The organism is Metabacillus litoralis (assembly GCF_003667825.1).
GTDB lineage: Bacteria > Bacillota > Bacilli > Bacillales > Bacillaceae > Metabacillus > Metabacillus litoralis_B.
Genome location: NZ_CP033043.1, coordinates 3,085,344 through 3,200,686, shown reverse-complemented (window position 1 = coordinate 3,200,686; position 115,343 = coordinate 3,085,344). Strand labels below are relative to the sequence as shown.

General features: G+C 35.6%; 129 protein-coding genes and 3 riboswitches (2 of these 132 cut by a window edge). Of the genes, 88 read left to right on the top strand and 41 right to left on the bottom strand.

Going from position 1 to position 115,343, the window contains the following annotated elements:
* The 4 genes from D9842_RS16005 to D9842_RS15995 all read left to right on the top strand — a co-directional run.
* A protein-coding gene (locus tag D9842_RS16005; RefSeq protein WP_121663354.1) for a S1C family serine protease crosses the window boundary here: on the top strand, positions 1 to 1,209 show its 3' portion. 24 nt of this gene lie to the left of the window's left edge; 1,209 of the gene's 1,233 nt are visible here — the last part of the coding sequence; its start codon lies off the left edge, out of view; its stop codon occupies positions 1,207 to 1,209.
* A 178-nt stretch (positions 1,210 to 1,387) separates the two neighbouring features.
* Positions 1,388 to 1,543: a hypothetical protein gene (locus tag D9842_RS25975; protein ID WP_162987452.1), complete on the top strand. Its 156-nt coding sequence runs from the start codon at positions 1,388 to 1,390 to the stop codon at positions 1,541 to 1,543.
* 211 nt (positions 1,544 to 1,754) lie between these two features.
* Complete coding sequence (locus tag D9842_RS16000) at positions 1,755 to 3,230, top strand: PAS domain S-box protein (RefSeq protein ID WP_121663353.1); 1,476 nt, start codon at positions 1,755 to 1,757, stop codon at positions 3,228 to 3,230.
* Positions 3,231 to 3,250: 20 nt separating this feature from the next.
* Complete coding sequence (locus D9842_RS15995) at positions 3,251 to 3,691, top strand: GNAT family N-acetyltransferase (RefSeq protein WP_121663352.1); 441 nt, start codon at positions 3,251 to 3,253, stop codon at positions 3,689 to 3,691.
* A 52-nt stretch (positions 3,692 to 3,743) separates the two neighbouring features.
* Here the strand turns inward: D9842_RS15995 and D9842_RS15990 are convergent, their stop codons facing one another.
* Complete coding sequence (locus D9842_RS15990) at positions 3,744 to 4,568, bottom strand: manganese catalase (RefSeq protein ID WP_121663351.1); 825 nt, start codon at positions 4,566 to 4,568, stop codon at positions 3,744 to 3,746.
* Between the two features lie 145 nt (positions 4,569 to 4,713).
* On the opposite strand from D9842_RS15990, the gene D9842_RS15985 reads away from it, so the two are divergent.
* The gene (locus D9842_RS15985; RefSeq protein WP_121663350.1) at positions 4,714 to 5,505 is read left to right on the top strand and encodes a DUF2935 domain-containing protein; all 792 of its coding nucleotides are present in this window, start codon (positions 4,714 to 4,716) and stop codon (positions 5,503 to 5,505) included.
* Positions 5,506 to 5,629: 124 nt separating this feature from the next.
* Here the strand turns inward: D9842_RS15985 and D9842_RS15980 are convergent, their stop codons facing one another.
* The 3 genes from D9842_RS15980 to D9842_RS15970 are packed head-to-tail and all read right to left on the bottom strand — an operon-like array spanning position 5,630 to position 6,882.
* A complete protein-coding gene (locus D9842_RS15980; RefSeq protein ID WP_121665090.1) occupies positions 5,630 to 5,947 on the bottom strand; it encodes a DMT family transporter in 318 nt (105 codons plus the stop codon).
* Between the two features lie 2 nt (positions 5,948 to 5,949).
* Complete coding sequence (locus tag D9842_RS15975; protein ID WP_121663349.1) at positions 5,950 to 6,297, bottom strand: DMT family transporter; 348 nt, start codon at positions 6,295 to 6,297, stop codon at positions 5,950 to 5,952.
* A gap of 15 nt (positions 6,298 to 6,312) precedes the next feature.
* Positions 6,313 to 6,882: a TetR/AcrR family transcriptional regulator gene (locus D9842_RS15970; RefSeq protein WP_121663348.1), complete on the bottom strand. Its 570-nt coding sequence runs from the start codon at positions 6,880 to 6,882 to the stop codon at positions 6,313 to 6,315.
* A gap of 157 nt (positions 6,883 to 7,039) precedes the next feature.
* Between D9842_RS15970 and D9842_RS15965 the strand changes: the two genes are divergently transcribed.
* The 4 genes from D9842_RS15965 to D9842_RS15945 all read left to right on the top strand — a co-directional run bounded on the left by D9842_RS15965 (position 7,040) and on the right by D9842_RS15945 (position 11,005).
* Positions 7,040 to 8,224, top strand: coding sequence for a D-alanyl-D-alanine carboxypeptidase family protein (locus tag D9842_RS15965; RefSeq protein ID WP_121663347.1), 1,185 nt, complete (start codon positions 7,040 to 7,042; stop codon positions 8,222 to 8,224).
* Positions 8,225 to 8,304: 80 nt separating this feature from the next.
* On the top strand, positions 8,305 to 8,481 hold the full coding sequence (locus D9842_RS15960; protein ID WP_121663346.1) for a twin-arginine translocase TatA/TatE family subunit: 177 nt from the start codon (positions 8,305 to 8,307) through the stop codon (positions 8,479 to 8,481).
* Between the two features lie 253 nt (positions 8,482 to 8,734).
* A riboswitch (cyclic di-AMP (ydaO/yuaA leader) is annotated at positions 8,735 to 8,889 on the top strand.
* Between the two features lie 137 nt (positions 8,890 to 9,026).
* A complete protein-coding gene (locus D9842_RS15950; RefSeq protein ID WP_121663344.1) occupies positions 9,027 to 9,683 on the top strand; it encodes a potassium channel family protein in 657 nt (218 codons plus the stop codon).
* 2 nt (positions 9,684 to 9,685) lie between these two features.
* On the top strand, positions 9,686 to 11,005 hold the full coding sequence (locus D9842_RS15945) for a TrkH family potassium uptake protein (RefSeq protein ID WP_121663343.1): 1,320 nt from the start codon (positions 9,686 to 9,688) through the stop codon (positions 11,003 to 11,005).
* A gap of 759 nt (positions 11,006 to 11,764) precedes the next feature.
* Here the strand turns inward: D9842_RS15945 and D9842_RS15940 are convergent.
* Both D9842_RS15940 and D9842_RS15935 read right to left on the bottom strand, forming a co-directional pair.
* Positions 11,765 to 12,490 (bottom strand): ZIP family metal transporter, encoded by a 726-nt coding sequence (locus tag D9842_RS15940; protein WP_121663342.1) that lies wholly within the window; start codon positions 12,488 to 12,490, stop codon positions 11,765 to 11,767.
* Between the two features lie 99 nt (positions 12,491 to 12,589).
* Positions 12,590 to 13,588: an ABC transporter substrate-binding protein gene (locus D9842_RS15935; protein WP_121663341.1), complete on the bottom strand. Its 999-nt coding sequence runs from the start codon at positions 13,586 to 13,588 to the stop codon at positions 12,590 to 12,592.
* Between the two features lie 157 nt (positions 13,589 to 13,745).
* On the opposite strand from D9842_RS15935, the gene D9842_RS15930 reads away from it, so the two are divergent.
* From D9842_RS15930 to D9842_RS15910, 5 genes are read left to right on the top strand one after another with little or no spacing between them, the layout of a single operon-like run.
* A complete protein-coding gene (locus D9842_RS15930; RefSeq protein WP_121663340.1) occupies positions 13,746 to 14,747 on the top strand; it encodes a FecCD family ABC transporter permease in 1,002 nt (333 codons plus the stop codon).
* Positions 14,744 to 15,799, top strand: a complete 1,056-nt coding sequence (locus D9842_RS15925) for a FecCD family ABC transporter permease (RefSeq protein ID WP_098796421.1) — start codon at positions 14,744 to 14,746, stop codon at positions 15,797 to 15,799. The genes D9842_RS15930 and D9842_RS15925 overlap by 4 nt, the downstream gene beginning before the upstream one ends.
* Positions 15,800 to 15,859: 60 nt before the next feature.
* Entirely contained in the window at positions 15,860 to 16,684 is an 825-nt protein-coding gene (locus D9842_RS15920) for an ABC transporter ATP-binding protein (protein WP_098796422.1), read from the top strand.
* Positions 16,677 to 17,432, top strand: a complete 756-nt coding sequence (locus D9842_RS15915; protein WP_098796423.1) for an IucA/IucC family C-terminal-domain containing protein — start codon at positions 16,677 to 16,679, stop codon at positions 17,430 to 17,432. Before D9842_RS15920 ends, D9842_RS15915 begins: the two co-directional genes overlap by 8 nt.
* Before the next feature lie 14 nt (positions 17,433 to 17,446).
* Entirely contained in the window at positions 17,447 to 17,701 is a 255-nt protein-coding gene (locus tag D9842_RS15910) for a YusU family protein (protein ID WP_098796424.1), read from the top strand.
* Between the two features lie 43 nt (positions 17,702 to 17,744).
* On the opposite strand, the gene D9842_RS15905 is transcribed toward D9842_RS15910, so the two are convergent.
* Entirely contained in the window at positions 17,745 to 18,074 is a 330-nt protein-coding gene (locus D9842_RS15905) for a spore coat protein (RefSeq protein WP_098796425.1), read from the bottom strand.
* A 14-nt stretch (positions 18,075 to 18,088) separates the two neighbouring features.
* Complete coding sequence (locus tag D9842_RS15900) at positions 18,089 to 18,361, bottom strand: hypothetical protein (RefSeq protein WP_098796426.1); 273 nt, start codon at positions 18,359 to 18,361, stop codon at positions 18,089 to 18,091.
* A gap of 269 nt (positions 18,362 to 18,630) precedes the next feature.
* On the opposite strand from D9842_RS15900, the gene D9842_RS15895 reads away from it, so the two are divergent.
* A complete protein-coding gene (locus D9842_RS15895; protein ID WP_121663339.1) occupies positions 18,631 to 19,548 on the top strand; it encodes a proline dehydrogenase family protein in 918 nt (305 codons plus the stop codon).
* Between the two features lie 67 nt (positions 19,549 to 19,615).
* Here the strand turns inward: D9842_RS15895 and D9842_RS15890 are convergent, their stop codons facing one another.
* Entirely contained in the window at positions 19,616 to 19,771 is a 156-nt protein-coding gene (locus tag D9842_RS15890; protein ID WP_121663338.1) for a YuzL family protein, read from the bottom strand.
* A 186-nt stretch (positions 19,772 to 19,957) separates the two neighbouring features.
* Here D9842_RS15890 and D9842_RS15885 point away from each other — a divergent pair, with 186 nt between their 5' ends.
* The 27 genes from D9842_RS15885 (at position 19,958) to D9842_RS15760 (ending at position 46,746) form a co-directional block, all read left to right on the top strand.
* Positions 19,958 to 22,342: a 3-hydroxyacyl-CoA dehydrogenase/enoyl-CoA hydratase family protein gene (locus D9842_RS15885; RefSeq protein WP_121663337.1), complete on the top strand. Its 2,385-nt coding sequence runs from the start codon at positions 19,958 to 19,960 to the stop codon at positions 22,340 to 22,342.
* Between the two features lie 26 nt (positions 22,343 to 22,368).
* A complete protein-coding gene (locus D9842_RS15880) occupies positions 22,369 to 23,544 on the top strand; it encodes an acetyl-CoA C-acetyltransferase (RefSeq protein WP_121663336.1) in 1,176 nt (391 codons plus the stop codon).
* A gap of 99 nt (positions 23,545 to 23,643) precedes the next feature.
* On the top strand, positions 23,644 to 25,428 hold the full coding sequence (locus tag D9842_RS15875) for an acyl-CoA dehydrogenase family protein (RefSeq protein WP_121663335.1): 1,785 nt from the start codon (positions 23,644 to 23,646) through the stop codon (positions 25,426 to 25,428).
* A gap of 222 nt (positions 25,429 to 25,650) precedes the next feature.
* Positions 25,651 to 26,010 carry an arsenate reductase family protein gene (locus tag D9842_RS15870; RefSeq protein ID WP_098796432.1) on the top strand — a complete coding sequence of 120 codons (360 nt, stop codon included), beginning with the start codon at positions 25,651 to 25,653 and terminating at the stop codon, positions 26,008 to 26,010.
* Between the two features lie 87 nt (positions 26,011 to 26,097).
* Entirely contained in the window at positions 26,098 to 26,481 is a 384-nt protein-coding gene (gcvH, locus tag D9842_RS15865) for a glycine cleavage system protein GcvH (protein ID WP_098796433.1), read from the top strand.
* A gap of 57 nt (positions 26,482 to 26,538) precedes the next feature.
* A complete protein-coding gene (locus D9842_RS15860) occupies positions 26,539 to 26,775 on the top strand; it encodes a YusG family protein (protein ID WP_098796434.1) in 237 nt (78 codons plus the stop codon).
* A 303-nt stretch (positions 26,776 to 27,078) separates the two neighbouring features.
* Positions 27,079 to 27,426 (top strand): toprim domain-containing protein, encoded by a 348-nt coding sequence (locus tag D9842_RS15855; RefSeq protein WP_098796435.1) that lies wholly within the window; start codon positions 27,079 to 27,081, stop codon positions 27,424 to 27,426.
* 21 nt (positions 27,427 to 27,447) lie between these two features.
* A complete protein-coding gene (locus D9842_RS15850; RefSeq protein WP_098796436.1) occupies positions 27,448 to 27,753 on the top strand; it encodes a thioredoxin family protein in 306 nt (101 codons plus the stop codon).
* Positions 27,754 to 27,889: 136 nt separating this feature from the next.
* Entirely contained in the window at positions 27,890 to 28,207 is a 318-nt protein-coding gene (locus D9842_RS15845) for an SCP2 sterol-binding domain-containing protein (protein WP_098796437.1), read from the top strand.
* A gap of 125 nt (positions 28,208 to 28,332) precedes the next feature.
* Positions 28,333 to 29,646, top strand: coding sequence for an O-acetylhomoserine aminocarboxypropyltransferase/cysteine synthase family protein (locus D9842_RS15840; protein ID WP_098796438.1), 1,314 nt, complete (start codon positions 28,333 to 28,335; stop codon positions 29,644 to 29,646).
* Between the two features lie 195 nt (positions 29,647 to 29,841).
* A riboswitch (SAM riboswitch) is annotated at positions 29,842 to 29,948 on the top strand.
* A 104-nt stretch (positions 29,949 to 30,052) separates the two neighbouring features.
* The gene (locus D9842_RS15835) at positions 30,053 to 31,078 is read left to right on the top strand and encodes a methionine ABC transporter ATP-binding protein (RefSeq protein WP_098796456.1); all 1,026 of its coding nucleotides are present in this window, start codon (positions 30,053 to 30,055) and stop codon (positions 31,076 to 31,078) included.
* On the top strand, positions 31,071 to 31,739 hold the full coding sequence (locus D9842_RS15830; protein ID WP_098796439.1) for a methionine ABC transporter permease: 669 nt from the start codon (positions 31,071 to 31,073) through the stop codon (positions 31,737 to 31,739). The genes D9842_RS15835 and D9842_RS15830 overlap by 8 nt, the downstream gene beginning before the upstream one ends.
* Positions 31,740 to 31,751: 12 nt before the next feature.
* Positions 31,752 to 32,603: a MetQ/NlpA family ABC transporter substrate-binding protein gene (locus D9842_RS15825; protein WP_121663334.1), complete on the top strand. Its 852-nt coding sequence runs from the start codon at positions 31,752 to 31,754 to the stop codon at positions 32,601 to 32,603.
* 140 nt (positions 32,604 to 32,743) lie between these two features.
* Positions 32,744 to 33,112, top strand: coding sequence for a carboxymuconolactone decarboxylase family protein (locus D9842_RS15820; RefSeq protein ID WP_098796441.1), 369 nt, complete (start codon positions 32,744 to 32,746; stop codon positions 33,110 to 33,112).
* Positions 33,113 to 33,341: 229 nt separating this feature from the next.
* On the top strand, positions 33,342 to 33,482 hold the full coding sequence (locus tag D9842_RS25970) for a YuzK family famiily protein (protein WP_162987249.1): 141 nt from the start codon (positions 33,342 to 33,344) through the stop codon (positions 33,480 to 33,482).
* Between the two features lie 385 nt (positions 33,483 to 33,867).
* Positions 33,868 to 34,653: a Fe-S cluster assembly ATPase SufC gene (sufC, locus tag D9842_RS15815; protein WP_098796442.1), complete on the top strand. Its 786-nt coding sequence runs from the start codon at positions 33,868 to 33,870 to the stop codon at positions 34,651 to 34,653.
* A gap of 20 nt (positions 34,654 to 34,673) precedes the next feature.
* On the top strand, positions 34,674 to 35,975 hold the full coding sequence (gene sufD, locus D9842_RS15810; protein ID WP_098796443.1) for a Fe-S cluster assembly protein SufD: 1,302 nt from the start codon (positions 34,674 to 34,676) through the stop codon (positions 35,973 to 35,975).
* Entirely contained in the window at positions 35,975 to 37,198 is a 1,224-nt protein-coding gene (locus tag D9842_RS15805; RefSeq protein WP_121663333.1) for a cysteine desulfurase, read from the top strand. The genes sufD and D9842_RS15805 overlap by 1 nt, the downstream gene beginning before the upstream one ends.
* Positions 37,191 to 37,628 (top strand): Fe-S cluster assembly sulfur transfer protein SufU, encoded by a 438-nt coding sequence (gene sufU / locus D9842_RS15800; RefSeq protein ID WP_121663332.1) that lies wholly within the window; start codon positions 37,191 to 37,193, stop codon positions 37,626 to 37,628. The genes D9842_RS15805 and sufU overlap by 8 nt, the downstream gene beginning before the upstream one ends.
* Before the next feature lie 42 nt (positions 37,629 to 37,670).
* The gene (gene sufB, locus D9842_RS15795) at positions 37,671 to 39,068 is read left to right on the top strand and encodes a Fe-S cluster assembly protein SufB (protein WP_098796446.1); all 1,398 of its coding nucleotides are present in this window, start codon (positions 37,671 to 37,673) and stop codon (positions 39,066 to 39,068) included.
* A gap of 180 nt (positions 39,069 to 39,248) precedes the next feature.
* Complete coding sequence (locus D9842_RS15790; RefSeq protein WP_121663331.1) at positions 39,249 to 40,121, top strand: DUF72 domain-containing protein; 873 nt, start codon at positions 39,249 to 39,251, stop codon at positions 40,119 to 40,121.
* 30 nt (positions 40,122 to 40,151) lie between these two features.
* Entirely contained in the window at positions 40,152 to 41,555 is a 1,404-nt protein-coding gene (locus tag D9842_RS15785) for a bifunctional metallophosphatase/5'-nucleotidase (protein ID WP_121663330.1), read from the top strand.
* 66 nt (positions 41,556 to 41,621) lie between these two features.
* Positions 41,622 to 41,924 carry a YunC family protein gene (locus tag D9842_RS15780; protein WP_098796449.1) on the top strand — a complete coding sequence of 101 codons (303 nt, stop codon included), beginning with the start codon at positions 41,622 to 41,624 and terminating at the stop codon, positions 41,922 to 41,924.
* Positions 41,925 to 42,038: 114 nt separating this feature from the next.
* Positions 42,039 to 42,773 carry a sporulation protein YunB gene (gene yunB / locus D9842_RS15775; RefSeq protein WP_121663329.1) on the top strand — a complete coding sequence of 245 codons (735 nt, stop codon included), beginning with the start codon at positions 42,039 to 42,041 and terminating at the stop codon, positions 42,771 to 42,773.
* A 71-nt stretch (positions 42,774 to 42,844) separates the two neighbouring features.
* Positions 42,845 to 43,023: riboswitch (Lysine riboswitch) on the top strand.
* A 149-nt stretch (positions 43,024 to 43,172) separates the two neighbouring features.
* A complete protein-coding gene (locus D9842_RS15770) occupies positions 43,173 to 44,723 on the top strand; it encodes a Na+/H+ antiporter NhaC family protein (protein ID WP_121663328.1) in 1,551 nt (516 codons plus the stop codon).
* Between the two features lie 407 nt (positions 44,724 to 45,130).
* A complete protein-coding gene (locus D9842_RS15765; protein WP_121663327.1) occupies positions 45,131 to 46,642 on the top strand; it encodes a sodium-dependent transporter in 1,512 nt (503 codons plus the stop codon).
* Complete coding sequence (locus D9842_RS15760; RefSeq protein WP_121663326.1) at positions 46,642 to 46,746, top strand: methionine/alanine import family NSS transporter small subunit; 105 nt, start codon at positions 46,642 to 46,644, stop codon at positions 46,744 to 46,746. Before D9842_RS15765 ends, D9842_RS15760 begins: the two co-directional genes overlap by 1 nt.
* A gap of 78 nt (positions 46,747 to 46,824) precedes the next feature.
* Here the strand turns inward: D9842_RS15760 and D9842_RS15755 are convergent, their stop codons facing one another.
* A complete protein-coding gene (locus D9842_RS15755; protein ID WP_121665089.1) occupies positions 46,825 to 47,799 on the bottom strand; it encodes a M23 family metallopeptidase in 975 nt (324 codons plus the stop codon).
* 305 nt (positions 47,800 to 48,104) lie between these two features.
* Here D9842_RS15755 and lipA point away from each other — a divergent pair, with 305 nt between their 5' ends.
* Complete coding sequence (lipA, locus tag D9842_RS15750) at positions 48,105 to 49,016, top strand: lipoyl synthase (protein ID WP_255301566.1); 912 nt, start codon at positions 48,105 to 48,107, stop codon at positions 49,014 to 49,016.
* Between the two features lie 44 nt (positions 49,017 to 49,060).
* Here lipA and D9842_RS15745 read toward each other — a convergent pair whose 3' ends face one another.
* Positions 49,061 to 49,747, bottom strand: a complete 687-nt coding sequence (locus tag D9842_RS15745; protein ID WP_121663325.1) for a YhcN/YlaJ family sporulation lipoprotein — start codon at positions 49,745 to 49,747, stop codon at positions 49,061 to 49,063.
* Between the two features lie 116 nt (positions 49,748 to 49,863).
* On the opposite strand from D9842_RS15745, the gene D9842_RS15740 reads away from it, so the two are divergent.
* A complete protein-coding gene (locus tag D9842_RS15740) occupies positions 49,864 to 50,139 on the top strand; it encodes a YutD family protein (protein WP_121663324.1) in 276 nt (91 codons plus the stop codon).
* Positions 50,140 to 50,178: 39 nt separating this feature from the next.
* Here the strand turns inward: D9842_RS15740 and D9842_RS15735 are convergent, their stop codons facing one another.
* Both D9842_RS15735 and D9842_RS15730 read right to left on the bottom strand, forming a co-directional pair.
* Positions 50,179 to 50,466 carry a cytosolic protein gene (locus D9842_RS15735; protein WP_121663323.1) on the bottom strand — a complete coding sequence of 96 codons (288 nt, stop codon included), beginning with the start codon at positions 50,464 to 50,466 and terminating at the stop codon, positions 50,179 to 50,181.
* Positions 50,467 to 50,522: 56 nt separating this feature from the next.
* The gene (locus tag D9842_RS15730) at positions 50,523 to 50,789 is read right to left on the bottom strand and encodes a DUF3055 domain-containing protein (RefSeq protein WP_098795478.1); all 267 of its coding nucleotides are present in this window, start codon (positions 50,787 to 50,789) and stop codon (positions 50,523 to 50,525) included.
* Positions 50,790 to 51,149: 360 nt separating this feature from the next.
* On the opposite strand from D9842_RS15730, the gene D9842_RS15725 reads away from it, so the two are divergent.
* From D9842_RS15725 to D9842_RS15715, 3 genes are all read left to right on the top strand, one after another.
* The gene (locus tag D9842_RS15725; protein WP_257535883.1) at positions 51,150 to 52,289 is read left to right on the top strand and encodes an EAL domain-containing protein; all 1,140 of its coding nucleotides are present in this window, start codon (positions 51,150 to 51,152) and stop codon (positions 52,287 to 52,289) included.
* Between the two features lie 12 nt (positions 52,290 to 52,301).
* Positions 52,302 to 52,745: a DUF86 domain-containing protein gene (locus tag D9842_RS15720; RefSeq protein ID WP_121663321.1), complete on the top strand. Its 444-nt coding sequence runs from the start codon at positions 52,302 to 52,304 to the stop codon at positions 52,743 to 52,745.
* Positions 52,746 to 52,818: 73 nt separating this feature from the next.
* Positions 52,819 to 53,592: a TIGR01457 family HAD-type hydrolase gene (locus D9842_RS15715; RefSeq protein ID WP_121663320.1), complete on the top strand. Its 774-nt coding sequence runs from the start codon at positions 52,819 to 52,821 to the stop codon at positions 53,590 to 53,592.
* A gap of 55 nt (positions 53,593 to 53,647) precedes the next feature.
* Here D9842_RS15715 and D9842_RS15710 read toward each other — a convergent pair whose 3' ends face one another.
* Positions 53,648 to 54,148 carry a phosphatidylglycerophosphatase A family protein gene (locus tag D9842_RS15710; RefSeq protein ID WP_121663319.1) on the bottom strand — a complete coding sequence of 167 codons (501 nt, stop codon included), beginning with the start codon at positions 54,146 to 54,148 and terminating at the stop codon, positions 53,648 to 53,650.
* A gap of 378 nt (positions 54,149 to 54,526) precedes the next feature.
* Here D9842_RS15710 and yutH point away from each other — a divergent pair, with 378 nt between their 5' ends.
* The 5 genes from yutH to thrB all read left to right on the top strand — a co-directional run bounded on the left by yutH (position 54,527) and on the right by thrB (position 60,571).
* Complete coding sequence (gene yutH, locus D9842_RS15705) at positions 54,527 to 55,531, top strand: spore coat putative kinase YutH (RefSeq protein ID WP_121663318.1); 1,005 nt, start codon at positions 54,527 to 54,529, stop codon at positions 55,529 to 55,531.
* 615 nt (positions 55,532 to 56,146) lie between these two features.
* Positions 56,147 to 57,115 (top strand): 2-hydroxyacid dehydrogenase, encoded by a 969-nt coding sequence (locus tag D9842_RS15695; RefSeq protein WP_121663316.1) that lies wholly within the window; start codon positions 56,147 to 56,149, stop codon positions 57,113 to 57,115.
* Between the two features lie 182 nt (positions 57,116 to 57,297).
* Positions 57,298 to 58,596 (top strand): homoserine dehydrogenase, encoded by a 1,299-nt coding sequence (locus D9842_RS15690; protein WP_121663315.1) that lies wholly within the window; start codon positions 57,298 to 57,300, stop codon positions 58,594 to 58,596.
* A complete protein-coding gene (gene thrC, locus D9842_RS15685) occupies positions 58,596 to 59,654 on the top strand; it encodes a threonine synthase (RefSeq protein ID WP_121665088.1) in 1,059 nt (352 codons plus the stop codon). The genes D9842_RS15690 and thrC overlap by 1 nt, the downstream gene beginning before the upstream one ends.
* Positions 59,651 to 60,571, top strand: coding sequence for a homoserine kinase (gene thrB, locus D9842_RS15680; RefSeq protein WP_121663314.1), 921 nt, complete (start codon positions 59,651 to 59,653; stop codon positions 60,569 to 60,571). The genes thrC and thrB overlap by 4 nt, the downstream gene beginning before the upstream one ends.
* Positions 60,572 to 60,658: 87 nt before the next feature.
* On the opposite strand, the gene D9842_RS15675 is transcribed toward thrB, so the two are convergent.
* The gene (locus tag D9842_RS15675) at positions 60,659 to 60,898 is read right to left on the bottom strand and encodes a NifU family protein (RefSeq protein WP_078431298.1); all 240 of its coding nucleotides are present in this window, start codon (positions 60,896 to 60,898) and stop codon (positions 60,659 to 60,661) included.
* Between the two features lie 292 nt (positions 60,899 to 61,190).
* On the opposite strand from D9842_RS15675, the gene D9842_RS15670 reads away from it, so the two are divergent.
* A complete protein-coding gene (locus tag D9842_RS15670) occupies positions 61,191 to 61,511 on the top strand; it encodes a YuzD family protein (RefSeq protein WP_121663313.1) in 321 nt (106 codons plus the stop codon).
* A gap of 39 nt (positions 61,512 to 61,550) precedes the next feature.
* On the opposite strand, the gene D9842_RS15665 is transcribed toward D9842_RS15670, so the two are convergent.
* Positions 61,551 to 62,618, bottom strand: a complete 1,068-nt coding sequence (locus D9842_RS15665; protein WP_121663312.1) for an NAD(P)/FAD-dependent oxidoreductase — start codon at positions 62,616 to 62,618, stop codon at positions 61,551 to 61,553.
* 431 nt (positions 62,619 to 63,049) lie between these two features.
* Here D9842_RS15665 and D9842_RS15660 point away from each other — a divergent pair, with 431 nt between their 5' ends.
* On the top strand, positions 63,050 to 63,286 hold the full coding sequence (locus D9842_RS15660; RefSeq protein WP_098795538.1) for a YuzB family protein: 237 nt from the start codon (positions 63,050 to 63,052) through the stop codon (positions 63,284 to 63,286).
* A gap of 100 nt (positions 63,287 to 63,386) precedes the next feature.
* Here D9842_RS15660 and D9842_RS15655 read toward each other — a convergent pair whose 3' ends face one another.
* On the bottom strand, positions 63,387 to 64,079 hold the full coding sequence (locus D9842_RS15655) for a DUF2225 domain-containing protein (protein WP_121663311.1): 693 nt from the start codon (positions 64,077 to 64,079) through the stop codon (positions 63,387 to 63,389).
* A 293-nt stretch (positions 64,080 to 64,372) separates the two neighbouring features.
* Between D9842_RS15655 and dapF the strand changes: the two genes are divergently transcribed.
* Positions 64,373 to 65,230 carry a diaminopimelate epimerase gene (gene dapF, locus D9842_RS15650; protein WP_121663310.1) on the top strand — a complete coding sequence of 286 codons (858 nt, stop codon included), beginning with the start codon at positions 64,373 to 64,375 and terminating at the stop codon, positions 65,228 to 65,230.
* Between the two features lie 87 nt (positions 65,231 to 65,317).
* A complete protein-coding gene (locus tag D9842_RS15645) occupies positions 65,318 to 65,680 on the top strand; it encodes a HesB/IscA family protein (protein ID WP_121663309.1) in 363 nt (120 codons plus the stop codon).
* A 56-nt stretch (positions 65,681 to 65,736) separates the two neighbouring features.
* On the opposite strand, the gene yumC is transcribed toward D9842_RS15645, so the two are convergent.
* Positions 65,737 to 66,729, bottom strand: a complete 993-nt coding sequence (yumC, locus tag D9842_RS15640; RefSeq protein ID WP_121663308.1) for a ferredoxin--NADP reductase 2 — start codon at positions 66,727 to 66,729, stop codon at positions 65,737 to 65,739.
* Positions 66,730 to 67,129: 400 nt separating this feature from the next.
* Between yumC and D9842_RS15635 the strand changes: the two genes are divergently transcribed.
* From D9842_RS15635 to D9842_RS15620, 5 genes are all read left to right on the top strand, one after another.
* Positions 67,130 to 68,344 (top strand): NAD(P)/FAD-dependent oxidoreductase, encoded by a 1,215-nt coding sequence (locus D9842_RS15635; protein WP_121663307.1) that lies wholly within the window; start codon positions 67,130 to 67,132, stop codon positions 68,342 to 68,344.
* A gap of 308 nt (positions 68,345 to 68,652) precedes the next feature.
* Positions 68,653 to 69,138, top strand: a complete 486-nt coding sequence (locus tag D9842_RS15630) for an NUDIX domain-containing protein (RefSeq protein ID WP_121663306.1) — start codon at positions 68,653 to 68,655, stop codon at positions 69,136 to 69,138.
* Between the two features lie 152 nt (positions 69,139 to 69,290).
* On the top strand, positions 69,291 to 69,413 hold the full coding sequence (locus tag D9842_RS25965; RefSeq protein WP_162987451.1) for a YuiA family protein: 123 nt from the start codon (positions 69,291 to 69,293) through the stop codon (positions 69,411 to 69,413).
* 76 nt (positions 69,414 to 69,489) lie between these two features.
* Positions 69,490 to 69,810, top strand: coding sequence for a YuiB family protein (locus D9842_RS15625; protein WP_121663305.1), 321 nt, complete (start codon positions 69,490 to 69,492; stop codon positions 69,808 to 69,810).
* A gap of 234 nt (positions 69,811 to 70,044) precedes the next feature.
* Entirely contained in the window at positions 70,045 to 70,776 is a 732-nt protein-coding gene (locus tag D9842_RS15620; RefSeq protein ID WP_121663304.1) for a 3D domain-containing protein, read from the top strand.
* A 25-nt stretch (positions 70,777 to 70,801) separates the two neighbouring features.
* On the opposite strand, the gene D9842_RS15615 is transcribed toward D9842_RS15620, so the two are convergent.
* Positions 70,802 to 71,590: a cobalamin-binding protein gene (locus D9842_RS15615; protein ID WP_121663303.1), complete on the bottom strand. Its 789-nt coding sequence runs from the start codon at positions 71,588 to 71,590 to the stop codon at positions 70,802 to 70,804.
* A gap of 11 nt (positions 71,591 to 71,601) precedes the next feature.
* Complete coding sequence (locus D9842_RS15610) at positions 71,602 to 72,081, bottom strand: divergent PAP2 family protein (RefSeq protein WP_098795547.1); 480 nt, start codon at positions 72,079 to 72,081, stop codon at positions 71,602 to 71,604.
* A 198-nt stretch (positions 72,082 to 72,279) separates the two neighbouring features.
* Between D9842_RS15610 and D9842_RS15605 the strand changes: the two genes are divergently transcribed.
* Both D9842_RS15605 and D9842_RS15600 read left to right on the top strand, forming a co-directional pair.
* Entirely contained in the window at positions 72,280 to 73,788 is a 1,509-nt protein-coding gene (locus tag D9842_RS15605; protein ID WP_121663302.1) for a leucyl aminopeptidase, read from the top strand.
* Positions 73,789 to 74,063: 275 nt separating this feature from the next.
* Positions 74,064 to 75,398 (top strand): Na+/H+ antiporter family protein, encoded by a 1,335-nt coding sequence (locus tag D9842_RS15600; RefSeq protein WP_121663301.1) that lies wholly within the window; start codon positions 74,064 to 74,066, stop codon positions 75,396 to 75,398.
* A 28-nt stretch (positions 75,399 to 75,426) separates the two neighbouring features.
* Here the strand turns inward: D9842_RS15600 and D9842_RS25960 are convergent, their stop codons facing one another.
* A complete protein-coding gene (locus tag D9842_RS25960; protein WP_162987450.1) occupies positions 75,427 to 75,591 on the bottom strand; it encodes a hypothetical protein in 165 nt (54 codons plus the stop codon).
* Positions 75,592 to 75,772: 181 nt separating this feature from the next.
* Between D9842_RS25960 and D9842_RS15595 the strand changes: the two genes are divergently transcribed.
* Positions 75,773 to 76,315, top strand: coding sequence for a DUF6241 domain-containing protein (locus tag D9842_RS15595; RefSeq protein ID WP_121663300.1), 543 nt, complete (start codon positions 75,773 to 75,775; stop codon positions 76,313 to 76,315).
* 47 nt (positions 76,316 to 76,362) lie between these two features.
* On the opposite strand, the gene D9842_RS15590 is transcribed toward D9842_RS15595, so the two are convergent.
* Entirely contained in the window at positions 76,363 to 76,950 is a 588-nt protein-coding gene (locus tag D9842_RS15590) for a biotin transporter BioY (protein WP_121663299.1), read from the bottom strand.
* A 115-nt stretch (positions 76,951 to 77,065) separates the two neighbouring features.
* On the opposite strand from D9842_RS15590, the gene D9842_RS15585 reads away from it, so the two are divergent.
* A complete protein-coding gene (locus tag D9842_RS15585) occupies positions 77,066 to 77,665 on the top strand; it encodes a sulfite oxidase-like oxidoreductase (RefSeq protein ID WP_121663298.1) in 600 nt (199 codons plus the stop codon).
* 349 nt (positions 77,666 to 78,014) lie between these two features.
* On the opposite strand, the gene D9842_RS15580 is transcribed toward D9842_RS15585, so the two are convergent.
* From D9842_RS15580 to D9842_RS15565, 4 genes are all read right to left on the bottom strand, one after another.
* The gene (locus D9842_RS15580; RefSeq protein ID WP_121663297.1) at positions 78,015 to 78,188 is read right to left on the bottom strand and encodes a YjfB family protein; all 174 of its coding nucleotides are present in this window, start codon (positions 78,186 to 78,188) and stop codon (positions 78,015 to 78,017) included.
* A gap of 114 nt (positions 78,189 to 78,302) precedes the next feature.
* On the bottom strand, positions 78,303 to 78,494 hold the full coding sequence (locus tag D9842_RS15575; RefSeq protein WP_121663296.1) for a PIN domain-containing protein: 192 nt from the start codon (positions 78,492 to 78,494) through the stop codon (positions 78,303 to 78,305).
* 110 nt (positions 78,495 to 78,604) lie between these two features.
* Entirely contained in the window at positions 78,605 to 79,738 is a 1,134-nt protein-coding gene (ald, locus tag D9842_RS15570; protein ID WP_121663295.1) for an alanine dehydrogenase, read from the bottom strand.
* A 125-nt stretch (positions 79,739 to 79,863) separates the two neighbouring features.
* Complete coding sequence (locus D9842_RS15565) at positions 79,864 to 81,096, bottom strand: sporulation transcriptional activator AdeR (protein ID WP_121663294.1); 1,233 nt, start codon at positions 81,094 to 81,096, stop codon at positions 79,864 to 79,866.
* A 180-nt stretch (positions 81,097 to 81,276) separates the two neighbouring features.
* Here D9842_RS15565 and D9842_RS15560 point away from each other — a divergent pair, with 180 nt between their 5' ends.
* The 10 genes from D9842_RS15560 (at position 81,277) to D9842_RS15515 (ending at position 89,001) form a co-directional block, all read left to right on the top strand.
* Positions 81,277 to 82,029 carry a (S)-benzoin forming benzil reductase gene (locus D9842_RS15560; protein ID WP_162987449.1) on the top strand — a complete coding sequence of 251 codons (753 nt, stop codon included), beginning with the start codon at positions 81,277 to 81,279 and terminating at the stop codon, positions 82,027 to 82,029.
* 109 nt (positions 82,030 to 82,138) lie between these two features.
* Complete coding sequence (locus D9842_RS15555; protein ID WP_121663292.1) at positions 82,139 to 83,116, top strand: sensor histidine kinase; 978 nt, start codon at positions 82,139 to 82,141, stop codon at positions 83,114 to 83,116.
* A gap of 212 nt (positions 83,117 to 83,328) precedes the next feature.
* Positions 83,329 to 83,859: an HD domain-containing protein gene (locus D9842_RS15550; protein ID WP_121663291.1), complete on the top strand. Its 531-nt coding sequence runs from the start codon at positions 83,329 to 83,331 to the stop codon at positions 83,857 to 83,859.
* Positions 83,860 to 83,926: 67 nt separating this feature from the next.
* Complete coding sequence (locus D9842_RS15545) at positions 83,927 to 84,166, top strand: YuzF family protein (protein WP_373995076.1); 240 nt, start codon at positions 83,927 to 83,929, stop codon at positions 84,164 to 84,166.
* A 192-nt stretch (positions 84,167 to 84,358) separates the two neighbouring features.
* A complete protein-coding gene (locus D9842_RS15540) occupies positions 84,359 to 84,784 on the top strand; it encodes a MerR family transcriptional regulator (protein WP_257535882.1) in 426 nt (141 codons plus the stop codon).
* 48 nt (positions 84,785 to 84,832) lie between these two features.
* Positions 84,833 to 85,516 carry a zinc metallopeptidase gene (locus D9842_RS15535; RefSeq protein ID WP_121663290.1) on the top strand — a complete coding sequence of 228 codons (684 nt, stop codon included), beginning with the start codon at positions 84,833 to 84,835 and terminating at the stop codon, positions 85,514 to 85,516.
* Between the two features lie 97 nt (positions 85,517 to 85,613).
* Entirely contained in the window at positions 85,614 to 86,963 is a 1,350-nt protein-coding gene (locus tag D9842_RS15530; protein ID WP_121663289.1) for a hemolysin family protein, read from the top strand.
* 238 nt (positions 86,964 to 87,201) lie between these two features.
* Entirely contained in the window at positions 87,202 to 88,311 is a 1,110-nt protein-coding gene (locus D9842_RS15525; protein WP_121663288.1) for an AI-2E family transporter, read from the top strand.
* Between the two features lie 80 nt (positions 88,312 to 88,391).
* Entirely contained in the window at positions 88,392 to 88,613 is a 222-nt protein-coding gene (locus tag D9842_RS15520; protein WP_121663287.1) for a spore germination protein, read from the top strand.
* 139 nt (positions 88,614 to 88,752) lie between these two features.
* Positions 88,753 to 89,001 carry a YueH family protein gene (locus D9842_RS15515; protein WP_121663286.1) on the top strand — a complete coding sequence of 83 codons (249 nt, stop codon included), beginning with the start codon at positions 88,753 to 88,755 and terminating at the stop codon, positions 88,999 to 89,001.
* A 13-nt stretch (positions 89,002 to 89,014) separates the two neighbouring features.
* On the opposite strand, the gene hpaB is transcribed toward D9842_RS15515, so the two are convergent.
* A complete protein-coding gene (gene hpaB / locus D9842_RS15510; RefSeq protein WP_121663285.1) occupies positions 89,015 to 90,460 on the bottom strand; it encodes a 4-hydroxyphenylacetate 3-monooxygenase, oxygenase component in 1,446 nt (481 codons plus the stop codon).
* Positions 90,461 to 90,948: 488 nt separating this feature from the next.
* Here hpaB and D9842_RS15505 point away from each other — a divergent pair, with 488 nt between their 5' ends.
* The 6 genes from D9842_RS15505 to D9842_RS15480 all read left to right on the top strand — a co-directional run bounded on the left by D9842_RS15505 (position 90,949) and on the right by D9842_RS15480 (position 97,364).
* Complete coding sequence (locus D9842_RS15505) at positions 90,949 to 92,169, top strand: EAL and HDOD domain-containing protein (RefSeq protein ID WP_121663284.1); 1,221 nt, start codon at positions 90,949 to 90,951, stop codon at positions 92,167 to 92,169.
* A 177-nt stretch (positions 92,170 to 92,346) separates the two neighbouring features.
* Positions 92,347 to 92,571 (top strand): hypothetical protein, encoded by a 225-nt coding sequence (locus D9842_RS15500; protein ID WP_121663283.1) that lies wholly within the window; start codon positions 92,347 to 92,349, stop codon positions 92,569 to 92,571.
* A gap of 392 nt (positions 92,572 to 92,963) precedes the next feature.
* Positions 92,964 to 93,104, top strand: coding sequence for a DegQ family regulator (locus tag D9842_RS15495; RefSeq protein ID WP_098795571.1), 141 nt, complete (start codon positions 92,964 to 92,966; stop codon positions 93,102 to 93,104).
* A 142-nt stretch (positions 93,105 to 93,246) separates the two neighbouring features.
* Entirely contained in the window at positions 93,247 to 94,149 is a 903-nt protein-coding gene (locus tag D9842_RS15490; protein ID WP_121663282.1) for a polyprenyl synthetase family protein, read from the top strand.
* A gap of 56 nt (positions 94,150 to 94,205) precedes the next feature.
* A complete protein-coding gene (locus D9842_RS15485; RefSeq protein ID WP_121663281.1) occupies positions 94,206 to 96,500 on the top strand; it encodes a histidine kinase in 2,295 nt (764 codons plus the stop codon).
* Positions 96,501 to 96,971: 471 nt separating this feature from the next.
* The gene (locus tag D9842_RS15480) at positions 96,972 to 97,364 is read left to right on the top strand and encodes a hotdog fold thioesterase (protein WP_180320394.1); all 393 of its coding nucleotides are present in this window, start codon (positions 96,972 to 96,974) and stop codon (positions 97,362 to 97,364) included.
* A 103-nt stretch (positions 97,365 to 97,467) separates the two neighbouring features.
* On the opposite strand, the gene mnhG is transcribed toward D9842_RS15480, so the two are convergent.
* From mnhG to D9842_RS15445, 7 genes are read right to left on the bottom strand one after another with little or no spacing between them, the layout of a single operon-like run.
* Positions 97,468 to 97,824, bottom strand: coding sequence for a monovalent cation/H(+) antiporter subunit G (mnhG, locus tag D9842_RS15475; protein ID WP_121663280.1), 357 nt, complete (start codon positions 97,822 to 97,824; stop codon positions 97,468 to 97,470).
* A complete protein-coding gene (locus D9842_RS15470; protein ID WP_121663279.1) occupies positions 97,808 to 98,092 on the bottom strand; it encodes a Na(+)/H(+) antiporter subunit F1 in 285 nt (94 codons plus the stop codon). The genes mnhG and D9842_RS15470 overlap by 17 nt, the downstream gene beginning before the upstream one ends.
* The gene (locus D9842_RS15465; protein WP_121663278.1) at positions 98,092 to 98,568 is read right to left on the bottom strand and encodes a Na+/H+ antiporter subunit E; all 477 of its coding nucleotides are present in this window, start codon (positions 98,566 to 98,568) and stop codon (positions 98,092 to 98,094) included. The genes D9842_RS15470 and D9842_RS15465 overlap by 1 nt, the downstream gene beginning before the upstream one ends.
* Before the next feature lie 5 nt (positions 98,569 to 98,573).
* Positions 98,574 to 100,052 (bottom strand): Na+/H+ antiporter subunit D, encoded by a 1,479-nt coding sequence (locus tag D9842_RS15460; protein WP_121663277.1) that lies wholly within the window; start codon positions 100,050 to 100,052, stop codon positions 98,574 to 98,576.
* A complete protein-coding gene (locus tag D9842_RS15455) occupies positions 100,045 to 100,386 on the bottom strand; it encodes a Na(+)/H(+) antiporter subunit C (RefSeq protein WP_098795579.1) in 342 nt (113 codons plus the stop codon). Before D9842_RS15455 ends, D9842_RS15460 begins: the two co-directional genes overlap by 8 nt.
* The gene (locus D9842_RS15450) at positions 100,386 to 100,808 is read right to left on the bottom strand and encodes a Na(+)/H(+) antiporter subunit B (protein ID WP_098795599.1); all 423 of its coding nucleotides are present in this window, start codon (positions 100,806 to 100,808) and stop codon (positions 100,386 to 100,388) included. Before D9842_RS15450 ends, D9842_RS15455 begins: the two co-directional genes overlap by 1 nt.
* 8 nt (positions 100,809 to 100,816) lie before the next feature.
* Positions 100,817 to 103,222 (bottom strand): Na+/H+ antiporter subunit A, encoded by a 2,406-nt coding sequence (locus D9842_RS15445; RefSeq protein ID WP_121663276.1) that lies wholly within the window; start codon positions 103,220 to 103,222, stop codon positions 100,817 to 100,819.
* Positions 103,223 to 103,420: 198 nt separating this feature from the next.
* Between D9842_RS15445 and D9842_RS15440 the strand changes: the two genes are divergently transcribed.
* Both D9842_RS15440 and D9842_RS15435 read left to right on the top strand, forming a co-directional pair.
* A complete protein-coding gene (locus tag D9842_RS15440; protein WP_121663275.1) occupies positions 103,421 to 103,648 on the top strand; it encodes a hypothetical protein in 228 nt (75 codons plus the stop codon).
* A 141-nt stretch (positions 103,649 to 103,789) separates the two neighbouring features.
* A complete protein-coding gene (locus tag D9842_RS15435; protein WP_121665084.1) occupies positions 103,790 to 104,347 on the top strand; it encodes a DUF5366 family protein in 558 nt (185 codons plus the stop codon).
* 262 nt (positions 104,348 to 104,609) lie between these two features.
* On the opposite strand, the gene D9842_RS15430 is transcribed toward D9842_RS15435, so the two are convergent.
* Both D9842_RS15430 and D9842_RS15425 read right to left on the bottom strand, forming a co-directional pair.
* Positions 104,610 to 105,017 carry a thiol-disulfide oxidoreductase DCC family protein gene (locus D9842_RS15430; RefSeq protein WP_121663274.1) on the bottom strand — a complete coding sequence of 136 codons (408 nt, stop codon included), beginning with the start codon at positions 105,015 to 105,017 and terminating at the stop codon, positions 104,610 to 104,612.
* A gap of 30 nt (positions 105,018 to 105,047) precedes the next feature.
* Complete coding sequence (locus D9842_RS15425) at positions 105,048 to 106,865, bottom strand: transglycosylase domain-containing protein (RefSeq protein WP_121663273.1); 1,818 nt, start codon at positions 106,863 to 106,865, stop codon at positions 105,048 to 105,050.
* A gap of 456 nt (positions 106,866 to 107,321) precedes the next feature.
* Between D9842_RS15425 and kapD the strand changes: the two genes are divergently transcribed.
* Positions 107,322 to 107,900 (top strand): 3'-5' exonuclease KapD, encoded by a 579-nt coding sequence (gene kapD / locus D9842_RS15420; protein ID WP_232273894.1) that lies wholly within the window; start codon positions 107,322 to 107,324, stop codon positions 107,898 to 107,900.
* Between the two features lie 84 nt (positions 107,901 to 107,984).
* On the opposite strand, the gene D9842_RS15415 is transcribed toward kapD, so the two are convergent.
* Positions 107,985 to 108,368 (bottom strand): kinase-associated lipoprotein KapB, encoded by a 384-nt coding sequence (locus tag D9842_RS15415; protein WP_121663271.1) that lies wholly within the window; start codon positions 108,366 to 108,368, stop codon positions 107,985 to 107,987.
* Positions 108,369 to 108,520: 152 nt separating this feature from the next.
* Here D9842_RS15415 and D9842_RS15410 point away from each other — a divergent pair, with 152 nt between their 5' ends.
* Positions 108,521 to 108,724: a hypothetical protein gene (locus tag D9842_RS15410; RefSeq protein ID WP_121663270.1), complete on the top strand. Its 204-nt coding sequence runs from the start codon at positions 108,521 to 108,523 to the stop codon at positions 108,722 to 108,724.
* Positions 108,725 to 108,810: 86 nt separating this feature from the next.
* The gene (locus D9842_RS15405) at positions 108,811 to 109,383 is read left to right on the top strand and encodes a superoxide dismutase family protein (RefSeq protein WP_121663269.1); all 573 of its coding nucleotides are present in this window, start codon (positions 108,811 to 108,813) and stop codon (positions 109,381 to 109,383) included.
* A 47-nt stretch (positions 109,384 to 109,430) separates the two neighbouring features.
* On the opposite strand, the gene D9842_RS15400 is transcribed toward D9842_RS15405, so the two are convergent.
* Entirely contained in the window at positions 109,431 to 110,753 is a 1,323-nt protein-coding gene (locus D9842_RS15400) for a sensor histidine kinase (RefSeq protein WP_121663268.1), read from the bottom strand.
* A 162-nt stretch (positions 110,754 to 110,915) separates the two neighbouring features.
* Complete coding sequence (locus D9842_RS15395; protein WP_121663267.1) at positions 110,916 to 112,091, bottom strand: MalY/PatB family protein; 1,176 nt, start codon at positions 112,089 to 112,091, stop codon at positions 110,916 to 110,918.
* 180 nt (positions 112,092 to 112,271) lie between these two features.
* On the opposite strand from D9842_RS15395, the gene D9842_RS15390 reads away from it, so the two are divergent.
* Positions 112,272 to 112,532 (top strand): DUF1871 family protein, encoded by a 261-nt coding sequence (locus D9842_RS15390; protein ID WP_121663266.1) that lies wholly within the window; start codon positions 112,272 to 112,274, stop codon positions 112,530 to 112,532.
* A 145-nt stretch (positions 112,533 to 112,677) separates the two neighbouring features.
* Here the strand turns inward: D9842_RS15390 and D9842_RS15385 are convergent, their stop codons facing one another.
* Positions 112,678 to 114,027 (bottom strand): IS1182 family transposase, encoded by a 1,350-nt coding sequence (locus D9842_RS15385; protein ID WP_121663265.1) that lies wholly within the window; start codon positions 114,025 to 114,027, stop codon positions 112,678 to 112,680.
* Positions 114,028 to 114,164: 137 nt separating this feature from the next.
* A complete protein-coding gene (locus D9842_RS15380; protein WP_121663264.1) occupies positions 114,165 to 115,001 on the bottom strand; it encodes an alpha/beta fold hydrolase in 837 nt (278 codons plus the stop codon).
* Positions 115,002 to 115,291: 290 nt separating this feature from the next.
* Here D9842_RS15380 and D9842_RS15375 point away from each other — a divergent pair, with 290 nt between their 5' ends.
* Positions 115,292 to 115,343, top strand: partial view of an Lrp/AsnC family transcriptional regulator gene (locus tag D9842_RS15375; protein WP_121663263.1) — the beginning only. 449 nt of this gene lie beyond the right edge of the window; 52 of the gene's 501 nt are visible here — the first part of the coding sequence; it begins with the start codon at positions 115,292 to 115,294; its stop codon lies off the right edge, out of view.

The window sequence follows — 115,343 nt, the reverse complement described above, 5'->3', positions numbered from 1 at the left end:
ATTACACGCGAACAGAAAAAAACAAGAAAAAGTATCAAGCCAGTTTTCTCTTCACTGCTAAGTGGTATTGTTGGTGGAGCTTTAGTGTTAGGTGTGACGACTTATACACAGGAGCAACAACAACCGGCAGTAGAACAAAATACTGCTGCAGTTGAAGCTGTTACTCAAAATAATAATTCTGCTCCTAATGTCTCAACACAAGAGTTATCTACAGGCTCAAGCTCTATTGCTGATATCGTTGATAGCCTAACGCCAGCAATTGTAGGGATTACAAATATGCAAACACAAACAAGCAGGGATTTCTTTAAGAGCTCATCAGAAAGTGTTGAAGCTGGAACAGGATCAGGATTCATCTTTAAAAAAGAAGGTGATGCAGGATATATTTTAACAAATAACCACGTTATTGAAGGAGCACAATCAATTGAAGTAACTCTTTATAATGGAGAGAAAGTTCCAGCAGAGCTAGTCGGAACGGATGCATTAACTGACATAGCTGTACTCAAAATTGATGCAGAGCATGTCGAGGTTGTGGCAGAGTTAGGCGATTCAACACAACTTCGTACAGGTGAAGATGTGATCGCAATTGGAAATCCATTAGGAGAAGAATTCTCAAGAACCGTAACACAGGGAATCATAAGCGGTATTGATCGGACAATTGATGTAACAACATCTGAAGGTAATTGGGCACTAGATGTTCTTCAAACAGATGCAGCAATAAATCCAGGTAACAGTGGAGGTCCATTAATAAACATGAGTGGACAGGTTATTGGAATTAACAGTTTGAAAATTAGTGATAGCGGTGTAGAAGGTCTAGGCTTCGCTATTCCGAGTAACGATGTTGTTCCTATTGCTGAAGAGCTATTGTCTAATGGCAAGATCCAACGTCCTTTCCTTGGAGTAGGATTAGTTGAGATGAGTGAGGTTCCACAATATTATCTACAACAAAACATGGGTCTGCCTGAAGAAGTGACAGAAGGTGTTATTGTTGGGAATGTTTCACCAGCATCACCGGCAGATGAAGCAGGTCTCAAGCAACAAGATGTGATTGTCTCAATGAACGATCAAGAGATCACAAGTTCAAGTGATTTAAGAAAGTTTCTTTATTCAGAAACGGAAATTGGTGAAGAAGTAAAAGTGACTCTTTACCGAGCTGGAGAAAAAATGACCGTCACTATTAAGCTCACAAACAAAGATGCTACAAATGCATAAAGAAATATAGTAATAGGAATTGCTGTTACTTTTTATATAGATGCTTTACCAGCTGACACTTTCGCAGTGATCTAACCCCCTCGGATCAATTGCGGAGTGTCGGCTTTTTATTTATATCTTTGCCTGAATAAACTCATTTCCAAAAGGGGAATGTTAATCATTGGAAGGAGTGATTAAGATGAAGAAGAGAAATGAACCAATCGATAATGAACAGATTGCCCCAGGCATGGATGATGATCCAGAGTTAAACCAAAATGCAACAGAGGAAGAAGTTAACCAAGGAGATTCTACAAAGGTTGTTACTTTATCTTATGATGAGGTAGATCCTTCATAAGCATCTCAAGTCAGGTTGAAGACCATCCAAATGTATTGGAACTTCAGCCTTTTTTTATTGATTTGTTTCCACCTTTTCTAAAAAATTGAACAGTTTGAAAAATTTATAGTGTAAAATTAAAATAGACAGTAGTAATGAATATTACATAATAAAATAAGCACCCGCATTTATCCATACATAAATTAGAAGATAGAGACGGAAGGGGAACATCATGAGCAGCACAATGAATAAAGGAAAGAGAGAGAAGCTGGAAGAGTTCATAAAGAAATGTAGCTTTTTTGATCAACAGTTTGCAAAATTAAAGCAGGAAGCTTACTATGCAATGGACTTAGAAGGAAATTATATTAGAGTGAATAACGTGTGTGAAGAACTAACGGGATACTCGAAAGAAGAGTTATATTGCTTAAGCTACAATGACCTTCTTGTAAAGAATAGTTTTGAATATGTTGACGAAGTTTTTCACAATACACTGAACGGTGATCTTCAGCATTATGAATGCACGATTTATACAAAGGATCAAACGCAGAAGGAATTAGAAGTAACAAATTCACCGATTATTGTTGATAACGAAGTAATTGGCGTTTATGGTATTGCAAAGGATATTACAAAATTTAATGATCAAAAATTAAAACTGCAGGAAAGTGAACGTCTACACCGAAGTCTCATTGAACATTCCCCTGATGGAGTTATTATTACCCAAGATGGTCGATTTGTTTATGCGAATAATGAAGCATCATTCTTATTAGGAGGAGAAAAGAAAGAAGATGTTATTAATAAGAATGTTCAGGACTTTATTCCAAATATAGATGAAAGCCATCTCATTAAATGTTTGAAAGAAGCAGAAGAAGATGGTGTTGCATCAGATCTTTATGAGGAGAAATTTCTACAATTAACAGGCAAAGAAATTGATGTTGAGATTAAAGCCATTCCAACTATCTTTCAAGGAAATAGAGCCGTTAATTTAATTATTAGAGACATAACTGAGAGGAAATTAGCACACGAAGTGATGATTAACTCTGAAAAGCTTTCTGTTGCAGGTCAATTAGCAGCAGGAATCGCGCATGAAATACGTAATCCAATAACTGCTATAAAAGGTTTTTTACAGTTAATGGAGAGTGGGAAGAGCTATAAGCAAGAGTTTTTCTCAGTAATTTCAGCTGAAATTAATCGAATTGAGATCATTCTAAGCGAATTATTAGCTTTAGCAAAACCACAACTTGATAAATACAGCAAAAAAGATATAAAAAGTATATTGCAGCATGTAGTTGCGTTAACAAAATCGCAGGCCATTCTCCATGATGTACATATTCAAACGTCTTTCTCAAAAGATTCATTAGAGGTTTTATGTGATGAAAACAAATTAAAACAAGTGTTTATTAATTTTATTAAAAATGCTATCGAGGCAATGAGTTATACCGATGGTGGAATGATCTTTGTTAAAAGTGAAAAAGTTGGAGATCAATCGGTCATTATTAAAATCATTGACCAGGGCCCAGGAATTCCAGAGGATATTCTTAAGAAAATAGGTGAGCCATTTTTTACGACAAAGGAAAATGGTACTGGATTGGGTGTAATGGTAAGCTATGAAATTGTGAAGCAGCATGATGGTGAAGTACAAATTAACAGTGATTCAAATGGGACTACCATTTCGATCACTCTCCCGCTATCTTCGTCATTAACTAGTTAGTAAAGGGAAGAGGAAAAGACATGGAAATTGTAACGAACAGACTAATGATCAAACCTTGTGAAGAGAAATTATTACCCGTGGAGATGGAGATAGGGCCACATATTCAGCACTATTTGGAAGAAGTAGAATTAGACTCTGATCTCAAAGGCTGGGGAGTATGGCTAGTTTTCCGAAAAGATGATGAACAATTGATCGGCGATATTGGATTTAAAGGAAAACCTGATAACGGTATTGTTGAAGTAGGATATGGAATATTGAGAGAAGAACAGGGACAAGGGTATGCAACTGAAGCGGTAGAAGCACTCCTTAATTGGGCCTTTAAGTCAGGAAAGGTTAAAAAGGTGCTTGCAGAATGCTTAAAGACAAACACTGCTTCTATTAAAGTTCTAGAAAAGGTATCTATGACAAAAGTGGAAGAAGACGATCTTATGATGTATTGGGAAAGACATATTTTTCATTAATTTATAACTAAAAAAAATGAGGCAATCGGTATGTACCGATTGCCTCATTTTTTTAACAAGCTCCTGGAGGAGTGTCATGATAAACAGGTGGTGCTGGACGTGGAATTGGTTTTGGTGCATGTGGCTGTGGGTGTTGAACGTATTCAAATACACCTTGACCATCCATACTAGGACCGCTTGCCCAACGTCCCTTAGCACTCTCTTCTCCTCTTGATAGATTCATAAATTTATAAGAAAATTGCTGTGCTTCAAGATTGATAGGGAATGTGCTAGGTACAGTTTTTCCTTCCTTAGCCTCTAACTCAGCAATCGCAGCCAACCATTGATTTTGGTGCATTCGATCTCGGGCTATTAAAAATGACAGCATATCCTTAACACCACGGTCATCTGTTGCTTCGTATAAACGTACAGCTTGAAGTCTACCTTGTGACTCAGCATTTAAGTTAGCTCTAAAATCAGCTAATAAGTTACCACTGGCAATAATATAGTCGGCTGTCCATCTGTTCCCAACACTATCGGCAGGCATTGCCGCAAGACCTGAAACAATCGCATGCTGTGGATTCATTCCCCCAAGAACAGCTTCAATAACTGGATCTTTTGCAGCTTCTTCTTGGTCTTTGAGTGGAGCATTATCAAGTAATCTTCCAATCATAACAGCAAGCATTTCTACATGTGCAAGTTCTTCAGTTCCAATATCTAAAATCATGTCTTTATATTTACCAGGACATCTTGTTCCCCAACCTTGAAATAAGTATTGCATCGCAACTGATATCTCTCCAAATTGACCACCTAAAATTTCCTGAAGCTTTTTTGCATAAACTGGATCTGGACGCTCGGGTTTCGCATTGTATTGTAGTTCCTTGATGTGATAAAACATGAAGAAACCCTCCTCATTATTTGGTATGAACATGGTTATGTATATTCTGCATCAAGGAGGATATACCTGATTTTTTTCATGTTTATTTACTAATACGAGCCCTTTAGTCATAAAGTTTAAGGAATAACAAAAGGGGAGGCTGAAGATGAAAACATATGAGCAAGCGGCAGCATTTGAACATCAGTTTTGGCTACAAGTTCTTGGAGATCATGCCCGGTTTATTCTAAATGCTTTGTCAGTAAATGAGCAGGAGGATATTAAGAAGGCAAAGCAATATCAAGATATATTTGACACATTATTAAATAAATCAAGAGAACAAACTAACTTTGTAGCCTTAACATTAGAAGCTGAAGAATATGCAAAAGAGCTTCGTGAGTTTAAGCTCTCCATCATTGAAAGGCATCTCGTTGGAAAAATTAACATACATCTTCCACCTTCATTTATTAATCATATGGTCAATGAGCTTGAGGAATATTTATTGGTTCTTTCTTATTTGAAAAAGAAGGAAAAGCCGCCAATTTTTCATGAGCTTCATCACCATTTATTGTGGTTGTCAGATGCCGCAGGTCATGCAGGAGCTATTTCAGACACATTAGACAGAGCTGAAAAGCAATTAAAGCAAAAGAGTGATGTTTTTACAAAAGACTTTGAGGACTTTTATTTAAAAGCAGTAGAATTATCAGGCTATTTACGAGCAAATGTTGACTCTTTTCCAGCACTATCCAAAATGAATAAAGAGGTAAAGCTGGAAATTGAATTATTTAGAGGATTTTTAGCGGAAATAGAAGAAATGGAATTAAATAATGAAATGCTCAGTACATTTTCACCATTAATGGCTGATCATATGATGAGGGAAGAATGCTATTACTTAATGAAGGTTGCAGAAGCTTCAAATACAGAAAAGCCAAATTGTGATCCAACGAAACCTAGAAGGTAAAGGTAAGGCAGTGCATCTGATGCACTGCCAATTTTATATAACTTTATGGATAATAGGATAAGGAAAACTAAGGCTTTCACCATTAGGACTTGGCGATAAGCCAAGTTTTTCCAATAGACTATGACTATGACGGTATAAATTTCAGACCAATTGTGGCTGAAATGATCATTGAGATAAATAATAATCTTTTCCAGCCAGCAGGCTCCCCTAAAAAGAAGATACCGAATAATGTACTGCCTACTGTTCCAATCCCTGTCCAAACAGCATAAGCTGTTCCCATTGAAATAGTTTGCATAGCTATGGTCAGAAACAAAAAGCTAGTTCCAAAGCCTAAAGCTAGAAAAAGAGCATTAAGTAAATTTTTATGATTATTAAATCGGGAAATCGCCGCAACACCAGCAACCTCACAAAGACCTGCCAAAATAAGGAAAAACCATTCCATCATTAAACCTCTCCTTTCGAAGAAGGAGTTTGGTGATCGTCCGTAACCATTTTAAGGCCAACAACCCCAGCAATTAAGATTGCGCAAAGTCCGACTTTAACCCAGTTTATTTCATGACTAAAAAACAGAAGTTCTATAATAACAGTTCCAGTAGCTCCTAATCCCGTGAAAACCGCATAAACGGTGCTAATCGGCAATCGCTTCGTTGCTTGAATCAATAGATAAAAACTAATAAGAATTGATATGACAGTCATGATCCATGCTAGGGTATTGTTTGCATGTTTTAACCCGGTTACCCAACTAACTTCAAAAATAACAGCAAAATAAACAAGAAACCAATTTTTACTCATATGTCTTATCCTCCTCTAGCTGGATATACCTTTCCAGTAAATATTCCAACAAGCATTTAATCGTCGCTGGAAACGTTCGAATCCACCATATAGAAGTTCGACTAACAAAGAATCAAATAGGCCGATATATGAAACAGCCACCTCTTTAATTGGAAAAACTAATTCGGGCTGATGGCTTTGTAAATGATTCAAAACGATCAATTCAACTTCATCATAATAGGTATAAAGGATTTCCATCACTTTCCCATGTAAATGGGAAGGAGGTAAAAAACCGTTTCTTAATAAAAATTTCATAGAAGCTTCTCTTTCATACCTCTGACAACTATTTATCAAAAAATGATAAAGTTTCGATCTTAATTCAAGTTTTTCATTTTCTAAAAAGTAGTTGCGAATATAGTTTTTCTCATCTTCAATAACCTCATCTAAGATGGTCAGAAATAATTCATCTTTGTTTGCGAAATGAGAATAAATGGATTGTTTTTTTATTCCAACGTCATTTGCAATTAATGATAGTGAGGTACCATCATAACCATGCTGAGCAAATTGTTGAATACCAGACTGTTTTATTTCAATTGCTGACATCATAATCAACCTTCCTTACGTTCGTCAGTTTTGAAGTATATACTGTCTTTTTAAAAGAGTCAATAATAAAGAATCGATTACTAAAACCTTACATTGCTCTCTTAATCTTTGTCTTGTTATGCTAATATGGAATAGAACTAAATTTGATAGGAGTAACAACATGATAAAAAACAAAATAAAACATGTTTTTTTCATTCTGTTAGTATGGACAATCTTTATACCAAATAGTATTCATGCCATAGAGATTCAAGATTTACCACTTTATAGCGAATCAGTCATTCTACTAGATGCCCAGTCAGGTCAAACACTATATGAAAAAAATAGTCAGGTACAAATGGCGCCTGCCAGCATTACGAAAATTGCAACAGCGATCTATGCAATTGAAAAAGGTCATTTAGAAGATATGGTAACAGTTAGTGAGAATGCTAGAAATGTGGATGGTACACGTGTATACCTAGAGGTTGGTGAACAGGTTCCTTTAATGAAATTAATTCAAGGTCTGGTTATTAATTCTGGAAATGATGCAGGTGTAGCAATAGCTGAACATTTAAGTGGATCGATTGATGAGTTTATTCCTGATTTTAATTCCTATTTAAAAGAGGAAATTGGCGTACAGCACACAACATTTAAAAATCCTCATGGACTTTATGATCCAGAACACATGACAACTGCTGAGGATATGGCAAAAATCACTCAATATGCCATGAAAAATGAAACATTTATGGGAATTTTTCAAACTAGTGAGTTAGCTTGGGACGGTCAAACTTGGGATACAACCATTGTTAATCATCATGAAATGGTTCGAGATAAAGAGTATGAAGGTATTTCTGGTGGTAAAAATGGGTTTGTGCAGGAATCAGGATTTACCCTGGTCACAACGGCATCCCGTGAAAAGATTAGTTTAATAGCTGTTACATTAAATGCTATGTCAGATAATCAGGCATATGAAGATACAAAAACATTGCTCGATTATGGGTTTCAGAATTTTGAAACTGAAAAGGTTATGAAAAATGAACAATTTACTGATCACTTAAATAACACATATATGCTTAATCAAGATGAGTACGTTACAAAGCGTTTAGGAGAAACTATTACGAAAGAAGTCATTTCGACCGGTGAACTTGAAATGAACGGAGACAACGGCAGATCTATTAAAAAGATTCCGCTTACAAAAATAAAAAGCGTAGAAACCAATAAAAAAATGGATAGTGAAGTTGTAGTACCAGAAGAAGTGAAAAAGAAAGAAAGTGGAAATAAGCATCTGCTCCTTCTTGTTCCCACTTCGTTATTTTTAGCTTTGTTTTTATCAGTATTTTTCTATGTGCAAGTGAGAAAAACATCTTAAATCTATTTTGCTTTCTCCCAAGCATTCCATTATAATTTAGTAGAAGTTTCTATCATTCTTTTAGAAAGAAGTGTTCGATAATGAACTTAGGCTTTGGAGAAATTTTTCTCATTATCTTTGTCGCACTATTATTATTTGGACCAAACAAATTACCTGCACTTGGTAAAGCTGCTGGTAAAACATTAAGAGAATTTAAAAATGCAACAAAGGGTCTAATCGATGATGACGACTCTTCGGTTAAAAACAATAAAGAATAAGCAAAAGGAGACAACCATTTTGGATTGTCTCTTTTTTATTTTGATAGGTGGATGTAGAAATGCGAAATAAAAAGCGCGACTAAGTAAAAATGATGTGTAAGCGGTTAAATGGGTTTTTTTATTCCAATTTCGTCTTTTTAAGCAAAAATTAATACTTTACGATCAAATACTTAGAGGAGTAAGATAACATTCATAATCGTTAAGTTTTTGCTTATGCTAGTTTTTATAGAAATAACATAAAAACCGAATAGAGTATTAATAATCGCTTAATCCTATAAGTAGGAGCGGGGGACCCATGAAAGATGTCAGACATGACTTGGGGTGAATCAAACGTTTTTCGCGTTTGTAGGGCTATTCTCTTTTGCCCGAATCCGACAGCTAACCTCGTCAGCGTTGAAGGGATGAACATGTGCCTAAATACAGACACAGGGGTTCAGTACCTTTGTGTCTTTTTTGTGCAAAAATATGGACAGCTACAAGCTTAACTGAACGATAAAGGTAGCTAAAATAGCTTTTATACTTTTATATTGAAAGAAGGAATTATGGTGAGAAAGCAGTTCGCTGTATTTGGTTTAGGACGTTTTGGTGGAAGCCTTGTGAAAGAGTTTCACGAGCTTGGGATTGAAGTGCTTGCAATTGATAAAAGTGAAGAAAAGGTTCAGCAATACGCAGCCTATGCAACGCATGCCGTAAAAGCTAACGCAATAGATGAAACAATTCTAAAGCAGTTAGGCGTACGAAATGTGGATCACGCATTTGTATCATTTGGTGATGATATTGAAGCAAGTATTCTGACTTCATTAATTTTAAAGGAATTAGGAATTCCGCAGGTGTGGGCAAAAGCGCAGAATGATTACCACCAAAAGGTATTAGATAAAATTGGCGTAAATCGTGTTATACATCCTGAAAGAGATATGGCCAAACGAATTGCCCATCATATTATTTCTGAAAAAATGATCGATTATATTGAATTATCAAGAGAGTACAGTATGGTTGAGGTCGTAGCTACAAAAAAATTGTGTAATAAAACACTTTTAGATTTAGATATCCGTTCAAAGTATGGATGTAATATTGTCGGCATTCAACGAGGGGAAGAAATTTTTGTCTCACCTGGTGCTGAGGAGAAAATTACGCTGGGAGATGTTTTGTTGATCATCGGTAAAAATAAAGATATTGTTGATTTCGAAGAGTATGGGATGTAAACATGAAAAAATTTATTAAACTAAATCCATCTCAGCTGTTAATAGTTGTGTTTGTGGTGTCAATAACGGTTGGAACAGTACTATTAAAATTACCATTTTCAACACATGACCATATTAAATGGATTGATGCTTTGTTTATTGCAACGTCGGCCATGACAGTGACGGGATTAGCAACGGTTGACCCAGGCACAACCTTTACAACATTTGGTCAATTGATTATTGCTCTTTTAATACAAGTTGGCGGACTTGGGATTATGTCGTTTGCTGTGCTGATCTTTATCATGCTGGGAAAGAAAATAGGGCTAAAAGAAAGATTGTTAATGCAGCATGCGTTGAATCAAACCTCAGTAGGTGGCATTATAAAGCTAGTTAAGTACTTATTCATTTTTTCTATTACTATTGAGATGATTGCCATGTTGTTTCTAGCAATACGATGGGTGCCGCAATATGGTTTATCAAAAGGACTTTTTTATAGCTTCTTTCACGCTATATCAGCTTTTAACAATGCCGGATTTGCTTTATGGTCTGATAATTTAATTCAGTATGTTGGAGATCCAATCATAAATATTGTTATTTCGTTCCTATTTATTATCGGGGGTATAGGTTTTACTGTTCTCGTTGATGTATGGAAGAAAAGATCGTACAGAAAATTATCGCTACATACGAAATTAATGCTAACAGGGACATTGGTCTTAAACATTGTTGCAATGTTTTTTATCTTTTGTGTAGAATACAGCAACCCTCAAACACTAGGTAATTTATCTCTAGGTAATAAGCTTTGGGCTTCGTATTTTCAGGCGGTTTCACCACGAACAGCTGGGTTTAACACGATAGATATGGGTGGTTTAGATGAAACAACAATCTTTTTTATTATTATTTTAATGTTTATCGGAGCAGGAAGTGGTTCCACAGGTGGTGGAATCAAACTAACAACTGCATTAGTTATTGGACTTGCAACGGTTACATTTCTTAGAGGAAAAAATGATATAGTTGTCTCCAAACGAACAATCCATTCATCGTTTATTTTAAAAGCACTAGCTATCACAATGATTAGTATTGTTTTTGTCATTTTAGGAATTCTTCTATTAAATATCACGGAGAAAGAAGCGTCGTTTCTGGATATTATGTTTGAGGTTGTCTCAGCTTTTGGAACAGTCGGTCTCTCAACTGGATTAACCGGCATGCTAACGTTTGCCGGTAAACAAATTATCATTTTTATTATGTTTTTAGGGAAAATTGGTCCGCTAACGTTAATGTTCTCGCTCGCGAGTCCTTCCAAAGAAAAAATCCGTTATCCACAGGAAGATATCTTAACGGGATGATTAAAACCACTAGTCACTTTTGATAACGGGTTCGGTTTCCGAATACAAAAACTAAATTAGCAAACTAATAAGCAGTCCTATTCGCTACTGAATAAGACTGCTTATTTTTATTGATATATATGGGGTTTAATTAAATGGAAGGGAACTAGGCCCAGAATTCCGAACCATTTTTAACATGGTGACATAAGTATTTGTCAGCATAAAATTCGTAAGCTCATTGCTATTCCAAATGGTGTGCTAAAAATGATTTTAACTACCAGGGGGGGATGATGGTCTGAGAGGCGGATAAATAAAGCAGATTATCCTTAATTGAGTAACCAATAGTTTATAAATAAGCGGAGTTTTTCCGGTTAGAATGAAGAATGGAAATCAGTTTGGAGATATAAGCGGAATTTCTCCGGTTAAGCAATGTAAAATGGTCCATTTTCGTCTTTTTCGATTAAATAGGAGGAATCTTTCCGTCTATTTGATCTATTTTTCATGTTATTTCCTCAATAAGGGGAATTTCTCCGCTTATTAGTAGCTTATTTCCATGCGATTCTTGAAGAGTTGGAAATTTGCTTAAACGGGTACTTATCTTGGTATAAAAAATGCTTGGAGCATTAATGTTTCCAAGCATTTTTCTTTGCTTTATTTACTTGAAAAATGCTTTTTAATCACAGTGCGAATGACTATACGAAAAGCAATGTTAATTTGTATTTTGTACTTCAAAACAGAACCCGTTACACTTTTGATTAGTGTTTTTTTCTTATTTTTTAGCTATAAATGAGATAGAAATAGAGAACTCAATAAACCTAGAGATGCAATTAAACCCACAATGGCTCCGCCTTCTTCAAAGGCCTCGGGCATCATAGTGGATGCAACCATCGCAAAAATCCCTCCTGCTGCAAAAGCTGATATAAATGAAATAATATTTGCTGATGTATTCTGTAGCAACCCGTAGCCTATTAATGCACTAACAGAAGATAGAAAAACAACAATTACCCACATTGTGAGAATTGTCTTATTGCTATAACCATCTTTTTTTAATCCAACTGTACTTGATAATCCTTCAGGAAAATTGCTAATAAAGACAGCGATAACCATTAGGTAACTAACTGTTCCTTGCTCAAGTAGGCTTACACCAATAATTACAGATTCAGGAATCGCATCAATAATCGTCCCAATGAAAATGGTGATCCCAGAATGATTTTCACTGCTCTTCTTTGAACGTTTTCGATCACTTCCTCCTCTTTTGGAAACAATAACCTCAGATAAAGTAAATACCAATGCACCGACTAGAAAACCAATAGATGTAGATTGTAAACCCCCTTCATTAACAGCTTCTGTTAACAATTCAAAAGCAGCAGCTCCAATTAACACACCAGTCCCAAATGACATAATCCATCCAGTAATTTTTTTAGGGAGATTTGTAAAGATACCTACTAATGCACCGAAAAAAATAGGTGAACCAGCAAACGCTCCCCAAAGTGCTGCTTGAAGCAAGTACCTCACCCTCTCTCACGTCATATCCTTTATTTTTCCCTAATCATTTTAGAAAAAACAAAAAAAGCGACTAACATTGTCAGTCGCTTTCACTCTTTATTATTCAGCAAGCTTTGCTTCAATATCATCTAATAGCAGGTTAGCTGCAAGAACCCCACCAGCTGTATTCCAGATAGCATCATCAACTTTGTAAGCTTTTTCTGCTTTTACAACTTCAAGGTTTTGCCAAAGTGGATCTTTTGTCCATTCTTCTTCTGTTTTTGTTGCTTCAGTATCACCAGGTGGTGCATATGTAAAGTAGAATAAAATGTCTCCATCCATTTTTGGAATAACTTCCTTACCTACTTCACGAGCAAATAGATCTTCCGGATTATCAGAGAATACTTCCTCTAGTACTGCAGGACGTGCAAACCCTAACTTCTCTAAGATCACTCCTGAGAAAGAGTCTTTATAGTAAATTCTAGTTTTACCTGCCATAAATCGAACAACAGATACTTCTTGGTTTACTTTATCACCAGCTGTTTCTTTTATTTCGGCAATACGAGCTTCAAAATCATCAATAACTTTTTGACCCTCATCTTCACGGTTCAATGCTTTAGCATATAATTTGTAGTTATCCTGCCATTCACCCTTTAAAGTTTCAGAGAAAACTGTAGGTGCAATAGCTTTTAATTGCTCATAGATTTTTTCTTGGCGAAGTTTGTTACCGATAATTAAATCTGGTTTAAGAGCAGCAATTGCTTCCACATTTACTTCACTTTCCGTTCCAACAACTTCAACATCTGTCATTTTATCAGTAATATGTTCATACCAAGGATCACCTAACCAAGATTGTACGGCACCAACTGGTGTAACACCCATAGATAATAATGCTTCTGTTCCTTCATTTGTTAAAATAACAACCTTCTCAGGAGTACCCGTAATTTCAGTTGAACCCATTGCATGTTCCACTGTATATGTTTCTTCAACAGGAGCATCATTTGATCCTTCTGTCGTTTCTGGTGCTTCCTCATTGGTATTACCACATGCTGCGAGAATAAGAACAGTCATGCTTAATAAAAATAATGATAACCAAGATTTACGTGATGTTGCTGTCATGTTTGAACCTCCATTGTATTTGATAATCGTTTTCATTTACAACGAAAATGATAAAAGGTATTAGGACAAATGTCAATATCTAATTGAAAATGATATTCAAAATCATTAATTTTTGATAAGATTGTTATGAAATAAAAGTAAGACTATAGGAGCAGCTATGTTATTAAAATCTTCTTATCAAAAATCAGTTGGTTTAGTTTTAGGATTCATGTTACTTATTTTTTTAATGTGTGGGAGTCTTGTATTTGGGTACACAGATACAAGCTTAAAAACGGTCTATGAGGCTTTTACTAACTTTAATGGTACAAATGAACATATTATTGTGTATGATGTTCGATTACCTCGAGCATTAATAGGGGCTGTGGTCGGAGCAAGTCTTGCACTAGCCGGTGCTATTATGCAAGCCTTAACAAAAAATCCTTTAGCATCTCCTAGTGTATTCGGAATAAATGCCGGTGCAGGATTCTTTATTGTTGTAGCAGTTTCAGTGTTTTATGTTAACTCATATCAGGCTTATATTTGGATTGCCTTTGCAGGTGCAGCCTTTTCAGCTTTTATTGTTTATTTTATCGGGTCATTTGGTAGGGAAGGGCTAACTCCAATGAAGTTAACATTAGCAGGTGCAGCAATGGCAGCACTGTTTTCTTCTCTTACACAAGGATTATTAGTTGTTAACGAAGCGGCCCTTGATCAAGTGTTATTTTGGTTAGCTGGCTCTATTCAAGGTAGAAAGTTGGAAGGATTGTATATGGTACTTCCTTATGTTTTACCTGCCATTATATTAAGTATGATTCTTTCACAAAAAATAAATGTGTTAACAATGGGGGAAGATGTTGCAAAAGGATTAGGACAGCGAACAGGAGTAGTAAAGCTTATAGGAGCATTACTTGTTATTGTTTTAGGGGGAGGAGCTGTTGCTGTTGCTGGACCGATTGCTTTTATCGGAATTGTTATTCCTCATTTCGCCCGATTTTTAGTTGGTAATGATTATCGCTGGATTCTCCCTTTTAGTACCTTTTTAGGAGGATCACTCCTTGTGTTTGCAGATATTCTTGCAAGATATATTGTTATGCCTGAAGAGGTGCCAGTAGGAGTTATGACAGCGTTTATCGGAACTCCCTTTTTTATTTATATTGCACGTAGGGGGTTCGGAAAGTGAAAAAATATTATAAATTAAGGTTAGGAGCAGGCTTTCTCTCCTTTTTAATAGATAAAAGGGCATTTTTTATATCGTGTATTTTGTTAGGTATTACATGTTTAATTTTTATGTTAAGTACAGGCATTGGAGAGGTTTTTATTACCCCTATTAATGTTTTGAAAACCTTGTTTGGATTCGGTACAGAGATGGATGAACTATTTATTTATTCATTTCGATTGCCTCGTATTATTATTGCTTTATTAGTTGGAATAAGCTTAGCAGTAGCAGGTGCGATACTACAGGGTTTAATACGTAATCCATTAGCATCACCAGATATTATTGGAATAACAGGTGGAGGAGCAGTTGGTGTTGTTTGCTTCCTGATGCTTTTTAGCGATAGAAACAACTCATTGATTGTAAGTGTTAAGTGGATGCCTGTTGCAGCCTTTATTGGGGCAACCATCGTAGGCATACTTGTTTACTTCCTTTCTTGGAAGAATGGATCTTCTTCTGTACGACTCGTTCTTATTGGGATCGGGCTATCCATGCTAGCACAGTCTTTAACTACACTTTTTATGGTGAAGGGCCCAATATATCAAGCATCACAAGCAAATGTATGGATTACAGGGACAGTGTATGGTGCAACATGGGAACAGGTTCGCATATTACTTCCTGTTGTTCTTATCTTATTAATAATTAGCTTGATTTCAGTTCGAAATGTGAACATTCAAGAGCTCGGTGATGAACTGGCGACAGGTGTGGGAAGCTTGGTACAAAGGAACCGATTTTTTCTTTTATTACTGGGGACTGCCTTAACAGGGGCATCGGTAGCCTTTGCAGGTGTAATAGGGTTTGTTGGCTTAATGGCTCCTCATATGGCAAGGAGAATGGTAGGCTCTTCCTTTGGCGCTTTATTGCCTGTCTCTGCATTGCTTGGTGCAATACTTGTTATGTTAGCAGATTTAATTGGAAGAACGTTATTTTCTCCTTTAGAGGTTCCAGCAGGTGTGTTTACTGCAGCAATTGGTGCACCATATTTTATTTACTTACTATATAAAACAAGAAACTCATAAGCGTAAGATTTCTGGCTAAAGCCATGTGAAAAAAACTAGATTTGCCATACAAAAGGAGCGATTTATATGGATGCAATTGAAACAAATGCGCTCACTCTTTCTTATGGAGATACAATTATCATTAATGAGTTAGATGTGAAAATTCCCAAAGGTGAAATTACGGTATTTATTGGTAGTAACGGTTGTGGGAAATCAACATTACTGCGTTCTATTGCAAGGCTGCTAAAACCAAGAAACGGTTCAGTTTTACTTGAGGGTAATTCTATTGCAAAACTTCCTACAAAAGAGGTAGCAAAACAATTGGCAATCCTTCCGCAAGGTCCAATTGCACCTGAAGGATTAACCGTACTGCAGCTTGTAAAACAAGGTAGATATCCACATCAAAGCTGGTTAAAGCAATGGTCGAAGGAGGATGAAGACGCTGTTTCAAATGCCTTAAAAGCAACAGGGTTAGAGGATTTAGCGGAAAGACCAGTCGATTCTTTATCCGGTGGGCAACGACAACGTGCATGGATTGCCATGACTCTTGCGCAACAAACAGATATTATTCTGCTAGATGAACCTACAACCTATTTAGATATGACACATCAGATCGAAATATTAGATCTTTTATTTGAATTAAATGAACGTGAAAATCGTACGATTGTTATGGTTCTTCATGACTTAAATTTAGCTTGTCGCTATGCCCATAATCTTGTAGCGTTAAAGGATAAAAAAGTTTATGCACAAGGAAAGCCTGAAGAAGTAATTACCTGCAGTTTAGTACAAAATGTATTTCAAATGAATTGTGAAGTTACAGTAGATCCTATTTTTGGAACACCTCTTTGCATACCTCATGGAAGAGGAAGATGTATTATAAAAGAAGTTGGGGTATTAAATGGCTGAATTAACAAAAGAAGAACTAGAATCATTAACGAAATACCGACTTATACTAGAGAGAAAAACAAATGGTTCAATCATTGAGGGTATTGAATTACTTCAACAAAAACAACTAGCAGCTCTTTATGATGAGATACTACAAAACAAGCTTAATACAAATAAACACTCTGTCATCGGGTCTATGTTAGTAAAAAGATATGCCTTTTTGGCAGCACTTGTATTATATTGCATGACCAGCTACGATAAAGGAATAAACAGTAGCATTAACAACCTGTCACTTCAAACAGATGATGATGATCCAATTTGGTTACCAAGCTTTTACTTTAATGACTTGGTCGTAACAACTCCAGATCCTGATCGAGACAGTTGGAGGGAAACTGTTATCACAGCCTTATTCAAAGAAAATATTACGATGATTCTTTCTAACGTATCCAAAGCTTCGAAAGTGTCAAAGTCCATACTTTGGGAAAATATTGCGATCTACATTTTCTGGATGTACGAATCTTTACTCGAGGATGAAGGTATCTCAGATGAAATGAAGTCAAAGGTAAAGGAAGACTTTTCATATGTCATATTACATGCGCCTGCTGAAGCTTTTGGTCTAACAAATAAAAATCCTCTAACAATGTATTTTCATGAAAAGAAAAACAATGTGAGAAAACGTTCCACCTGTTGTTTATTTTACTTTACTTCAAAAAACGGAGATCGCTGTCAAACATGTCCAATTGAATGTAAACAACCAATGACTCAGTGAGGAGGTGACGTTCAATGGAGCAACAATTAAAAGATCAGTTTGAAGGGCTGCTTGAAAAATATACAGAATTATTATTAGGTGAATCATCTGATGAATTAAAAGAAAAAGTAAAGATGTGGGCATTGTACACCCATATTTCCAAGTCAATGCCACCGCTAGCTAAACATTGGAACTCGACCTATCCAGAAGCTAAAGAAGATTTAAAAAGTATTATTGGAGAAATCAAGGACCTAAATGAACAGTTTCGTCAAATAAAAAAGAAGGATTAAAAGCTCATCTTCTCCTATGAAGTGAGCTTTTTTCTTTTGTAGATTATTGAGTATTTCCATATGGAGATTGCTGCTGAATGGTTGTTGAAAACTTTTGATATGCTTGTTGAAGTTTCTGTGTATCAGCGGCTTCTAGGGAATACCATCCATTTTTAAACATTAGATTATAGAGATCTCTTTGAGCCTGCTGTGTTTCATTAAATATTGTAGAAAGATCCTGGTATAGTGCTTGATGACTTGCTTCGTTAAGTGCAGTTGAATAAGAAGAAGTTAAATATTTTTCGGTTGATAATAAATCATTTGCAAAATCACGATCGTTCATCATAGGTCCTTCCTGCACTTGTGTTTCTGCATTGCTAATTTTACGATCCATACTTACCTGACCTCCTACTGAAGTTGAGCACCTGATGAAGGCTGCTGAGATTGTAAATGTGATAAGATTTTTTGATAATGCTGATTGTGCATTTGACCAACTTGTTCGAATTGATTTTTAACTTCTTGATTTTGACATTGAGATGCAAAAAAGTGGGCTTTTTTCATAGCTAAAAGATTCCACGAAAGCATATCTGTTAGGTAGAGCTGGTCTTTGGATGTGATTACATTAGGTGGCTGCATCATCATTGATTGCTGTTGCTGCTGTTGCATATTTTGCTGCTGCATCAATAACCCTCCTTACAATTTCATACCCTTTTATCGTTCCACTCCAATAGTGTATTATGCAATCGGAAAAGAGATCCTTAACCGATTTTAACTTCAAAACATATACTATTGATAAGAGGAATACAGATCTGATAAGACATAAATCAATATGTCATTTTGCAAATAACTTGTATTCCACTAATTCTTATATAATGAATGCGGTTACATTCGGCTAATTGACTAAAAAATGGACTGAATATGGAATAAGAACGCAAAAGGAGGGTTTTCAAGTGGAACAATTATTACGAAACTCTTTTATGTTTTTATCCAAGAATAAGACGTTGACTAAACTTGCAAAAAAATATGGACTAAGATTTGGAGCAGGAAGATTCGTAGCTGGTGACACAATTGATTTGGCAAAAGGTGTAATTCAGGATCTTAATCATAAAGGCCTTGATGTGACATTAGATTACCTGGGTGAATTTATTGAGGATGAGCAGGAAGCAAGAGAAACAGCTGATCATTGTATTAAAGCAATTGAAGCTATAGGAACCAGTCAGCTGAAATCACAAATTTCAATTAAACTTACTTCTATGGGTTTAGATATATCTGATGAAGTAGTTTTAAAGAATATGCGCCGTATATTAACAGCAGCTGAAAAGTATGATGTATTTGTAACAATTGATATGGAAGATCATTCAAGATGTGAAAAAACGCTCGAAATTTTTAAGACATTGAAAAAGGATTATAAACATGTAGGGACAGTTGTTCAAGCATATTTATACCGCACTGTTCAGGATGTTGAGGAATTAAGTCGCTATGAGGCGAACTTAAGGCTGGTGAAGGGTGCCTACAAAGAATCATCAGATGTTGCTTTTCCAGATAAAAAGGATGTTGATGAGAACTTTAAAAAAATTATTAAAATGCATCTACTTAATGGACATTACACAGCAGTAGCAACTCATGATGATACTATGATTGACTATACAAAAGAGCTTGTAGATCAACACAAGATACCAAAGGATCAATTTGAGTTTCAAATGCTGTATGGTATTAGACCTGAAAAGCAATTAGATCTAGTGAAAGAAGGATATCGAATGCGTGTCTATGTACCGTTTGGGACAGATTGGTATGGATATTTTATGAGAAGAATGGCAGAAAGGCCTGCTAATGTAGCGTTTGTTTTGAAGGGGATTTTTAAACGCTAAGCGAAATAGCCACTGGAAAACTAAGAAGGGGCCTGCAACCTATGTCAGACCCCTTAGACTTACACTTTTACATATTGTCACTGCCCATATTATGCTGTTTGTATTGTTGATTTTGACTAGTGCGCTTACCGCCACTGGCCTTTTCGTTATTAGGACCAGCATTCCCTTTTACACTTGCAGCACTAACACCTGCTTTTGATGGAGATTTTTTTAAACGTGCCATGAAGTATCACCCCCTGCTAAATTAGGTTTTCCTAAGATGAATTTTATTATTTAGTAAAAAATATGATAAATCTATTGAACAAATTTTTAAAATCTTTTATATTATTATTAAAGGAGCTCATTCGTAAGGTTCATTTTTTTTGGGAGAAAAATGAATGAGTATTCATTCAAATAAGGGGGAAATGTAATGGTCCAGCGAATTAAGAGAGCTGCTGTGTTAGGTTCAGGAGTGATGGGCTCAGGAATTGCAGCACACTTAGCAAATATCGGCATCCCTGTCTTACTATTAGATATCGTGCCTCGTGAGGTAAATGACGATGAGGTAAAAAAAGGTTTAACATTACAAGATAAAGCTGTACGTAATCGTATCGCATCAACAGCTGTTCAAAAACTTTTAAAACAAAAGCCGGCACCACTTACGGTGAAGAGCAACCTCGAACTCATTAAGGTCGGTAACTTTGAGGATGATATGAATCAATTGTCAGAGGCTGATTGGATTATTGAAGTTGTTGTTGAAAATTTAGCTGTCAAACAACAAGTGTTTGCGCAGGTTGATGAACATAGAAAACAAGGAAGTATTATTAGTTCAAATACATCAGGTATTTCAGTAGAAGCAATGGCTGAAGGTCGTTCAGATGACTTTAGAAAGCATTTTTTAGGCACCCATTTCTTTAACCCACCGAGATATTTAAAGCTATTGGAAATCATTCCAACAAAAGATACTGACAAGGCTGTTTTATCGTTTATGAAAACATTTGGTGAAGATGTGTTAGGAAAAGGTGTTGTAGTAGCAAAGGACACGCCTAACTTTATTGCAAACCGAATTGGAACATATGGCTTACTAGTAACAGTCCAAGAAATGTTAAAAGGCGGTTATAGTGTCGGTGAGGTTGATTCTATTACCGGACCAATTATCGGTAGACCAAAAAGTGCTACTTTCCGAACACTTGATGTAGTAGGTTTGGACACATTTGCACACGTGGCGAAAAATGTACATGAGCAAGTGGATGGACAAGAAAAAGCAGTATTTGAACTTCCCGGCTTTTTAGAAAAAATGCTTGATAATAAATGGCTTGGCAGTAAAAGCGGTCAAGGATTTTATAAAAAAGAAGGAAAAACAATTCTAGAATTAAACCCTGAAACATTTGAATATGAAGAGAAAAAGAGATTGCAGGCAGCATCTGTAGAACTTGCAAAGCAGGCTAAAGGCTTACCAAATAAATTGAAAGCGCTTATTTATAGCGATGATCGAGCGGGTGCATTGTTAAGAAGCATCACCGTACCAACACTAGTTTATTCTGCCCAGCTACTAGGTGAAATTGCTGATGATATTGTCGCAATTGACCAAGCAATGAAATGGGGATTTGGCTGGGAGGCTGGTCCGTTTGAGCTGTGGGATGCAATTGGTGTAGAAAAATCAGTTGAATTAATGGAGCAGCAAGGTGTTCAAGTACCAAGTTGGGTAAAAGAAATGCTTGGAAAGGGCTTTGGAACATTCTACAGAGAAGAAAATGGGGTTCTTTTCTTCTATAACAATGGTGAGTATCGACAAGTAAGACAAAACCCTAAAGTGATTAATTTAAAGACACATAAACAAATAAATGGTGTTATTAAGAAAAATAGTGGTGCAAGCTTTATTGATTTAGATAATGATGTTGCGTTGCTTGAGTTTCACTCACAAAGCAATGCAATTGGGTTAGATATTATCCAAATGATTAATTTTGCAGTTGATGAAGTTGAAAAGAACTACAAAGGACTTGTTATTGGAAATCAAGGTAAAAACTTCTGTGTTGGAGCAAATTTAGGAATGATTTTAATGGAAGCACAGGATGATAATATTTTTGAAATCGAAATGGTTGTTCATCAATTTCAACAGGCAATGATGAAGATAAAATATAGCAAAAAACCAGTGGTTGCTGCACCGTTTGGGATGACATTAGGTGGTGGAGCGGAGATATGCTTACCGGCAAGTAGCATTCAAGCATCAAGTGAAACATATATGGGATTAGTAGAAGTTGGGGTAGGACTGATTCCAGGCGGTGGCGGAAACAAAGAGCTTTATATAAAGCAATTAAGCAACATGCCTAAGGGAGCAGACTTTGATTTACAATCAGTTGCTAACAAAGTCTTTGAAACAATTGCCATGGCAAAAGTATCGACTTCTGCAGCAGAGGCAAGAAAAAATCAGTTCCTAAACAATCGTGACAACATCAGTGTGAATAGTGATCACTTATTATACGATGCAAAACAAAGAGTCATTGAGCTTTACGATAACGGATATCAACCACCTGTCCGCAACAAAGTACCTGTAGTGGGAGAAACGGGCTATGCGACTCTTTTACTCGGTGCCCAATCCATGCATCTTTCCGGATATATTTCAGATCATGATTTAAAAATCGCAAAGAAACTTGCCTATGTTATCGCAGGAGGTAAGGTTCCATTCGGTACAGAAGTAGATGAGCAATATTTGCTGGATTTAGAAAAACAAGCATTTTTAAGCTTAGTAGCTGAAGGGAAGTCACAGCAACGTATGCAGCATATGCTTTTAAAAGGCAAACCACTTAGAAACTAATACTGTAAGAAAGGGAGGTTAGTAGAATGAGAGAAGCAGTTATTGTGGCAGGTGCCAGAACACCTGTAGGAAGAGCGAAAAAAGGTACGTTAGCAAACATGCGACCTGATGATTTGGGAGCATTAGCTGTAAAGGAAACATTAAAAAGAGCAGGGGATTATGACGGGAATATTGATGATCTCATTATAGGCTGTGCAATGCCCGAAGCAGAGCAGGGATTAAATATGGCAAGAAACATTGGGGCTTTAGCCGGTCTCCCTTATACAGTTCCTGCGATCACAATAAATCGCTATTGCTCGTCCGGGTTACAAAGTATCGCCTATGGGGCTGAAAAAATTATGCTAGGTCATTCAGAAACAACCATTGCAGGTGGAGCTGAATCTATGAGCCTTGTTCCAATGATGGGGCATGTTGTCAGGCCAAATGCAAAGCTAGCTGAAGAAGCTCCAGAATATTATATGGGCATGGGACACACTGCTGAAGCTGTTGCCAAAAAATATGGTATCACACGTGAAGAGCAGGACGCTTTTGCAGTAAGAAGTCATCAAAGAGCGGCAAATGCAATTAAAGAAGGAAAATTTGATGATGAAATTGTTTCTGTAGATGTACCAGTAAGAACAGTTGGACCTGATCATAAATTACATGAAAAGGTTGTTACGTTCAATCAGGATGAGGGTGTTCGAGCAAACACAACTTCAGAAGTACTTGCTACATTAAAGCCGGCATTTTCAGTAAAAGGGTCTGTCACAGCAGGTAATTCTTCACAAACAAGTGACGGAGCTGCAGCTGTTATGCTGATGGATCGGGAAAAAGCTCAATCTCTTGGCTACCAACCATTGGTGAAGTTTAGGTCATTTGCTGTTGCCGGAGTTCCTCCTGAAATTATGGGAATTGGTCCAGTTGCTGCTGTACCTTTAGCTTTAAAATACGCAGGCTTGGAGCTTTCAGATATTGGCTTATTTGAATTAAATGAAGCATTTGCTTCTCAATCCATTCAAGTTATTAGAGAGCTAGGACTTGACGAAGATAAAGTGAATGTAAACGGTGGAGCAATTGCACTTGGTCATCCACTTGGATGTTCTGGTGCAAAGTTAACTCTTTCATTAATCCATGAAATGAAAAGAAGAAATGAACAATTTGGTGTCGTAACAATGTGTATTGGTGGCGGAATGGGTGCTGCAGGGGTATTTGAATTATTGTAAGTATTAACGACAACAGATGAGCAATCGAAAAAAACGATTGTTTCAAGTTCTACTTTCTAAATAGCAGTTATTCAAATAAATGTTAATGGGGGAATTTTCATGTCAAAAGCAACAGATGCAGTGATTAAAGGTGGAAGCTTTTTAATTGAAGATGTTTCATATGATCGAGTTTTTACTCCTGAGGATTTTACAGATGAACACAAAATGATTGCAAAAACAACGGAGGATTTTGCGGTTAATGAAGTGCTTCCACATCTTGAAGATATTGAAAATCATGAATTTGATAAATCTGTTAAGCTTTTAAAGCAAGCGGGGGAACTTGGTTTATTAGGGGCAGATGTACCTGAGGAGTATGGCGGATTTGGATTAGATAAAATCAGCTCTGCTTTAATTACTGAAAAGATTTCAAGAGCTGGAAGTTTCTCTTTATCTTTTGGTGCTCACGTAGGAATTGGTTCATTACCAATCGTGTTATTTGGTAATGAAGAACAAAAGAAAAAGTACTTACCAGGGCTTGCTTCTGGTGAAACACTTGCAGCTTATGCATTAACAGAGCCAAGCTCAGGGTCAGACGCACTTGGTGCTAAAACAACAGCTAGACTTAATGCAGAAGGCACTCACTATGTGTTAAACGGTGAAAAACAATGGATCACAAACTCCGGTTTTGCAGATGTTATTGTTGTTTATGCAAAGGTAGATGGTGAACATTTCTCAGCATTCATTGTAGAGAGAGATTTTCCAGGTGTTTCAACAGGTCCTGAAGAAAAGAAAATGGGAATAAAAGGATCTTCAACAAGAACAGTTATCCTGGAAGATGCTCTAGTGCCAAAAGAGAACTTATTAGGTGAGTTAGGTAAAGGACATGTGATTGCCTTTAATATCTTGAACATTGGTCGTTATAAGCTAGCAGTTGGAACAATTGGTGGAGCAAAGCGCTTAATAGATGTAGCTGTTCAATATGCGAACCAGCGTCAACAGTTCAAAACACCAATTTCAAGCTTCTCTCTTATTCAGGAAAAACTTGCAAATATGGCAGCGAAAACATATGCGATGGAAAGTTCAGTTTATCGCACCGTTGGCCTATTCGAAGACCGTATGAGTAGGTTAACTGATGAGGAAATTAAAAACGGAAAAGAAGTCGCAGAATCTATTGCTGAGTATGCTATTGAATGTTCATTAAATAAAGTATTTGGTTCTGAAACACTAGACTATGTCGTAGATGAGGCTGTTCAAATTCACGGTGGTTATGGATTCATGGCAGAATATGAAGTTGAGCGTGTTTATCGCGATTCTCGTATTAACCGTATTTTTGAAGGAACAAATGAGATCAACCGTCTACTAGTACCAGGAACCTATTTACGAAAAGCTATGAAAGGTGAACTACCTTTATTCCAAAAAGCGCAAAGTTTACAAGAAGAGCTGATGATGCTTATGCCTGAAGAGGTCGGAGAAGGGACACTAGAACAAGAAAAGTACTTATTAAAAAATGCAAAGAAAATCGGCATTTTAATTGCTGGTTTAGCAGCACAAAAGTACGGAAAAGAATTACAAAAAGAGCAAGAGGTTCTTGTAAATATTGCTGATATTGTAAGCAATGTATATGCGATGGAGTCAGCGATTTTACGTACTGAAAAAGCAATGGCTAAGAACGGTGAAGAGAAAAACAAACAAAAGCTTCTTTATACACAAGTATATTGCCAAGAAGCCTTCAATGAAATTGAAGCACATGCAAAAGAATCATTAATTGCGGTTGAGTCAGGTGATTCTCTACGAATGATGATGTCAGCATTACGTAAATTTACACGTCACACTCCAATTAATGTAATTGGCAAGAAAAGAGAGATTGCAGCAGCAATTATCGATAAAAATGCATATCTAGCTTAATTTTCAGGAGGCAATGATATCATTGCCTCCTTCAACCTGTTTTCAATCAATAAAGAGCAATGTTCAGTGCCTTCTAATTCTCAACCAAATAAGATAAAAGTTAAATTTGAGCCTTGAAATTTAATTATTTCTAATTAGGCGGGAATGATGATATATGATAAGATAGAGAAAAATATTCCTTAATTGGAAAGTTTGATTATTAGGAGCAAAGAGGTGAAAAACTTGGCACTGAATTTTTACTGGTATCCTAAATGTGGGACGTGTCGTAAGGCTAAAAAATGGCTTGAAGATCATAATGTAGAATTTAATGAAATACATATCGTTGAAAACCCACCAAATAAAGAAGAGCTAGAAAGCATTTACAAAAAAAGTGGACTAGAGCTTAAAAAATTCTTTAATACAAGTGGACAAAAATATCGTGAACTTGGGCTTAAAGATAAACTTGCATCAATGTCAGAGGATGAAATGCTTCAACTCTTAGCAAGTGAAGGAATGCTTATTAAACGTCCTCTTACAGTTGGTAATGAACATGCTACAGTTGGCTTTAAAGAAGAGCAATTTGGCGAAACTTGGAATAAATAGAAGATAGTTATTGCATAGTTAACGGAAAACTGTTAAAACAAAGATGATTAAGCTGAAATTTGTAAATATTCCTGGAGGTATGAAGACATGAACACACCTAAAGAACTGCGTTATTCAGAAGAACATGAGTGGGTAAAAGTAGAAGGAGATAAGGTGCGTATCGGTATCACTGATTTTGCACAATCAGAGCTTGGGGATATCGTATTTGTTGAATTACCAGAAATTGGTGATGAACTTCAAGCGGACGAGCCATTTGGAAGCGTTGAGTCAGTAAAAACAGTATCTGAATTATATGCACCAATCAGTGGGAAAGTTGTAGAAATTAATGAAAATCTTGATGATAGTCCAGAATTCGTTAATGATTCACCTTACGAAAAAGCATGGATGATCGTCATTGAACCTGCAAACCCTGCTGACATTGAAAAGTTAATGACAGCTGAGCAATATGAGGAAATGACAAATCAAGACTAATAAGCATGATATCGTGAATTATGGACATTCTATAAGTAGATAAAGGAGGGTGTCCATATGACAATTCAAAAACAACAATTAGATATTACTGATCGAGTTGTAGGAAAATTTGGAGATGGGCAATTAAATCTTTATCTGGAAAAAGAAAGAATTGGCCAAATGGTCTCAGAAAATAATTATGACTTAAAAGCGGGATATGAATTCAATAATAACCGCTTTTACCAAGTTGCAGATGTTGTAACAGGACCAGACCAAAAATACGTCGATTGTGACTATGAAAATGGTTGGTGTTAATAAAGCAGCAGTGGAATCTCCACTGCTCTTTTGCAATTAAACAGGTCGTTTCTTATCATGCTTTTCTAAGTAGCTGAATTTGTGATTTTTAATTTAAGTTGTTTCGTAATGATTTTGTTTTTGAACACTATTTTTTAAAACGATAGTGGAGCGCAATGGAACGGACCAGTCTTACGAGTAACCGCAATTAACAACAAAGATAACAGCTATTTAGAAAAAACATAAAATAAAGGGAAACAACCTCGACAAATCGAATAGGTTATATATAAAGACTTTTACTTACATTAAAAATAGGTGATGGCTATGTCGTTAGTTGAGGTTGAAAAAGTATTAATTGTTGAAGGAAAATCAGATAAGAAAAAGGTTTTAAATGTAGTAACTGAACCAATAGAAATAATCTGTACAAATGGAACAATTAGCATAACAAAAATGGATGAGCTAATTGATGAATTATTCTTAAAGGAAGTTTATATATTAGTTGATTCAGATGATGCTGGTGAACGATTGAGAAAATTATTTAAACGAGAATTTCCTGAAGCCTCTCATCTATACATTGATCGGGCATATCGTGAAGTTGCAACAGCACCGGATCACCATGTAGCATCTGTTTTGCTAAGTGCAAATATAGATGTAAACGCAAAATTCCTTTAGAAGGGATATGGAGTTAGTTTTATGATTGAATGGAAAGAAAAGGAGCTCACCCTTCCTAAAAAGGGTATTCAAATTACGTACCTTTACACACCAATGTGTGGGACATGTCAAGTAGCGAAGAAAATGTTAACGGTCGTTGATGAAATGATCCCCACTTTGGACATTTACTCCGTAAATCTAAATTATTATCCTGAAGATGCGAAACGATTAGGAATTGAGAGTGTACCTTGCCTAATTATTACTGAGAACGGTGAAATGAAAGAAAAAGTATATGCTTTCCAATCTGTCACACATCTTTTTGACTTAATCAAACAATATGCCTGCTAATTTGACATATTTCTCGGGAAATAGACTGATTTTACGAAAGAAAAGCAGAAACTGTCGAGTTATTTATAGAGGATTCTTTCGACCTTCAATGAAGTTATATAAACATAACCTTGTTGAGATCGGGAGGATTCTTTTTATGTTTTTAACAACTTTTGTCTCAAGCTTGAATAAAGGAAATTTAATAACACCCATTCTTTTAAAACGAAAATTAATTGTAGAATTTCGTTCAACAGATAAAGGGAGTCATTTTTTAGAACTTTCATCAAGTGAATCAAAACTATTATCGATTCAACCAGTTCATGTTGATTTTGTTATAGAAGGAGAAGAATCAGACTTAGAAGAGGTTTTTCTTCATCCGATAAGTTTAAAGCAACTTATATCGTTTGGGAAATTATCAATAAAAGGCTCATATCGAGATTTTCTTAGGCTAGAGGCTTTAATTAAATTAATCTAAACTTAAAAATTCTTATATACTTCAAACACAACTTCTATTACCATTAAAGTAGTCTAGGAAAGAATACTACATCTTGTTATCACACCTATTAGTAGACATTAAGAATGTATAATAGGAGGAAGAAGATGAAAGAGAAACTTTATCGCCCAGAAACTGTAACCATTCATGGAGGGTTAAAGAAAGATTCAATGACAGGTGCAAGAGCTGTTCCAATTTATCAATCAAATGCTTATTTATTTGAAAATACCGAGCATGCGGCAAATTTATTTGGATTAAAGGAGCCTGGATATATTTATACAAGAATTCATAATCCAACTTCATCTGTCTTTGAAGAAAGAATTGCTGAACTGGAAGGTGGAATCGGAAGTTTAGCTGTAGCAAGTGGAATGGCAGCGATTACATTGTCAGTTTTAAACCTAGCTGGTTCTGGTGATGAAATCGTATCAGCCTCTACATTATATGGAGGTACATATAACTTATTTGCTAACACATTACCAAAGTACGGAATCAATACGGTTTTTGTTGATCCAAAGAATCCGGAAAATTTCCGATCTGCTATTACTCCGAAAACAAAAGCTATTTTTGCAGAGACAATTGGAAATCCAAGCTTAGATGTTCTTGATATCGAGGCAGTTGCTGAAATTGCTCATGAAGCTGGAATTCCATTGATTGTGGATAACACATTTGCCACACCGTATCTATGCAGACCTATCGATCATGGTGCCGACATTGTTGTTCATTCTGCAACAAAATGGTTGCTTGGGAATGGTACAACTCTTGGTGGAGTCATTGTAGATGGAGGTAAATTTGACTGGAATAGTCCAAAATTCCCTGGGTTTACAACTCCTGATCCTAGCTATCATGATTTAGTTTATGCTGAAGCATTAGGAGAACAAGCGTATATTATTAAAGCGAGAGTTCAGTTATTAAGAGATTTAGGCCCAGCTATTAGCCCATACAATGCCTTTCAATTTAATCTTGGTCTAGAAACCCTTCATGTCCGTATGAAGGAACATGTATCAAATGCAAGGAAAATGGTGCAATATTTAGAAAGTCACCCAGCTGTTGAGTGGGTTCTATACCCTGAAAATAGCCAACACCCTGCGAAGGACTTAGCTGCTAAATACTTACCTAAGGGTGCTGGTTCTGTAGTAGTATTCGGTATCAAGGGCGGAAGAGAGGCTGGTGCAGCTCTTATTAACAACGTTGAACTTTGGTCACATGTAGCAAATGTTGGAGATGCGAAAAGCTTAATCATTCATCCTGCGAGTACAACTCATCAACAACTAGGCGTTGAAGATTTAAAGAAATCTGGTGTAACAGAAGATTTGATCCGCTTATCAGTAGGAATTGAACATATAGAGGATTTAATAGAAGATTTAGATCAAGCTATTTTTGAAGCAACAGGTGTAAAAGGAATGGAGAAAGTAAATTCTTAATTAATGAAATATTCTAATAATATTATTTATTGTATAATATTGAAAAGGGTTGCAGATAAATGCAACCCTTTTCATATTTGAAATGTAAAATCACAGTGAAAAAAGTAAGCTATTTTAAGAAAATAAATAATTGACATTGATTTTCAACACATGATACAATCACAATCGTACTTAAAAAGACAATCAAATATTTAACTCTTATCAAGAGAGGTGGAGGGAAGTGCCCGATGAAGCCCGGCAACCATCAGTTCATTCTGAAATGGTGCCAATTCACACAAAGCAGATGCTTTGAGAGATGAGAGAAAGGTATTCAAGCGCCTTTCTGCTCATTTTGCAGGAAGGTTTTTTATATGTAAAAAAATGAACGGTAGAAAATAGTAAAGGAATAAAGGAAGAAGGTGACAAAATGATAACATTATCAAATGTTAATAAAGTTTATAAAACAAAGAGCGGCTCTGTTCAAGCTGTTAACAATGTAAACCTTGAAATTAAAAAAGGTGAAATATTCGGAGTTATAGGATATAGTGGAGCCGGAAAAAGTTCATTGATCCGTTTGTTAAATGGACTAGAAAAACCAACTAGTGGGGAAGTCGTTGTGGCAGGTAGTCAGATTGGCTCAATTTCTGGTACAAAGTTGCGTAAAGCACGCTTAGAAATAAGCATGATCTTTCAACACTTTAACTTATTGTGGTCAAGAACAGTGAGAGAGAATATTGCATTTCCTTTAGAAATTGCAGGAGTAAGTAAAGCGAAACGACTTAAACGTGTTGATGAGCTTATTAAGCTGGTTGGACTGGAAGGAAGAGAGAATGCATACCCTTCTCAACTTAGTGGTGGTCAAAAACAACGTGTTGGGATTGCCAGAGCGTTAGCGAATAATCCCAAGGTTTTATTATGTGATGAAGCTACATCAGCACTTGATCCCCAAACAACAGATTCAATTCTAGACCTGCTTGTTGATATTAATAAACGACTAGGCTTAACAATCGTATTAATTACACATGAAATGCATGTCATTCGTAAAATTTGTCATCGAGTAGCTGTTATGGAAAATGGTGAAGTGGTTGAACAAGGAAATGTATTGGATGTTTTCAGAAACCCTCAGAAACCTATAACAAAAACGTTCGTTAAACAAATCTCAGAGCCGGATGATACGAAGGAAGCAATTGACCTACTACTAGAAAATTATCGTTCTGGAAAAGTACTTCAGCTAACATTTGTTGGTGAAGGTACAGAAAGACCATTGATTAGCAATATTATTAGGAAATTTAATATTGAAGTGAATATTGTACAAGGTAAAATTTCACAAACGCAAAATGGCTCTTATGGTTCATTATTTTTGCATATAGATGGAGATCTTGATGAAATTAACCGTGCAGTTGCTTATATTGGAGAACAACAAGTAGAAGTGGAGGTGCTGGCGAATGCTTAATCAGTTTCTTCCAAATGTAAAATGGGAAAAAGTATGGGAGGCAACTTATGAAACAACTTACATGACAGGAGTTTCGGTTGTCGTCACTTTTTTCTTAGGAATTATACTTGGTTTACTTTTATTCTTAACTTCAAAAGGCAATATCTGGGGTAACAGTATACTTAATACAATTTTATCTGGAATCGTAAATATATTTCGGTCAATTCCGTTTATTATCCTTGTTATTTTACTCTTACCCTTCACTAAAGTTGTAGTTGGGTCAATTCTGGGAGAAAATGCTGCTTTACCCGCACTAATTATTGGATCCGCTCCATTTTACGCAAGGATGGTTGAGCTTGCTTTAAGGGAAGTTGACAAAGGTGTTATTGAAGCAGCTAAATCGATGGGAGCAAAAACGTCGACAATTATGTTGAGAGTACTATTACCGGAATCTTTACCAGCTTTGGTTTCAGGGATTACAGTTACTGCAATCGCATTGGTTGGTTATACAGCTATGGCCGGAGTAGTAGGTGCTGGAGGTCTTGGTGACCTTGCTTATCGAGAAGGATTCCAGCGTAATAATTTTGAAGTAACCATTGTAGCAACCATTTTTATCTTAATTATTGTGTTTATTATCCAATTTATTGGAGATATATTAGTTAAAGCTATCGATAAACGTTAGGAGGAAAAAATGATGAAAAAATATCTTTTATCACTAGTATTAACAATTTTCGCTATTCTACTTGTTGCATGTGGCGGAGGCGAAAATGAAACAACTCAAGAAGAAAACACAGGGACTGAGCAAGAAACGAAAGTACTAAAAGTTGGAGCGACAACTGTTCCTCATGCAGAAATTTTAGAAGAAGCAAAACCACTGTTAGCAGACAAAGGTATTGAATTAGACATCGAAGAGTTTTCAGATTATCCATTAATTAACCCAGCGCTTGCTGAAGGTGACCTGGATGCAAACTATTTCCAGCATGTTCCATATTTAGACAATGCAATTAAAGAAAATGATTTTGATCTTGCAAATGTTGGAGCAATTCATATTGAGCCTTTTGGTATTTACTCAAAAGAATACAAAACACTTGAAGAGTTACCTGAAGGTGCAAAAATTATCATGAGTAACAACGTTGCAGAAATGGGACGCGTGTTAGCACTACTTGAAGAAAAAGGTCTAATTAAATTAAATCCAGGTGTTGATAAAATTAATGCAACAAAAGATGATATCGTTGAAAATGCTAAAAACCTAGAAATTGATGATAGTGTTGCACCAGAAATGTTGGCAAGTGCTTATGAAAATAACGAAGGTGATGCAGTTATTATCAATGGTAACTACGCACTTGCAGCAGGATTAAATCCAGCAGAAGATGCTGTAGCTCTAGAAGCTGGTGAAAATAACCCTTATGCAAACATCATTGTTGTTCGTAGTGAGGATAAAGACAAGGAAGAGATTAAGACTCTTGTAGAAGTATTAAAATCTCAAGAAATTAAGGATTTTATTAATACAAAATACCCAGGTTCAGTACTGCCTGTAAATGACTAATTTAAGAAATCTTTTAAGAGATCTGTAAACACAGGTCTCTTTTTTTATTGGATTCTTCAGTCACCAAGTTTGTATACAATGGTTTGAAAAATACATACTATTACTGATTGATTAAGTTATGAATGGAGTTGTTATTGAAAATGGAATATCATGAACCTAGAAATTCTACGGAAGCTGCTTTACATGAATATAAAAGTGGATTAGGTACTTTCACACAAAAGATGCCGGAGATTGCACGCCATTATAATGCTTTTACTGAAGCTTGTTTTGCTGAAGGGACACTATCAAAAAAAGAAAAACATTTAATTGCATTAGGAATTGCAGTGAATACCCAAGATGAATACTGCATTATCTACCATGCAAAAGGATGCTTGGACAACGGTGCTAGTGAAGAAGAAATTTTAGAAACTGTTGGTGTTACAGCTGCATTTGGTGGTGGAGCAGCAATGAGCCAAGCTGTTACATTAGTTCAAGAATGTATAACAGAGTTAAACCAACTAAAACAATAAATCGAGTAATATAGAGTATTTTTGAGGGAAATTACAAAAATAGTTGGTTATTTTTACAGAATGAATCAATTTCAAATATTACGGTTTGTGAGATTATCTTACGAACTTTGAGTTGTTTGAATATTCTTGATAAGCTTTATATGTAAATTAAAGCTGAAAGGATTGATTCATTATTCACTCGAATCAAGAGTCAATTGACCTCAATTACACAACTGAAATGGAAAAGGCAATGCATCATTCTCATGGTATAGGGTACGCTGAATATGCTAGTAAGCATAATAAACGTATGGATGTTGAAAAGAGCCGTGAAGAAGATTATCGTAAAAGTCAGTTGATTTATGCTGATGTTGAAAGAAAAATGAAAAAGTAAAGCCTATAGATGGAAGAACCAGAATAACTGGTTCTTCTTTTTTAATGGAAAGACATTAGGTAGGAAAAGGCGTGTTTACTCCAAATTCCCATACTTAACCCTCTAATTTCCTTCATCACAAAGAGAATGTTTTTTCTTAAAAGGTGAAAAATAAACTAGGGTCTCAAGGTAGATTCACAGAGCAATGTGTTATATAGTAGAAACTGTCTAATTTCTCTATTTACATAAATTTTTTAATGTGAATTTATCAAAGTTAGGATAGATATTTTAATGTCAAAATTCGACTCTATTCCTTAAAGGTTGTGTTCACTTTTCATTTGTTATAATATTAGAATGAGAATAAAATGAGAATTAGTAAACTTTATATATTATTGGAGGTATCATTATGGCAGGCTCTACATTAATCATTAAGGATTTACACGTAGAAATTGATGGGAAAGAAATTCTAAAAGGTGTAAATCTTGAAATAAAAGGCGGAGAGTTCCATGCAATCATGGGGCCAAACGGGACAGGTAAATCTACTTTATCTTCAGCAATCATGGGGCACCCAAAGTATGAGGTAACACAAGGTAGCATTACATTAGATGGGGAAGATGTATTAGAAATGGAAGTAGACGAGCGTGCTCGTGCAGGTCTATTTTTAGCTATGCAATATCCAAGTGAAATCAGTGGGGTAACAAACGCGGATTTCTTACGTTCTTCTATTAACGCCCGCAGAGAAGAAGGTGATGAAATCTCTTTAATGAAATTCATTCGTAAAATGGATGCAAACATGGATGAGCTTGAAATGGATCAAGATATGGCACAACGTTATTTAAATGAAGGTTTCTCCGGCGGAGAGAAAAAACGTAATGAAATCCTTCAATTAATGATGATTGAACCAAAAATTGCTATTCTAGATGAAATTGACTCTGGTCTAGATATTGATGCATTAAAAATTGTTGCAAAAGGAATCAACAAAATGCGTAGTGAAGAGTTCGGTTGCTTAATGATTACTCACTACCAACGTTTATTAAACTACATCACTCCAGATAAAGTACATGTAATGATGCAAGGACGTGTTGTTAAATCAGGTGGCCCTGAGCTAGCTCAACGTTTAGAAGCAGAAGGCTATGACTGGATTAAACAAGAATTAGGTATTGAAGACGAAACTGTTGGGCAAGAAGCATAATAGTAAGGGGGACTAAGACGATGGAAACATTAACGATCAATCAGGATTATGTCTCAAGCTATTCAAAACAGCTTGGTGAGCCGGATTGGCTTACAGATCTTCGCTTACAAGCTTTTGCCAAGCTAGAGGATCTTCCTATGCCTAAACCGGATAAAACAAAAATCGATAAATGGAATTTTACAAATTTTAAAGAACATACTGTTGAGAGTGCAAAATTAGACTCATTAAATGACTTACATGAAGATGTGAAATCATTAATTGACCTTGAGTCTACAACTAAAAACTTATATGTTCAAGTTAACAATACAGCTGCATATACTTCATTATCTTCTGAATTAAAAGATAAAGGTGTTATCCTAACAGATATCCATACTGCAGCAAAAGAGCATTCTGACTTGCTACAAAAATACTTTATGACGGACGGGGTGAAGGTTGACGAGCACCGCTTAACTGCTTTACATGCAGCTCTTCATAACGGTGGGGTATTTGTTTATGTCCCAAAAAATGTAGAAGTAGCAGAACCAATTCAGTCAGTATTTGTTCATGACAACCCTAATACAACATTATTCAACCACGTAATTGTTGTAGCTGATGATAATAGCTCAGTAACTTATGTAGAAAACTATATTTCTACTGTTCAAAATGTAGAGGGTGTGTTTAACATCATCTCAGAAGTATTTGCTAATACAAATGCTCGTGTAACATACGGTGCAGTTGATACTCTTGCAGAAGGAGTAACAACTTATGTAAACCGCCGTGGGGTTGCTGGTCGTGACTCACGTATTGAATGGGCATTAGGTTTAATGAATGATGGCAATACAATTTCTGAAAATGTTACAAACTTAATGGGCGACGGCTCATTTGGAGATACAAAAACAGTTGTAGTAGGTCGTGGAGAGCAAAAGCAAAACTTCACAACGAAGGTTGTACACTTTGGTAAACACTCAGAAGGGTATATCTTAAAACATGGAGTTATGAAGGATAGTGCATCTTCTATTTTCAATGGTATTGGTAAAATCGAGCACGGTGCTTCAAAGTCAAACGCAGAACAAGAATCTCGTGTTCTTATGTTGAGTGAAAAAGCACGTGGTGATGCAAACCCAATTCTATTAATTGATGAAGATGATGTAACGGCAGGTCACGCTGCTTCTGTTGGACGTGTTGATCCAATTCAATTATATTATTTAATGAGCCGCGGTATTCCTAAAGTAGAAGCTGAGCGTCTTGTTATCCATGGCTTCTTAGCACCTGTTGTTAAAGAACTACCTATTGAAGGTGTTAAAAAGCAGTTAGTTGAGGTTATTGAAAGGAAAGTTAAATAATGAATATCTCTGATATTCGTCAGCACTTTCCGATTTTGGACCAACAAGTAAACGGGAAAGACCTCGTTTACTTGGATAGTGGTGCAACTTCTCAGAAACCACTATCCGTTATAGATGCTCTTTCCACATATTACAAAGAATATAATTCTAATGTTCACCGTGGTGTACACACATTGGGTACAAGAGCAACTGACGGTTATGAAGGAGCTCGTGAGAAGGTAAGGAGATTTATTGGAGCAAAATCGATCCAGGAAATCATCTTTACTAGAGGTGCTACTACTGCTTTAAATATTGTTGCTCAGAGCTATGGGCTTACAAATGTAAAAGAAGGTGATGAAATTGTCATCACTTATATGGAGCATCATGCGAATGTGATTCCTTGGCAACAGGTAGCGAAAATAACTGGTGCCACTTTAAAATATATTCCATTACAAGAAGATGGTACAATCGACTTGAAGGATGTTGAAGAAACAATCACACCAAATACGAAAATTGTATCAGTCATGCATGTATCAAACGTACTTGGAACGATTAATCCGATAAAAGAAATCACAGAGGTTGCTCATAAGCATGGAGCTGTGATGGTTGTAGATGGTTGTCAAAGTGCTCCACATATGATAGTAGATGTCCGAGATTTAGATTGTGATTTCTTTGCATTCTCGGCTCACAAAATGTGTGGCCCAACAGGTATCGGTGTGTTATACGGTAAGAAAGCACTCCTTGAGAAGATGGAACCTGTTGAATTCGGTGGTGAAATGATTGACTTTGTAGGATTACACGAGTCAACATGGAAGGAGCTTCCGTGGAAATTTGAAGCTGGAACTCCTATCATTGCTGGGGCAATTGGTCTTGGCGAGGCAATTGATTTCTTGGAGAAGGTCGGTCTAGACAACATAGAATCCCATGATCGTAAGCTAACTAAATATGCTTATGAACAGCTTAGTCAAGTTGATGGTTTAACTATATACGGTCCTAGTCCAGAGAAACGTACTGGGTTAGTAACATTTAATATAGAAGATGTGCATCCACATGATGTTGCAACAGTTTTAGATGCTGAGGGAATTGCTGTTCGTGCAGGTCATCATTGTGCGCAGCCTTTAATGAAATGGCTGAAGGTTTCCGCAACAGCAAGAGCTAGTTTTTACCTGTACAACACGGAACAAGAAGTTGATAAGCTTGTTGCAGGTATTAAAAAGACAAAGGAGTACTTCAGTAATGTCTAATCATGTAAATCTTGATACTCTTTATCGTCAGGTTATTATGGATCATTATAAAAACCCGAGAAATAAAGGGATCCTTGACAACAGTCTTACAATTGATATGAATAATCCAACTTGTGGAGATCGTATCCGTTTAACACTTGATGTACAAGATGATGTTGTTAAGGATGCAAAATTTGAAGGAGAAGGCTGCTCGATTTCAATGTCTTCTGCATCGATGATGACTCAGGCGATTAAAGGTAAAAAATTAGAAGAAGCATTAAAGCTATCAGAAATCTTTTCGAATATGATGTTAGGAAAAGAATATGATGATGATATCGACTTAGGTGATATTGAAGCATTACAGGGAGTAGCAAAATTCCCTGCTCGTATAAAATGTGCGACACTAGCTTGGAAGGCTATGGAAAAGGGCGTGAAAGAAGGCAACGAATAGGTTGCTTTCGCCATAAATCTAATTTGATTGGAGTGAATGTAGATGGCAAAAAAGGCACCTGAAATCGGCGATTATAAATATGGTTTTGCTGACAAGGATGTTTCCATCTTCCGTTCTAAACGAGGATTAACGAAAGAGATTGTTGAAGAAATCTCTCGTATGAAAGATGAACCACAATGGATGCTTGATTTCCGTTTGAAATCATTGGAGCATTTTTACAATATGCCAATGCCACAATGGGGTGGGGATATGGCCTCATTAAATTTCGATGAAATTACGTATTATGTAAAACCTTCTGAGAAATCAGAACGCTCATGGGATGAGGTTCCTGAAGAAATTAAAGCTACATTTGATAAATTAGGGATCCCTGAGGCAGAGCAAAAATATTTAGCTGGTGTATCAGCTCAATATGAATCAGAGGTTGTTTACCATAACATGAAAGAAGACCTTGAAGACCTTGGTATTGTCTTCAAAGATACGGATACAGCTTTAAAAGAGAACGAAGATATTTTCCGTGAGCATTTTGGAAAAGTAATTCCTCCAGCAGATAATAAGTTCTCTGCTTTAAACTCTGCTGTATGGTCTGGTGGATCATTCATTTATGTACCAAAAGGTGTTAAAGTTGATACTCCATTACAAGCATACTTCCGTATTAACTCTGAAAACATGGGACAATTTGAGCGTACATTAATCATCGTTGATGAAGGCGCACATGTACACTATGTTGAGGGTTGTACAGCTCCAGTTTATACAACGAACTCACTTCACAGTGCAGTTGTTGAGATCATTGTTAAAGACGGTGGCTACTGCCGTTATACAACAATTCAAAACTGGGCAAATAACGTGTTTAACCTTGTAACAAAGCGTGCAGTTTGTGATGCGAATGCAACGATGGAATGGATCGATGGTAACATTGGTTCAAAATTAACTATGAAATACCCAGCTGTTATCCTTCGTGGTGAAGGAGCACGTGGTATGACACTTTCTATTGCCTTAGCAGGTAAAGGTCAACACCAGGATGCAGGTGCAAAAATGATTCACCTTGCGCCAAACACATCATCTACGATTGTTTCCAAATCCATTTCAAAGCAAGGTGGTAAAGTAACATATCGTGGTATTGTACACTTTGGACGTAAAGCTGAAGGGGCAAGATCAAACATTGAGTGTGATACACTCATCATGGATAATCAATCAACATCTGATACAATTCCATACAATGAAATTCTTAACGATAATATTTCTCTTGAACACGAAGCGAAAGTTTCAAAAGTATCTGAAGAGCAATTATTCTATCTAATGAGTCGTGGTATTTCAGAAGAAGAAGCAACAGAAATGATCGTAATGGGCTTTATCGAGCCATTCACAAAAGAACTTCCAATGGAATATGCAGTAGAAATGAACCGTCTGATCAAGTTCGAAATGGAAGGTTCTATCGGTTAATAACTTTCATATAAAAGGACTGACAATTGTCAGTCCTTTTTAGTACGCAAAGAATACGTGTGAAACAACCATTTGTTTTATGTTTGGGTAATATGTCGTTAGAACTCTATTTAGGTTTATGGAAAGAACAAAGAGTCGTATAATTAATGTAAAGCCGTTAATTAAAAAGGATGATTTTGATTGACAAGCATTCAAATAGGTTTAACTGGATGGGGAGATCATGAATCCCTTTATACTGGTTTGAATACAACGAATAAATTACAAGAATATGCTGCACATTTTCCAACTGTTGAAATTGATTCATGTTTTTATGCTGTCCAGCCGGAACGTAATATGGAAAAGTGGGTAAAAGATACACCAAAGGGGTTTCAGTTTATAGCAAAAGCTTATCAAGGAATGACAGGACATCTTCGCGGAGAAATTCCCTTTGATAACAAATCTGATATGTTTTCAGCATACATAAAATCGATTCAACCATTAAAAAATGCAAATAAATTAGCTATGGTATTATTCCAATTTCCCCCTTGGTTTTCATGTAACAAAGAAAATGTAGCATACTTAAAATGGTGCAGAGAAAAAATGGGAGATACAGAGGTTGCATTAGAATTTCGCAACCGCTCGTGGTTTTCTTCTAGTTATTATGATAAAACCTTACAGTTTATGGAGGATGAGAAATGGATTCATAGTATTGTGGACGAACCTCAGGCTGGTGAAAGATCGATTCCCACCGTTCTAAAACCAACTACTCCTCATAAAACACTTATCCGTCTCCATGGAAGAAATGTATATGGATGGAATAAGCCGGCTAATGGAGATAATTGGCGAGATGTTCGATATTTGTATCGATATAATGAAGAAGAGTTATTAGAGTGGAAAGACCATTTAGCTGAGATACAACATAGAACAGAAACAACATATATGCTCTTTAATAACAACTCAGGTGGAGATGCTGCAGATAATGCAAAGATGATGATAAATCTACTAAATCTTCATTATACAGGCTTAGCTGAAAAACAATTAAGTTTGTTTCAAGATAATAATGAGGGCATGTAATATGTGGAGTTTAAGTAAGGAGAGAGGAACATGTTAGAAACCGTTCACCTTTATCATACAAATGATTTACATAGTCATTTTGAAAATTGGCCAGCTATCGTACAATTTATAAAAAACAAAAAGGCATGGCACGATCAACAAAATGAACAAATGATTTTATTGGATATTGGAGATCATTCAGATCGGTTTCATCCAATAACTGAAGCAACAAAGGGAAAAGCAAATGTTACACTGTTAAATCAGTTAAATTATGACGCAGTAACAATTGGTAATAATGAAGGCATTACTTTTTCACATGAAGACCTTGATTCTTTATATGAAAACGCAACATTTCCGGTGATATTATCTAATTTATATACCGAATTGGGGGAACGCCCTAATTGGGTTGTTCCTTATCATATTATTACACTCAACAGTGGTACGAGGATTGCTTTCCTTGGTGTTACGGTTTTCTATGAAAAGTTCTATGAATTACTTGGATGGAGAATAAAAGACCCTTTTCAAAGTTTATTGGAGACTGTTGAACAAGTAAAGGAACAATGTGATGTGATTGTACTTTTGTCTCATTTGGGAATAAGTGATGACGAAATTATAGCAAAAGAGTTTCCTGATATTGATGTAATTATCGGAGGTCATACCCATCATGTTCTGAAAGAAGGGATTGAGCTTCATAACACTCTAATCGCAGGTGCAGGAAAATATGGTCAATATGTTGGGCATATTTCTTTATCTATTTGTCTTGAGACTAATAAACTTCATCAGTATAAAGCTTCTCTATTTCCAATAGAGGAGCAGAAAATAGTATGTAATGAAACAGAGTTATGGCTACAAGAATCTTCAAGACAAGCCGATAACATTCTTTCGGAGGTAATTGGTGTCTCAAAAAATGGTCTTTCTTTAGATTGGTACCAAGAATCTGAATTCCCAAAACTCCTTGTTCAATCAATAAAGGAGTGGTGTGATGGAGAGGTTGCAATGGTGAACTCAGGTATTCTTTTAGAGCCATTACAAAAAGGATCTGTCACAAGAAAAGATCTTCATCGCATTTGTCCACATCCAATAAATCCGTGTAAGGTTTATTTAAAAGGTGATGTTCTTAAAGAAGTTATTGTTCAATCGAGAGATGAGAAGATGGAACATTTAAAGCTAAAAGGTCTTGGCTTTAGAGGAAAAGTAATGGGACGAATGGTTTTTGATGGGATTGAAGTAAACATGGAAACGTTAGAGGATGGCAAAGATCATGTGAAAGAAATAGTTGTTAATGGCAAACCCATTTCTCCTGAAAGAATTTATGCTGTTGCGACGATCGATATGTTTACTCTCGGTCCACTATATCCTGAAATCGGTCATGCCGAGAAAAAAGTGTTTTTTATGCCTGAATTATTGAGAGATTTATTAGCTTGGAAGTTAGGTGAAAAATCTAGAATTGAATAGGCACATATCTACACGTATCCTTTCTTAATTCATAAGAATATATCAAGAAAGGAGTGTAGATACACAATGGTTACAATGACTCCAGTTGTTATAGAAGGAAAGCAGTTCACAGCGATTACAGTTGCGTTGCCTAAAACAAATTTTATGGCAGTTACAAACGATAAAGGATATATCATGTGCGGAGCACTTGATGTTGCATTATTAAATGAAAAGCTTAAAGACCGAGGAATTATTGCTGGTCGTGCTGTTGGTGTCCGTACAATTGATCAATTACTCGAAGCGCCACTGGAATCTGTCACATATGAAGCAGAAAAACTGGGAATCACTGTGGGAACAACAGGAAAAGATGCTTTACTAAAAATGGCTTAAGTAAGAAGCAAGCCTGTATTGTCCTAAAACAATAAAAAGTTTAGAATGAATAAAAAAGTAAGCGTACATCCCTCCTGTCATGCATAAACATAGCTTGTAAAGGAGGGATTTGTTTTGGCTAAGTTTCGCGGTCGACGCCCGCGCAAAGGGCCTTTACCTTTTCGATATGTACTATTGTTAACACTTGTTATATTTACGTTTCTGACAGCCAGTAGTTTTTGGTATGTAGATAGCAAAGTAGAGCCAGCTATTATGGATATCGCAAAGCTAGAAGCTTCTTCCATTGCAACAACGATTATTCATGAAGCTGTAAAGGAAGAAACAGAGAAAGATCAAGAAAACCTTGTTATAATAGATAAGGATAACAACGGCAATACAAACACAATCCGATTTAATTCAGCAGTTGTTCGAGCAGAATTAGATCGAATTACTGATAACATCACAAGGAAATTAACCGAAATTGAAAAAGGAAATTTTCATACAACAGACAATCAGGAAATGGAATTAGATGATGGAATTGTTTATTCGATTCCGCTGGGGCAAATAACGGATAATGCAATTTTAAGTACTATAGGTCCAGATATTCCAGTTCGTTTTTACTTAATAGGTGATGTACATACCGATATAAAAAGAACATTAAAGGAATATGGAATTAACAGTGCTGTTCATGAAATATCTGTTATTGTGGAAGTAACTGTACAGGTTGTTATCCCCTTCTCAACAAAGCCTGTTACGATTACTAATACAATACCTATTGTTGACATTGCAGCTCACGGTGATGTACCGCAGTATTATAATAATGGAAGCGGAGAAAATGCACCTGCCATTGAATTACCAGCAATTCCATAGTTGTCATATGACTACTATTTTGCTAAACTATTGAAAGTTAATTAAATATTGACCTACATCACCTTATCTCATGATGAGGTAGAGGCGCAGAAACCAAGAGTACAATATGTGAGAATGACAACGATGAACGTATTGAAAAGGGGTTTTTGCCGAAGTGAATGTTAGCTAGTCAGGCTGCATTTGCTGGTATTACGTTGAATAAAGGTAATACTGTCATTATAGAAAACTATAATGGAGGGCTACTGATCGAGATGGAGGATAACATAACATTATTCAAATAAGAGTAATGATAGTTATTTTCTATCGTTACTCTTTTTCTATGCACTTTTTTAGGGTGCATTGTTCCTTACAATCAGTATAAGCCCTTCCAATAATAAAAACAGGGAGGCATTTTACATCATGTCAGGCACTATTTTTTCAATTATTCCCCCGATAATCGCCATCTTAATGGTTATCTTAACAAGGAGAGTTTTGTTATCTCTAGGCGTGGGGATTGTATCAGCAGCGTTATTACTAAAGGATTTTTCAATCGCAGATTCCGGGATGGTCATAATAAATGCTGTTAAAGGTATTTTCATTTCTGAAGGTGAATTAAACACTTGGAATGTTTATATCATATTATTCTTGTTAATCTTAGGAATTGTTACAGCACTTATTTCTATCTCAGGCGGGAGTCGTGCTTTTGGTGAGTGGGCACAAAAGCGTGTAAAAACTCGAACAGGAGCTCAATTTACAGCAGCAATATTAGGAATACTCATTTTCATTGATGATTATTTTAATGCACTTGCCGTTGGACAAGTTAGTCGTCCGATTACTGATCGTCAAAAGGTTTCACGGGCTAAACTTGCTTATATTATTGATTCAACATCAGCACCAGTTTGTGTTGTTTCACCAATTTCAAGCTGGGGAGCATATATCATTGCAATGATTGCGACAATTTTAACTACTCATGGTGTTACTGAGTTTACACCGCTTGGCGCATTTATGACAATGATTCCGATGAACTACTATGTTTTTGCTGCATTGGTTCTTGTGTTTGCAGTAGCTTATTTCAATATTAATATTGGCAGCATGAAAGTTCATGAAGATCGTGCGATTCAAACTGGACAAGTAGTTGATCCTTCCAAAGAAGCATTGGGTGAAATTAAAGAAGATTTACCAACAAGTGATAAAGGCACGATTGGTAACCTTGTTTGGCCTATTCTTTCTTTAATTATTGGTACAGTGGCATCGATGCTTTATACGGGTTATTCAGCAATTGAAGACAAATCAGCTGTAGATATTTTTGCAATCTTTGAAAATACAGATGTTTCAGCATCGCTATTATATGGCGGACTATTTGGACTAGCAATCACCATCATATTATTTTTTAGTAGAGGAATTAATGGGCGTTATTTGCCCCTTGCAATCATTGAAGGTGTTAAATCAATGCTACCAGCTATCTACATCCTGTTATTTGCGTGGGTTATTGTAGATTTGATCGGTCAATTAAGTACAGGGGAATATTTAGCGGGAATTGTTGAAAAATCTAACCTTAACTTATCGTATCTTCCAGTCGTAATGTTTATATTGGCAGCATTCATGGCGTTTGCAACTGGTACTTCTTGGGGAACTTTTGGAATCATGTTACCAATTGCAGGTGAAATTACAGCAGCTACTGATATTAACATGTTGCTTGCAGCTATGGCAGCAGTTCTTGCAGGTTCTGTATTAGGTGATCATTGTTCACCAATTTCTGATACGACAATACTATCCTCTACAGGAGCAGGAAGTCATCACATTGATCACGTATTGACTCAGTTACCTTACGCCTTAATTGGTGGAGGCGTTGCTACAATCGGTTATCTTGTTTTAGGTTTTACGGGTAGTAGTTTAGTTGGTTTACTTACAATATCTATCTTATTAGTAGGGTTTATTTTCATTTTTGCAAAAAGAGCAAAAGCAGTATAAAAAGGAAGGCGATTCGCCTTTCTTTTTTTTCATTTCTTTGTAATGTTATTCCTTGAATAGTAATATCTATTTTTTATTTATATAAGGTAGGGTCGAAAGATACTGAATATTTAGAAGTTAAAAAATATTTATGGTGACTATTTCATTTTACAACTTTTAAGAATTAAAGAGTTAAAGGGAAAATCTGTCTTTGTTTGAAAATGTATAAAGTATTTCCATATTCTATTTAATAGAATCTAAAATTTCTGAAAATATCATCTTAAAATAGTATTTTTTAAAAATTTTTTATAGACATAGGCATAATGTCCGATTATACTATGTATAGATTATAATAAATAATCAGAAAATTATATAATTTCTAATTGTTTCCACATTTAAGTGAGAGATGAGAAGAGGAGGAAAATATTATGGAAAATCGCCCACAGTGGGGGACAAGGGCTGGCTTTATTCTAGCAGCTGTTGGTTCTGCAGTAGGTTTAGGAAATATCTGGAGATTTCCGGCAACAGCATATGAAAATGGAGGAGGAGCATTTTTCTTACCATATCTATTTGCTTTGTTAACAGCTGGTATCCCATTACTAGTAATGGAGTTTACACTAGGACATAAATATCGTGGGTCTGCTCCTACAACTTTCGGTAAAGTTGGTAAGGGAAGTTCATGGTTGGGCTGGTGGCAGGTTGCTATCGCATTTGTTATTTCATGTTACTATCCAGTTATTATCGCTTGGGCTTCATCTTATTCTGTTTTTGCATTTAACCAAAATTGGGGTACTGATACAGAAGGATTCTTATTCGGTGAGTACCTACAACTAGCAGAAAAGCCTGGTCAATTTGGTGGGCTAGTACCAGGGGTTTTAATTCCACTTATCTTAGTTTGGATTGTTACTTTAGGCGTTTTATTTGCGGGTGTTAAAAAAGGTATTGAAGCAGCTAATAAAGTATTTATTCCAGTTTTAGTTATTATGTTTACTATTATCGTTATTCGCGCTTTAACACTTGATGGAGCTGCTCAAGGATTAGATGCGTTCTTCAAACCAGATTGGAGTAAAATCCTAGATGGTAAAGTATGGGTTGCGGCTTACGGACAGATCTTCTTTAGTTTATCGATTGCATTTGCTATTATGATTACTTATTCAAGTTATCTTCCTAAAAAATCTGATATTACAAACAATGCTTTTATTACTGGTTTCGGAAACTCAGCATTCGAAGTTCTTGCTGGTATTGGAGTATTTAGTGCATTAGGATTTATGGCAGCACAGCAAGGAGTTCCTGTAGCAGAAGTAGTTTCTTCTGGTGTTGGTCTAGCATTTGTTGTATTCCCACAAATTATTAATGAATTCCCTGCTTTTAATGGATTATTTGGGTTCCTATTCTTTGGTTCATTAATATTAGCAGGTTTAACATCCTTAATTTCCATTACGGAAACATATGTTGCAGGTATTCAAGAGAAGTTTAAAGTATCTCGTACAAAGGCTGTTGCAATTGGTGGTGGATTAGCTGCTGTTATCTCATTACTATTCGCTACAAGAGGTGGTCTATATTTCCTAGATTCAGTTGACTACTTCATTAATACATTTGGTATTACATTAGCTGGTTTCATTGAAGTAATTGCAATTGCATGGTTTGCAAAGGAATTAAAGAATATTCAAAAGCATGCTAATGAGTTGTCAGACATTCAATTAGGTACTTGGTGGAGAGTATGCTTAGGTTTTATCACTCCAATCGTACTAGGATATATGATGTTCGATAACTTAAGAACAAACTTAACAAGCGAATATGGTGACTACCCTCGTGAATTCCTCTTTAATTGGGGTTGGACGGTAGCTATTGGAGCAGTCTTAGTTGGAGTACTGTTCTCGGTAACAAATAAAAAGCAAAATGAATCAACAACTTCAAAGAATAAGGAGGTTTCTCAATAATGAGTACATCTGCTATTGCAATGATGGTAATCGGTATTGTAGTCGTTTGGGGAGGCCTTGCGGCAAGTATTACAAATGCTGTAATTAAAGCAAAACAAAAATAAATGAGAAGAGGCTGAGAAAATCAGCCTCTTTTTTGTACATTTCGGGAAGTGACAGGCACGCCCCGAGTTTTGTCGATACTATTTTCTTTTTCGGTCAGCTCGTTCCCAAGATTTCAGGTGAGGATACGGATCAAATGACCATTCGGTTCGACCGTTATCTTTATAAAGGCCATAGTGTAGATGTGGTGGGAATTTTCCTGCGGTACCAGGAGGGCCATATCCAGAGCTTCCTACTGATCCAATTAATTGACCTGGCTCGACAACTTGTCCTGTTTGGAGGCCATCTGCAAAACCATTTAAATGGGCAAAATAATGGTACGTATTGTCGATATCGCGTATTCCTACTCTCCAACCACCATATCGATTCCACCCCTTCATCTCAACAACTCCGTAACAAGTTGCTCTTACTGGAACCCCGTAATTTGCAAAAATGTCGGTTCCCTCATGGATTCTTCTGCCACCCCAGCCGCGGGCATCTCCCCACGTATTTTTGTAACTATAGTTATGTTGTAGAGGGACAGGGAATGCATGCTTATCTAAATCCAAGTGGCCATATTTTTTATATAATTTCATATGACCTAAAATGAGTCCAACTGTTTTATCACGTTGATAATAATCCCATAAGCCAATCTTTAAATTTTCCAAATCAGATCCATATGATTGTAAATAATGCGCAAAAGAATAGAGGATGTCCTCGTCATTTGTTGGGTCGGCAACCTGATCTCCATTACCATCCTCTCCAATTCCACCAAATAAACCTATGCTTCTAGGATTGGTATCCTGCATATTTGGATTGAGGGGCCCTGCCCATACTTCGGGTTTGACATAAATTTCAATGGACCCGTTAGCTTTGGGAATGTCTTTTCTAGAATGACGGACATTTCTTTCATATTGATCAATTGCAGCTAACACATACCAAGGTATGTTCGTTAATGTTTCTACTTTTGTATATAAGCTCATTAGCTTTTCATATTCTTTTTCTTGGTCGGTTTTTTCAGCAGCATTGGCAACTTGATGTGCTGAAACAGAGATCATCATGAAGAAGATGATCATAAAGGAAAGTACTTTTTGCACAGTAATGAGCTCCTTTCATTTGTTCCAAATTGAATCACACCTTCACTGGCAGTGGTACCTGGTTTCAATGTAAAAGGTAATACTGCCAGTAAAAGTCCAATCCTTGTCAATAACTGCCCATGGAAGTATCTTTTTATAGTTTGGTTTTCAATTTGTATTTCATTAATAGAAAATGTTAGAAATTACATACAGTCCTTTTCCTTGTCCGACTCGTTTCCTTATGTTAAAGTGGAAACGTATATTGAAATAGTTAGATTAGTGGATAACGATAAATAGATTACATAATGGAGATGAATCAGATGGCGAAAAAGGAAGAATATCTACGTAAGCCAGAATGGTTAAAAATAAAATTAAACACGAACGAGAACTATACAGATCTAAAAAAGCTGATGAGAGAGCAAAACCTACACACTGTCTGTGAAGAGGCTAGATGTCCAAATATTCATGAATGTTGGGCTGTTCGTCGTACAGCTACGTTTATGATTTTAGGTGCTGTATGTACTCGTGCATGCCGATTCTGTGCCGTTAAAACAGGACTTCCTACTGAATTAGACCTAGCAGAACCAGAACGCGTAGCAGACTCGGTTGCTCTTATGAATCTTAAACATGCAGTTGTAACTGCTGTAGCTCGTGATGACCTAAAAGATGGTGGAGCACAAGTATTTGCTGAAACAGTTCGTGCGATTCGACGCAAAAGTCCGTTTACAACAATTGAAGTGCTACCTTCAGATATGGGTGGCGTTTATGAGAATCTTAAGATGTTAATGGATGCAAAACCTGATATCCTTAACCATAATATTGAAACAGTTCGTGAGCTAACACCTAGAGTTCGTGCTCGTGCGAAATATGATCGTTCTTTAGAATTTTTACAACGTGCTAAAGAAATGCAACCAGAAATTCCAACTAAATCAAGTATTATGATTGGTCTTGGAGAAACAAAAGAGCAAATCATTGAAACAATGGATGATTTACGTGCTCATGATGTGGATATTATGACAATTGGTCAATATCTACAACCAACGAAAAAACACCTTAAAGTTCAAAAATATTATCATCCAGATGAATTTGCTGAACTTCGTGAAATTGCATTAAGTAAAGGCTTTAGCCACTGTGAAGCTGGTCCGCTTGTTCGTTCATCCTATCATGCAGATGAACAAGTAAATTCTGCAGCTAAGCAGAAACAAGCACAGGCTTAATAACGTGGAAAAATGGAACTGTCAAGTGACAGTTCCATTTATCTTTATTGCATTTTTTCCTTCTCGTAACGGGATTTTTCATAATCATCCTTCATATCATCATCGATATCTTCATTCATTTCTCCATAGCCTTCGCCATTAGCATTTTCGCCATTATTTAAAGCACGGCCTTGAGGAGACTCAAGCATCTTGTTTATTGTATCTGTTAAGATTTCATCAATATCTCGACTTGTTGAATCAAGTGGACTATACGCTTGGATTTGCTGAATCATATTTGGATTATCAGAAACGTACACGTGATAATAACGCGGTATAACTGATAAAGCTGTTTTCTTTACTTGATCGGCTGTTTCAAAACGATTATCTGAATCTGTTTCATAAGCGACTAACACTTCTTCATCTGTAACTAATGTTGCAACATCATTTACGTTAGGAAGCTGGACACTTAAACTGCTAATCGAATTGGCAACAGCTTCTCGGTCCATTCCAGGTGTAGGAGTATAGGCTATATCTTGAGGAATGCCACTTTTTTGATGTCGAACAAATCCAAAGTTTGCTCCTTTATCATTTGCATTTGGCGAACCTTCCTCGTTGTACAAATCAGTACGATCACTTACATTTATTGTATTTCCACTTTCATGCATAAAAGAAGAATCTTCTTCTGCACCGTACTGACATGCTGTTAATAAAGATAAACCTACAATACTAATCGCTAATTTGGTTTTTATCATTATTAGCACCTCCTCTTCTTTTATAGTTACCAAAGTGTCATGAAATTTTCTTAGCAATTGATGGTTGAAGATGTTTAGATTATGATAAGAATAAGGAATATGGATGAGGTGAAATCATGATAAGTGTTCAAAACCAACATTTTGAATTAGTAAAAGAAGAAAAAAACGGTTTTAACGAAGAGGCTTTTAAGGAAAGATACAGCGAAATTTTAAATAAATATGATTTTATTGTTGGAGATTGGGGCTATAGTCAGTTAAGACTTCGTGGTTTTTTTGATGATCAAAATCAAAAAGCAACCTATGACACAAAAATTAGTACCCTTGATGAGTACATATTTGAATACTGTAATTTCGGCTGTGCGTACTTTGTTCTAAAAAGAATAAAAAAATAACGTGACAAAAACTAGTCACGTTATCCTAAGTTAACCATCTTATTTTGACGTATAAGGTGGTTCTTCGTTTTTGTTGGGGTCATCATGGGTTGGATGAGCCGGCATATCATGTCGCTCCAAATTTTGATGAAGTGATTTATTCTCGTAATTAAAGGCACTATAATAACGTTGCCCTTCCTTCCAAGGTGTACTTTTATTAGTAACAGGCTCGTCCTTATTTCGCGGTGAACCATAAGGACCCTCTGGAAGTTGTTCAGGAATTAAAAAGTTACGCTGTGTTTCTACATTTGAAAAATCGGTATACGTTTCTTTTTCTTTATCATCCATCATAGGTCACCTACCTTTTAATCGGTAGTTTCTACGGAAAATCACCTTACCATACATCACATTAATTCATATAAAAAATCACGGAGCTCTGCTGCATCTTCCTCATTTAGCTGATAAGCATATTCTATGTATCCTGGTTCCTTTAAATCATCCTCACCAATAATGGCAAAGCGATTACTTTGTATATCCAAAACAAGATGCTTACCATAATAACGGTCGCTCTGAACAATGGCCAGATCGAATCGCTGATTTTCCCCCACAAAGCTTACAAACCTTGTTTTTGTATCAACTGTATCATCATATAAAAAAAATCGTTCAGACATTATATCTCTCCTTATTTACCCAAATTTCATCCATACCCTTATCATATCAGAAGAAATAAGTCCTGAGAAAACCTCAATCATAAAAGGAACAGGATGAAAATAATTTTTTACAAAAAAAAGTCGAAAAACAGAAAAATATGTTAAAATGTTACTACATATAGTTAATGTCAGAAGGGTTGAGTACATAATATGATAAGTGGGCTTTGTGAAAAACATTATAGGCGTTTAAGAAAATGGAGTAAACTATTTTTACATAAAAGCAAATTAAAATTCTATCCACCTAAATTTGTACTTCGAGACCCGATTTTAGAAGCCGTCCATCAAGCGATGTTAAGCGGACATCAGGTTGCTGTAGTAGTCATGACTATCTCGAATCTTCGTGAATTTTCTCAACAATTGGAACCGGTACAATTAGAGGAATATAAAAGAGATCTAAGAATGGGATTCAAAAGCATTGTTGAAGATTCCCCATACAACTTAGACTTACTTGTTGTTCACGATTATTACAGTGAAGGATTAACCATTTTCTTTAAAATAAATGATGAAAAGCAAAGTGTTGTACATATTGAGAATCTCATTCGAACACTAGTGCCAAGGTTAGAAAGATGGATGTTTACAAAGTATCCTTATTTTAACCATTCTTTTGAAATTGGTTATATGTTCATTGAAAGAGAGCACTCAACGATCCAGGATGCACTATATACAGCACAACAACAAGCAGTGGCAATGGCTGAAAAGCGAATTCAGTCACGATATATAGAAACGTTATTAAAAATGCGTGATATTATTCAAAAGCAGGATATTAGTCTGTTGGCTCAACCAATCATAGACCTATCAACAAATCAAATTAAAGCGTGGGAGTTTTTGACAAGAGGACCTAAAGATACTGCATTTGAGAGTCCTTTACAATTATTTTCATTAGCAAGGCAATCCAATTTAATTTATGATCTTGAACTTTTAGTCCTGGAGAAAGCATTTCATTTGATCCATTCAGTAGGTTGTATGGATGATGTATTTTTAAACTTCACTCCAATTACACTTGGGAATAAACGGTTTATTCCTGGACTAGAAAAACTGTTAACGCGATACCCTGATATCGAGCCTAGAAGAATGATTTTTGAAGTAACTGAACGAGATTCAATTGAAGGATTAAAATTTTTCCATGATAATATAAAACAATTACGTCAAAAGGGCTTTAGAATAGCAGTTGATGACACAGGAGCAGGATATTCTAGTTTACATACAATAAGTGAGCTTCTTCCGGACATTATAAAAATAGATCGATCCGTCATTCAAGATATTGACACGAGCAAGGTAAAGGAATCAATGCTAAAAGGACTTATTTTAATTGCTAGAGAAACAGGCTCCTTAGTAGTAGCAGAAGGTATTGAAAAGGAAGAAGAAGCAGAGGTTCTCAAAAGAAACCAGGTTGATTTAGCACAAGGTTACTTTTATGCAAGGCCTGGACAATTACAGAAGGAACGTGTTGCTTTAGTATAGGAAGGTGATGACTTGTATTTTGTAGATCGAGACCAAATAGAGGCGAAATTAACATTTCTAGAAAACCAGATAAAACTCTTTAATAACCAATCATCTTGGAATCAAGAAATAGAGAAGGCAGGACTAGAAAGAATTTGTCATATGTTCATTGAAACGATTATTGATGTTGGAAATTCGATGATTGATGGATTCATTATGAGAGATCCTGGCAGTTACGAAGACATTATCGACATACTTTTAGATGAAAAAGTAGTTACTCAAGAACAGGGAAATGATTTAAAACAAGTTATCCTACTTAGAAAAAAACTTGTTCAGGATTATTTAGAGATAAATCATGAGGAGCTGCACCAAATTGTTACTTCTCATAAAGCAGGAATTACTTCATTTCCAGCACAAGTTCGAAGTTACATAGAAAATGAATTAGGGCCGGTCTCAGCATTTAAACCATTAGGATGACGAATACTTGTCATCCTCTTTGTTTTTATTACTAGACTTTCAATAATAGGTTAAACAACTAGGGGGAATACGTTTGAAAAAATACAAAGGGTATTTAATCGACTTAGATGGAACGATGTATAAAGGAACTGAGCGGATTGAGGAAGCAGGTCATTTTGTTGACTATTTAGTTAGAAATGAGATTCCATATCTGTTTGTGACGAACAACTCTTCTCAAACACCTAAACAAGTTGCTAAGAAATTAAATGAATTTCAAATACAGGCATCAGAGGATCGGGTATTTACGACAAGTCAGGCAACAGCGAATTATATCGCACAAAAAAAGGATCAGGCTACTGTTTATATGATAGGGGAAGAAGGCTTAAGGGAGGCTCTTCAAACAGGTGGACTTCATTTAGTTGATGAAAATCCAGATTTTGTTGTTGTGGGAATTGACCGAGACATATCTTATGAAAAATATGCCAGAGCCTGCATTGCGGTACGAAACGGTGCAGCCTTCATTTCCACAAACGCGGATATCGCAATTCCTACTGAAAGAGGGTTATTACCTGGAAATGGTGCGTTAACATCCGTTATAGCTGTATCAACTAATACAGCACCTATATTTATTGGGAAGCCGGAGAAAATTATTGTTGAACAAGCACTGGAGGTATTGGGGGTAGCAAAAGAAGATACATTAATGGTTGGTGATAATTACGATACAGATATAATGGCTGGCATGAATTGTGGAATTGATACGCTTCTTGTCCATACTGGTGTAACAACGAAGGAGCTACTAAAGCAATACAGCAGCCAACCAACTTATACAGTAGATTCATTGAGTGATTACCTGAAAAATATAAATTGAAGCACAATATAAAAAAGCTACTTTCATAATGGAAGTAGCTTTTTTAAATCCTTATTTATTCTACATCTCTAGCACGATGAGCAAGCCTGCTTGAAGCTGCTGCTGCTATTGCGCCAACAATGTCATCTAAGAATGTGTGACATTTTCCACCTGATTTATCATTAAGGTATTGAAGGATGCCTGGCTTCATTTTGTCAATATATCCATAGTTAGTAAAGCCGATGGAGCCGTATATGTTAACAATTGAAAATGCTAAAATCTCATCTACTCCATAAAGACTTTCATCAGTGCCGATAATAGATTGAAGAGGCTCTTCTAGTTGTCCCTTTTCAGCGAGAATATCAAATTGAATTCCTGTAAGAATGGCGTTTTGTACTTCTCTTTTTGTAAGCACACGATCTACATTATCTAAGCAATCGTCCATTGAGAGATCAGGATGATACTTTTCTTGTAAGAAGTATACAAGGTCTGCGATATCCTCAAGCTTTACACCTCGTTTAACTAGCCAATCTCTTGCTGTTTTTTCAACAATGTCCATTTTCTCTTCACTTTTCATCTTATCACCCAATTCTTTTTTTGTACGTTATGAAAGTAATGTCACAGAAGTTATTTTTTAATATAAGATAAGTGCTCAATACCTCTGTCTTTCCCTTTCAGGCTCGTCAGGAAACGAGACTTTTTACGTTGTGTATTTATTCATTGTATGAGATGACTCACTGATATATACGGATAAAAAACGTATCTTATCGTATTTTGTGAATCTGTTCATTTCTAATCATTCCCTTGTTTTACTCTCTAATAACCTGATTAAAGATAAAATTCTTTATAGAGGGGTAATTTCCTTCTAATAACTTATTTTCTTTTTAGTCTAATCATAAAGATAAGAATAAATGATTATGATTAGTATGGAGGTTATTGCTGGGAGGATAAGGAAATGAAACAAACCATTTATGAAGAGTATGGGATAAAGGTAAGAGAAATAAGTAAATTAGGGCATTATGACTCGTTTAGCCTGCATAATAATCAATTTATCATTGTTCCTGTTTCACATATTGAAGAGGAAGAGCTCTATGAATTGTATCAATTAAGTCAATATATGCTTGAAAAAGGGGAACCTCATATAGCCACGATGGTCTTAACGAAACAAAATCACTTGTTTTTTGAGCAAGATTCAGTTAGATATGCTGTACTAAAATGTTCAGCCTATACACAAGGCAGGTTTAACCTATTAGGAAGGGATTTAGCGCGTTTTCATTCGAAAGCAAGGGCTTATCCATATCAAGTATCTAAAACGCAGCGTATCGGTCAGTGGAAAATTCTTTGGGAAAAAAGACTGGATCAATTGGAGATGTTCTGGAGGGGGAAAGTTCAAAGTCAACCTCTTTCTACATTTGAAAAGTTGTTTGTTGAATCTTTTCCTTATTATGTGGGATTATCAGAAAATGCTATACAATATTTAGTTGATACAGAATTGGATGAAGAACCACAGCCAATTGATTCTGGGACAATTTGTCACCAACGGTTTCATGAATATACATGGAATCCTAGCATGTGTATAAAGTCTCCAACAGATTGGGTGTTTGATCATAGTAGTCGGGATTTAGCGGAATATATGAGGCAGTATTTCTTGGAAAAACCAGAACAGTTTAGATCAGAGGGATTTAAATTCCTCGAAGAGTATGATCGTACCACTCCTCTATCTCCCTTTTCCTGGAGACTAATATACAGCAGACTGCTATTTCCAATTCATTATTTTGAGTGTGTCGAAGAATACTATTTATCACCAGAAGATCAAAAGCCGAGATTTGAAGAGCGAATGAAAGAAATCTTAAACAGATCAGGACAGTATGAAGAATTTTTAAAAGCTTACTCAAGTATGTTAACGATTAGAACGAGAAGAATCTCTGTCCCTGCAATTGATTGGCTTGCTATAAGGTAGGTTTAAGGTTTAAACCAGCCCTGATTTTCCTAAAGGGTTCGGTTTTGAAGTACAAAAACGTATAAATATTGCTTTTCATATAGTTATTAGCACTAGGATTAAATTTAACATGTAGTTCAGCAAAGGAAAATGCTTGGAGACATATATATGCCTCCAAGCATTTTTTGTATTAATTTCCAAATCTACAAGAATCCCAGGAAATAAGCGGAGAAATTCCTCTTAATGAAGAAATGGCACAAAAAATAGATTAAATAGACGGAAAGATTCCGCCTATTTAATCAAAAAAGATGAAAATGGACCATTTTACTTTGCTTAACCGGAAAAACTCCGCTTATATCCACCAATCGAGTCCCATTCTTCAGGATAACCGGAAAAACTCCGTTTATATCCACCAACCGAGTTCCATTCTTCAGGATAACCGGAAAAACTCCGCTTATATCCACCAATCGAGTTCCATTCTTCAGGATAACCGGAAAAACTCCGCTTATATCCACCAACCGAGTTCCATTCTTCGGGATAACCGGAAAAACTCCGATCGGTTACGTCCCTAGTAAGCAGCCATTGAAAATTATGGTAAAATATATATTGTCTTAAACTAACGTAAGAGGTGAAAAAATGAAAAGGCCTTATATATATGTAACAAGAAAATGCTCAGAAGAACAGCTGCAGCCACTTTATGAAATAGCTGATGTTGAAATGTGGCCTGAGGAAGAGAAGCCATGCCCTAGAGAGGTGCTGCTTGAAAAAGTAACAAACGCAGATGCTTTGTTAACGATGCTTTCTGATTCAATTGATCAGGAGTTACTAGACAAAGGAACTCAGCTTAAAGTTGTGGCCAATTTAGCGGTTGGATTTGATAATATTAATGTACAATATGCTAATGAAAAAGGGATAGTTGTATGCAATACTCCTGATATCCTTACAGATACAACAGCTGATTTAACGTTTGGCTTATTACTTGCATCAGCACGAAGATTAATAGAGGCAGCGGATTATGTAAAAGATAATCAATGGAAAAGCTGGGCTCCTCTACTTTTAGCTGGTCACGATGTTCATCATAAAACGATTGGCATTGTTGGAATGGGGAAAATAGGACAAGCTGTTGCGAAGCGGGCAACTGGTTTTGACATGAAGATTCTTTATCATAATCGATCTAGAAATGAAGAAGCTGAAACAAAATTAGGAGCAAAGTTTTGTCAGTTAGATGAGCTATTAAGTTCCTCTGATTTCGTTGTATGCCTTGCACCACTAACAAACGAAACGAAGAATCTATTTGATTTAGAGGCATTTAGGAAAATGAAAAAAACAGGAATTTTCATTAATGCAAGTAGAGGTGCCGTAGTAAGTGAAGAGGACCTTTATCATGCTTTAGTAAATAAAGAAATTGCAGCAGCAGGACTTGATGTGTTTTTACATGAACCAATACAGGCTGATCATCCTTTAGTGGGACTGAACAATGTTGTGGCACTTCCACACATCGGCAGTGCCAGTCTTGAAACGAGATATTCAATGATGAATCTTTGTGCAATGAATATTAAAGCTGTTCTAAGTGGAGAAGAACCTAAAACGAAAGTAACGATATGATGATGTTTAAAGAAAAGGTTAATTATGTCCGTATTTTTCACTTGAAAACGTTTTTATTATAAAAACTGAAAATTCACCCTTGTAAAACAGTTCTTTACATTTTATAATGACAAGTATATTCATTGTGTCTTTTATGAGAGTACAATTGTACTTTATAGATAAACAAAAAGGAGTGGGATATTGTGGAGGCAATTCATGTTGGACTTTTAGGTCTTGGTACGGTTGGTAGTGGTGTTGTAAAGATTATAGAAGACCATCAAGATAAACTTATGCACCAAGTAGGCTGCCCTGTTAAGGTTAAAAAGGTTGTCGTAAAAACGTTAGAAAAAGAAAGACAAGTTCATATTGATAAAGAAATGCTTACAACAAACGTGGACGATGTGATTAAAAATCCTGAGATAGATGTTGTGATTGAGGTAATGGGTGGGGTTGAAGAAACTCGTAAACACCTCATTGAAGCACTGAAGGCTAAAAAGCATGTTGTTACGGCAAACAAGGATTTAATGGCTGTTTACGGAACAGAATTGCTTTCAATTGCAACTGATAACGGCTGTGACCTATTTTATGAGGCGAGTGTAGCTGGTGGTATTCCAATTCTACGTACACTTGCTGAGGGCTTAGCTTCAGATCGTATTACGAAGATGATGGGAATTGTTAACGGTACAACAAACTTTATTTTAACAAAAATGACAAAGCAAGGCAGTGCCTATGATGAGGTACTAAAAGAAGCACAAGACTTAGGCTTTGCAGAAGCAGATCCAACTTCAGATGTAGAAGGCTTGGATGCAGCAAGAAAAATGGCAATCCTTGCAAGACTAGGATTCTCCATGCATGTTGATTTAGATGATGTAAATGTTAAGGGGATTTCTAGTGTATCTGATGATGATATCAGCTACAGTAAGCGACTAGGCTACACAATGAAGCTAATTGGAATTGCAGAACGTGATAATGGAAAGATTGAAGTGTCTGTTGAACCAACATTATTACCAGAAACACATCCACTTGCAGCAGTAAACGATGAGTACAACGCTGTTTATGTTTATGGTGAAGCTGTTGGAGAGACAATGTTCTACGGTCCTGGTGCCGGAAGTCTTCCTACGGCAACATCGGTAGTTTCCGATTTAGTTGGAGTAATGAAAAATATGAGATTGAATGTGAATGGCCGCAGTGCTGTTGACCCTCAATTTGATAAACAATTAAAAAGTCCAGAGCATATTTACGCTCAGCATTTCTTAAGAATTAGTGCGAAGGATCAGGTTGGAGCATTCTCGAATATTACATCTCTTTTCTCAGAAAGAGGCGTGAGCTTTGAAAAAATCCTTCAATTACCTATTAAGAATAGTAACCTAGCAGAAATCGTCATTGTCACACATAAAGCAGCTCAAAGTGATTTTGAAGATATTTTACAGCAATTAAATGACTTAGAAGTAGTCGAAGAAGTTAAAAGCACGTATCGTGTAGAAGGGAACGGATCAATATGATGTGGAAAGGCCTTATCCAAGAATTTGCAGAATTTTTACCTGTAACTGAAAATACACCAAAACTTACTTTACAGGAGGGGAATACGCCTCTTATTCATCTACCTAAGCTATCTGAAAAGCTAGGTGTTGAGCTTTATGTAAAAACAGAGGGAACAAATCCAACTGGTTCTTTTAAAGACCGTGGTATGGTTATGGCTGTTGCAAAGGCTAAGGAAGAAGGCAGTGACACTGTTATTTGTGCCTCTACTGGTAATACATCTGCTGCAGCAGCTGCGTACGCGGCAAGAGCAAATATGAAGTGTATTGTTCTTATTCCTGATGGGAAAATTGCTTTTGGTAAATTAGCACAAGCAGTTATGTATGGAGCGGAAATTTACGCAATTCAAGGTAATTTTGATCATGCATTAACAATGGTTCGAAATATTAGCAAAAAATTACCGATTACATTAGTTAACTCTGTTAATCCATATCGTATCGAAGGACAAAAAACAGCTGCATTTGAAGTGTGTGAGCAGCTAGGCAGTGCACCTGACTATTTAGCAATACCTGTCGGAAACGCTGGAAACATTACTGCATACTGGAAAGGCTTCAAAGAGTATAACGAAAAGAAACAAACAGGCCTTCCAAAGATTCATGGATTCCAGGCAGAAGGAGCAGCTGCAATCGTTCGTGGTGAGCCAATTGCAAATCCAGAAACTGTCGCTACAGCTATTCGTATCGGTAATCCAGCAAGCTGGGAAACAGCTGTTAAAGCGAAGGAAGAGTCTGAAGGACGTATTGATTCAGTAACAGATGAAGAAATTTTAGAAGCCTATCAATTAATTGCACGTGAAGAAGGTGTCTTTGCTGAGCCAGGTTCTTGTGCATCTATTGCAGGTTTAATCAAACATCGTAAATTAGGCTTAATTGCAGAAGGTAGTAAGGTTGTAGCTGTATTAACTGGAAACGGATTAAAAGATCCAAACACAGCTATTGATGTTTCTGAAATTAAACCGATTGTTCTTCCAAATGACGAAGAAACATTCCTTCAGCAATTAAGTGGAGTTACAGTACAATGACTGAAGGGGACATGTTAAAAATTACAGTTCCGGGGAGTACGGCTAATTTAGGTCCTGGATTTGATTCGGTTGGTCTAGCGTTAGGGAAATACTTAACGCTAGAGGTGAAAAAAGCAGATGAGCGTATTTTCTTACCGATGACAGACCATGTAAAAGACATCCCTACAAATGATCAAAACTTAATTGCCAAAGTGGCGATTAAGGTAGCAGAAAAATATAATCAAACATTACCAGCATGTGAAGTAAAGGTTTGGAGTGACATTCCAATGGCAAGAGGAATTGGAAGCAGTGCTGCAGCAATCATTGCTGGTATTGAGCTTTCAAATCAGCTTTGTGATCTTCAATTAACAGATGAAGAAAAATTACGGATTGCAAGCCTTGAAGAAGGACATCCAGATAATGTTGGAGCTTCTCTGTATGGTGGTCTTGTCGTTGGGCTTCATCAAGAAGACAAAACAGAACTGGTTTGTGTTAAAGAAGTGAATGTTGACGCAGTTGTCGTCATACCAAAATATGAGGTATTTACAAGCGATGCTAGAAATGTATTACCACAAGAGTTAGCTTATAAAACAGCAGTTGAAGCAAGTGCGATCAGTAATATGCTTATTGCAGGACTACTTACGAATGATTGGCATTTAGTAGGTAACATGATGAGCAAGGATCTTTTTCATCAGCCATATAGAGGAAAATTAATTCCTGAAATTCAAGCTGTTCAAGAAAAGGTCGAAGCACTTGGAGCCTATGGCTCTGCATTAAGTGGTGCTGGTCCTACTGTTATTTGCTTTATTGAAAGAGGCAAGGGAAGTGAATTGGCAGAAAAGCTGGCTCATGATTTTAAAAATTGTGATGTAGAGTGCCTAGATATTGATTTAGTTGGCTGTAGAGTAGAGCAGGTACAGGAAATAAAGAGTATATAAAAAACTCGCCAATTGGCGAGTTTTCCTCATATACAAGAGTGGAGATGGAATCAAAAAGACTGACACCTAAATGTCAGTCTTTTTGCATTAGAATACTTGTTCTACTTCTACCACACCTGGTACTTCTTCTAATAACGCACGCTCTATACCAGCTTTTAAAGTGATTGTTGAGCTTGGGCAGCTTCCGCAAGCACCTAAAAGGCGAAGTTTAACAATACCATCTTCTACATCTACTAATTCACAATCTCCTCCATCACGAAGCAAGAATGGACGAAGTTTATCTAATACTTCCTGTACTTGTTCAAGCATTGCTGTTTCAGTTGTCATTATAATCGACTCCTTTCCTTATCTATATTATATTTGAAATGAAGAGAAAAATCTAATCGTAAGATTGAATTTTCTAAGGCTTAATAAACCCAATATTACCATATAATCTTACTAAAGGTAAGGGAAAGGAACCTGTTTTCATTAGTAAGTATACCCAAATGCTGTCATGAAAATAGCCTAACCCCAAATATCTATAGCTAGCCTCAAGAATTCTTGAACAAGGTTCTTGTTAAGGATGGTAAGATAATAATATATCGACTACAATGAAGAAAAAGACTGTAGGTGAAGGAAAATGAAGACTGTTGAAATTAGTGTGTATGGTGCAGAGGTTCTTTGTCCAAGCTGTGTGAATTTACCATCAGCTAAAGAAACATATGAGTGGTTAGAAGCTGCATTAAGTCGAAAATATAAAAATCAACCGTTTAAGATCGTATATATTGATATTGACCAACCACAAGAAGAGCCCGATAAGCAGGAGTTTGCCCAAAAGATTCTTAATGATGATTACTTTTATCCACTTGTTGTTATTGAGGGAAAGGTGGTAGGTGAGGGAAGTCCTCGTTTAAAGGTAATTTGTGAAGAAATGGAACAGTATGGTTATATAGCTAACTAAATAAAACCACTCAAGTCCTAAGACTTGAGTGGTTTCTTATTAACCGTTATGATATTTATACATCCAAAGTACCCCAGACTTTAATAGTCGTGGTACACGGCCCATTAAAGGTCTATCATTAACAAGTCCAAAGCCTTGCTTTTTCCCTAATGAACCTAGTACACCTTTCAATTTAAAAGGTGGGAATGATTCTGGAAGAGGTTCGTTGTTCCACTTCTTTAATAGTACTTGGACAATCTGTTCAGCTTGCGCTTCTGCCAGCTGAGCGCTAGGGGCATGTGGAAGACTTGCGCAGTCCCCAACAACAAACACATCTTCGTGATTTGGTATAAAATGTTGTACAGTTAATACAACTCTTCCTTGATTATCCTTTTCAACTGGGAGATCTCTAACAACTTTATTCGGCTGAATTCCAGCTGTCCATACGATAGCATCACACTCAAAAGGTTGATCATGATTATATACAATGTTTGGTTCTACCTTCGTTATATTAGCTTCACTAATAATTTCAACACCATGCTCTGTGAACCATTTTTCAACATAACTACTTAAACGTTCAGGAAAGCTTGAGAGGATATGCTTACTGCGATCAAACAATTTAATGTTAAGGTCTTTTCGACTTTCTCGAAGTTCGCTGGCAAGCTCAACACCACTTAAACCTGCGCCAACAATTCCTACAGTTGCATCTGCTTTTAAATTATTGAGCACTTGGTAGGTTTCGCGTGACTGGTCAATACTTTGAATACTATAAGTGAATTCATCTGCTCCAGGTACGTTATGATATTTATCTACACAACCTAAACCAATGATTAAGTCATCAAACGCAACAGGCTCGTGATCATTTAATTGTACTTGTTTGTTTTCAAGATCAACAGACGTTACTTCTCCAAAAACGGAATGAAGTCTAGGGTGTTCTGGAAAAGAGACCCTTATATGATGATCTGAAATAGTACCTGCTGCAAGTGCATAATATTCTGTTTTTAAACAATGATAAGGATTTTTATCAATAAGAGTAATTTGAACATCTTCAGGCAATTGATTTGGAAGTAATCGAAGCAGTACACGCATACCGCCATATCCTCCGCCAAGTATGACTAGGTTCTTCATTTTTGATACTCCTTTTTCCCCACGTTTTTAATAAACTATAAATGCAAGGCCAAGAATATATACACAATATGTTCTATTCTTCTGACCAAATAAAAATGAATAATAAGGAAATAAATTTTTAAAAAGGAAACGTTTAGTTAAGGCTAGTCCTATCTGTATAGGTTAAAAATTATAATAAAAAGATACAACAATATTACTCTAAAAAAACGTTTTCTTTTTGTGTTAAAAAAATTTTCCCTTTATGGTACAACATAATTATGAATTATTTGTTTAGTGTTTACAATCCTATTTCGTTTTTTTAACTAAAAAAATGACGAAAAAGCATCACATAATTGTTGCATCTAGTATTTATTACTAGATACCATAGAGTATAATAAAATTTGACGTTTATTTGTAATCCTATTAGGATTAAGCAGTAGAGAGGTGTTAAGATGAAGCCAATTATTGAATTTTGTATAAGTAATTTAGCACAAGGGGCTCAGGCAGCGTTAGAAAAGCTGGAAAAAGACCCTAATTTAGATATTATTGAATACGGATGTTTAAGCTATTGTGGCAAATGTGGACATTCTTTATATGCGCTGGTAAATGGGGAAGTTGTAACTGGAGATGACCCAGATGAGTTAGTTGAAAATATATATACGTTTTTAGAGGAAAATCCTATGTTTTAAAAACTTGTCTAATCGTACTACCTGAACGTAATAAAGCAGTTTGACTAGCTAATTGTAACCAAAAACAAGCTGACCGATAAATGGTCAGCCTGTTTTTTCATTAACTTGATTTTACTTCACGCATTTCTGCCCAACGATCTTTAGCCATTTGAACAATACCTTTTTCAAGAGTGTCCTTTTGTTTTTCTATCACCTTTGAAAAATACTGTGTTGCCTGGCTAACTAGATCTAACCTTCTGCTTAAGTCTCCGATCAGATAAAGAAGCTTAATTTCTGAAAGCTGGGTTCCCGAATAGTCATCAACCATATAAGAGTGAACATATTCTTCAAGAGCTAGCCTTAAAAAGCGTTGCTCTTCCTCGTGGTTAATTTTTTCAGTACGAAATAACCATGATAATCTTAAATAAAGTCCCGCTAGTGCAACATGATTTTCTTTTTTTATACTAGAGCAGTAAATGGCTAGCTTGTAAGATTCTATCGCTGTATCAACGGTACGCTCAAAACAATAATTTCTTCCATTCCAATTGTCACAAACTTTTTGTTGAATCGTTTCTTTTGCCTTTGGAGGAAAATAAGTTGAGCATTCCTCAGAGGAAGAAAAGCCGCAGTTTGGACAAACAGAAACATAATATAAAAGCGGATTGATTTCTGTTGAAGTGTAATATGAACAAAAGTCCGTATCGTGCCGGTGTGCTCGAATAAATCTGGAAAGTACTTTTTTCGTATTATAATTGGTATTACACATTAAGCAACTAACTTTACGATCATACAGATGATGTAGTTCATTATTCATAAAGAATCACTCCTTTGTCTCGTCAAGAGTGGACATGTAGTACTACTTAACTAAAGTATATCAGAAAACTATGTAAAAAGGACTATTCGTCATTATATTTATGGGATTTTTTTGGTATATAATCTATTGGTTTTTAGAAAGTTTTTTTATCTTAGAATTTTAGAAGCAGTCAAAAAAATAAAAGCTTCCTGAATAACAGGAAGCTTCTATTCTATAAAACGGGGGATAATTATATTGTTTTCAGATTTCCAACATTTTATACTAATAAAAATGAAGATATTTGGAGGATAACAATGAACTCATTTCAATTTACAAAAATGCACGGATTAGGAAACAACTATATTTATGTTAATACTTTTGAGGAACAGCTCGAAGAAGGCCAATTAGCCGACATTGCTAGACAGGTCTCAAATGTATATACAGGAATTGGCTCTGATGGTCTTATCTTAATATGTCCTTCAGATAAAGCGGAAGTTAAAATGAGAATCTTTAATAATGATGGCTCAGAAGGGAAAAATTGCGGAAATGGATTAAGATGTGTTGCTAAGTACGCTTTTGAGCATAATTTAGTTAAAGAGAAAACATTTAAAATTGAAACATTGTCAGGTCTTGTTGAAGCAACTATTTATGTTGAGGATAACCAAGTTAACCTCGTAACAATTGATATGGGATCACCGCGTTTATCAAAAGCAGAGATACCAATGGAAGGTGAGGGTTCTGAGCAAACCATATCAGAATCAATCGAATTCTTAGGACAACAATATGATGTAACAGCTGTTTCAATGGGGAATCCTCATCTTATTTTCTATGTGGATAATATAAATACAGCACCTGTTACAACACTTGGTCCTATCGTTGAAAAAGATCCTCGTTTTCCTGAAGGAGTAAATGTAGAGTTTGTAGAAGTTGTTTCCAAAAATGAGCTGCATTTTCGAGTCTGGGAGAGAGGCTCTGGAGTTACACAGGCATGTGGTACAGGAGCTTGTGCAGCAGTTGTATCTTCCGTGTTAAACAAACATACAAATCAAGGAGAAGAAACGGTTGTGCACCTCGCTGGAGGAGATCTAATGATTAATTGGACAAATGACGGAAATGTTTTAATGACAGGTCCTGCAGAAGTCATTTGTACTGGCACCTTTTATATTAAATAATCTATCGTTTCAATTATTTGAGTGAGTCCATACAATAGTTGTATACTAGTAGTATGATCCTTTCACATAAAGCAAGGAGGTATTCAGATGAGTGAAATTGTCAAAATTACAGAAGCTGCTGCTTATCAGATAAAAGATATGATGAAAGAACATGAAGAGGAAAATGCGTATCTTCGTGTTGGTGTTAAAGGTGGAGGCTGTAGTGGTCTTTCATATGGAATGGGATTTGAGCATGAAATAACGGAAGAAGATCAAGTTCTTGAACAACATGATATGACCATTCTTATTAAAAAAGAAGATGCGGCCATTTTAAATGGAACAATCATTGATTATAAGCAATCAATGATGGGCGGCGGCTTTACAATTGATAATCCAAATGCCATAGCAAGCTGTGGATGCGGATCATCGTTTAGAACAGCTACAAACACTGGAACGCCTGAAAATTGCTAGACATTCATGAATGATAGAAAAAAGCTGTTTACTTTTGTGGTAAACAGCTTTTTATATTAACTAAATAAACTCGTACTGTGTAATGGCTGGACACGTGCTTTTGGATCCATATATGCCTTAGCATTGTTAACTGCTGTTGGAGCCTCACCAAATCCACTTGCAATTAGTTTAACCTTGCCATCATAAGTACAAATATCTCCAGCTGCATAAATTCCCTCAATGTTCGTTTCCATTTTGGAGGTAACAACAATCGAGTTTTTCTCAATTGTTAAACCCCAGTCTTTAATGGGCCCAAGGGAGGAAATAAATCCAAAATTAACGATTAGATCATCAATTTGTAAGACTTCTTTTCGATCTCCTTTCACTTCCTCTAATACTACTTGAGAAATTTCCTGCTCTCCAATTAGCTCAACAGGAACAAATGGAGTTAAAACCTGTACCTTCGATTTCATCAATAATTCAACACTATGTTCATGTGCTCTAAATTTATCTCGTCTATGTATTAAACTTACACTTTTTGCAACAGGTTCGAGCATTAATGCCCAGTCAACGGCAGAGTCTCCACCGCCAAGAATAGCAACATTTCTTTCGGCAAATTTATTTAAATCATCAACAAAGTAATGTAAATTTTGATTCTCATATTTTTCACTCTCCTCAAGCTCGAGTTTGCGAGGCTTAAAAGCACCATTGCCTGCTGTAATGATGATTGTTTTTGTATAATGAACTTCATTATTAGTGGTTAATTTAAATACTCCATCAGCTTGTTTCTCAACTTGTTCAACAGCTTGATCTAAAACAACTGTTTGCTCAAACTGACCCATTTGCTCCTTCAAATTGTCTACAAGCTCTTGAGCTCTTATTTTTGGGAAGCCTGCAACATCATAGATGTATTTTTCAGGATATAATGTAGAAAGCTGACCACCTAATTGTGGAAGGCTCTCAATGATTTTTACACTTGCCTGTCTCATTCCACCGTAGAAGGCAGTAAATAATCCAACAGGTCCACCACCAACAACGGTAATATCATAGACTTTAGGATCTTCTTTCATATCTCATCCTCCTTTAAATTTTATTGTGAAAATCCATAAACTTTCACTTGAAATGAATGACAATCCATAAGACAAAATTCTTCCTTTTTCGCAGTTTAAAAACGCATTGAATAAAAGTAGTATCAAAAATCCATGTATTATAAATTATACGAAGAAAAAAACATAGTCTTTTGTTAGAAAAAATAACTTGAAAAAATATTGTTGAATGGCTAATATGATTTATAGGTGTATTTATATATATTATACGTAGCAGATACCAAGGTATGCATTGGTAAGTGAATGTTTTCACAAAGTTTTATCTCTTAAATAAAAATAAAATTGTGGTTTTAAGTCGAATATAGTAATAGACATTATTCGATTCAATTCAACAATTTTAAAAAGAAAAGGTGGATGTATTTCGGTGAAAAAACCAAGAGTCGTTATATTAGGTGCAGGTTATGGTGGGTTAATTACAGTTACACGTTTACAAAAATTAATTAGTGTTGATGAAGCAGATATCACATTAGTGAACAAAAATGACTATCACTATGAAACAACATGGTTACATGAGGCTTCAGCTGGTACGTTACATCATGACCGTGCTCGTTACCAAATCAAAGACATTATCGATACAAATCGTGTGAAATTTGTTCAAGATACTGTTGTATCAATTGATAAGGAAGCGAAGAAAATCGTTTTAGAAAATGGTGAAGTTGAATATGACTATTTAGTTATTTCACTAGGTGCTCACCCAGAAACATTTGGCATTCAAGGTTTAAAAGAGTATGCATTCGGAATCACAAGCATTGACTCTGCTAGACAATTACGTGAGCATATTGAATATCAATTTGCTACTTATAACATGGAAGCAGAAAAGAAAGATGAGCGTTTAACAATTGTTGTTGGTGGAGCTGGCTTCACTGGAATTGAATTCTTAGGAGAGCTTGGAAACAGAATTCCAGAGCTTTGTAAAGAATATGATGTTGACTTTAAAAAAGTACGTATTATCTGTGTGGAAGCAGCACCAACAGCATTACCAGGATTTGACCCTGAGCTAGTTGAGTATGCTACGAATCACTTACAGAAAAAAGGCGTAGAATTCATGATTGGTACAGCAATTAAAGAATGTATCGAAGAAGGAATTATCGTTGCAAAAGGTGAAGAATTAGAAACAATTAAAGCAGGTACTGTTGTTTGGGCAGCTGGTGTTCGTGGTAACAGCGTTGTGGAAGAAGCTGGATTTGAAAACATGCGTGGCCGTGTAAAAGTTGATCCACAACTACGTGCACCGGGACATGAAGATGTATTCATTATTGGAGATTGTTCTTTAATCATCAATGAAGAAATTAACCGTCCATATCCACCAACAGCACAAATTGCTATGCAACAAGGTGAAACATGTGCGAAAAACCTTGCATCAGCCATTCGTGGTCGTGGAGAAATGGCATCTTTCACTCCAGATATTAAAGGATCTGTTGCATCATTAGGTGAAGACGATGCAGTTGGTGTTGTATTTGGTAAAAAATTAGTAGGTACTAAAGCTTCATTTATGAAGAAAATGATTGATAACCGTGCTTTATACATGGTTGGTGGTCCTTCATTAGTATTGAAAAAAGGAAAATTCAACATTTTATAATAGTGGTGAAAAAGAGACGAAGGCATTTGCCTTTGTCTCTTTTTAAAAGGTAAGAAGTATAAAATTTTGTACGTAGTTTTAGTGTCTAGCTCCAGCAGTCTGACTTTTTGGCAAAAAGTCAGATGCCTAGCCCCGAAGCACAGGTTGTCGCGTTTTTGACTGCCTCGAGGTCATAAGCCAATTTGGAATAGAAGGCAAAGAGAGCGCCTTCTATTCCAAATCGTCTTATGCTTGTCGGGGCTGACCAAGGCGCTTGCGCTTTTCTTATTTCTCTATGTGTTAAAATAATAAAAAAGGGGGGCTCTATAATGACTCAATCCAAAAGGGGAAATGTATGGTTGGCTGTATCGGGAATTGTTGCTAATCATGAAGGAGAATGGCTTGTTGTTAAAAAGAAATATGGTGGACTCAAGGGCAAATGGTCTTTTCCGGCTGGATTTGTTAATGAAGGAGAAACCATTGATGATGCTGTTTTACGGGAGATTAGAGAAGAAACAGGCATCTCGGCTAGTATAGTTGGAGTTGTCGGAATTCGTTCAGGGGTAATAAAAGAAGTGATTAGTGATAACATGGTCATTTTTTCATTATCGGCAGAATCAAATGAAATACAGGTACAAGAAGAGGAATTAGAGGAAGTAGCTTTTATACATCCTAAAAAGTTAGTAGAGGACAAAAACTCATCTCTCTTAATCACGAAACTAGCATCTGACGTCATTGAAGCAAAGTTAAATAAATATGATCAATTTAATCCTGGGGATCATTTTGGATATACAACATATACTATGTTTTTATAATATTCGCAAAACTATGATAAAGAGAGGATTTTAAAGAAAATCTTAAATGTATTCGCTTACACAAACTTTTTTGTCAGATTTCCTCCCTTTATAATTGTCAGAATAATTGGTATATTATTAAAAACCACTACGATCCTAAAGGGGAGACAGAAATGAACACAATAAAGGTTGAGACAAAGGAATGCCCATATTGCTCTGGAAAAGGATATTTTCAACTAATACTAGGTGGCTCTGAAACATGTAATAACTGTGATGGTACAGGGAAGAAGTCATAAAACGTTCACTGACAAAGCATTGACTGTCTATCGTTAGTTCAGTACACTTAATAGTGGTGTAATGGAGGTGATAGGCATGTTGAGCTTACCGGTTTTATTAATTTCCATGTTATTATTTTTAGTCTTATTTTTTGGTATTGGATTTTTATTGAATATGCTTTTACGCATGTCTTGGATTATGGCTATTGTGTATCCAATTGTATGCATTTTCATAGTAGATAACGTCAAATTTATAGAGTATTTTAGAAGCCCTAGTGATTCATTCTCACAATTAGGGGATAAAATAATGTCATTAGCTTTAGCTGATTTATTAATTTTATCCTGCGGACTAATCGGTGCGATTCTCTCAGGAATTATTATTAAAATGCTTCGTAAAAGAGGCTACCAGATGTTTTAATATACTTATCAACAAAAGTCTGACAATGAATTGTCAGGCTTTTTCTGTCTTTTAGGACATTAAAAACTGCAGAAATTAGTATAACGCTAGGATATCCAGCTGACGAGGCACTTTCGCTTTGTTCCTTTTGAATTCAAAAAAACAGAGCTGGTAAAATATACTTTTCTCTATTTTGAATACTTTTTTCACAATCTGGGAACGAATAGATTTGTGAGAGGAGTGTTTAGGAAACATATGATCAGTATAAAGAGAGTTAGTAGAAGATTAATCATGACATTATTATTTCTAGGAGCATTAACAACAACATATAGCGCAATTTCAGGTGTTGAGGCTAAAGATCTCTCCAGTTGGTATTATAATCATAATGAGGATTTTAATGAAAAACTAGTTCATACACACACTGAAGCTGAAGAAAATGAAACTTTCCGTTTTCTAGGACTTACCTTTAAAGCTATGAACAGTGAACCATCGATTAGAACACAGGTGTCTTCAAGTGTTGAAGCAGTTAATCAAGAGGTTTCACTGGAAGAAGCAATTGATTGGTCACAGTATCCGACTAGAAAGGTTGTGGCAACTGGTTATACGGCAGGTGTTGAGTCTACTGGAAAGCAGCCCGATCATCCTAGCTATGGAATTACCTATTCCGGAGTAAAAGTAAAAAGAGATCTATATTCAACAGTTGCTGCAGATTTAGATGTGTTTCCTATTGGTACTATACTTTTTATTCCAGGCTACGGATATGGAGTTGTGGCAGACAAGGGTGGAGCCATTAAAGGAAACAAATTAGATTTATATTATGAAACCGTTAAAGAGGTTTATAATAATTGGGGTAAAAAGCAAATAGAAGTATACGTTGTTCAAATGGGTGATGGAACATTAACGGAACAACAATTAAAAAATTTAAACGAAGATGAATCAATGCAAGTGTTTAGGCAAAAATATATAAAAAATAAGACAAAAAGCTAATGAAAAAGCATTAGCTTTTTGTCTTTTAATTAGGACGGGGATAAATATCAGGATGCAACAAATAGGCAAGTTTTTGTAAACCAAGGATAAGCCGTGGAGAGGGACGGCAAAACAATGATTCCTCTAATAAATGGAGTTGGTTCTTTTGAACGGCTTGAAGGGTTTGTGCCCTTTCCCTTTTTAGTACATGTGACAATTTCATTCTAGATTGCTTAACTCCAACCCAGCATAAACAAAAATATTCTGGGTCTCGATTCAGGACATCGTCCCATGTTGTCTGTACGCTAGCTAATTCAACATCTTCAAAAATGTTTCTTGCTCCTGCTAATCTGCTTAGCTCAGTTAACCAGTTGATTTGTCCGGGGGAAAATATTGGGTTCGGCCACCATTCAAAGAAAATGGAAGGTGGGTTTGGTATCTCATCAGAAATTTCCTTATATGTTTGAAGAGTAGCTTGAAAATTCTTTATAACATCTTCTGCTTCCTTTTGCTTTCCGGTTAATCTACTTAACGTGTGAAGATCATTGGATATATCTTGAAATGATTGAGGGTTAAAAACAATATGCGGAATTTTCCTCTTTTCCAATTCTTCAATGTTTTTTTCCATTCCAGGAACACTAAGAGAAGCTAACACTAAATCAGGGTGGTATGATTCCAACCTATCCATATTAATGGAAAGGTCTGGGCCTAAACGTGGAAGATGTGATAAATCCAGAGGCCAATCAGAGAAATCATCCAGGGCGACTAATTGCTCCTTTAAACCAAGATAAACTGCAAGCTCCGTATTGCTGGGACAGATGGATATAATCCTCATGTAAAGCCTCCTTACAGAACAAAAAGGTAGTGTAACAATAGGGCTAGAAGAATACCAGTTAATCCTCCAAAAAATACTTCAATCGGCTGATGTCCAAGTAGCTCCTTCAACTTTTTTTGTTTATCTTGTTCAGCCTTTTTAGGCCATACCTTGGCTTCCTCAACAAATCGGTTAAAGTCAAGAACAAGCTGATTAAGAACGGTTGCTTGTTCACCAGCATGACGTCTTACTCCCGTTGCATCAAACATCGTAATGATCGCAAAAATAGCAGAAATAGCAAAAATGGATGAACCAAGTCCGTGATCAAGAGCAACTCCTGTTGAAAGTGCAGTTACAGCTGCTGAATGAGAGCTTGGCATTCCCCCAGTGCTTGTAATTAGTGACCAGTCCAGCCTCTTTGAAACAAAGAAATAGATCGGTACCTTAATAAACTGTGCAAAGAAAATGGCTGCCAGTGCAGCAAGTAAAGGAAAGTTGTACAATAATTCCAAGATTAAGCTCCTTTCGTTTTTAGGTCAATTATGTAGTATAAAAACTCTTAATAGAAAGAGAATTGTTAAAAAGATTTTCTTCATTATAGCATATACATTGTCAGAATAAGGTGAAGTTTGGTAGTTGGATTTGTCATATTACACTTTTTTAAATATGTGCTATACAATAGAGATACATACATAATGGAGGTGCTATGATTGTTTAAAGTTATTCAAGCAGCAAATGCAAGTGAACTTAACGATAACGATACATTAGTTATAGGGCTATATCAAAAAACGAGCAAACTCACTGGATATGCAAAAGAACTTGACGAGAAATTAAATGGTCAAATAACAGAGTTAATGAAAGACGGAGATCTCTCAACAAAATATAAATCCGTTACTAAACTACATACCCTTGGAAAACTTGCTGTAAAACGTATCTTCTTTGTTGGTTTAGGGAAAGAAGCAGACATTACATTTTTTCGAGTAAAAAAAGCTTTTGGAGAATTATTTCAGACGATTCAACAAGCAAAGCTCCAACATATAAGTGTAGCGATAGACACGTTCATAAATGAAAGAATCAACGACGTTGAAGCAGCACATGCTCTTGCCGAAGCTTTCTCCTTATCAACTTATAAGATTTTAGATTATAAACAAAAATCAAATGAACCTGAAAAAAATATTGAAAATATTTCTGTATTGACTGAAAAGGAAGATAGCCTTGAAATGAAATCTGCACTTGAAGTTGGTTATGCTTTTGGTGAAGGAACAAATAGTGCAAGAACGCTAACTAATATGCCACCAAATCTTCTAACAGCTACAGAGCTTGCTTCTTATTCAATTGAATTAGCAAACAGATATCAATTTGAATACGAGGTTTTGGAAAAAGAGGATATGGAACGACTTGGTATGGGAGCTCTCCTAGCGGTCAATAAAGGATCAGAAGAGCCACCTAAAATGATTGTCTTAAAATATCAGGGAAAAGAAGAGTGGACAGATGTAATTGGACTTGTAGGAAAAGGAATTACCTATGATACAGGTGGCTACTCCATTAAGCCAAAGGATGGAATTGTCGGGATGAAAACGGACATGGGGGGAGCAGCATCTGTGCTTGGAGCTATGCAGATCATCGGTGAAATGAAGCCTGAACAAAATGTTGTAGCTGTAATCCCTTCTACAGATAATATGATTAGTGGTGGTGCATTTAAACCTGATGATGTGATTGTGTCATTAAGTGGAAAAACGATTGAGGTTTTGAATACTGATGCAGAAGGTCGATTGGCGCTTGCTGATGGGATTACATACGCAAAATTTCATGGAGCTAGTTATTTAGTTGACGTTGCTACATTAACAGGTGGCGTAATTATTGCGTTAGGAACAGAGACAACTGGTGCTATGACTAATAATGAGGAGTTTTTTGAACAAGTTCTTCAAGCATCACACGAATGTGATGAACCAGTCTGGCGTTTACCGATATTTGAAGGCGATAAAAAACGTGTTCGAAATAGTCAGATGGCCGACTTAAACAATTCTCCTGGTCGGGAAGGGCATGCCATTATGGCAGGAACGTTTATTGGGGAATTCGCTGAAGGCACTCCATGGGTACACCTAGATATAGCAGGAACAGCTACAACATCCAAAAAATCCGAACTTGGCCCAACAGGTGCAACTGGCGTAATGGCTAGAACATTAGCTACTTTAGTAGAGAATTTTGAAGTGAAATAAAGAAAGAGGACCGACATATGTGTATGTTGGTCCTTTTTTCGTGATTTTGTCAAAAATCAAATATATAGAGCAAAGCGGCAAATAAAAGTTCATCATTAGCAAATAAATACTAAGAATCGTCAAATAAAACTTCAAAACTAGCAAATAAATGATCAAAATCGTCAAATAAATTCTCCTTTAGCAATTGACAGGCTCGAAAAAAGTATGGTAAATTAATTTTCGTTGTTTAATTCTCTACCATATTAGTAAACTAAAGGATTTTGGGGGTTTTATTTTTGAATGCAGTCATTATTGCTGTTTTTGCTATGCTTATTTTAAGCTTATTAAGAATAAATGTTGTTTTTGCACTTGTGATAGGCGCAATAATTGGAGGACTAACAGGTGGTTTGGATTTAGCCACAACAGTAGATACCTTTACAACAGGTTTGGGAGGCAATGCAACAGTTGCGCTAAGTTACGCATTGTTAGGAGCATTTGCAGTTGCTCTAACAACTTCAGGACTACCAGATGCTATGGTATCCTCAGTTATAAAACTAGTAGGTCGAGACGGTGATACAAGAAGAAAAGCTTTATCAAAAGCACTAATTGTTTTTATGATCTTAATCATGGCTATTTTCTCACAAAATGTCATTCCTGTTCACATTGCTTTTATTCCAGTGCTTATTCCACCACTATTAAAAGTACTGAATGAGCTTCAAGTTGATCGCCGTTTAATTGCAACTGTATTAACATTTGGGTTAATTACTCCATATATGTTCTTACCTGTAGGGTTTGGGGCGATTTTCCATGAAATTATGCAAACGAATATGCAGGAAAGCGGCTTAACGGTTTCGTTATCAGATATTCCCTCTGCTATGGCAATACCTGCAATTGGGATGGTATGCGGTTTGTTAATAGCTGTTTTCTTTACATATCGTAAGAAAAGACAATATGAAACTCGTGAATTGGCTGGGCAGCAGTCAGGTCAAACTTATACAAAGAAAAGTATCACTGTAGCAGTAGTGGCGATTCTAGTTTCACTTTCTGTACAACTCTATCTTTCTCAGAAACTTGGAGTAGAAGGAATGATCTTCGGTGCATTAGCCGGTTTAAGTGTTTTATTTCTTGGTGGTGTCTTAAAACGAAACGAAGCAGATTCGATCATGACTTCAGGTATGAAGATGATGGCTTTTATTGGGTTTGTGATGATTACAGCTTCAGGGTTTGCTAGTGTTCTTAAAGAAACTGGTCATGTTGAAAAGTTAGTAGAAGACGCAGCAAATCTAATCGGGGGAAATCAAACAATTGGGGCCATCCTAATGCTGATTGTAGGCTTGCTCATTACGATGGGGATAGGCTCTTCATTTTCGACGATTCCAATCATTACAACGATATTCGTTCCATTATGCATGGAGTTAGGTTTTAGTCCAATGGCAACAATTGCTATTGTTGGGACAGCTGCAGCACTAGGAGATGCAGGATCTCCTGCTTCTGATAGTACATTAGGTCCAACATCAGGACTGGCTGCTGACGGAAATCATCATCATATTTGGGATACTTGTGTTCCAACCTTTGTTCACTATAATATCCCGTTAATTCTTTTTGGATGGATCGCAGCCATTTTACTTTAAGCTCATGAGCAGAAAAAAACTTGGTCTATTAAACCAAGTTTTTTCTGTCTATTTTTAATCTCTCCAGTAACTCCTCATCATCCCATTCTAGTATATTCTCAATTACATCGGGATTTTGTTTGATAAACTCTCTTTCAAGTTGTTCTCTTTCATTTATATCTAAAAAATATCTTTTGATGACTAAAGCCTTCATTTTTTCACACCCTCTTTGTTTACTCTACTATCTTTATAACCAAAACTAGTATTTATTATACATTCATACTAACAAATTAGTAAAAATGTTTAGATGTGATTTCTTTCGACAAAGTCTTCTCTTGTCTCTATTAAATTATCCATTGTATCATAGAACTATCCTTTTTTAGGGGGTTATTTCCATGTCATGGATGAAGGAAAACAAAATACTTGTTGCTAGTGTGATAGTAGGAGCAATATGTTTAGGGTGTTTTAGTGTCATTATGCTAGATATGGTAAATTCAAAAGCTGTATCTACTCCCCAAGCTGATAGTGAAGAAAAAACATCAAAGGAGAAGGTTGATAAGGCTTCAGAGGAAGGTAATCTAGCTGAAAATCCATTCAGAGGCAAAGAGGCTACTGAGTTAACAGAGGAAGATATACTTAATTATATGCATGGTATGTCTCATCAAAAAGTAATTGCCGAAGAAAAGTGGCTTCATTATGAAATGACAACTGAACGAATAAACTATCTTATTGCAGTTGTTGAAAATGGTCAATATGAAAATGAAGAAGTATTTTTAGATATTTTACATAGGTGGTCGGTTGATGATTTCTCAGAAGCTGACAAAGATCATAATAAAATTTGGAGAATTCAAGGAGGTACAATCGGAGAGGCGACAGGCGTAATGACGGCTGAGCAAGAACAGCTTTATCTTGAGGAAAATAAAGGTTCAATTGAATAAGGTTAACAAAAACACCAAGGCTTTATCAAATGCCTTGGTGTATTCATTTAAGCCGCTATTCTTTTTGATGTTGCTTTTGTTACTGCAAAATAAATACGAGGAGCAATAAATGCACCTAAAATTGTAAAAGCTACATCTTTTACAATAAACCAAGACATAATAGCCCAAGCAGCTCCATAGGACATAGGAGCATTAATCCAAACATTTAATGCAAGCCACATATAGGTTGTGCCGACAAGATAAATAAGTGAGATTCCAACAAATGAGGCTGTCATAAATGTAGGAAGCTTCTTTTCTTTACTGAATTCAATCACTTTACCCGCTGCATAAGCTGCTACAATATAAGATATAATAAATCCACCAGTGCTTCCAAATATCACACCAATTCCACCGCTAAATTGTGCAAAAACAGGTGCTCCTGCAATTCCTACTAGTGCATATACGATCATTGATAAAGCACCAAGTCTGCTCCCCAATAATAAACCTGCTAAAATACAAAAGAAAGGCTGCATAGATAAAGGCACACCCGCTATTTCAAGAAATGGTGCCCAAGATGTTATGTTTGCTCCAATTGCCATTAAAGCAGCAAACATTCCAACCAATGCAATATCATATGTAGTTAATTTCTTTTTCATTGTTTATCCCCCTTTTTGATATAATCCTTAAAAAAAGAATAATAGACCGACGAAACATTGTCAACCGGTTTTTATAATAGGTTAACATTAAAAATGAAGAGAGGGATTCAAATAAATGTACTTTGGTAAAAAAAGAAAAACATTTACATCGGACCGTGTACCACCAAATCAAAACGTAACAACAACCTTTCCAGTTTTACATACGGGTAATGTTCCGTACTATGAGGATATAGAGAAGTGGAATTTGCAAATTTATGGACTTGTAGAAAACCCGAAGCTATATTCACTACACGATCTAAAAACGCTTTTTCCTCAATCAAACTTAACTAACGATATTCACTGTGTAACAGGTTGGTCCAAACTTGATGCTAGCTGGCAAGGTATAAAAACCCAGGACCTTTTGAAGGACATTAAGCTTAAGCCAAAGGCAAACTTTGTGATTATACATGCTGAAGAAGGCTGGACAACAAATCTTCCATTAGAGGATTTTATGAAAGAAACAAGCTTACTTGCCTATGCCTATAATGATGAACCTTTAACACCTGAGCATGGATTTCCATTGCGGGCAGTTATTCCTCATCTTTACTTCTGGAAAAGTGCTAAGTGGGTGAGAGGGATTCAATTTACTGAGAAAAATCATCCTGGTTTTTGGGAAAGGAATGGATATCATATGCAAGGAGATCCTTGGAAAGAAGAAAGGTTTAGCTTTGATTAAGGAGTTATTATATGAAGAAGCTATCCTGATAAAATAAATACGGGCAAGACGTGGGTGTCTTGTAGTAAAAGTGAGTTAGGATGATAGTTTGGTCTAGTCTTGCCCGATACACTCATAATGACCAAACTGCTAGGTGAATATAACTAATTCTTCCTAATAGTTTTAGTGTTATTTCGACAGTTCTAAAGGAATTTGTAGCAATTCGTCGTTAAATGAAAAAGGACGGAAAAATAATTGGGGTTTTATGCAAATACAGAATAAATATTAGGTCACAATACTATTATTTAGAAATAAGTCCAGGAAATTTTATCATTCCTGGGCTTACTTCTAGCGTTTCTAAGACGATGTTTTATCCTTTTACATCAATCACATTGCCGTGAGTTGGGTGTGGAGCCTGCATAACTTTTAATAACTGCTCATTACTTTGCTGTGAAGTTTCCATTACTTTTTTTGCTAAGGCAATACTAACATTTTGACCTAAGGATGCTTGGCTCAATCCAATTGATAATGCTGCAATATCCAATACGTTCACCCCCCTTAAGTTTTGTATCGGTTAGGATAACAAAAGTTAAAGTGATGATGGAGTATAAAAAAAGAGCTATGCATAAGCTAGCTCTTAGAAGTAGAATGTATGTTGTTACACTTGCTCTAAAATATCTGCTGTTTGACCGCATTGTTGAAGAGCAGCTTCTACTGATTGTAATGAACTTTGAATTCTTTCTCGATTAGAACCTTGCTCAACTGTGTTAAGAGCATTTTGTAATGAGGATTTTGCTGTTTCTAATGCTGAACAAGAATCCTGAACATAACCTCTAGCATTTTTTTGCATGAAAATACCTCCCTTTCCAATTCATCTTAGTTTGTGAAAAAACACAAAATAATATGTGAGATATTTCTATACATAAAAAAGAGACAGAATACTCTGCCTCTCTTAACCGCTTAGTTCATTAAATGCTCTTTTTGTAATACTTCCTCAACTGTTTTGTAAGTGTAACCTAGGTCTTGGGCTACTGCTTTATAAGTGATTTCTCCTGCAATAACATTCACACCCTCTTGAAGAGCAGGGTTTTCATTAATAGCTCGATATGCACCTTTATTTGCAATTTGTAGCGCATAAGGAACAGTTACATTTGTTAATGCGATGGTTGATGTACGCGGAACAGCCCCTGGCATATTAGCAACTGCATAATGTAAAACTCCGTGTTTTTCGTACGTTGGATTGTCATGAGTTGTAATATGGTCAACAGTTTCAACAATACCACCTTGATCAATCGCAACATCAACGATTACAGAACCTGGCTTCATTGCTTGAACCATTTCTTCTGTTACAAGTGTTGGTGCTTTAGCCCCTGGAATTAAAACAGCACAGATTAACAGATCAGCTTCTGCCACAGCAGTTGCGATGTTCATTGGGTTTGACATCAATGTTTTAATTTGTGTTCCAAAAATATCATCTAATTGACGTAAGCGTTCAGCACTTAAATCAATAATTGTCACATCTGCTCCTAGGCCAATTGCCATTTTCGCAGCGTTTGTTCCGACAACTCCACCGCCAATGATTGTTACCTTTCCGCGGTTTACTCCAGGAACACCAGCTAGTAGGATTCCCTTACCACCTTTAGGTTTTTCAAGAAATTGGGCACCGATTTGTGCAGCCATACGTCCGGCTACTTCACTCATTGGAGTTAGCAAAGGAAGTGTGCGGTTAACTGTTACTGTTTCATAAGCAATAGCCGTTACTTCGCTTTTCTTTAATGCTTGAGCTAATTCAGGCTCAGCAGCCAAATGTAAATAAGTGAATAAAACTAAACCTTTTCTAAAGTAAGCATATTCAGAAGGGAGAGGTTCTTTTACTTTCATCACCATTTCAGCTTCTGCCCATACTTTTGCAGCTTCTTCTATGACTTCTGCTCCAGCGAAGACATAATCTTCATTTTCAAAACCGCTACCTACACCTGCATTATTTTCAATTAACACGCGGTGGCCAGAAGCAACTAGTTGTGTTACACCACCTGGAGTTAAAGCTACTCGGTTTTCATTGTTTTTAATTTCTTTCGGTACACCAATAATCATAAAAAACCTTCCTCCTTTAAAAGCCAATATTTAAAAGTTTCTATTTATTAACGCAAGTATAAATAAAATTCAGATAAATATCTTTGTTTAAAAATGAGAAAGGTTTTGTGCCTTTTTGTGAAAAATCACAAAGACATTCGATCAAGCTTTAAGTTTAAGTAAATTGTGATTTTTTGATTCATGTTTTTTAAGTTTAATTCTGCTATTTCAGAAATTCTTTTTAATCGATAGTTCAATGTGTTGATATGAATATTTAATGCCTTGGAAGCTTCATGAACATTGCTGTCGTGGTCAAGAAACACTTCGAGTGTTCGAACAAGGTCTGTGCCATGCTGTTTGTCGTATTCCTTTAATTTATAGAGAGGGTAATGGATATAACCGGTTTGTTTTCGTTGTTCAAATAAAATGTCTAAATATTGATAAAAGCCTAGTTCTGAAAAACTATTTAAATCGCTTGTTTCACTTGGAAATCGCTTTTTTAATGAGAGAACCGCAAGTGCCTCTTTGTAGCTTTTTTCAATAAAAGTTGAATCTGTAAAGATTCCTCCAATACTCGCTGTAACGTCTTTATAAGAATATCTCTCATGTAATTGGCTAAGTGTAGATGTAGTAAATTGCTTAATATCTGTTAAAGCTGTGTCACTTTTTCCTGATAATAAGATAATTAGCTCATCAAAATCAATTGTAAAAAGCAAAATGTTCACTTGCTGAGTTGTTTGTAATAAGTATGTTAGTTTTTTTTCAGCTTCTTCATTTAACTCCTGTGGGAACTTAAAGATAACAACCGAAAAGGGAGATGGTAACTGTAAGTTTAATTCATATAGGCCATCTGTAATTTCGTCTTCAGTAGATATATGACCAGTTAAGAGCTTCCAAAAGAACTCCTGATTTCTTTCTATCTTTTTGTTTTTTCGAACCTGAAGATTTAACATCTTGTTTTTTACAGCTTGTGCAGCCTTTTTTAATAGAAGTAAATCAGATTCTTGAAGATGTCTTTCGATTTCCAAAGCCCATATAAATCCTAGCACTTCATCATTTTTCCAAATAGAGATGGCAATTCGATTTCCAAGACCCACCTCATCAATGGTTTTCACTCTAATTGGTTCATCTGTTTTTAATAGCTTAGGGATTGTCCCATCTTTCCAAAGACTGTTAATCACTTTTTCAGGAACACGTCTGCCGATAATGGTGGAAATTCGGGCTTGATCTGTTCGGTCATCGTGTGTACTGTAAGCTAATAATCTATGATTAACATCTTCAATGGTAATCGGACATTGAAGCACTTCACTTATTTTTTCCGCCACATCCTCTAATCTTTCAAAATGGTATTTAAATGGATCGTAAGAACTTCCCGTCATTTTATCCCTACTTTATAAACAATTTATATATGTATATTCTGATTTAAGAGTAGTATTATGGTACATGTTTGTCAAAGGTCATTTGTGGGTGGGGGTCGAGATATTCTGATGAATAAGAATAGCTATGAGATACAGGGATGGATATAATTGTAATGAACGTATGAAAAAGGAGTGAAACTTGTGCACTATTACATCGTTACGGGAGCATCTAGAGGTTTAGGTGAAGCATTTGTAGAAGAAATTTTACAAAAAAATCATACAGTTATCTGTTTATCTCGATCAATAAATTCATCTCTAAAGCAGGTAGCTGAACAACGAGAATCTACAATACGTTTTGAAGCATGTGACTTATCTGACACTTCTCAGATTTTAAGCGCGATTGACAGGGTGTTGTCGACAATTAACTTTAAAGCAGCCGAACAAATTACATTAGTGAATAATGCAGGTACAATTAATCCGATTAAAAAGGGTGGGCATGCAAATGAACAGGATATTATTTCACACGTGAATGTAAATTTGCTTGCTCCTATGTTAATGAGTGAGGCACTATTAAAAGAAGCGGAGAAAAACTCAGTACATACAATTATCGTCAATATTACATCTGGAGCTGCAAATCGGCCAATTCCAGGTTGGAGTTTCTATTGTAGTACAAAAGCAGGGTTAAATATGTACACGCAAACAGTTGGTGCTGAGCTTATAGAAACAAAAGCAAATGTGATAACTATTGCATTTTCACCAGGAATTATGGATACAGAAATGCAAACAACAATTAGACAAGCAGAAGAAGAACAATTTTCTTCGCTCGAACAATTCAAGGATTTTCATGAAAAAGGGATGCTTAGATCAACAACATTTGTTGCTAAAACATTATATAACTTATTGAAGGGTCCCCTGGATAATGGAAGAGTATATGATATAAAAGAATTTATATAAACTTAAAAAGAACAAGATTTGTAAAAAAGATTCGCAAAAATTGGCAGATGATGTAATAATATCTATAGTGAAAAAAGTCGTTTTAACATAATTCTTACGTGCTAATTTTGTGAACAGAAAGTATGAATACAAACAAGCAGAGGTGATGGACATAAAAAAAATAAAACAAAAAAGGTTTAGTACCATCATCTCTTTAACCGTTATTATCCTTTTGCTTCTTACTGTTATAAATTTATATGCTGCCTATTCATACATACAACAAACTGTTGATTTATTAGGTTCATTAGTACTTGATTCCAACATCGAGACCGTAGAAAAAATGAAAAAAGAGGTTTTACAAAATAGCATCCCTTATCTTATTTTTTGTGGTCTGTTTGTTTTAATTACCTTTACTATATTCATAACTTTTCAATATTTTTATCGAAAAGAAGAAAGATCACAAGTTGGAGATGCAGAAGTAACGTATCAGGTTGAATTTCAGTCAATGTTACATACAATGCGTTCTATTCGGCATGACTTTATAAACCATATCCAAGTTATTCAGGGGTTATTAAAGATTGGTAGAGAGGATCGGGCATTTGAATATGTGAATTCTTTAACTGCAGAAGTGGAAATGCTTGAATTGCCTGTTAAAGTCAATCATCCTGCCCTTTTCATTTTGTTACAATCAAAGTGGGTAAGAGCTCAAAACGATAAGGTTGATATGCATATACATATAGATCCTCATAATAGCTTCAAAAAGATGAATTCTATTGATTTGATAAAAATTCTTTCCAACTTAATAGATAATGCATTTGACGCAACGCTGGAGGGTACAGAATCAGAAAGGTTTATCAATATTGAAGCAAGAGAAACATCTACGACATACATATTTAAAGTGGAGAACATAGGTCCTGAAATTCCTCAAAACCACCTCAGTAAAATCTTCCAAGCAGGCTTTTCCACAAAACCTGAGAAACGAGGAGTTGCAAGGGGAGATGGATTAGGAATCATTAAAAAGGTGGTTGATCAATATGGAGGTTCGATTGATGTTACATCGAATAAGCATTCCACTACATTTGAAATTAATATCCCAATCAAGTCTTAGGAAACTATTTTAATAGTTTCCTTTTCTGTTTTCTAACAGAAAAGAAAGGGAAGAGTATGGAAATAAATGTTCCAATTCCCATCTTTTTATCATATAAATATAAGAACATCACTAAAGTATAATAAGAAACTTGTAAGAAAAACTACCCTTTTACTTGAAGGGATAACATATATATGTTAGATTATTCTGAATATTAATGAAGGAGGATTACCATGCGACGAGTAAGTATCACCGATGTTTTTACACATCCTATTGCACAAAAATATTTGAATCGTTCCGGAGTTTCACACGCGATTACTGTTGCCCAATATGCTGTGCGGCTCGCCATTAAGCATGATGTAAATCCTGACATAGCAGCTAAGGCAGGATTGCTTCATGACATCGGACACTATGAATGGTACACAAATGGAGAATGGGATTATGAAGCATATCGAAAAAATGACATTCATGCCATTAAAGGAGCAGAACGGGCACATAAGCTTTTAATTAGACTCGGCGAAGACCGCAAATACGCTAAAGAAGTTGCTCTTGCTATTTTACTTCATACAGATTCTTATTTACCGGAAAACTCAATGAATAAAAACACATTACAACGCATTGTCCGAAAAGCGGATGAAATGGATGAGGAACCTTTTGGTAAACACCACTACAGAAAAATTAGCTATGAAGATGCCATAAAACAAATAGAACGACTTGATCAAGATATTGAGCAATTTATGACAGAGTATCGTAAAACAGTTTAGGTGTCTGTGGCATAGGTCTAGCTCCCCTCATATAGTGTAAATGAAAATAAGGGAGGGAGCTTTCATAATGAATTATCCTAATAACCAAATGCATAGTCATGGTGGCCCAGAAATGGTTACTCTTGTTGAGCCTTATGTTTATCAAACATTGCAAACTCTTGTAGGGAAAAATGCCGTTATTCAAACAACTCGTGACAGTTTAAGAGGAAAAGTAATGGATGTCAAACCGGATCACGTTGTCGTAAGAGTGGGAGATTCAACATTCTTTGTACGCTGTCAACAAATCGTGTCAGTTATGCCTGACTAATGATTGAAAAGCAGACCTAAACGGGTCTGTTTTTTTATGATGAAACAACCATTTACATAATGCAAACTAAAAAGGTGACATAACTAATACACTTTAAAAATAAAGATTAAAATAACAAGTATAACGTTTGACTGTACGGTTAGGAGAAGATAAGATAATTGTATCAATTGTACGAGGTGATAAGATGGGGTTTTGCTGTATAAAATTGGTGAACTAGCAAAGGAAGCTAACGTCTCAAAAAGAACGATTGATTATTATACTCAAATTGGTCTTTTGAATGTTGAAACCGTTTCAGAATCTAATTATCGTTTATATTCAGAAAAGGCTATTGAGGATATCCGGTTTATCGAAGCGTGTAAAGAACTTCACATGAGTTTACGGGATATTAAGGAACGTTTGGAGCTTAAGCGGCTGGATAAACAATCCGATGAAAAGCAAAAGCAGTGCTTAAAGCATGCTGAGATTTTGGCCTCTCATATGAAGCAACTTGAGCAAGAAATCAAAGAGCTCAAACCAATTTTTGATAAATTAAATGAAGATTCTCAAATGAAGATTTCTAATCAAATCTCTTCACAAAGCAAAGCTTTACTGAAGACATTACATTTACTATTACAATAGTTTAAAGAACACAAAAGTTGAGTTATGAAAAAGGAGGAGCGGAAACGAATGTTTTTCCACCCAATGGATTTTTTAATTTTTGCAGCATTAGGCTTATCAATATGGGCTCAATTTAAAGTGAAGGGTAATTTTAAGAAGTGGTCAGATGTTGCTGTATCATCACATAAAACGGGTGCCGAGGTAGCGAGACATATTTTAGATCAAAATGGCCTATATCAAGTTAAGGTAGAGGCAGTTAGAGGAACATTAACTGATCACTATGATCCACTTTCTCGAGTTGTTCGGTTATCGGAACCGGTATATTATGGACATTCAATTGCTTCAGTTTCAGTTGCCGCTCATGAGGTTGGGCATGCCATTCAGCATCAGCAATCATACGGTGCTTTGGTGCTGCGTCATAAAATGTTTCCGGTTGTAAACCTAACATCTGGTATTGCCCCATTTTTATTAATAGGTGGATTCTTGTTAGGGCAACTAAACTTAATTGGTTTAGGAATCATTTTGTTTTCATTTGCGGTAGCCTTCCAACTTATCACTTTACCTGTAGAGTTTAACGCAAGCTCGCGAGCAAAGAAATTAATGGTTTCGGAAGGAATTATTACAAACAATGAAGAACATGGCGTTAATAAGGTATTAGGTGCTGCTGCATTAACGTATGTAGCGGGAGCATTAATGGCATTATTTGAATTACTAAAGTTCGTTATGATCTTTGTACAAGGTGATGAAGATTAATATCGTCTAAATTTAAATCTCTAGGAGGTGAAAGGAACTGTCTATTTTTAAAAGTGTAATAGTTTGATAGATACTCACGATTGGACAGTTCCTTATTTTGGATATAGTTAACCTGATTATTGTTGCGATTTTAATTGCAATTACCGCATTTTTCGTGGCGTCAGAATTTGCGATCGTGAAACTAAGAAGCTCACGAATTGACCAGCTTATAGCAGAAGGAAATAATTCAGCACTTGCAGCAAAGAAGGTAACATCTAACCTTGATGAGTATTTGTCTGCTTGTCAATTAGGTATTACGATAACTGCGCTGGGTCTTGGGTGGCTTGGTGAACCAACGATGGAAAGTATCCTACACCCTCTTCTAGTCAGTTTTCATCTGAATGAATCAATTATAAGTGTATTAACATTCGTTATTGCCTTTTTAGTGATTACCTACTTGCATGTTGTGATAGGTGAATTGGCTCCAAAAACGGTGGCCATTCAAAAGGCTGAATTTATTACATTGCTCTTTGCGAGACCTTTGATTTTTTTCTACCGAGTCATGTTTCCGTTTATTTGGATATTAAACGGTTCTGCAAATTTACTTGTTCGAATGTTTGGACTTAAGCCAGCATCAGAACATGAAATTGCTCATACAGAAGAAGAGCTAAGAATTATTCTTTCTGAGAGCTATAAGAGTGGTGAAATCAATCAATCTGAGTTTAAATATGTGAATCGAATATTTGAGTTTGACGATCGAATTGCAAAGGAAATTATGGTTCCTAGAACTGAAATCGTAACAACATCAGTAGAGAAGTCTTTTCAGGAAAATCTTGATATTATGAGAAACGAGAAGTTTACTCGATACCCAGTAGTAAACGGAGATAAAGATCATATTCTTGGAATGGTAAATATTAAAGAAATCTTTACTGATTTATACTATTTAACACCTGAAGGCCGAAAAAATACGCTCATTCAAAAATATATTCGTCCAGTCATTCAAGTGATTGAATCGATCCCAATTCACGATCTTTTGATCAAAATGCAAAAGGAACGAGTTCATATGGCAATTTTAATGGATGAATATGGCGGAACAGCTGGCCTTGTGACGGTTGAAGATATTATTGAAGAAATTGTTGGAGATATACGTGATGAGTTTGATCAGGATGAGGTTCCTGACATTCAAAAGCGTGGAGAAAAACATTTTGTTGTCGATGGAAAGGTGCTAATCTACGAAATTAATAATATGTTAGGCTTAAGTATCGATGATGAAGATATTGATACTCTTGGAGGATGGATTCTGACTCAGAACATGGAAAGTAAGCAGGGAGATAAAATACTGTATGAAGGATTTGAATTTCATATTCTAGATATGGAAGGTCACCTGATTCGTTCTGTAGAAATCCAAATGGCCTCCCAACAAGGAGTAGAAGAAAAAACGCTTCAATTATTGGAAGCTGAAGAATAAATTCTAATACTAAAGTCAGTCCTTCACCAGGGCTGGCTTTATTTAGGTTAAAAGAAAAGATTGGTAAAGATCTAGTAAATCATGTACATTTGTAGTATATGAAAATTTGAATTATTTTGAAACAATTTCGAGGAATAGTCGTATATACTGTTAGAACAAATGTTTAATTTGCTTAAGGAAGGTTATAGATGACTATAATGAAATATAGATGAGGTCTATAGAAACTGGAGGAAGTAGAGTGTTTAGATCAAAAGTTCATTTTTGGACATTGCAAATTTTATTAATGTTATTAATTGTTTTTGTAGGAACAAGGGTTTCCTTTTTGTTTGAACCCATTATTGTTTTTGCATCAACTTTATTTTTCCCAATTCTTATTGCGGGAATTTTATTCTTCATTTTTAATCCATTAGTGAAGTTACTTGAAAAAGGAAGGGTTCCTCGTACGCTGGCTATCTTGATTCCTTACATTGTATTTGTTGGAGTTGTTTCTGGAATTGGTTCTTTTGTTGGACCAATTGTTACAGCACAGGTAACAGACTTAGTGAATAATTTCCCTACATACGTTAAACAGTTTACACAGTTTATTACTAATATGTCTCAAACACATTGGTTTACTTGGGTTATGGAGCAGGAGTATGTGTCTTTAAAGCAGATTGAAGATACATTGACTGGTTATGCGAAGAGCTTACCGGAAAATATTACAACAAGCTTCACAGCTGTGCTCGGAGTTGTAACGAACATTACCTTAACAATTATTACGGTTCCATTTATTCTTTTTTACATGTTAAAAGATGGTCATAAGCTTCCGTCAACAGCTGTAAAGGTTTTACCTTCAACATATCGTCATGAAGGATTGAAAATTTTACAAGATTTATATGAAACGTTAGCAGCTTATATTCAAGGACAGCTAATAGTGTCCATTGCTGTCGGGATTGGATGCTTCATTGGTTATTTAATTATAGGACTTGATTATGCACTTGTTCTTGGAATTGTCGTAGCAGTAGCAAATATTATCCCTTACTTAGGGCCTTTTATTGGTGCCGCTCCGGCTGTTATTATCGCTTTATTAGATTCACCGGGAAAAGCATTGCTTGCTGCTTTAGTTGTAACGATTGTTCAACAGCTTGATGGGAATTTCCTTTCTCCGTTAATTATCGGGAAACGCTTGAACACACATCCTTTAACAATTATTTTACTTTTAATAGGAGCTGGGAGTTTTGGGGGAATCATTGGAATGATTCTTGCTGTTCCAACGTATGCCGTGTTAAAAGCTGTTGTTTTAAATGTTATTCGATTAATCAAATTAAGATCTAAATATAAAGAAGAACTCAAGAATGCTGAGGTATAGGTTAGGCGAGAACCCTTTTCTCTCTTTTTCATATAATGTTGAACAATTAATTTTACATTTATGTTATAAGGAGGAAGGGTATGCCGGCATTAGTTGGACCTATCAAGCTTAATAGGATAGGAGATGCAGCTGTTTTTAAAGTAGGTGATACATTCAGTTTGTCACCTAAAAGTCAAGATGAGTCATCTGTTGGTGCAGGGGCATTAAATACAGGCGATTTTATCGAAGTTGAAAATGTGTTTGCTATCACAAATTTTGAAGATAGTGATATTGTGGATCAACCAAACACTTTTAATTTTTAAGACGTGTTAAATTATCATCTACTAGAACTGATTTAGGTGCCTACTAAATCAGTTCTTTTGTTTGTTGGATAGTGAATGCTGAAATTGAAACAAACATGAATTATAATAATGTCAGAGACTCCTGAAAGGGTGAAGAATAGTGAAAATAAGAAAAGCAAATGTGAAAAATGGAGAAGAATTAATAACAAATGTTTATATTTATGAAAATAAAAAACAAGAATTCAGCATGATTGCCATCCCTGAAATTGAGTGGTCTACGACTGTTACCTATGAAGAGGGAAGAGAAGAACTTAGTGCTCGGCTTCAATCATCTTTATCGGAAAGAGTGGAATCTGATACTGCAGGTGAGCTTGCAGGTAAAATTGGACATTGGGTAGGGGAAATGTAAAGAGGCTTTGTCTTTAAGCCTCTTCTCTGTTTTGCTCTAAAAACGTTTCAACATCACTAATGTATTCCTCACGAGGGTACCCCTGGTAAAGGGTTGATGTTAGTCTTTCAGGATCACCAAAAAAATACCGTTCGTATTGTGTTTGTCTTGTTCCAAAGCTGCTCATCGTAAGATCCCATGCCAGGCGAAAGAGTTTCGTTTTTGTTTCAGCATCACATGCATATCCCTGACAAAAATGATCAATTTCGCTAACTAAGCTAGAAGCAAAATCCTCTTCTGAAGGTATAGCTACCATTCCTCCTGCACCTATCAATTGAATGATTTCAATCATTCGAGGGTAGAGCTTTGGGAAAATATTTGATGCAACAAATAAAGAGTGAACATATGGAACCATTGTCCCCCATTCGTCTTCCTTCGCTTCAAGCTCTGAGCGATCTAAAAGAGCCTTCATTGTTTCTAACCCAATAATCATTTCACTAATTTTTTCTTGAATATGATGATACTCTGTTACGTTTAAAACAGTGACCATTTTTTGTGCAAGACCAATTAAGAACTCTGTTTTTGTAATTTGTCTAATAATAACCTGGTGCAATGCTTGTGGTGTAAAGCTACTTCTTGCAAAAAGCTGATGTGCAAGATCATTGCGGTGATAAAAAATAACTCTTTCCCAAGGCACAACTACATTATGAAAGACAATCATCGTATCCATTTCATCGAAACGAGAGGAAAGTGGATAGTTAAATTGGGAGTCGTCTTGATAAAAGGATTCACGGCAAATAAATTTAATTCCTTCTGCATCTGTGGGAATACTGAAACAAAAGGCATAATCATCGGTTTTACCCGTAGGTAAGATGAATACCTCGTCGGTCATTCCACCTTGTGTAGCTAACATCCTTGCACCGTTTACGATAAGTCCATCTGCTGTTTTTTCTGTTATTTTTGCAGCGATTGGTTGTGAAGATAGTTCCTGAAAATTTGTTGAACGATTCACTTGTGGATTGATAAAGCTGTGTGTGAAGGAAAGATCTTTTTCTCTGGCATCTTCATATATATTAAGTAGATTTTGACAAAACTCATCACCTTGTTCACGTAGAATAGTTGCTGAAGCTGCGAATGTCATTAATGCTGTATTTAAGTAATCAGGTGTACGTCCCATCATTCCTGCTGTTTTTTTTGCCCATGTTTTAATCATATATCTTCTTGCTTGTAGGTCTTCTTTCGTTCTGGGTTGCAAGAAAGATAGTCCAACACGTTCATTTGATGTAGGAGATGTAAAGGTCATTTTTTTATAAAAATCAGGGTGAACTTGAGTGTCATACAGAGATGCCTTTGATTGCATGGCACCTTTATAGACTGGGTGCTGAGAGAGCTTCCCTGAAATTTTTTCCCCCTTCATCCATACATCAGGATGTAGCTGATCCATGCGCTCCAAATATTGTTTACCATTAATTGCAGGCATTTTTTTCACTCCCTACCTATATGTCATTACTATATGAAAGGTTGGGTAGTGAGGTGAGCAGATCCATTGGATGAAAACGATGTTGGAAAATGAAGAATGATTTAGAGAGGAATGATGCTGTCTATGAATGAATAATGTAAGTAGTAATAAGAAAAATCTGACTGTAAGCGCTTACTTAAGGTTTAATAAATAATACCATGGAAAAAATAATGACTACAGATCTTTATAAAGGGTGTGAACACTATGCATGAAGACAATTTTTTTAAAGGAATGGCTTGGGCCACATTGCTGAGTGTACCATTATGGTTGTCATTTTTCGGATGGATGAAAATAACGTTAAGATTTTTGAGCCATTTATAATGGTTTTAGTCATACTATAGACCCGCAATTGTTAGTAAATAACCAAAATATGATTTATTATTAAGATAAATGTAGTAAAATAGAATAAATTGAAATTATTGGTTATTTTTTGTATCGGGGGTCAAAGCATGGAGGTTTTTGTTGCACGGCAGCCTATATTCAATATAAAAGAAGAAGTTTTTGCATATGAACTTTTATATAGAGGAAGTAAGGAAAATATATTTCCAGATATTGATGGAGACCTTGCTACAACGGAAGTCATTATTAATAGTTTTTTAAATATTGGTATTCATGATTTATCAGAAGGCAAACGTTGTTTTGTCAATTTTACAGATAGTCTGCTGAAATCCCGAGTACCAACATTTTTTAATCCCTCCTCTATTGTTATAGAGATATTAGAGAACGTTGAAATAAGTGAAGAGCTAATTCTTTCATGTAAAGAGTTAAAAGAATTAGGCTATACAATTGCGCTCGATGATTTTTATGTCCAAGAGCAATCATCCTTATTACCGAGATTATTACCTTATATTGACATGATTAAGGTTGATTTTATAAATACATCTAAAACAGAACAGAAAGCCATGGTTGAACGTTATCGTCCTTATAATATAGAACTGTTAGCAGAAAAAGTGGAAACGAGAGAAGAATTTTTATTTGCAAAAAAAACGGGATATACGTATTTTCAAGGGTATTTTTTTAGCAAGCCACATATAGTTTCAAGTTATGATGTTCCTTCTTATTTAAAAACGTATTATCATATACTTTCAGAAATAGCGAAGACAGAACCTAATATTGATAAAATTGCCTCTGAAATTGAGCATGATATATCTATGTCTTATAAGCTGTTAAAATTAATCAATTCACCGGCTTTTAGACCTGTTAATAAAATTGAATCAATCAAACAGGCAATTGTCCTACTTGGATTAAATGAACTAAAAAAATGGATTTATGTTATTTCATTAAAAAATATAAATTATCCAAAAGATATTAATATGCAAGAAGTAATTAAGTTATCCTTAGTTCGTGGGAAGTTATGTGAACAGATTGCCATTTATCTTGGGATAGGTCAGTCTGCCCCTTTCATGTTAACAGGGATGTTTTCATTAATTGATACATTGATGCATCGAAGTATCCAGGATGTGTTAGAGGACTTACCATTATCCGATGATATTCAAGATGCTTTGCTCGGGAAAGAAAACGACTTATATCAAGTGTTACTTTGGGCCGTTAGTATTGAAAAATCAACTTGGGATATAGAAGGTTTAAAAATACCAAAAGAAGAGATTAACCGCATTTATTTATCTTCTCTTGAATGGGCAACAAACCTTATGGAATTAGATGAAGGGTAGATTACGAGAACGAGTGCGGGTATCTAACCCCGCACTTTATTTTTTCTCTATATTCAATAATAATTTCAAATATTTAAAGGAAACTGTCATCAAACAGAGAATGTTAAAGATATGAGTGTACACATCCTATGACAAGTCCTCAAAATTCTCTTTATTCTAAGGAGGCTTGTAGACACGATGATGGTGCAGCCAACATTTTATTTGTTAGATGACAAAATGGTTGCGGTTTTTTCGGTATTAAAGGACAATTGCAAGGTGACAATGGAGTGTTTATATTCAAAAACAGGAATTGAGGATTACACGATAGAGTATCATGGTCCTCAAGAAATGAAATCTCAGTTAATCGAATTAGCTGTATCAGAGGCAGAAAACATTTTTACAAAGACTATATTGTCTGTTTAAGATAGGTAGAGATCTATTTGGAAATAGGTCTCTTTTTTTGGCTGTTTTGAAAAGCTTTTCATTTGGTTTTTATGAAAACGATCGTGGAGCGCAATGAAATGGACGATTTAGCTCAAAATATTAAATTAGGGCTACCATATACCCATAAAAACAAAATTACAGACGAAATGTTTATTTGTTAGGACTAAAGGCAGAAACTTAAATAAAAAAAGGTCGGTAAGACGAAGAAATATATAATTTGAACTATTGCGTTTGACTTGCGGCATCACGCATTGAGTCATAAGAATTATTTTCGGTGAAAAAATACCTTATTTAGATTAGAATTTAACTTATAGAAAGCAAACTAGGTTGGCCTTTACATTCGCTTACCAACAAATAGGGAGTGTGAAACTGTGAATCAACAAAAGATTGATGAAATGACACAGCTTTTATTAAAGATAGAACAAGAGTTAAAAGAATCGAAAGAATCGCTACAGCTTATAAATAAAAGTATCGATAAATATGACAAATTTGCATTTTTAAATGTATCTTAAGAAACTTGGGAAAAACCAAGTTTCTTTTGTTTTTTATTGACATAATTTGGCGGTTAGTTGAGAATGGAAGATGATTGAGTTATTCAATGAAAGAGATTTTAGCATGTAGTCATATAACCCTAGACAGGTGGTTGTCCAAAAGATGGTTGATAATGAACGTATTAAACAACAAATGATTCAATGTATTGCTTCACAAGTAAAAGAGAACCAATTACAGAATCTTGTTGTTTCTTTTATTAAGGAGAAAGACAACTTTCATTTTGCTCATTTGGCCATATTACATCATGATGCATTCGAGGGGAAAAGTGCAGAAATAGTGAGGCTTGCTGCTGCTATTCAATTACTAATCTTATCTTTTGATATGTTGGATGATCTTGAAGACTTAGATAATATGAAAGAGCCATGGATGAAAATTAACCCTTCCATTGCTTTAAATGCAGCAACGATGATTTATACGTTAAGTCAAAAATTGATATTATCATTATCCTCTCCATATAGAATTCAAATACTTGATGCATTTACTCAGTTTTCTCTCCAAGCAATGGAAGGGCAGCATATTGATTTGGAAAACTCAATATTGACTGAAGAGGAATGTATCAAAATGATGAAGAATAAGTCAGGGTCTTTAATTGCATTAGCATCTGTAAGTGGCATGCTTTTAGCTGGTGCAAATGAGGAAAAAGTTGAGACATATTCGTACCAAATTGGAATAGCTGCACAAATTGAAAATGACTTTAGAGATTTATTTAATCCAAATAAAAACGACATTTCAGCACAGAAAAAATCATTAGGCTTTCTTTACCTTCAAAAAAAGTGTAACGAACATGCTATGGATATTATTGAAGGCTTTAAAAGTGAAAAATCAGTCGAAGCCTACTTTGGAGGTTATAAAAAGTTTAGTAACAAACTCTTAAATTCGGGAACAGTGCATTATTTAAATGTCATGAAGCAAATAGCTGTGAATAAAGCAACAAACTTAATAAATGAATTACCAATTAAACAGGACCAAATTGAGCGATTAAAAGCTGTTCTCATAACTGGTTAAGAACAATTTTAAACGATTATTATAATAATTTATGTTGAAAGGTGTTTATAATTTAGATGCGTCTTACCTTTAATAGGATGCTCCAACTATTAGTCATAATAAGTATTATCTTTGTCCTTTATATTATAATTTTAAATTATAAATACCCCTATGTTGGAGCTAGAATAATTGAAACAAATAACGAAGAAATGCTGATTTCTGAAATTGAGCCAAAAACCTGGGCAGAAAAAGTGGGTATTCATGTTGGGGATACAATCATTGAAATAAATAACAAAGATCCACAGCTACATGACCCAGCTGTTAGCCATGGTCTCCTTGAACAGATAAACTCAGTTAAGGTACTTAGTACAAATGGAATAACTAAAGAATATATTGTTCCATCAACTTTATTTAATAATCAGGTTTTGTTCATTATAATCATACCTTTAACAGTTCTTGCTTTATGCTTGTTTAGTATTTATTTTATTAATAAATCGAACAAAGAGAAAAATCAACGGTCTGCTCATTTATTAATACTATTTTTATTAATAATAGCCATGGCTTATATTAGTGCAAGTGGTTCTTCAAGGGGAGATTTACTAAGTAGATACGTGAATATAGCATTATTTACATTAGTTCCAGTAAGCTATCTGCACTTTATCTATCAATATTTTAAAGAATTAGGAAAAGAACTTTTCAATTTTTCTTATATTATATTTGGTTATATGCTCGTATTGATCAATATATTGTCTGAAATAGTCCATAATTTTTGGGGAATGACCATAATAAGTAATAGATTGCTTACCCTATTGTCATTTCTTATTTTACTTATTTTAACTTTTAGTTTAAAGTTTTCAGGTTTAAGAAAGATTAGGTACTCAGAACAAGCATACTTAGTCAAAATATTAATTGTTACAAATGTTTTGGCTTTTACACCATTTCTTTTATTCTATGTCATTCCGTATGTAATTTTTCAAAAGTATGTATTCTCGCCAATATTTTTATCTGCTTTTTTACTTTTAATTCCCTTTTCATTAGTTTATCAATTTTTGGTAACTAAGATATACGATATTGAATTCTTGTTAGGAAGACTTAAATATTATTCAATACTAGCCATAATTCCAACTCTGATTATGGTTATGATTATGTTCACTTTAAAAGATAGCAATTCAACTTTTAATTCTGTCCAACTTTTTGTTTATATTTACTTAGCCATGGTGTTCATTTTTTATGTGAAGGAAGTTTTAGATGATCGCTTTAGGTTAAAGAGGATATCTGAAAAGTATAATTATCAGGACAGTATTTTTAAGTATACTCAAAGCATACGAAAAGCAAGTAATTTGGAACAGGTTATTGCACAATTAAAGCAAGTAATTGTAGATGTACTCCATGTTAGCAAAGCATATTTTATCGAGCTTGATAAGGTAAAGAATATTGCTTCTGTTGATCCCTTAGCAAAGGAATCAAATTATAGAGCTTATTTAAAGGAAATTAAAGAAGCTTCAAATGAAGTTGGTAAGATTGTTGAAGTAGATAAAGGTTTTGTTATTAATATAGGTGTAACTGACAACAAGAGTTACGTGTTAGTATGCTTGTCTATACTAAACACACCTAAATTAACTCGTGATGAGGTGTCATGGTTAAAAACTCTCTCGTTTTACACAAATGTTTCATTAGAAAACTTTTTGAAAATTGATGAACTAATGCAACACTTACAAAAAGTTGAGACCGAGGAAGGAAAACCAGATTGGCTGAATAAGATTTTGTTTTCTATAGAAGAAAAGCAACGATCTCATTTAGCTAAGGAAATACATGACTCTGTTCTTCAGGACTTAGTTTCTTTAAAAAGGCAATGTGAATTGGCAATGTTAGAAGAGGATGCTGATGTTCTTAAAAAACAGCTACAAAGCATAAACAGCAGTATGACGAAGGTCATTAAAGAAACAAGAGAAACATGCCAGGAACTGCGACCACAGTTGCTTTATGATTTAGGCTTAGTTAAGGCATTAAACAAGCTCATTATGCAATATCAGGACATTGTGGATTTTGATATCCGACTTAACACTGGGAATATAAATGTCGCTTTGGATATTGATACCCAATTAAACCTTTATCGAATTATACAGGAATTGCTTATAAATGCTCATAAACATTCAGAAGCAACAAATGTTATGATTATTCTTGTTTGTATAAAAGATAAGATCGTTCTCCATTACGAGGACAATGGTATTGGTTTTAACTATGAAGAAATAGCTGACCAAAAGGAAAGAACAGGCCTTTCTGGTATTAGTGAACGTGTTAAAGCTTTAAAAGGATCTTTCTTAATTGAAACATCAAGGGAAAATGGATTGAAAATAGATATTGAAATATAGACTTGGTGAATACCAAGTCTATTCTATTTCAAGTACATTTTTCGTGTTTTCTTTAATTTTACAAAATCTAAACAAATCCTCAATATAGCCATGATATTTATCCATTAAGATGTTAATTATATCCTTTTAGGAATCAGGAAAGCGTTTCCTAAATGAGGAGGTTATAATGGATATTATGGCTGTACTTCCAACATTACTCTTATTATTTGTTTATTTTATTTTTGTTGTGTTTGTTCTAAGAAAATAGTAAGCATTTTTTTGCAGGATTTTGGCTGTCACCTGTGATTGAAGTTTATTTCATCTTAGACTTCTGTAATCATTCCACTTGTATTCTTTAAAGCCATTAAGTGATGTTTTGATCTTTTATTTTTCACTTAAAGAATCTCCTTATGATAGACTATAATTACAATTGTTTATATTAAACAAGGTGTATTATTAAGAGTAATAGACTATATGAAGGGTCGGGTCATAATGGATTTTAATGTGAAAAATACATTAATGGAGACTTTAGGAATAGAAGTAACCTCTGTTACACCTGAGTGTGTGATTGCCACAATGCCAGTAGATCATCGTACACACCAACCATTTGGGTTACTTCATGGTGGAGCATCAGTTGCCCTTGCAGAAACTGTAGCAAGTATTGGCGCTTATAATCTAGTTGATCATGAAACAGAAATATGTGTAGGTCTAGAAATAAACGCAAATCATATTCGTGGGAAAAAATCAGGTGTAGTCACAGCACATGCTAAACCTGCACATCGTGGGAAAACAACAATGGTATGGGAAATAAAGATCGTAGATGAAGCTGAAGAGCTGATATGCTTGTCCAGATGCACAATGGCAATTTTGAAGAAACAAAAATGAGCAAATCTTTTATTAAACGATGATATGCTTTGAAATTATCATGCATGCGCAGGAGCAAGAGGTTATCAGTGATGTAGAGTATAAAAAAGTAGATGAGCAACGCTCATCTACTTTTTTCATGTTTTCTTGCTTTGGCTAAATCATCTTGAACACTTTTCTCCCACAATGGAACACCAATATTATATGCCGCCCTACTTATTAGATGTCCTGCAACAGGCGCTGTGATAAAGACAAAGATAATCCCTAAAAGCACTCTGGAATTTGCATGATGATCAATGAGTAAATAATACATAAATAGCCCCAGCAGTATACTAATGATTCCTAAAGTGGCACTCTTTGATGCTGCATGGTTACGAGTATATGGATCTGGCAAACGAACTACACCGATTGCCGCAATTAGGCTTAGTAACGAACCTTGGAGAATAAGAAAGCCAACAATAAATTTACTGATCTCGATCATTTTCAATGATCTCTCCTTTCTCCAGGTATTTAGAAAAGGCAACAGTACCAATAAAAGCTAATATTCCTAATAAAAGAATAACCTCAACAAATGCACTTGTATTTAGCACAACGGAGATAATCGCCGTTATTGCAATTAAGTTTATACCGATTGCATCTAGTGCAATAACACGATCAGGTGTTGATGGTCCCTTTACAAGTCGATAGACATATAAAAGAGTCGAGATTGCCACTATAATGAGTGAAATGGTCATGACTAACTTAAACATTAACGGCTCACCTCCTTGATTGCTTTTTCAAATGTATTTTTTATATCAAGTTTTGCTTGCTCGACGTCATCAATATCCATTGCATGAATATATAATGTTTTATTATCCTCAGAAACCTCCAGCACGAGAGTTCCCGGTGTTAATGTAATGAGGTTGGATAGTATCGTAATTTCCCATTCTTTTTCGAGCTCTGTCTCAAGAGCAAAAATTCCCGGTCTTAAATTAAGCTTGGGAGATAGAATGACTTTTAATACAGAGAGATTGGATTTAACAAGCTCTACTAAGAAAATATAGAGAAGCCTAATAATCGCAATCACGTTATAAAAATAAAATCTGTGTTGAAAAAAGCGTCTTAGAACAAAAAGAATTAATATCCCGAAAAAGTATCCTTTAGCAAAAGCTAAGGAAGAATAATCATTCGAAAGAAACATCCAAATGAATCCTAAAATAAAGTTAAGTAAAATTTGAAATGCCATATGATCTACTCCTTCAATACGGCTTGAATATAGATTGATGGATCAAGCAGAGTATTGGCAGCCTGTGAAATATAAGGTGAAAGTGATTCAACCCCAAAACCATAAGCAATTGACAATACAAGCAAAATGACTATTGGGAGTATTAAACCCTTTGTAGCCTCTTTATTAACAGGCGTTTTATTTGGCTCTCCCCAAAAACCATGGATGAATATCTTCATTACAGAGTAAAGCACTAACAAACTTGATAGCAGTACAACAAAAGCAATTGTGTATTCACCTGCTTCAAAGCCGCCCTGAATAATTTTTAGCTTTCCAATAAAGCCACTGAGTGGTGGAATTCCTGCTAAAGCCAAAGTGGCAATTAAGAACATCCATCCAAGAAAAGGGTGGCTAGCAATCAATCCGCTGAATTTCCGTAAATTACTAGTGCCTGTTATCGCAATAATTGTACCAACTAAGAAGAATAGTGCTCCTTTAACAATCATGTCGTGAACTAAATAATAAATAGAGCCCTCAACTGAATTTGGAGTATTTGCTGCGATTCCAAATAATATAACACCAACTGCAGTAATGATGTTATAGATGACAATCTTTTTAATATCCCAATAGGCAATTGCTCCAATGACACCAAAAACAATTGTTAGTGCTGAAAGCCAAGCGAGAATTTCGTGTGTAAAAGATGGCTCGTGATAGAAAATAACGGTATACACACGTGTAATGGAATAAACCCCAACTTTTGTTAATAATGCTCCGAATAATGCTGTAACAACAGCAGGTGGTGCCTGGTAGGAGGCAGGAAGCCAGAAGTACAACGGGAAAATCGCACCCTTTAAGCCAAAGATGACTAGAAAGAGAATGGCGATGACTGTTAATAACCCGGATTGCCCCATATCTGCTATTCTTACACTTAAGTCTGCCATATTTAATGTTCCTGTTACTGCATATAAATACGCTACCGCAATAACAAAAAGTGCCGAAGAAATAACATTCACTAAGATGTATTTAATTGACTCGCGAAGCTGATTTTTGGAGCTTCCTAATACAATTAACAAATAAGAAGACATAAGCATGACTTCAAAAAATACAAAGAGATTAAAAATATCCCCTGTTAGAAAAGCACCTGTTACACCTAAAAGTAAAAATTGAACGCCTGGATAAAAGTAAAATTTTTCTCGATCTGACGTTACAGATGAGAAAGCAAACAATAGCGATGTAAAGCCGATAATACTTGTTGTTAACACTAATAAGCTGGCATACATATCGGCAACAAGTACAATTCCATAAGGTGGTGCCCAATTTCCGATCTCTAGTGTCTGAATTCCGTTTGTATGAACGGTCTGAACGATCACAATGGAAGCAATGACACTTAAGAATGAAGCAACAGCACTTAGCCATTTTTGAACCGTAATATGTTTGTTGAAAAAGATTAAGAGTATTCCCATTAAAAATGGGATAACAATTGGCAAGATAATTAAGTTATTCATATTGATCATTTCCCCTTAGTTGATCCATATCATCAGTCCCGAGCTCTTGGTATGAACGGTAGGCAAGAACAAGGAAAAAGGATGTGACTCCAAAGCTAATAACAATCGCAGTTAAAATTAAAGCTTGTGGAAGTGGATCAACGTAGACTTCTGCATGCTCACCAAGCAACGGAGCAGCACCTTTTTTTAGGCCCCCCATCGTTAAGATGAGTAAATGTGCACCATGACTAAGCAAACCAGTACCAATAATAATTCGTAATAAACTTTTTGATAACATTAAATAAACCGCAGCCGTAATAATGATACCAACAACAATAGACATTAAAATTTCCATTATTCCGTCTCTCCAATCGTTTGAATAATGGTCATCGTTACACCGATAACAACGAGATAAACCCCTAAATCAAATAATACCGCTGTAGCTAAAGAGGTTTTTCCTAGCAGAGGTAGCTGTACATAGCTAAATGTATGTGTTAGAAACGGAACATTGAAGAAAAATGAACCTATTCCTGTTAATACAGCAATTAGTAATCCAGTTGCCGTTAATTTCAGATAATCAACCTGTAGTGTATTGACAACTGTTTTTATATCAAATGCTAATAACAGTAAGACGAGTGCCGCAGCAGTCATCAGTCCGCCAATAAAACCTCCACCTGGTGTATAGTGTCCAGAAAAGAAAAGGTGTAATGAATAGATAATGATAATAAACACAACAATCTTAGTAACGGTTTGAAAGATAATATCATTAGTTTTTATATTTTTTTTCACCCTTTTTCCTCCCTTCTGACTTTTAAGCGAATCATACTAAAAATTCCTAGTGCCGCAATCCCTAAAACAGCTATTTCAAATAATGTATCAAAGCCTCTAAAGTCTACAAGAATGACGTTAACCATATTTTTTCCACCTGCTAGCTTATAGCTGTTTTCAATGAAATAAGTAGAAATTGTTTCTGATACACGTTGGCTATTAGCAGATAGAGCAATAAGTGTAACGATTGTACCAACACCTAGAGAAATAAGCAGATTGGTTAATTTAAAGTGAAGCTTTTTTTCTTTCTTTTTAAATTCCGGTAAATGGTAGAAACAAAGTAGGAATAAAGCTACTGATACTGTTTCCACACATAATTGCGTTAAAGCTAGGTCAGGCGCCCGGAATAGGACGAAAAAGAGTGATAATGAGTATCCAACTGATCCTAGAGCAATAATTGCAGTCAAACGGGATTTAGAAAATAAAACTGTCACTGTACCAACTACCATTACAAAAGCTAAAACCGCCTCATAAACACCAATTGGAGCAGTTCCTGCCATGGAGAATGTAAATCCTCCGGTTGCAACCAATGCAGTGCCGAGAATAAGAATAAAGAAGGTAAAAATATACGCTAGATAATCACGGATAAATCCAGTCATATAAAATCTAGTTAAACGGAATGAAGATTGATCAAGTTGATGTAATGCTGCATCATATCCTTTATTTAACGTTAGCTTTTCAGGAACTAAACGATAAACAGATCTCCATTTTGTAAGAGATAAGTACCCGATAATACCTAATGCAATCACACCTATTGTCATGAATAATTCAACCGTAAACCCATGCCAAGGATAGATATGAACATGAAAATGTCCTTCATCACCTAGTAGTCCCGGAATGATCGAAGCCATCGCAGGCTCAATGATCGTGTAAGCTAATATGTTCGGGAAGAAGAAGAAAATTACGACAAGTGAAGCCAAGATAATCGGTGAAATGAGCATTCCGATTGGTGCTTCATGTGGCTTCTTCTTAAGCTTTTCAGGTTGATAGTTCCCTGTGAAGGTTTTAAATACTAATACCATGCTGTAAATGAAGGTGAATATACTACCAACCCAGGCGATAATCGGGAATAATAGACCAATTGTTTCAATATTGAAAACGTTCATTTCCATTACACGGATCATACTAGTAAAGAACATTTCCTTACTGAGAAAACCATTAAAAGGAGGCAATCCTGCCATTGAAAAAGCACCGATAATTGATATCGTAAACGTAATTGGCATCAAACTCATAAGACCGCCAAGCTTTCTGATATCACGTGTTCCTGTTTCATGGTCAATAATTCCAACCACCATAAACAAGCTTCCTTTAAAAGTAGCATGGTTTATTAGGTGGAAAATAGCAGCAAGCGTTGCAACTGTATAGTAACTATCATCAATAGAGTCAAGAGCCAGTGCAGCTGAACCAACACCGAGCATTGACATGATCATTCCTAATTGACTGACTGTTGAGAATGCTAGTATCCCTTTTAGGTCAGTCTGTTTTACTGCATTAAATGATCCCCAGAACATCGTGAAAATACCGAATGATGAAACAATCCAAAACCATTCAGGTGTCCCGGAAAATACAGGGCTGAAGCGTGCTACTAGATAAATCCCTGCTTTAACCATTGTTGCTGAATGGAGATAAGCACTAACTGGTGTTGGTGCTTCCATTGCGTCTGGTAACCAAATATAAAATGGAAACTGCGCTGATTTTGTAAAAGCTCCAAACAAAATTAAAATAAGAGCAGGTACAAAAAGTTCATGCTGTGCTATATCCGGAACTTGACCAACAATTTCTCGAATGCTGAAGGTACCGGTCATCATATAGAGCATGATAAAACCACCAAGCATGAGGAGTCCGCCAAAGATCGTGATAAGCATAGACTTTTGTGCACCGTAACGTGATTTTTCTCGGTGGTACCAATAACCGATTAACAAGAAAGATGAAAGGGATGTAAATTCCCAAAAGGTATATAGGACGATCAGGTTGTCAGATAAAACAACCCCGAGCATGGCACCCATAAACATGAGTAAATACACATAGAAGGTGTTTAATTGTTCTTTCTCTTTTGATAGGTAATAGATCGAATATAGTACAACTAATGCACCAATTCCAGAAATTAATAACGCAAATAACAGTCCAAGACCATCTATGTATGCAGTAAAGTTAATACCAAGTGAAGGTATCCAATTTGCGGTGTAACTGATTATATCACCGTGCATCGTTGAATCTAGAAATTGTATAAAATAAACAAAGAGTAGGATCGGTAATCCTAGTACAAACCAGCCTGTATGAATGTTACGAAAGTACTTATACAGGAATGGAATAAGTATGGCAAGTAAAAATGGTGATAAAATTGCCACATGTAATAATGTCATCTTTTAACCTCCTTATAGTAGTAAGAGCAAATCTGGCTCAGTATTACTGAATTATTATGTTCCAGATTGTGGAGCACTATGAAATTATATCAAATATTGCTCATTTCAAGTTCATATGAACATAAAAATGATAACAAATTTCTGCTGACTTGTATATTATAAAGACCTTAAGAACATCCTAAGGTTTGAGGTGATTCCATGCACAAAACAAAGATTTTTGTCGCAGGGTGTTTGTTTTCATCCTTGTTTAGCAGTGCTTGGTATATAAATGAAAGAGTAAAAAGAGAATATGTCGAAACGATTTCATTTGAAGACTCAGCCATTCAATTAACAAATACTGAAACACCCATTGAATCGTTAACAGAGGAAGCAAATGTATTTGAAAAGTTTCGACCGCGTGAATATGTGCGCGTTGTACTTCGTTAACAGGGTGTGAATTAGTAGGCATCCTGTTTTTTAGTAAATAGAAATATGAATTTCTATTTATTTACATAAAGCCTTGTCAAAGAGAATGCGCTAATTCATAATAGGATGGAAACTGAATTATTTAGCAAGGAAACTGATTTTATGAAAAATACATACTTTACTAGTTATTTTCCTCTAATTACAATCTTATTATTTAGTGCTTCGTTATCGATCGTTACAGTCATGATGGTAATAGACTATTTGCAGGTTTTTGGTATTTATGACGGAATGCTTGAGTTCTTCTCTAATAGTGGGATTAAGCTGGCGTTATTTATCGTTTTTTCTCTTCTTTTTTTTATGCTGTTTTCAGCATTAAAGTTAATTGCAAACACCGTTACAGAGCTTTCGCTTTTGTTTTTTTCAAAAGATGTAGCCGGTGAAAATTTGACTAAAATTAGAGGTGGTTCTTCCATTTATTTAATAGGTGGGGCACTTTCTCTTGCAGCTGTTCAGTATCCGTATGCGATTATCGGTATATTTCTTTTAGCAACATTGATTTATTTTGTTTTTATCGTTTATAAATTTAGTCAGTCATTAACCTCGTTATCTTTAATAGGATTAGTGCTATTTCATGTTCTATTTTGGTTCATCTTTTTACTTGGAACATTGTATTTATGTTTTAGGCTTTATAATAGTGTGATGGCGAGCTTGCCTGTGTAACAATAAAAAAGCTGAGATTGATGGTTGATATCAATCTCAGCTTTTTTTTATTAAAATAGTCTTATTTAAAGTCTGTATAACTTGTTCGTTTCATTGCGCTCCAGTAACTTGCTTTCCGCGGGGAGGAAGCCAAGCCTCCTCGGCTTCGCCTGCGGGGTCTTGGCCTTTCCTCTACCTCCCGCAGGAGCCAAGTTTCTTCCGCTCCATTTCACTATCATTTTTTTAAAAAGTACAAATACAACAATTTCTAACAAAAAAGTTTTTAAGGCAAAAACCTTTTTCTATCCTCAGGTTTTGGGATTGTACATTGGTCTTTTTTGCCAAACCATTTATATCGATTTCTTGCTATAAAGTTGTATATTTGGTCTCGAATTGGTCTGGGGACTATTTTGAATAGATATAAAAGTTGCCAAGTTCCGCCTAGAAGTTTACAGATTTCAAGAACAGCTGATGATTTTGTATAATAGCTACTACCCTTAATGACGACTAAACTATTAAAGTTAGTAGTTGGAAGTTGAAATTTTTTTAAGAGTTCTTGACCTGTGTTTGACTGCAGAGCAGCGAATTGAAACGTAGCTTTTTTATCGTATCGAATAATAAATTGAACAGCTTGATCACAAAAATGACACACTCCGTCAAAGAGAAGAACAGGCTGATTATTTGCATTCATATTTATTCCCCCCTTATTGAAGTAATTGTCTTATTTCATCATTTCTTTCCAAATAAGAAGATGTAAGCCTCTTTCATAAACACCCCTAATGTTAGCTGGCTGATCTTTCCCAACCCAAACGACACCAGTGTACTGATCTGTTAAACCAGCAAACCATAAGTCATGATAATCGTTGGAGGTTCCAGTTTTACCACCTACATAGCTTTTATTCATTGCAGCCTTTTTACCTGTGCCGCTTGACACAACAGCAGCAAGTAATGATCGCATCTGTTTGTTTGTCGTTTCCTTCCATACGCGAATAGGATTCTCACCCCATTCGTAAAGTGTTTTGCCTGTTTGATCGGTTACTTTAACGATAGCATGATTTTCATAATATAAACCGTTATTCGCGAAAGTAGTGTACGCATTTGTTAATTCAAGGGGAGAAATGCCATACATCATCCCACCAATGGCTGCTGGAAGGTGATAATCTTGTTTTGTGATTTTCGCAAAATCAAATGGCGCTAAGTAAGAAAAACCTTTTTCAATTCCAATTTCATGAAGCATTCGAACTGCAGCTGTGTTATAGGAGTATTTTAAAGCCGTTTCCAATGAAACCATGCCATAATTTCTTCCGCTATAATTTTTGGGACAATAGCCACCACTGCAAAATCTGCCTGCATTGATTCTGGATTTCGTAGTTGCTCCGGTTACATCTATATAAGGTGCATAATCCAATAATGGTTTAATAGAAGAGCCGGGTTGCCTATAAGCTTGAAAAGCTCGGTTAAATTCAAATTTTTTATAGTTTGTGCCTCCAGAAAGGGCGACAATTTGATGTGAGTGATGGTTAATGACTGCAGCCGCGCCTTGAATACCATCGGATTGAATGTAAGTGTTCATCGATTGAACAAGTTTATTTTGACGTTCACTTTCTAACGCCGTATAAATGATTACACCTTGACTTAAAATGTCATTTACACGTGTATTTATTTGGTTGTGATCCTTTAATCCTTCTTTTTCAGCAACCAACTGCTTTAACTCATGGTGAACATATGTTACATAATCTGGTTGAACATCTACTTTATTCTTTATTGATAGTTTTATAGGAAATTTTATTGCTGTCTCTTGCTCTTCTGCTGTAATAGCTCCGAATTCATATAGAGTTTGTAGTAATCTTTCTTGTCTTTCTTTTGTTGCTTTATAATTTTTAACTGGATCGTATTGTGTAGGATTATTTGGTATGGCACTAATAAAGATAAGTTCAGCTAGATGTAGTTCATGAATTTGTTTATTAAAATAATAATCTGCTGCCGTTCCAATTCCATATTGACCATTACCAAAATAAATGGCATTCAAGTAATATTCAAATATTTGATCTTTTGTAAAGGCTTTTTCGAGCTGATAGGAGTATAGGAGTTCGCTCAGCTTTCGATTATAAGATTGTTCGTGATTTAAATAAACATTCCTAGCCAGCTGTTGAGTAATGGTGCTTCCGCCTTGCTCCACGGATTCTGATTTTGCATTAATTAATATTGCCCGAAACATACCAGCAGCATCAAAGCCTATATGGTCAAAGAAACGCTGATCTTCTGAAACGAGATAGGTTTTCTTTACGATTTCAGGGATGTTTTCGTATTTTACATAAATCCGATTTTGTTGATTTGATGTTATCTCTGAAATAAGATTCCCCTCATGATCATATACATAACTGTTTTGTGCTAAATCAACAGATTCAATGGGGATTTTTTCATCCAATATCGTACTAAGCCCTTTAATAGCTTGAGATTCTTTACCTGCCACGAAAACACATATGATGAAGATTGGTACCATAGTGAAGATACAAGTCCAACCAAATAAATGTCGCATACTGATTCACTTTCTTTCTACATATTCTGCTCTGTAAAGACACAACAGAGACAAAACTAATAAACAATATATATATGTTATATATCGGAAAAATTCAATAAATTTCAACTGTCAATTTAAAATTATACCTAATAATGACCATTGCTGAATATATTGTAAGATAGAGTATAGATAATCATCCAATCAATTAAAAATAGTCAAGGGACAATTCATTATTTTTGGAAAAATTAAAGTTCTTTTGAATGCATCGGTGATATAATAAAGAAAACTCGTTGATTGGCGAGCCTGAAAGGCGAAGCGTGATGCGTAGTTGCCCTTACTATCTTGATTACCTACGTACAAAAACTTTTCGATGCTGCGATTTTTTCTTAACGTTTTAAATAATATAACCTAAAGGAGGAGCGAAACAGATTGGAGGGACAAGAGCAATTTTTATTTATTGATTTTGAATTTACCATGCCGGAAGGAAAAGCGAATCCAAAGGGCTTTTATCCAGAAATTATTGAAGTGGGTATTGTTTCTGTTAAGAACCAACAAATTGAAGAGCAATTCTCCTCATATGTTAAACCGAACAAATTCCCCTTATTAACTGAGCGATGTAAAACTTTTCTACAAATTTCGCAAAATAAAATTGATCAAGGAATGACTTTTTCAGAGCTTTTAGCCGTACTAAATGATTATAATAATGGATCATTTACAACTGTTATTACTTGGGGCAATATGGATATGAAGGTGCTCCGTCATAATTGCCAAATGAGTGGAGAAGAGTTTCCATTCACAGGGAAATTTAGAGATTTATCAATGGAATACAAAAAGTTTTTTGGTGATCGTAATCAAACCGGCTTATGGAAGGCTGTTGAGGAATATGGGAAAAAGGCTACCGGTAAACATCATCGTGCATTAGATGATGCCCTAACTACTTACAATTTATTTAAGTTAGTTGAAGAGGATAAAAGGTACTTACAAAAGCCATCCCCAACAACAATAGGTGATCGAATTGATCTGTCAAAGGTATTAAATAAATATGCAACATAAAGCCGAAATAATGTATATGAAAAAAGCTCAATAACAATATTTAAAGTAAAAGCTAAATATTGTTATTGAGTAAACATCTTTCAATTAATAAGGGAAATAGTCTTTCTCAAGAACTTCAACGCTTGTAAGGGATTCTTTAGCCCAATCTGTATTGATTTCTTCAAGTTCTTTCTTCATAACATCCAGTGCCTTTCTTAGCGACTGCTGATATTCTGGAACTTCGTCTTCGAATCGTTTAACCATCTGTTTTGGAACATTTGTTTGTTCATTGAAAGCCAATGCCCTTCTCTCGTGAAAAAATTGGACATCCACTTGTTTGGGATTATGTAGATCACCTTGTTGTGGGTGCTTTAGGACAGCTTTAACTTTTACTAAATAATGCATAGGCTTAATGTCAGTAATAACACCAATGTATTTACCTGTTTTATAAATTCCTGTTACAATATCACCGATTTTCATTTCTTCCATTAATCTCACCCTCAGAAATTTGATTTTATATCTTTTATAGTACCATGAAGGCTTTAAAATCGCATTTGTGACTGTTTCTTGACTATACTTTTAATACCTAGTGAATTTGTCTAAAACTTGCTATAGTTAGGAGAAAGAAAGGTAGTGAACACATGGATCAATTACTTCCTATTTTTGGATTGTTTTTATATTTTCCTGAGGATAAGTCAGAATATATACCTGCTGCCATTACTATGATCATTTTTACTATAGCAGCTTTCTTTGCTTTCCGATTTATTATGAAGTTATCTAAAAAAGAACAAGAACAAGTAGAAAAATTAATGAATCAAACGAAACAAGAACAAGACAAAGACTAAGGGAAAACAACTTTTCATTAGATGAATAAGTTTATACATTGTGACAAAAAATACCCTTTATCCAAACCATTTCATTGGAGGGTATTATGAAACGTAAAACATTTTTGTCTTTGTGCTTTGTTTTTCCTTTTATTTTGTCCGGCTGTATGGAAAAAGAAATTACCAAAATGGATGTTGAGATGTTTAATGCAAGCGGTGATTCACTTGGTACCATTAAAGTTTCTGAACAGCCAGAAGGTGTAAAGTTTGAAGTGATGTTAGAGGGGTTACCAGAAGGTGAGCATGGGATAAACATTCATGAAAAAGGTACATGTAAGGGACCTGATTTTAAAAGCGCTGGAGATCATTTGAATCCTGATGATAAAAAGCATGGGCTTTTGCATCCCGAAGGTGCTCACGCAGGGGATCTTCCCAATGTTATTTCTGAAAATGGAAAAACAGAAGCGGAATTAATGGCTCCTCAATTAACCCTAAAAAGTGGAAAGAAGAATTCTATGCTTGATCCAGATGGAGCAGCAATTGTGATAACGGAAAAAATGGATGACGGCATGACTCAGCCAGCAGGAGATTCAGGAGCTAGAATTGCCTGTGGAGAAGTGACGGAAAAAGAAGCAAACCGTGGCGATAAGAAAGAAGTTAAATCAGAGGAAGAAGAATAAATATGAAAAGGTGACAGAATCATATCTGTCACCTTTTATATCTTTTATTAACCTGATAAATTCTCGCTAAATAGGTGAGAGTGATCCGAGCTAGTATCGAAGTAAAGAGGAAGAGAAATAATAGCAACTGTTCCTTTATTAACTTCACTTATGTATTTTACAGAACCACCATGGCTTTTAACTATACTATATGTAACCGTCAATCCAAGCCCTGTGCCATCATCTTTAGAAGAATAGTATGGTTCTCCTAATCTCTCAATTTGCTCTTTAGTCATTCCGATCCCATTATCAGATATTTTAATATGTATTGTGCTTTCCAATAAACATGCATGAATGGTTACCAGCCCTTCCATATTCGGAACAGCTTCTATGGAATTTTTGATAATATTGACAAAAACCTGTTTTAGTTTAATTGGGTCTCCAAAAACATACAAATCCTTATCAATATCACATTTGAATTTTACTGTTTTATAGTTTGCATAAGATGTCATGAGCGTAGTGATATCATTTAGAGTATTGGTTAAGTTTATTTTTTCTTTAGCCATGCTTTTTTGTCCGGCCATACCTAGATAGTCAGTTATGATGGCTTGGGCTCGATCCAATTCTGTTAACACAAGATCCATGTACTCTCTTCTTTGACTATCTGTACTATTTGTTGAATTACCTATTAATTGAACAAAACCTCTGACAACAGTTAACGGGTTTCTCACTTCGTGTGCAACACTTGCTGCGAGTTCACTGACAATGGAAAGCTTCTCTGCTTTCATTAACTCCATCCTCATAACAGCATTTGCCCTTATATACTCAATTAGGTATATACATAAAATAAGTATCAAGGTAAGGGTGAAAATTGTTATGCTTGGGATTACATAATTAGCTAAATCAACATAACGAGGATATAAAACGCTTACAAAAATGATTGTACAAAGTGAAAAAATTAAAATACTTATCCCGTATATGGCAGCGTAATTTAATTTCTTTTTAAACGTGTAGGAATACCAATTGCTTCGTAGAGAAAGTGAAAGAATAATGTAAACCGTTATGCTCCCACAAAAATAAACCCAGCCCAGTTCATAAAGTTGTGAAAAATAAATAGAAGTTGTAAGAAGAGTAAGCAGACCTGGTATGGATCCCCCGTAAACGACGCTAGTAAATAAGGGAATAGGTTGAAGGGTAAAGAAAGCTCCATCAATTAGCTCAATCGGGTAAATCAAACACAAGACAGAAGAAAAAATGGAGCCACACGTAATTAATAGTTTATTGGGTTTTAAAGAGCTAAGGTTGTTTCTACTTAACCATAATAAATGATAGATAAAAATAGGGAGAACAACGAATGTAATTTGTAAGATAATATCTTTTACTAGTTCCATATAATGGTCACCTTTGATATAAGTAAGTTTCCCTAATTATACCATTAAATTGTGAGAATTGTAAAAATTATTCTGAAATAAACACATTTTAACTAATTTTTTTATAAAAACTGAATAAATGAGCTCTTAAGTTGAAAGAGCCCATTTGGAAGTTTGGGATAATTATGTTAAAGCTATTTTCAATCTTTTTAAACCATCTAACAAAGTTTCCTTTGGACAAGCAATGTTCATTCTTAGAAAGCCTTCTCCGTTTTTGCCAAACTTGGAACCTATATGTAAAGCAAGTTTTCCCTTATTAAGGAGTAGTTCCTGTAATTCTTTATCCGATTTATTTACATTTCTTGCATCAATCCACACAAGATAGGTTGATTCAGGTCGCATGATTTTTACCTGAGGAAGATGATTCATTAAATATTCTTCTATTAATAATACATTTTCCTGAAGATATTGAATTAATTCATCAAGCCAGTTGCTCCCATGTTCATACGCTGCCTGCATCGCCTCAGCTCCTAACGTGTTGATACCCATAACGCCAAACACCTGTTGAACTTCATTATAACGTCTTTTAATAGAGTCATTTGGTATTAACAAAATTGAAGCTTGTAGACCTGCCAAATTGAAAGTTTTACTAGGTGCAATACAAGTAATGGTTTGATTCGCAATGTCTTTTCGAATAGACGCAATCGGAGTATATTGATTTCCAAACAGCAACAGGTCGGAATGAATATCGTCTGATATAATCAGAACATTATGCTTAATACAAAGGTCCCCAATTCTTGTTAATTCCTCCTTACTCCAAACCCGACCACTTGGATTGTGAGGATTACATAAGATAAAAAGTGTTGTTCTTTCATCTGAAAGCTTTTCTTCCAAATCATTAAAATCAATTTCATAACGGAATTCTTCATTTAGTAATAATTGATTATATAGGACCTCGCGTTTATGCTTTTGGGCAATCTCAAAAAATGGGTAGTAGACAGGCGGTTGTACGACAATTTTGTCTTCTGAAGTAGTAAAGGCATGGATAGCCATACTAATAGCTGTGACAATTCCAGGACTGTATGTGATTGTTTTTGGATCGATCTTCCAGGAATGACGGGAATCTAACCAGTTTTTAACGCTTTCTTCCATTTTTGAACCTGACATTGTATATCCAAATATTCCGTGGTCAACTCGAGTATGTAAGGCATCAATCACTTCCTCAGGTGCTGGAAAATCCATGTCAGCCACCCACATTGGTAGTACATCTTCTACACCAAATATTCTTTTTGTATAATCCCATTTTACTGAATCTGTTTTCTTTCGGTTAATAACTTGATCAAATCGACTCAATTGCATCACCTCTTAGTAAAGATTCTTATAAAACTGTGAGCTATATTTATTATAGGATTCCTTTAACATGAGTAGTACGGTATATGAATCATATACAAAAATGGATATAGCTTCTTTCATTATCTACTTCTATCATAAGTGTGTTACAATAACAGTGCAAAAAATAAGATTAATAAAGGTGAAAAAATGGAAACACAGCAAACGAATATAAGGTTAATGGAAGTTTTATTACAGTGGGATCCGTTAGGTTATGGAGAAGATCGTTATGAAACGGAAGTAGTTGATGTGCTCCAGGCTGTTCATTTGATAGATGATAAACTAAAGTTAGCAAGAAAAATACAAGCGATTTATGAATTTTCGTTCGAGGAAATCATCCCTCTAACGGAATGTGAATTCATGTCTAAGCAGTTACTTCAAATCAAAAATAACGCAAGCTGTGAGATTTAAATGGAAATGAAAAACCACTCTTAGAGTGGTCAGGCTGTTTAGAAAGTACGTGTTTTTTTAAAAAAACACGTACTTTCTTTTAGTTTTTATCGTTCTTCTAGTAAGAAAAGGTATGGATTTTAAATGAAAAAGATCATCATACACCTTATGCAAGCCTTGCTAGGTGTGTGGCGATCTTTTTCATGTTTTGACATGCTGCGGTGAGTAATACTTGTTCACTCGCATTCTGTATTCCCCGTAACCGGCAGTAGCGAAGCCCATGCAGTTCTTTTGAATCTGCGAAGCTTCGCTCTACTTTTTCTTTTCTGAATTTGTATAGGATTTTACCCGACTTTGAAAGACGATTCAGACGAACTCGATCTTTATGATCCTCCCACACATGGCGCGTAACGACTTTCTGTGTGTTTTTTGATTTCGTGCATTCCTTTAATAATGGACAAGTTGCACATTTTTTAGGATTAGATTTATACTCTCGATACCCTTCACGTGTAGTCGTACGATAAACTAATTCCTCTTTGTTTGGACATATATAGACATCTCGTTCACGCACATAGTCAAATTTCCATTTTGGAAAAAGACCCTTGGTTGGATGGAACCTTCTATGAGCTATGACCCCAAAGATCTTGCGATCATTGATTCCTTTACATATAGCATTTGTTAGATAACCTGAATCGAGACCAACTGCTTCTACATTAAAACCAAATCTATTAATTTGACGATCTATACGAGACAGATAAGGAACAGAATCATGAACATTACCAGGAGTAACATAAGCATCAGTGATGATATTAAATTTTATATCAGTGGTACGATGGTCTAGGTAACAGAACATCTCTTGCTTATTATCACGTGACATAAACCCACAATCAGGATCAGTTGTACTTTTTCGAATTTGTTTAGTTTCATTCACCTCTTCCTTTTCCTTTAGAGGCTTTTTTCCATGATTTATCCTATCTTCTTCAATAGCTTTATTTAATTCTTCAATGTATTCTCGTGTTTCAACTTCAACATCCACACGTGTGAATTTATGTTTATTTGCATTAGCTTTAAGGTGAGTAGAATCCGTAAATAAAACCCTTCCTCCAACCATCTTATGTTGAATAGCTTGAAAGACAATTTCATCAAAGATTTCCTGGAAGATATTTGTATCTTTAAAACGGGTACGGCGATTCCAACTAATAGTTGAATGATCAGGGACTGGATCTGTGAGTTTTAAACCTAAGAACCACCTGTAAGCAATGTTTGTCTGAATCTCACGTTCTAATTGACGTTCCGAACGAATGCCATAGAAATAACCGATGAACATCATTTTGAAAAGCATAGTGGGATCAGATGGATGGCCATTGTTTTCAGAGTACAGAGGTCGGACTTTTTCATTAATAAAAGAGAAGTCTATGTATTTTTCCACTTTTCTCAAAAGATGATCTTGAGGTACTAATTCTTCAATCATGACAAATTCAACTTCATTTTGGGTTTCCCTTTTAGGTTTAAACATATCTTCCACCGTCCTAAATTTGTTTTTCTATATGTATATTATACCATATTAACGCGGTGAATAGATAAAGTGTATGAATAAAAGTAATGGCTGTCGAGGTTCCTCGACAGCCTGACCACTCTTAGAGTGGTTTCTTTCTATTGAGCCTGAAAAAGGAAGTTCACAATCTTTTCTGAAACATGTTCAGGCCTTTCTTCGGGAACTAAGTGGCCGGTATGTTTAAACGAGAAAAACGTTGAGTTTGGTAAATCATTTTTTAATCTTTCTCCGATATGAACAGGTACCACTTTGTCTTCATTTCCCCATATAAGTAAGCTTGGCTGTTCGATCTGCTTTAATTCTTCTGAACTAAGATCACCTTCATGATCACGTATCATCCGATTTAAAGCACGAAATATTTTGTCATCGAGAAAAGGCTCCATATACCCATCCATCATTTCCTGATCAATTAAGGAACGGTCATGCACCACATTGTTTAAGTTCTTTAGAATTCCTTGACTAGCTAGCCAATGCTTAATGCATAGATAAAAATAAGGAACATATGAACCAAATTTTAGTGAAGGATGTACACCTTTCATATATCCTGAGCTACATAGTAATATCACTTTCTCAAACAAATCGGGTCTTTGCTTTGCTGCATTCAAGGATACTTGCCCACCCATAGAGTGACCAACAAGGTAAGCTCTTTTTATGTTCAGTCCTTCTACTAAATGTATTACCACTTTTGCCATGTTTGTATAAGAGTGAACAAATTTGGTTGATTTCTCTGTTTTGCCGAATGGAGGAAGATCAATTGTAATGATTGTAAAATCCTCTTTTAGCAAAGGAATAATTTTTCTGTAGCAAAAACTAGAGGACAGGAATCCATGTACTAAGATCATAACAGGATTGGTTGGATGTTGGCGATAAACCTCATAGTGAACGTTTATGCCAAGAATATTCATCGTACTACAGTAGTAATGGCTTTTATTCATAAGCATTCACTCCATTTTTCCTATATATATTGCCGGATTGTATGATAAAATATGTGTTTGACTTAACACACTGAATTTGCTGCTTGTCATTTAGGAGTATAGCTTTTAAGGTAACGTAGTTTAACCTAATAGGCTGTTAAAGAAGAACAATGTTTTTTCATATTTTTTACCGGGATTTTAAAAAACACTCATGTAAAAATCTACCCTTTTTTCTTTTTGTGAAACGTATGAAAAACGAGCAATATGGTGGTATAATTATCTGAAGATTTGAAAAGTAGGAGTGGTGAAAAATGAAGTTTAGTGAAAAGGAAGTAGAGTTATTAGAAATATTACAAGATGACT

Coding starts and splice junctions, on each gene's coding strand:
- D9842_RS25975 (WP_162987452.1), top strand. CDS start 1,388: ATGAAGAAGAGAAATGAACCAATCGATAATGAACAGATTGCCCCAGGC.
- D9842_RS16000 (WP_121663353.1), top strand. CDS start 1,755: ATGAGCAGCACAATGAATAAAGGAAAGAGAGAGAAGCTGGAAGAGTTC.
- D9842_RS15995 (WP_121663352.1), top strand. CDS start 3,251: ATGGAAATTGTAACGAACAGACTAATGATCAAACCTTGTGAAGAGAAA.
- D9842_RS15990 (WP_121663351.1), bottom strand. CDS start 4,568: ATGTTTTATCACATCAAGGAACTACAATACAATGCGAAACCCGAGCGT.
- D9842_RS15985 (WP_121663350.1), top strand. CDS start 4,714: ATGAAAACATATGAGCAAGCGGCAGCATTTGAACATCAGTTTTGGCTA.
- D9842_RS15980 (WP_121665090.1), bottom strand. CDS start 5,947: ATGGAATGGTTTTTCCTTATTTTGGCAGGTCTTTGTGAGGTTGCTGGT.
- D9842_RS15975 (WP_121663349.1), bottom strand. CDS start 6,297: ATGAGTAAAAATTGGTTTCTTGTTTATTTTGCTGTTATTTTTGAAGTT.
- D9842_RS15970 (WP_121663348.1), bottom strand. CDS start 6,882: ATGATGTCAGCAATTGAAATAAAACAGTCTGGTATTCAACAATTTGCT.
- D9842_RS15965 (WP_121663347.1), top strand. CDS start 7,040: ATGATAAAAAACAAAATAAAACATGTTTTTTTCATTCTGTTAGTATGG.
- D9842_RS15960 (WP_121663346.1), top strand. CDS start 8,305: ATGAACTTAGGCTTTGGAGAAATTTTTCTCATTATCTTTGTCGCACTA.
- D9842_RS15945 (WP_121663343.1), top strand. CDS start 9,686: ATGAAAAAATTTATTAAACTAAATCCATCTCAGCTGTTAATAGTTGTG.
- D9842_RS15935 (WP_121663341.1), bottom strand. CDS start 13,588: ATGACAGCAACATCACGTAAATCTTGGTTATCATTATTTTTATTAAGC.
- D9842_RS15930 (WP_121663340.1), top strand. CDS start 13,746: ATGTTATTAAAATCTTCTTATCAAAAATCAGTTGGTTTAGTTTTAGGA.
- D9842_RS15915 (WP_098796423.1), top strand. CDS start 16,677: ATGGCTGAATTAACAAAAGAAGAACTAGAATCATTAACGAAATACCGA.
- D9842_RS15910 (WP_098796424.1), top strand. CDS start 17,447: ATGGAGCAACAATTAAAAGATCAGTTTGAAGGGCTGCTTGAAAAATAT.
- D9842_RS15905 (WP_098796425.1), bottom strand. CDS start 18,074: ATGGATCGTAAAATTAGCAATGCAGAAACACAAGTGCAGGAAGGACCT.
- D9842_RS15900 (WP_098796426.1), bottom strand. CDS start 18,361: ATGCAGCAGCAAAATATGCAACAGCAGCAACAGCAATCAATGATGATG.
- D9842_RS15890 (WP_121663338.1), bottom strand. CDS start 19,771: ATGGCACGTTTAAAAAAATCTCCATCAAAAGCAGGTGTTAGTGCTGCA.
- D9842_RS15885 (WP_121663337.1), top strand. CDS start 19,958: ATGGTCCAGCGAATTAAGAGAGCTGCTGTGTTAGGTTCAGGAGTGATG.
- D9842_RS15880 (WP_121663336.1), top strand. CDS start 22,369: ATGAGAGAAGCAGTTATTGTGGCAGGTGCCAGAACACCTGTAGGAAGA.
- D9842_RS15875 (WP_121663335.1), top strand. CDS start 23,644: ATGTCAAAAGCAACAGATGCAGTGATTAAAGGTGGAAGCTTTTTAATT.
- gcvH (WP_098796433.1), top strand. CDS start 26,098: ATGAACACACCTAAAGAACTGCGTTATTCAGAAGAACATGAGTGGGTA.
- D9842_RS15860 (WP_098796434.1), top strand. CDS start 26,539: ATGACAATTCAAAAACAACAATTAGATATTACTGATCGAGTTGTAGGA.
- D9842_RS15855 (WP_098796435.1), top strand. CDS start 27,079: ATGTCGTTAGTTGAGGTTGAAAAAGTATTAATTGTTGAAGGAAAATCA.
- D9842_RS15850 (WP_098796436.1), top strand. CDS start 27,448: ATGATTGAATGGAAAGAAAAGGAGCTCACCCTTCCTAAAAAGGGTATT.
- D9842_RS15845 (WP_098796437.1), top strand. CDS start 27,890: ATGTTTTTAACAACTTTTGTCTCAAGCTTGAATAAAGGAAATTTAATA.
- D9842_RS15840 (WP_098796438.1), top strand. CDS start 28,333: ATGAAAGAGAAACTTTATCGCCCAGAAACTGTAACCATTCATGGAGGG.
- D9842_RS15835 (WP_098796456.1), top strand. CDS start 30,053: ATGATAACATTATCAAATGTTAATAAAGTTTATAAAACAAAGAGCGGC.
- D9842_RS15830 (WP_098796439.1), top strand. CDS start 31,071: ATGCTTAATCAGTTTCTTCCAAATGTAAAATGGGAAAAAGTATGGGAG.
- D9842_RS15825 (WP_121663334.1), top strand. CDS start 31,752: ATGAAAAAATATCTTTTATCACTAGTATTAACAATTTTCGCTATTCTA.
- D9842_RS15820 (WP_098796441.1), top strand. CDS start 32,744: ATGGAATATCATGAACCTAGAAATTCTACGGAAGCTGCTTTACATGAA.
- D9842_RS25970 (WP_162987249.1), top strand. CDS start 33,342: ATGCATCATTCTCATGGTATAGGGTACGCTGAATATGCTAGTAAGCAT.
- sufC (WP_098796442.1), top strand. CDS start 33,868: ATGGCAGGCTCTACATTAATCATTAAGGATTTACACGTAGAAATTGAT.
- sufD (WP_098796443.1), top strand. CDS start 34,674: ATGGAAACATTAACGATCAATCAGGATTATGTCTCAAGCTATTCAAAA.
- D9842_RS15805 (WP_121663333.1), top strand. CDS start 35,975: ATGAATATCTCTGATATTCGTCAGCACTTTCCGATTTTGGACCAACAA.
- sufU (WP_121663332.1), top strand. CDS start 37,191: ATGTCTAATCATGTAAATCTTGATACTCTTTATCGTCAGGTTATTATG.
- sufB (WP_098796446.1), top strand. CDS start 37,671: ATGGCAAAAAAGGCACCTGAAATCGGCGATTATAAATATGGTTTTGCT.
- D9842_RS15785 (WP_121663330.1), top strand. CDS start 40,152: ATGTTAGAAACCGTTCACCTTTATCATACAAATGATTTACATAGTCAT.
- D9842_RS15780 (WP_098796449.1), top strand. CDS start 41,622: ATGGTTACAATGACTCCAGTTGTTATAGAAGGAAAGCAGTTCACAGCG.
- D9842_RS15770 (WP_121663328.1), top strand. CDS start 43,173: ATGTCAGGCACTATTTTTTCAATTATTCCCCCGATAATCGCCATCTTA.
- D9842_RS15765 (WP_121663327.1), top strand. CDS start 45,131: ATGGAAAATCGCCCACAGTGGGGGACAAGGGCTGGCTTTATTCTAGCA.
- D9842_RS15760 (WP_121663326.1), top strand. CDS start 46,642: ATGAGTACATCTGCTATTGCAATGATGGTAATCGGTATTGTAGTCGTT.
- D9842_RS15755 (WP_121665089.1), bottom strand. CDS start 47,799: ATGATCATCTTCTTCATGATGATCTCTGTTTCAGCACATCAAGTTGCC.
- lipA (WP_255301566.1), top strand. CDS start 48,105: ATGGAGATGAATCAGATGGCGAAAAAGGAAGAATATCTACGTAAGCCA.
- D9842_RS15745 (WP_121663325.1), bottom strand. CDS start 49,747: ATGATAAAAACCAAATTAGCGATTAGTATTGTAGGTTTATCTTTATTA.
- D9842_RS15740 (WP_121663324.1), top strand. CDS start 49,864: ATGATAAGTGTTCAAAACCAACATTTTGAATTAGTAAAAGAAGAAAAA.
- D9842_RS15735 (WP_121663323.1), bottom strand. CDS start 50,466: ATGGATGATAAAGAAAAAGAAACGTATACCGATTTTTCAAATGTAGAA.
- D9842_RS15730 (WP_098795478.1), bottom strand. CDS start 50,789: ATGTCTGAACGATTTTTTTTATATGATGATACAGTTGATACAAAAACA.
- D9842_RS15725 (WP_257535883.1), top strand. CDS start 51,150: ATGACTATCTCGAATCTTCGTGAATTTTCTCAACAATTGGAACCGGTA.
- D9842_RS15710 (WP_121663319.1), bottom strand. CDS start 54,148: ATGAAAAGTGAAGAGAAAATGGACATTGTTGAAAAAACAGCAAGAGAT.
- yutH (WP_121663318.1), top strand. CDS start 54,527: ATGAAACAAACCATTTATGAAGAGTATGGGATAAAGGTAAGAGAAATA.
- D9842_RS15695 (WP_121663316.1), top strand. CDS start 56,147: ATGAAAAGGCCTTATATATATGTAACAAGAAAATGCTCAGAAGAACAG.
- thrC (WP_121665088.1), top strand. CDS start 58,596: ATGTGGAAAGGCCTTATCCAAGAATTTGCAGAATTTTTACCTGTAACT.
- thrB (WP_121663314.1), top strand. CDS start 59,651: ATGACTGAAGGGGACATGTTAAAAATTACAGTTCCGGGGAGTACGGCT.
- D9842_RS15675 (WP_078431298.1), bottom strand. CDS start 60,898: ATGACAACTGAAACAGCAATGCTTGAACAAGTACAGGAAGTATTAGAT.
- D9842_RS15670 (WP_121663313.1), top strand. CDS start 61,191: ATGAAGACTGTTGAAATTAGTGTGTATGGTGCAGAGGTTCTTTGTCCA.
- D9842_RS15665 (WP_121663312.1), bottom strand. CDS start 62,618: ATGAAGAACCTAGTCATACTTGGCGGAGGATATGGCGGTATGCGTGTA.
- D9842_RS15660 (WP_098795538.1), top strand. CDS start 63,050: ATGAAGCCAATTATTGAATTTTGTATAAGTAATTTAGCACAAGGGGCT.
- D9842_RS15655 (WP_121663311.1), bottom strand. CDS start 64,079: ATGAATAATGAACTACATCATCTGTATGATCGTAAAGTTAGTTGCTTA.
- dapF (WP_121663310.1), top strand. CDS start 64,373: ATGAACTCATTTCAATTTACAAAAATGCACGGATTAGGAAACAACTAT.
- D9842_RS15645 (WP_121663309.1), top strand. CDS start 65,318: ATGAGTGAAATTGTCAAAATTACAGAAGCTGCTGCTTATCAGATAAAA.
- yumC (WP_121663308.1), bottom strand. CDS start 66,729: ATGAAAGAAGATCCTAAAGTCTATGATATTACCGTTGTTGGTGGTGGA.
- D9842_RS15630 (WP_121663306.1), top strand. CDS start 68,653: ATGACTCAATCCAAAAGGGGAAATGTATGGTTGGCTGTATCGGGAATT.
- D9842_RS25965 (WP_162987451.1), top strand. CDS start 69,291: ATGAACACAATAAAGGTTGAGACAAAGGAATGCCCATATTGCTCTGGA.
- D9842_RS15625 (WP_121663305.1), top strand. CDS start 69,490: ATGTTGAGCTTACCGGTTTTATTAATTTCCATGTTATTATTTTTAGTC.
- D9842_RS15620 (WP_121663304.1), top strand. CDS start 70,045: ATGATCAGTATAAAGAGAGTTAGTAGAAGATTAATCATGACATTATTA.
- D9842_RS15615 (WP_121663303.1), bottom strand. CDS start 71,590: ATGAGGATTATATCCATCTGTCCCAGCAATACGGAGCTTGCAGTTTAT.
- D9842_RS25960 (WP_162987450.1), bottom strand. CDS start 75,591: ATGAAGGCTTTAGTCATCAAAAGATATTTTTTAGATATAAATGAAAGA.
- D9842_RS15595 (WP_121663300.1), top strand. CDS start 75,773: ATGTCATGGATGAAGGAAAACAAAATACTTGTTGCTAGTGTGATAGTA.
- D9842_RS15590 (WP_121663299.1), bottom strand. CDS start 76,950: ATGAAAAAGAAATTAACTACATATGATATTGCATTGGTTGGAATGTTT.
- D9842_RS15585 (WP_121663298.1), top strand. CDS start 77,066: ATGTACTTTGGTAAAAAAAGAAAAACATTTACATCGGACCGTGTACCA.
- D9842_RS15575 (WP_121663296.1), bottom strand. CDS start 78,494: ATGCAAAAAAATGCTAGAGGTTATGTTCAGGATTCTTGTTCAGCATTA.
- ald (WP_121663295.1), bottom strand. CDS start 79,738: ATGATTATTGGTGTACCGAAAGAAATTAAAAACAATGAAAACCGAGTA.
- D9842_RS15565 (WP_121663294.1), bottom strand. CDS start 81,096: ATGACGGGAAGTTCTTACGATCCATTTAAATACCATTTTGAAAGATTA.
- D9842_RS15550 (WP_121663291.1), top strand. CDS start 83,329: ATGCGACGAGTAAGTATCACCGATGTTTTTACACATCCTATTGCACAA.
- D9842_RS15545 (WP_373995076.1), top strand. CDS start 83,927: ATGAATTATCCTAATAACCAAATGCATAGTCATGGTGGCCCAGAAATG.
- D9842_RS15535 (WP_121663290.1), top strand. CDS start 84,833: ATGTTTTTCCACCCAATGGATTTTTTAATTTTTGCAGCATTAGGCTTA.
- D9842_RS15520 (WP_121663287.1), top strand. CDS start 88,392: ATGCCGGCATTAGTTGGACCTATCAAGCTTAATAGGATAGGAGATGCA.
- hpaB (WP_121663285.1), bottom strand. CDS start 90,460: ATGCCTGCAATTAATGGTAAACAATATTTGGAGCGCATGGATCAGCTA.
- D9842_RS15505 (WP_121663284.1), top strand. CDS start 90,949: ATGGAGGTTTTTGTTGCACGGCAGCCTATATTCAATATAAAAGAAGAA.
- D9842_RS15500 (WP_121663283.1), top strand. CDS start 92,347: ATGATGGTGCAGCCAACATTTTATTTGTTAGATGACAAAATGGTTGCG.
- D9842_RS15490 (WP_121663282.1), top strand. CDS start 93,247: ATGGTTGATAATGAACGTATTAAACAACAAATGATTCAATGTATTGCT.
- D9842_RS15485 (WP_121663281.1), top strand. CDS start 94,206: ATGCGTCTTACCTTTAATAGGATGCTCCAACTATTAGTCATAATAAGT.
- D9842_RS15480 (WP_180320394.1), top strand. CDS start 96,972: ATGGATTTTAATGTGAAAAATACATTAATGGAGACTTTAGGAATAGAA.
- mnhG (WP_121663280.1), bottom strand. CDS start 97,824: ATGATCGAGATCAGTAAATTTATTGTTGGCTTTCTTATTCTCCAAGGT.
- D9842_RS15470 (WP_121663279.1), bottom strand. CDS start 98,092: ATGTTTAAGTTAGTCATGACCATTTCACTCATTATAGTGGCAATCTCG.
- D9842_RS15465 (WP_121663278.1), bottom strand. CDS start 98,568: ATGGCATTTCAAATTTTACTTAACTTTATTTTAGGATTCATTTGGATG.
- D9842_RS15460 (WP_121663277.1), bottom strand. CDS start 100,052: ATGAATAACTTAATTATCTTGCCAATTGTTATCCCATTTTTAATGGGA.
- D9842_RS15455 (WP_098795579.1), bottom strand. CDS start 100,386: ATGGAAATTTTAATGTCTATTGTTGTTGGTATCATTATTACGGCTGCG.
- D9842_RS15445 (WP_121663276.1), bottom strand. CDS start 103,222: ATGACATTATTACATGTGGCAATTTTATCACCATTTTTACTTGCCATA.
- D9842_RS15440 (WP_121663275.1), top strand. CDS start 103,421: ATGCACAAAACAAAGATTTTTGTCGCAGGGTGTTTGTTTTCATCCTTG.
- D9842_RS15435 (WP_121665084.1), top strand. CDS start 103,790: ATGAAAAATACATACTTTACTAGTTATTTTCCTCTAATTACAATCTTA.
- D9842_RS15430 (WP_121663274.1), bottom strand. CDS start 105,017: ATGAATGCAAATAATCAGCCTGTTCTTCTCTTTGACGGAGTGTGTCAT.
- D9842_RS15425 (WP_121663273.1), bottom strand. CDS start 106,865: ATGCGACATTTATTTGGTTGGACTTGTATCTTCACTATGGTACCAATC.
- kapD (WP_232273894.1), top strand. CDS start 107,322: ATGCCGGAAGGAAAAGCGAATCCAAAGGGCTTTTATCCAGAAATTATT.
- D9842_RS15415 (WP_121663271.1), bottom strand. CDS start 108,368: ATGGAAGAAATGAAAATCGGTGATATTGTAACAGGAATTTATAAAACA.
- D9842_RS15410 (WP_121663270.1), top strand. CDS start 108,521: ATGGATCAATTACTTCCTATTTTTGGATTGTTTTTATATTTTCCTGAG.
- D9842_RS15405 (WP_121663269.1), top strand. CDS start 108,811: ATGAAACGTAAAACATTTTTGTCTTTGTGCTTTGTTTTTCCTTTTATT.
- D9842_RS15400 (WP_121663268.1), bottom strand. CDS start 110,753: ATGGAACTAGTAAAAGATATTATCTTACAAATTACATTCGTTGTTCTC.
- D9842_RS15395 (WP_121663267.1), bottom strand. CDS start 112,091: ATGCAATTGAGTCGATTTGATCAAGTTATTAACCGAAAGAAAACAGAT.
- D9842_RS15390 (WP_121663266.1), top strand. CDS start 112,272: ATGGAAACACAGCAAACGAATATAAGGTTAATGGAAGTTTTATTACAG.
- D9842_RS15385 (WP_121663265.1), bottom strand. CDS start 114,027: ATGTTTAAACCTAAAAGGGAAACCCAAAATGAAGTTGAATTTGTCATG.
- D9842_RS15380 (WP_121663264.1), bottom strand. CDS start 115,001: ATGAATAAAAGCCATTACTACTGTAGTACGATGAATATTCTTGGCATA.